Origin of the sequence: Methylomagnum ishizawai (assembly GCF_019670005.1) — a bacterium.
Classification (GTDB): Bacteria; Pseudomonadota; Gammaproteobacteria; order Methylococcales; family Methylococcaceae; genus Methylomagnum; species Methylomagnum ishizawai.
Genome location: NZ_AP019783.1, coordinates 1478403 through 1592102, shown reverse-complemented (window position 1 = coordinate 1592102; position 113700 = coordinate 1478403). Strand labels below are relative to the sequence as shown.

111 protein-coding genes, 4 tRNA genes and 1 pseudogene (2 of these 116 running past the window's edge) are annotated in these 113700 nt (G+C 62.7%); 68 read left to right on the top strand and 48 right to left on the bottom strand.

Going from position 1 to position 113700, the window contains the following annotated elements:
- The 3 genes from gltX to K5658_RS07375 all read right to left on the bottom strand — a co-directional run.
- Positions 1–7, bottom strand: partial view of a glutamate--tRNA ligase gene (gene gltX, locus K5658_RS07385; RefSeq protein ID WP_221066304.1) — the start only. It extends 1400 nt beyond the left edge of the window; only the first 7 of its 1407 coding nucleotides appear in the window; the start codon lies at positions 5–7; its stop codon lies off the left edge, out of view.
- Positions 8–142: 135 nt separating this feature from the next.
- Entirely contained in the window at positions 143–1753 is a 1611-nt protein-coding gene (locus K5658_RS07380) for an inorganic phosphate transporter (protein ID WP_221066303.1), read from the bottom strand.
- Between the two features lie 93 nt (positions 1754–1846).
- Positions 1847–3337, bottom strand: coding sequence for an AAA family ATPase (locus tag K5658_RS07375; protein WP_221066302.1), 1491 nt, complete (start codon positions 3335–3337; stop codon positions 1847–1849).
- 131 nt (positions 3338–3468) lie between these two features.
- Here K5658_RS07375 and K5658_RS07370 point away from each other — a divergent pair, with 131 nt between their 5' ends.
- The 3 genes from K5658_RS07370 (at position 3469) to K5658_RS07360 (ending at position 7058) form a co-directional block, all read left to right on the top strand.
- Positions 3469–4929 carry an aldehyde dehydrogenase family protein gene (locus K5658_RS07370; protein WP_221066301.1) on the top strand — a complete coding sequence of 487 codons (1461 nt, stop codon included), beginning with the start codon at positions 3469–3471 and terminating at the stop codon, positions 4927–4929.
- Positions 4930–5009: 80 nt separating this feature from the next.
- On the top strand, positions 5010–6308 hold the full coding sequence (locus K5658_RS07365) for an AAA family ATPase (protein ID WP_221066300.1): 1299 nt from the start codon (positions 5010–5012) through the stop codon (positions 6306–6308).
- Between the two features lie 144 nt (positions 6309–6452).
- Positions 6453–7058 (top strand): HNH endonuclease family protein, encoded by a 606-nt coding sequence (locus tag K5658_RS07360; RefSeq protein WP_221066299.1) that lies wholly within the window; start codon positions 6453–6455, stop codon positions 7056–7058.
- 19 nt (positions 7059–7077) lie between these two features.
- Here K5658_RS07360 and K5658_RS07355 read toward each other — a convergent pair whose 3' ends face one another.
- Positions 7078–7542: a hypothetical protein gene (locus K5658_RS07355; RefSeq protein WP_221066298.1), complete on the bottom strand. Its 465-nt coding sequence runs from the start codon at positions 7540–7542 to the stop codon at positions 7078–7080.
- A 154-nt stretch (positions 7543–7696) separates the two neighbouring features.
- Here K5658_RS07355 and K5658_RS07350 point away from each other — a divergent pair, with 154 nt between their 5' ends.
- The 4 genes from K5658_RS07350 to K5658_RS07335 all read left to right on the top strand — a co-directional run bounded on the left by K5658_RS07350 (position 7697) and on the right by K5658_RS07335 (position 11999).
- The gene (locus K5658_RS07350; protein WP_221066297.1) at positions 7697–8629 is read left to right on the top strand and encodes a hypothetical protein; all 933 of its coding nucleotides are present in this window, start codon (positions 7697–7699) and stop codon (positions 8627–8629) included.
- Between the two features lie 105 nt (positions 8630–8734).
- Entirely contained in the window at positions 8735–9520 is a 786-nt protein-coding gene (locus K5658_RS07345; protein ID WP_221066296.1) for a VOC family protein, read from the top strand.
- A gap of 159 nt (positions 9521–9679) precedes the next feature.
- The gene (locus K5658_RS07340; protein WP_221066295.1) at positions 9680–10189 is read left to right on the top strand and encodes a hypothetical protein; all 510 of its coding nucleotides are present in this window, start codon (positions 9680–9682) and stop codon (positions 10187–10189) included.
- A gap of 163 nt (positions 10190–10352) precedes the next feature.
- Positions 10353–11999 (top strand): NHL repeat-containing protein, encoded by a 1647-nt coding sequence (locus K5658_RS07335; protein WP_221066294.1) that lies wholly within the window; start codon positions 10353–10355, stop codon positions 11997–11999.
- Between the two features lie 46 nt (positions 12000–12045).
- Here K5658_RS07335 and speA read toward each other — a convergent pair whose 3' ends face one another.
- A complete protein-coding gene (gene speA, locus K5658_RS07330) occupies positions 12046–13956 on the bottom strand; it encodes a biosynthetic arginine decarboxylase (protein ID WP_221066293.1) in 1911 nt (636 codons plus the stop codon).
- 78 nt (positions 13957–14034) lie between these two features.
- Between speA and speE the strand changes: the two genes are divergently transcribed.
- From speE to K5658_RS07315, 3 genes are all read left to right on the top strand, one after another.
- On the top strand, positions 14035–14886 hold the full coding sequence (speE, locus tag K5658_RS07325; RefSeq protein WP_221066292.1) for a polyamine aminopropyltransferase: 852 nt from the start codon (positions 14035–14037) through the stop codon (positions 14884–14886).
- 59 nt (positions 14887–14945) lie between these two features.
- A complete protein-coding gene (locus K5658_RS07320; RefSeq protein ID WP_221066291.1) occupies positions 14946–15209 on the top strand; it encodes a DUF4404 family protein in 264 nt (87 codons plus the stop codon).
- 185 nt (positions 15210–15394) lie between these two features.
- Entirely contained in the window at positions 15395–18994 is a 3600-nt protein-coding gene (locus K5658_RS07315; protein ID WP_221066290.1) for a PAS domain S-box protein, read from the top strand.
- 4 nt (positions 18995–18998) lie between these two features.
- On the opposite strand, the gene mtgA is transcribed toward K5658_RS07315, so the two are convergent.
- A complete protein-coding gene (gene mtgA, locus K5658_RS07310) occupies positions 18999–19718 on the bottom strand; it encodes a monofunctional biosynthetic peptidoglycan transglycosylase (protein ID WP_221066289.1) in 720 nt (239 codons plus the stop codon).
- Between the two features lie 236 nt (positions 19719–19954).
- On the opposite strand from mtgA, the gene K5658_RS07305 reads away from it, so the two are divergent.
- The 22 genes from K5658_RS07305 (at position 19955) to K5658_RS07200 (ending at position 39868) form a co-directional block, all read left to right on the top strand.
- Positions 19955–20776: an ABC transporter ATP-binding protein gene (locus K5658_RS07305; protein WP_221066288.1), complete on the top strand. Its 822-nt coding sequence runs from the start codon at positions 19955–19957 to the stop codon at positions 20774–20776.
- 24 nt (positions 20777–20800) lie between these two features.
- Positions 20801–21583: a lipid asymmetry maintenance ABC transporter permease subunit MlaE gene (mlaE, locus tag K5658_RS07300; RefSeq protein ID WP_221066287.1), complete on the top strand. Its 783-nt coding sequence runs from the start codon at positions 20801–20803 to the stop codon at positions 21581–21583.
- 2 nt (positions 21584–21585) lie between these two features.
- Complete coding sequence (mlaD, locus tag K5658_RS24160) at positions 21586–22350, top strand: outer membrane lipid asymmetry maintenance protein MlaD (RefSeq protein WP_221066286.1); 765 nt, start codon at positions 21586–21588, stop codon at positions 22348–22350.
- Positions 22347–22676 (top strand): STAS domain-containing protein, encoded by a 330-nt coding sequence (locus K5658_RS07290; RefSeq protein ID WP_221066285.1) that lies wholly within the window; start codon positions 22347–22349, stop codon positions 22674–22676. The genes mlaD and K5658_RS07290 overlap by 4 nt, the downstream gene beginning before the upstream one ends.
- 23 nt (positions 22677–22699) lie before the next feature.
- Positions 22700–23965, top strand: a complete 1266-nt coding sequence (murA, locus tag K5658_RS07285; protein ID WP_221066284.1) for a UDP-N-acetylglucosamine 1-carboxyvinyltransferase — start codon at positions 22700–22702, stop codon at positions 23963–23965.
- 10 nt (positions 23966–23975) lie between these two features.
- Positions 23976–24611, top strand: coding sequence for an ATP phosphoribosyltransferase (gene hisG, locus K5658_RS07280; RefSeq protein WP_221066283.1), 636 nt, complete (start codon positions 23976–23978; stop codon positions 24609–24611).
- A gap of 4 nt (positions 24612–24615) precedes the next feature.
- Complete coding sequence (gene hisD, locus K5658_RS07275) at positions 24616–25932, top strand: histidinol dehydrogenase (RefSeq protein ID WP_221066282.1); 1317 nt, start codon at positions 24616–24618, stop codon at positions 25930–25932.
- The gene (hisC, locus tag K5658_RS07270; RefSeq protein WP_221066281.1) at positions 25929–27017 is read left to right on the top strand and encodes a histidinol-phosphate transaminase; all 1089 of its coding nucleotides are present in this window, start codon (positions 25929–25931) and stop codon (positions 27015–27017) included. Before hisD ends, hisC begins: the two co-directional genes overlap by 4 nt.
- A gap of 396 nt (positions 27018–27413) precedes the next feature.
- Positions 27414–27998 (top strand): ubiquinol-cytochrome c reductase iron-sulfur subunit, encoded by a 585-nt coding sequence (gene petA / locus K5658_RS07265; protein ID WP_221066280.1) that lies wholly within the window; start codon positions 27414–27416, stop codon positions 27996–27998.
- 3 nt (positions 27999–28001) lie between these two features.
- Complete coding sequence (locus tag K5658_RS07260; RefSeq protein WP_221066279.1) at positions 28002–29393, top strand: cytochrome b; 1392 nt, start codon at positions 28002–28004, stop codon at positions 29391–29393.
- The gene (locus K5658_RS07255) at positions 29390–30115 is read left to right on the top strand and encodes a cytochrome c1 (RefSeq protein ID WP_221066278.1); all 726 of its coding nucleotides are present in this window, start codon (positions 29390–29392) and stop codon (positions 30113–30115) included. The genes K5658_RS07260 and K5658_RS07255 overlap by 4 nt, the downstream gene beginning before the upstream one ends.
- A gap of 135 nt (positions 30116–30250) precedes the next feature.
- Positions 30251–30898, top strand: a complete 648-nt coding sequence (locus K5658_RS07250) for a glutathione S-transferase N-terminal domain-containing protein (RefSeq protein ID WP_246628589.1) — start codon at positions 30251–30253, stop codon at positions 30896–30898.
- Positions 30898–31305, top strand: a complete 408-nt coding sequence (locus K5658_RS07245; RefSeq protein WP_221066277.1) for a ClpXP protease specificity-enhancing factor — start codon at positions 30898–30900, stop codon at positions 31303–31305. Before K5658_RS07250 ends, K5658_RS07245 begins: the two co-directional genes overlap by 1 nt.
- A gap of 57 nt (positions 31306–31362) precedes the next feature.
- Entirely contained in the window at positions 31363–31941 is a 579-nt protein-coding gene (locus K5658_RS07240; RefSeq protein ID WP_221066276.1) for a hypothetical protein, read from the top strand.
- Between the two features lie 197 nt (positions 31942–32138).
- Positions 32139–32603, top strand: coding sequence for a peptide-methionine (R)-S-oxide reductase MsrB (gene msrB / locus K5658_RS07235; RefSeq protein WP_221066275.1), 465 nt, complete (start codon positions 32139–32141; stop codon positions 32601–32603).
- Positions 32604–32627: 24 nt separating this feature from the next.
- Positions 32628–33035: a hypothetical protein gene (locus K5658_RS07230; RefSeq protein ID WP_221066274.1), complete on the top strand. Its 408-nt coding sequence runs from the start codon at positions 32628–32630 to the stop codon at positions 33033–33035.
- Between the two features lie 55 nt (positions 33036–33090).
- Positions 33091–34518, top strand: a complete 1428-nt coding sequence (gene cysG, locus K5658_RS07225) for a siroheme synthase CysG (protein WP_221066273.1) — start codon at positions 33091–33093, stop codon at positions 34516–34518.
- Between the two features lie 142 nt (positions 34519–34660).
- The gene (locus tag K5658_RS07220; protein WP_246628588.1) at positions 34661–35077 is read left to right on the top strand and encodes a hypothetical protein; all 417 of its coding nucleotides are present in this window, start codon (positions 34661–34663) and stop codon (positions 35075–35077) included.
- Positions 35078–35080: 3 nt separating this feature from the next.
- A complete protein-coding gene (locus tag K5658_RS07215; RefSeq protein WP_221066272.1) occupies positions 35081–35941 on the top strand; it encodes an NAD(P)-dependent oxidoreductase in 861 nt (286 codons plus the stop codon).
- Positions 35942–36045: 104 nt separating this feature from the next.
- Positions 36046–37179, top strand: coding sequence for an ABC transporter permease (locus tag K5658_RS07210; RefSeq protein ID WP_221066271.1), 1134 nt, complete (start codon positions 36046–36048; stop codon positions 37177–37179).
- A 73-nt stretch (positions 37180–37252) separates the two neighbouring features.
- Entirely contained in the window at positions 37253–37894 is a 642-nt protein-coding gene (locus K5658_RS07205; protein ID WP_221066270.1) for an HNH endonuclease, read from the top strand.
- Positions 37895–38392: 498 nt separating this feature from the next.
- A complete protein-coding gene (locus tag K5658_RS07200; RefSeq protein WP_221066269.1) occupies positions 38393–39868 on the top strand; it encodes a glycosyltransferase family 32 protein in 1476 nt (491 codons plus the stop codon).
- Positions 39869–39886: 18 nt separating this feature from the next.
- Here the strand turns inward: K5658_RS07200 and K5658_RS07195 are convergent, their stop codons facing one another.
- The gene (locus K5658_RS07195) at positions 39887–41266 is read right to left on the bottom strand and encodes a sigma-54 interaction domain-containing protein (protein ID WP_221066268.1); all 1380 of its coding nucleotides are present in this window, start codon (positions 41264–41266) and stop codon (positions 39887–39889) included.
- Between the two features lie 205 nt (positions 41267–41471).
- Here K5658_RS07195 and K5658_RS07190 point away from each other — a divergent pair, with 205 nt between their 5' ends.
- From K5658_RS07190 to K5658_RS07180, 3 genes are read left to right on the top strand one after another with little or no spacing between them, the layout of a single operon-like run.
- On the top strand, positions 41472–42212 hold the full coding sequence (locus K5658_RS07190) for a hypothetical protein (RefSeq protein ID WP_221066267.1): 741 nt from the start codon (positions 41472–41474) through the stop codon (positions 42210–42212).
- 19 nt (positions 42213–42231) lie between these two features.
- A complete protein-coding gene (gene thiE / locus K5658_RS07185) occupies positions 42232–42864 on the top strand; it encodes a thiamine phosphate synthase (RefSeq protein WP_221066266.1) in 633 nt (210 codons plus the stop codon).
- A 47-nt stretch (positions 42865–42911) separates the two neighbouring features.
- Positions 42912–43661 carry a YdcF family protein gene (locus tag K5658_RS07180; protein WP_221066265.1) on the top strand — a complete coding sequence of 250 codons (750 nt, stop codon included), beginning with the start codon at positions 42912–42914 and terminating at the stop codon, positions 43659–43661.
- Between the two features lie 10 nt (positions 43662–43671).
- Here K5658_RS07180 and K5658_RS07175 read toward each other — a convergent pair whose 3' ends face one another.
- The 5 genes from K5658_RS07175 to K5658_RS07155 all read right to left on the bottom strand — a co-directional run bounded on the left by K5658_RS07175 (position 43672) and on the right by K5658_RS07155 (position 48496).
- The gene (locus tag K5658_RS07175; RefSeq protein WP_221066264.1) at positions 43672–44358 is read right to left on the bottom strand and encodes a pilin; all 687 of its coding nucleotides are present in this window, start codon (positions 44356–44358) and stop codon (positions 43672–43674) included.
- 178 nt (positions 44359–44536) lie between these two features.
- Positions 44537–45052 carry a YfiR family protein gene (locus K5658_RS07170; protein ID WP_221066263.1) on the bottom strand — a complete coding sequence of 172 codons (516 nt, stop codon included), beginning with the start codon at positions 45050–45052 and terminating at the stop codon, positions 44537–44539.
- A gap of 75 nt (positions 45053–45127) precedes the next feature.
- On the bottom strand, positions 45128–47221 hold the full coding sequence (locus K5658_RS07165) for a TonB-dependent receptor plug domain-containing protein (RefSeq protein ID WP_221066262.1): 2094 nt from the start codon (positions 47219–47221) through the stop codon (positions 45128–45130).
- 316 nt (positions 47222–47537) lie between these two features.
- On the bottom strand, positions 47538–48119 hold the full coding sequence (locus K5658_RS07160; protein WP_246628586.1) for an IS1595 family transposase: 582 nt from the start codon (positions 48117–48119) through the stop codon (positions 47538–47540).
- Entirely contained in the window at positions 48116–48496 is a 381-nt protein-coding gene (locus K5658_RS07155) for a transposase (protein ID WP_221066218.1), read from the bottom strand. Before K5658_RS07155 ends, K5658_RS07160 begins: the two co-directional genes overlap by 4 nt.
- A 139-nt stretch (positions 48497–48635) precedes the next feature.
- Between K5658_RS07155 and K5658_RS07150 the strand changes: the two genes are divergently transcribed.
- From K5658_RS07150 to K5658_RS07125, 6 genes are all read left to right on the top strand, one after another.
- Positions 48636–49382: a hypothetical protein gene (locus K5658_RS07150; protein WP_221066261.1), complete on the top strand. Its 747-nt coding sequence runs from the start codon at positions 48636–48638 to the stop codon at positions 49380–49382.
- Positions 49383–49720: 338 nt separating this feature from the next.
- Entirely contained in the window at positions 49721–51850 is a 2130-nt protein-coding gene (locus tag K5658_RS07145) for an ROK family protein (protein ID WP_221066260.1), read from the top strand.
- 5 nt (positions 51851–51855) lie between these two features.
- Positions 51856–52827, top strand: coding sequence for an alpha-E domain-containing protein (locus K5658_RS07140; protein ID WP_221066259.1), 972 nt, complete (start codon positions 51856–51858; stop codon positions 52825–52827).
- A gap of 230 nt (positions 52828–53057) precedes the next feature.
- Complete coding sequence (locus tag K5658_RS07135) at positions 53058–54296, top strand: hypothetical protein (RefSeq protein WP_221066258.1); 1239 nt, start codon at positions 53058–53060, stop codon at positions 54294–54296.
- A 106-nt stretch (positions 54297–54402) separates the two neighbouring features.
- Positions 54403–54660 (top strand): hypothetical protein, encoded by a 258-nt coding sequence (locus tag K5658_RS07130; protein WP_221066257.1) that lies wholly within the window; start codon positions 54403–54405, stop codon positions 54658–54660.
- 119 nt (positions 54661–54779) lie between these two features.
- Entirely contained in the window at positions 54780–55259 is a 480-nt protein-coding gene (locus tag K5658_RS07125; RefSeq protein WP_221066256.1) for a YchJ family protein, read from the top strand.
- 19 nt (positions 55260–55278) lie between these two features.
- On the opposite strand, the gene K5658_RS07120 is transcribed toward K5658_RS07125, so the two are convergent.
- On the bottom strand, positions 55279–55941 hold the full coding sequence (locus K5658_RS07120; RefSeq protein ID WP_221066255.1) for an HAD family hydrolase: 663 nt from the start codon (positions 55939–55941) through the stop codon (positions 55279–55281).
- 502 nt (positions 55942–56443) lie between these two features.
- Between K5658_RS07120 and K5658_RS07115 the strand changes: the two genes are divergently transcribed.
- Positions 56444–57670 carry an argininosuccinate synthase gene (locus K5658_RS07115; protein ID WP_221066254.1) on the top strand — a complete coding sequence of 409 codons (1227 nt, stop codon included), beginning with the start codon at positions 56444–56446 and terminating at the stop codon, positions 57668–57670.
- A 72-nt stretch (positions 57671–57742) separates the two neighbouring features.
- Here the strand turns inward: K5658_RS07115 and K5658_RS07110 are convergent, their stop codons facing one another.
- The 15 genes from K5658_RS07110 to K5658_RS07040 all read right to left on the bottom strand — a co-directional run bounded on the left by K5658_RS07110 (position 57743) and on the right by K5658_RS07040 (position 75934).
- A complete protein-coding gene (locus K5658_RS07110) occupies positions 57743–58273 on the bottom strand; it encodes a Uma2 family endonuclease (RefSeq protein ID WP_221066253.1) in 531 nt (176 codons plus the stop codon).
- A gap of 69 nt (positions 58274–58342) precedes the next feature.
- Positions 58343–59314, bottom strand: coding sequence for a polysaccharide deacetylase family protein (locus K5658_RS07105; protein ID WP_221066252.1), 972 nt, complete (start codon positions 59312–59314; stop codon positions 58343–58345).
- On the bottom strand, positions 59311–60525 hold the full coding sequence (locus tag K5658_RS07100; protein WP_221066251.1) for a TIGR04063 family PEP-CTERM/XrtA system glycosyltransferase: 1215 nt from the start codon (positions 60523–60525) through the stop codon (positions 59311–59313). The genes K5658_RS07105 and K5658_RS07100 overlap by 4 nt, the downstream gene beginning before the upstream one ends.
- A 21-nt stretch (positions 60526–60546) precedes the next feature.
- On the bottom strand, positions 60547–62436 hold the full coding sequence (locus K5658_RS07095; protein WP_221066250.1) for an XrtA/PEP-CTERM system amidotransferase: 1890 nt from the start codon (positions 62434–62436) through the stop codon (positions 60547–60549).
- Positions 62437–63597 carry a TIGR03088 family PEP-CTERM/XrtA system glycosyltransferase gene (locus K5658_RS07090; protein WP_221066249.1) on the bottom strand — a complete coding sequence of 387 codons (1161 nt, stop codon included), beginning with the start codon at positions 63595–63597 and terminating at the stop codon, positions 62437–62439.
- Entirely contained in the window at positions 63594–65159 is a 1566-nt protein-coding gene (xrtA, locus tag K5658_RS07085) for an exosortase A (protein WP_221066248.1), read from the bottom strand. The genes K5658_RS07090 and xrtA overlap by 4 nt, the downstream gene beginning before the upstream one ends.
- The gene (locus K5658_RS07080) at positions 65156–66355 is read right to left on the bottom strand and encodes a TIGR03087 family PEP-CTERM/XrtA system glycosyltransferase (protein WP_221066247.1); all 1200 of its coding nucleotides are present in this window, start codon (positions 66353–66355) and stop codon (positions 65156–65158) included. Before K5658_RS07080 ends, xrtA begins: the two co-directional genes overlap by 4 nt.
- Before the next feature lie 16 nt (positions 66356–66371).
- Entirely contained in the window at positions 66372–67394 is a 1023-nt protein-coding gene (locus K5658_RS07075; RefSeq protein ID WP_221066246.1) for a FemAB family XrtA/PEP-CTERM system-associated protein, read from the bottom strand.
- 5 nt (positions 67395–67399) lie between these two features.
- On the bottom strand, positions 67400–68296 hold the full coding sequence (locus K5658_RS07070) for an XrtA system polysaccharide deacetylase (protein ID WP_246628587.1): 897 nt from the start codon (positions 68294–68296) through the stop codon (positions 67400–67402).
- Between the two features lie 54 nt (positions 68297–68350).
- Positions 68351–69400, bottom strand: a complete 1050-nt coding sequence (locus tag K5658_RS07065; protein WP_221066245.1) for an XrtA/PEP-CTERM system-associated ATPase — start codon at positions 69398–69400, stop codon at positions 68351–68353.
- 6 nt (positions 69401–69406) lie between these two features.
- Positions 69407–71356, bottom strand: coding sequence for a porin family protein (locus tag K5658_RS07060; protein ID WP_221066244.1), 1950 nt, complete (start codon positions 71354–71356; stop codon positions 69407–69409).
- Positions 71334–72248 (bottom strand): XrtA-associated tyrosine autokinase, encoded by a 915-nt coding sequence (locus K5658_RS07055; protein ID WP_221066923.1) that lies wholly within the window; start codon positions 72246–72248, stop codon positions 71334–71336. Before K5658_RS07055 ends, K5658_RS07060 begins: the two co-directional genes overlap by 23 nt.
- A 24-nt stretch (positions 72249–72272) precedes the next feature.
- Entirely contained in the window at positions 72273–73850 is a 1578-nt protein-coding gene (locus K5658_RS07050; protein ID WP_221066243.1) for an XrtA system polysaccharide chain length determinant, read from the bottom strand.
- A gap of 21 nt (positions 73851–73871) precedes the next feature.
- On the bottom strand, positions 73872–74483 hold the full coding sequence (locus tag K5658_RS07045) for an XrtA/PEP-CTERM system exopolysaccharide export protein (RefSeq protein ID WP_221066242.1): 612 nt from the start codon (positions 74481–74483) through the stop codon (positions 73872–73874).
- 281 nt (positions 74484–74764) lie between these two features.
- Positions 74765–75934, bottom strand: a complete 1170-nt coding sequence (locus tag K5658_RS07040; protein ID WP_221066241.1) for an aminotransferase class I/II-fold pyridoxal phosphate-dependent enzyme — start codon at positions 75932–75934, stop codon at positions 74765–74767.
- Positions 75935–76050: 116 nt separating this feature from the next.
- Between K5658_RS07040 and dksA the strand changes: the two genes are divergently transcribed.
- The 11 genes from dksA (at position 76051) to K5658_RS06985 (ending at position 84915) form a co-directional block, all read left to right on the top strand.
- A complete protein-coding gene (gene dksA / locus K5658_RS07035) occupies positions 76051–76491 on the top strand; it encodes an RNA polymerase-binding protein DksA (protein ID WP_221066240.1) in 441 nt (146 codons plus the stop codon).
- Positions 76492–76515: 24 nt separating this feature from the next.
- Positions 76516–77451 carry a tRNA glutamyl-Q(34) synthetase GluQRS gene (gluQRS, locus tag K5658_RS07030; protein ID WP_221066239.1) on the top strand — a complete coding sequence of 312 codons (936 nt, stop codon included), beginning with the start codon at positions 76516–76518 and terminating at the stop codon, positions 77449–77451.
- A gap of 46 nt (positions 77452–77497) precedes the next feature.
- Entirely contained in the window at positions 77498–78079 is a 582-nt protein-coding gene (rsxA, locus tag K5658_RS07025) for an electron transport complex subunit RsxA (protein ID WP_221066238.1), read from the top strand.
- Between the two features lie 7 nt (positions 78080–78086).
- Positions 78087–78614, top strand: a complete 528-nt coding sequence (gene rsxB / locus K5658_RS07020) for an electron transport complex subunit RsxB (protein WP_221066237.1) — start codon at positions 78087–78089, stop codon at positions 78612–78614.
- A complete protein-coding gene (gene rsxC / locus K5658_RS07015; RefSeq protein WP_221066236.1) occupies positions 78611–80158 on the top strand; it encodes an electron transport complex subunit RsxC in 1548 nt (515 codons plus the stop codon). The genes rsxB and rsxC overlap by 4 nt, the downstream gene beginning before the upstream one ends.
- A gap of 10 nt (positions 80159–80168) precedes the next feature.
- The gene (locus K5658_RS07010; RefSeq protein ID WP_221066235.1) at positions 80169–81161 is read left to right on the top strand and encodes an RnfABCDGE type electron transport complex subunit D; all 993 of its coding nucleotides are present in this window, start codon (positions 80169–80171) and stop codon (positions 81159–81161) included.
- The gene (gene rsxG / locus K5658_RS07005) at positions 81158–81781 is read left to right on the top strand and encodes an electron transport complex subunit RsxG (protein WP_221066234.1); all 624 of its coding nucleotides are present in this window, start codon (positions 81158–81160) and stop codon (positions 81779–81781) included. Before K5658_RS07010 ends, rsxG begins: the two co-directional genes overlap by 4 nt.
- A 1-nt stretch (position 81782) precedes the next feature.
- Complete coding sequence (locus tag K5658_RS07000; protein ID WP_221066233.1) at positions 81783–82493, top strand: electron transport complex subunit E; 711 nt, start codon at positions 81783–81785, stop codon at positions 82491–82493.
- Positions 82490–83134 (top strand): endonuclease III, encoded by a 645-nt coding sequence (gene nth / locus K5658_RS06995; protein WP_221066232.1) that lies wholly within the window; start codon positions 82490–82492, stop codon positions 83132–83134. Before K5658_RS07000 ends, nth begins: the two co-directional genes overlap by 4 nt.
- Positions 83135–83311: 177 nt before the next feature.
- The gene (locus K5658_RS06990; protein ID WP_221066231.1) at positions 83312–84391 is read left to right on the top strand and encodes a fatty acid desaturase family protein; all 1080 of its coding nucleotides are present in this window, start codon (positions 83312–83314) and stop codon (positions 84389–84391) included.
- A 14-nt stretch (positions 84392–84405) separates the two neighbouring features.
- Positions 84406–84915 (top strand): hypothetical protein, encoded by a 510-nt coding sequence (locus tag K5658_RS06985; RefSeq protein WP_221066230.1) that lies wholly within the window; start codon positions 84406–84408, stop codon positions 84913–84915.
- A gap of 89 nt (positions 84916–85004) precedes the next feature.
- Here K5658_RS06985 and cax read toward each other — a convergent pair whose 3' ends face one another.
- The 10 genes from cax to K5658_RS06935 form a co-directional block, all read right to left on the bottom strand.
- Positions 85005–86147: a calcium/proton exchanger gene (gene cax / locus K5658_RS06980; RefSeq protein WP_221066229.1), complete on the bottom strand. Its 1143-nt coding sequence runs from the start codon at positions 86145–86147 to the stop codon at positions 85005–85007.
- 125 nt (positions 86148–86272) lie between these two features.
- Entirely contained in the window at positions 86273–86752 is a 480-nt protein-coding gene (locus tag K5658_RS06975; protein WP_221066228.1) for a glycine zipper domain-containing protein, read from the bottom strand.
- 92 nt (positions 86753–86844) lie between these two features.
- The gene (locus tag K5658_RS06970) at positions 86845–87711 is read right to left on the bottom strand and encodes a DUF2092 domain-containing protein (protein ID WP_221066227.1); all 867 of its coding nucleotides are present in this window, start codon (positions 87709–87711) and stop codon (positions 86845–86847) included.
- A 43-nt stretch (positions 87712–87754) separates the two neighbouring features.
- Positions 87755–88639: a hypothetical protein gene (locus tag K5658_RS06965; protein ID WP_221066226.1), complete on the bottom strand. Its 885-nt coding sequence runs from the start codon at positions 88637–88639 to the stop codon at positions 87755–87757.
- Positions 88640–88703: 64 nt separating this feature from the next.
- Positions 88704–89090, bottom strand: coding sequence for a hypothetical protein (locus K5658_RS06960; protein ID WP_221066225.1), 387 nt, complete (start codon positions 89088–89090; stop codon positions 88704–88706).
- A gap of 76 nt (positions 89091–89166) precedes the next feature.
- Positions 89167–89880, bottom strand: coding sequence for a DUF3313 domain-containing protein (locus tag K5658_RS06955; protein ID WP_221066224.1), 714 nt, complete (start codon positions 89878–89880; stop codon positions 89167–89169).
- Positions 89881–90302: 422 nt separating this feature from the next.
- Positions 90303–90378, bottom strand: a tRNA-Lys gene (locus K5658_RS06950).
- A 23-nt stretch (positions 90379–90401) separates the two neighbouring features.
- A tRNA-His gene (locus K5658_RS06945) sits at positions 90402–90477 on the bottom strand.
- A 16-nt stretch (positions 90478–90493) separates the two neighbouring features.
- Positions 90494–90570, bottom strand: a tRNA-Arg gene (locus K5658_RS06940).
- Position 90571: 1 nt separating this feature from the next.
- Positions 90572–90648, bottom strand: a tRNA-Pro gene (locus K5658_RS06935).
- Between the two features lie 248 nt (positions 90649–90896).
- Here K5658_RS06935 and K5658_RS06930 point away from each other — a divergent pair.
- Entirely contained in the window at positions 90897–92414 is a 1518-nt protein-coding gene (locus K5658_RS06930) for a R3H domain-containing nucleic acid-binding protein (protein WP_221066223.1), read from the top strand.
- Positions 92415–92424: 10 nt separating this feature from the next.
- Here K5658_RS06930 and K5658_RS06925 read toward each other — a convergent pair whose 3' ends face one another.
- Positions 92425–92640, bottom strand: coding sequence for a hypothetical protein (locus K5658_RS06925; RefSeq protein ID WP_221066222.1), 216 nt, complete (start codon positions 92638–92640; stop codon positions 92425–92427).
- Between the two features lie 148 nt (positions 92641–92788).
- Here K5658_RS06925 and K5658_RS06920 point away from each other — a divergent pair, with 148 nt between their 5' ends.
- Entirely contained in the window at positions 92789–93631 is an 843-nt protein-coding gene (locus K5658_RS06920; protein WP_221066221.1) for an EcsC family protein, read from the top strand.
- Here the strand turns inward: K5658_RS06920 and K5658_RS06915 are convergent.
- The 4 genes and pseudogenes from K5658_RS06915 to K5658_RS24155 all read right to left on the bottom strand — a co-directional run.
- On the bottom strand, positions 93628–95625 hold the full coding sequence (locus K5658_RS06915) for a CehA/McbA family metallohydrolase (RefSeq protein ID WP_221066220.1): 1998 nt from the start codon (positions 95623–95625) through the stop codon (positions 93628–93630). The two genes, K5658_RS06920 and K5658_RS06915, sit on opposite strands and share 4 nt — an antisense overlap.
- A 403-nt stretch (positions 95626–96028) precedes the next feature.
- Complete coding sequence (locus K5658_RS06910) at positions 96029–96610, bottom strand: IS1595 family transposase (protein ID WP_246628586.1); 582 nt, start codon at positions 96608–96610, stop codon at positions 96029–96031.
- Positions 96607–96987 carry a transposase gene (locus K5658_RS06905; protein WP_221066218.1) on the bottom strand — a complete coding sequence of 127 codons (381 nt, stop codon included), beginning with the start codon at positions 96985–96987 and terminating at the stop codon, positions 96607–96609. Before K5658_RS06905 ends, K5658_RS06910 begins: the two co-directional genes overlap by 4 nt.
- A 98-nt stretch (positions 96988–97085) precedes the next feature.
- Positions 97086–97784, bottom strand: a pseudogene (locus tag K5658_RS24155) (alpha/beta fold hydrolase); the annotation flags it as partial.
- On the opposite strand from K5658_RS24155, the gene K5658_RS06900 reads away from it, so the two are divergent.
- Positions 97701–97880 (top strand): hypothetical protein, encoded by a 180-nt coding sequence (locus K5658_RS06900; RefSeq protein ID WP_221067073.1) that lies wholly within the window; start codon positions 97701–97703, stop codon positions 97878–97880. The pseudogene K5658_RS24155 and the gene K5658_RS06900 sit on opposite strands and share 84 nt — an antisense overlap.
- Positions 97881–97984: 104 nt before the next feature.
- On the opposite strand, the gene K5658_RS06895 is transcribed toward K5658_RS06900, so the two are convergent.
- The 4 genes from K5658_RS06895 to K5658_RS06880 all read right to left on the bottom strand — a co-directional run bounded on the left by K5658_RS06895 (position 97985) and on the right by K5658_RS06880 (position 101522).
- On the bottom strand, positions 97985–98338 hold the full coding sequence (locus K5658_RS06895) for a hypothetical protein (RefSeq protein WP_221066217.1): 354 nt from the start codon (positions 98336–98338) through the stop codon (positions 97985–97987).
- Between the two features lie 3 nt (positions 98339–98341).
- Positions 98342–99130 (bottom strand): UDP-2,3-diacylglucosamine diphosphatase, encoded by a 789-nt coding sequence (locus K5658_RS06890; protein WP_221066216.1) that lies wholly within the window; start codon positions 99128–99130, stop codon positions 98342–98344.
- 224 nt (positions 99131–99354) lie between these two features.
- On the bottom strand, positions 99355–100131 hold the full coding sequence (gene eutC, locus K5658_RS06885) for an ethanolamine ammonia-lyase subunit EutC (RefSeq protein WP_221066215.1): 777 nt from the start codon (positions 100129–100131) through the stop codon (positions 99355–99357).
- Positions 100128–101522, bottom strand: coding sequence for an ethanolamine ammonia-lyase subunit EutB (locus K5658_RS06880; RefSeq protein WP_221066214.1), 1395 nt, complete (start codon positions 101520–101522; stop codon positions 100128–100130). The genes eutC and K5658_RS06880 overlap by 4 nt, the downstream gene beginning before the upstream one ends.
- A 201-nt stretch (positions 101523–101723) precedes the next feature.
- Between K5658_RS06880 and K5658_RS06875 the strand changes: the two genes are divergently transcribed.
- From K5658_RS06875 to tilS, 8 genes are all read left to right on the top strand, one after another.
- On the top strand, positions 101724–102122 hold the full coding sequence (locus K5658_RS06875) for a hypothetical protein (protein WP_221066213.1): 399 nt from the start codon (positions 101724–101726) through the stop codon (positions 102120–102122).
- A gap of 433 nt (positions 102123–102555) precedes the next feature.
- A complete protein-coding gene (locus K5658_RS06870; protein WP_221066212.1) occupies positions 102556–103461 on the top strand; it encodes a zinc metalloprotease in 906 nt (301 codons plus the stop codon).
- 212 nt (positions 103462–103673) lie between these two features.
- Positions 103674–103949, top strand: coding sequence for a hypothetical protein (locus K5658_RS06865; protein ID WP_221066211.1), 276 nt, complete (start codon positions 103674–103676; stop codon positions 103947–103949).
- Positions 103950–104345: 396 nt separating this feature from the next.
- Positions 104346–104954 carry a PEP-CTERM sorting domain-containing protein gene (locus K5658_RS06860; protein ID WP_221066210.1) on the top strand — a complete coding sequence of 203 codons (609 nt, stop codon included), beginning with the start codon at positions 104346–104348 and terminating at the stop codon, positions 104952–104954.
- A gap of 550 nt (positions 104955–105504) precedes the next feature.
- Positions 105505–105687, top strand: a complete 183-nt coding sequence (locus K5658_RS06855) for a hypothetical protein (protein ID WP_221066209.1) — start codon at positions 105505–105507, stop codon at positions 105685–105687.
- A gap of 511 nt (positions 105688–106198) precedes the next feature.
- Complete coding sequence (locus K5658_RS06850; RefSeq protein WP_221066208.1) at positions 106199–106918, top strand: dienelactone hydrolase family protein; 720 nt, start codon at positions 106199–106201, stop codon at positions 106916–106918.
- Between the two features lie 33 nt (positions 106919–106951).
- On the top strand, positions 106952–107917 hold the full coding sequence (gene accA / locus K5658_RS06845) for an acetyl-CoA carboxylase carboxyl transferase subunit alpha (RefSeq protein WP_221066207.1): 966 nt from the start codon (positions 106952–106954) through the stop codon (positions 107915–107917).
- A gap of 39 nt (positions 107918–107956) precedes the next feature.
- The gene (gene tilS, locus K5658_RS06840) at positions 107957–109330 is read left to right on the top strand and encodes a tRNA lysidine(34) synthetase TilS (protein WP_221066206.1); all 1374 of its coding nucleotides are present in this window, start codon (positions 107957–107959) and stop codon (positions 109328–109330) included.
- On the opposite strand, the gene K5658_RS06835 is transcribed toward tilS, so the two are convergent.
- Complete coding sequence (locus tag K5658_RS06835; protein ID WP_221066205.1) at positions 109320–109652, bottom strand: DUF4156 domain-containing protein; 333 nt, start codon at positions 109650–109652, stop codon at positions 109320–109322. The genes tilS and K5658_RS06835 overlap by 11 nt on opposite strands.
- Positions 109653–109845: 193 nt before the next feature.
- Between K5658_RS06835 and pyrG the strand changes: the two genes are divergently transcribed.
- From pyrG to K5658_RS06815, 4 genes are all read left to right on the top strand, one after another.
- Complete coding sequence (pyrG, locus tag K5658_RS06830) at positions 109846–111489, top strand: CTP synthase (RefSeq protein ID WP_221066204.1); 1644 nt, start codon at positions 109846–109848, stop codon at positions 111487–111489.
- Positions 111490–111769: 280 nt separating this feature from the next.
- Positions 111770–111994: a hypothetical protein gene (locus K5658_RS06825; protein WP_221066203.1), complete on the top strand. Its 225-nt coding sequence runs from the start codon at positions 111770–111772 to the stop codon at positions 111992–111994.
- A gap of 25 nt (positions 111995–112019) precedes the next feature.
- Entirely contained in the window at positions 112020–112841 is an 822-nt protein-coding gene (gene kdsA / locus K5658_RS06820) for a 3-deoxy-8-phosphooctulonate synthase (RefSeq protein WP_221066202.1), read from the top strand.
- 132 nt (positions 112842–112973) lie between these two features.
- On the top strand, positions 112974–113700 hold the 5' portion of the coding sequence (locus K5658_RS06815; RefSeq protein WP_221066201.1) for a class I SAM-dependent methyltransferase. Its footprint extends 473 nt past the window's final position; 727 of the gene's 1200 nt are visible here — the first part of the coding sequence; it begins with the start codon at positions 112974–112976; the stop codon falls past the right edge of the window.

Sequence of the window (113700 nt, the reverse complement as noted above, 5' to 3'; positions counted from 1 at the left end):
TGGTCATCGTCATGCCTGAGTGCTTGAAACGAATCGGCGCCCGCTGGGAGCGCCGATGGTGGGAATCGAGCGGCATGATACCACTCGGGCGGGGACTGTTTGACCGTGGGTGCCGGTGCCCGCCCCTACCCGCGCACGCGGACTATAACCACTGCACGAACATCCAATACAGGAAAGCCGACAGGGTGATCGCCGCCGGCAGGGTCAACACCCAGGCCAGCATCAGGTTGCGGAGGGTGGCGGATTGCAAGCCGGCACCGCTCACCGCCATGGTGCCGGCCACGCCCGAGGACAGCACATGGGTGGTGGACACCGGCAAGCCGAAGGCATCGGCCTCGCCGATGGTCAGCATCGCCACCACCTCGGCCACGGCCCCCTGGCCATAGGTCAGGTGGCTCTTGCCGATCTTCTCCCCCACCGTGACCACGATGCGCTTCCAGCCCACCATCGTCCCCAAGCCCAGCGCGATGGCCACCGCCACCTTCACCCAGGTCGGGATGAATTTGGTGGCCGCGTCGATGGATTGTTTGAACGCATGTAGATGTTCCCTGGCGTCGGTCTCCAGCGCCGTCGCGCCGGATTTTTCCAACAAGCGGATGGTTTCCGAAACCAAGTACATATCGTTGCGGACATTGGTCACCGCCGCCGCCGGCATCTGGTCGAGATGGCCGTGCCGCTTCACCTGGACGCCGATATCCCCGGCCAGGGCCGCCAGGGCCGGTAGGGTTTCCGGCGTTGGCCGACGGGTGCGTACGTAATCGGTCAATACGGCGTGCGGATCGGCGGGCGCCGGGCCGGGGGCCGCTTCCGCCACGGCCCGCTGGGTGGCCTGCGCCAGGGCGACGAACTGGGTCATCTGGTCGACCGGCATGGCGTGGTTCAAGGCGTAGGCGGTCGGCACCGTGCCCACCAGGATCAGCATGATGAGGCCCATGCCCTTCTGGCCATCGTTGGAACCATGGGCGAAGGAAACCCCGGTACAGGTCAGGATCAACAGGCTGCGCACCCACCAGGGCGGCGGCTGCCGGTCCTGGGGTTGTTGGTAGAGTTCGGGGTGTTTCACCAGCGCCCGCAACACCAGCAGCAGCAACGCGGCACAACAGAAACCGATGATCGGCGACAGCAGCAGGGAATACCCCACCTTGGCGAGTTGCGACCAATCCACGCCGCCGGTGCCGTCGCGCCCATGCATCAGCGCGTTGGCGACCCCGACGCCGACGATGGAACCGACCATGGTATGCGAGGACGAGGCGGGCAAACCCAGCCACCAGGTGCCGAGGTTCCAAATAATGGCGGCGATCAGCAAGGCGAACACCATCGCGAACCCGGCGCTGGAACCGACCTGTAGGATCAATTCCACCGGCAACAGCGCGATGATGCCGAAAGCCACCGTGCCGCTGGATACCAGGACGCCGAGGAAGTTGAAAGCGCCCGACCATAGCACGGCGACCGGCGGCGGCAGGGAATGGGTGTAGATCACCGTGGCCACGGCGTTGGCGGTGTCGTGGAAGCCGTTGACGAACTCGAAGCCCAGGGCGATGAACAAGGCGACCCCCAGCAGCAGGAAGGGTAGCCAAGTGAGGGTGCCGACACTGGGGGCGGTCACATCGTGGAAAAGGTTGTAGCCGGTGAACAGCAGGCCACCGACCAACAGCCCGAGGAAAGCCAAGCCGGTGGCCGGGCGCGCCCGTTGGTCGAGGTCGGGGTGGCCCGTGGCCGGGGCGGCGGCTATGGAGGAGCTATCGCTATTCATCGTCTTGACCATGATTTTGAAAACAAATGGTCCGCTCGCTGGCTCCCAAGCAGAGCTTGCGAACCAGCGCACGGGTCGCCCTATCCTGCGAGATTAACCTTCCACCCTGGACGCAGGCGTCGCCCGCGTCTTCGACCACTGCCGCAGCGCCTTGATCTGCTCCTCCATGGTCCGCGACAAGGGCACCATGCGCCCGGTGACATGGGTGATATCCTTCTCGGCCAATTCCCGGCCCTCGCTCTGGGCGCGGATACGCGACGATTTCACCGCCTGCTCGATCTCGGCCCCGCTCCAATCCTTGGTCAAAGCCGACAGGAAGTTCATGTTCAAAGCTTCGGGATCGACCCCGTAGTTTCTGAGGTGGATACCCCAAATCGCCCGCCGCTCCTCGTCGCTGGGCAAATCCAGGAAGAATAACTCGTCGAAACGGCCTTTACGGATGATTTCCGCCGGGAGTTTCTGGATGCGGTTGGCGGTGGCGACCACGAACACGCTGGGCGGCTTTTCCTGCATCCAGGTCAGGAAGCTGGAAAAGATGCTGTTATTGCCGCCGCTGCTGCCCGACATTTCGTCATAGCCGAAGCTGTTTTCCATCTCGTCGATCCACAGCACGATGGGCGAGATATTCTGGGCCACCTTCACCGCGTGGTCGAAGGCATACTCGGGCGAACCATACGCGCCCGACATCACCAAGTTCATATCCAGGCGCACCAGCGGTAGGTTCCAGGCGCTGGCGATGACCTTGGCCGCCATACTCTTGCCGCAACCGCTCACCCCCATGAACAAAATACCGGCGGGTAAAGGCGCTCCCGCATCGAACGCCTGTTTATTGAACAGGGATTTGCGGCTCAATACCCACTCTTTCAGAATATCCAAGCCGCCGACCTTATCCACCGGGATGATTTTCGGCACGAACTGCAAACAGCCCTCTTTGAGCAAGGAGAGGGTTTTTTCCTCGTAGATTTCCGGCAGGGCGCTCTCGATATCGAAGCGCTTTTCGCGGATCAAGCGCAATAATAAATGCCGCACCTCGTTCAAGGTCATGCCCTTCATGGCGTTGGCGGCGCGGAAAAACCAATCCTCCGAGAAACTACCCTTCAATTCCAGCTTGGCATCCACCGCCTTGAGATATTCCAGGATTTCGGCCTCGCCGGGACTGCCCAAATCCACCATGAACACCTGGTCCTTCAAGCCTTCCGGCAACTTCAGCTCGGGATAGGAAATGAAGACGGCGCGGTTCTTGTCGCCAAGCTCGGTATAAAGATCGCGCAGGCCGCGCAAGACCAAGGGCTGGCTATCGAACAGGGCGGGCAAATCCTTGAGCAGGAAAAACCCATCCTGTTCGGCGTTGAGGATGGCGTTCAAAGCCTGCAAGGGATCGTTATGGGCCAGTTCCTTTTTCCCCAGGTTGCGGAAGCCCCGCGAGGCCGACCAGGACACCACCGGGCGGTTGTCCTGGTAGTGCATCCTGGAAACATGGCCGAGGACGCTTTCCAGCCGCTCCTCCTCCCGGCACAGCACATAGAACAGGGGATAGCGGGACGACAGTCCTTTCTTGATGCGGGCGATGAGTTCGTCGTTCATGGCGATTTCCGAATGGCGTGGGACGCTATATGCTCTCAGATTCGAGGGCCGCGCTTGTAAAAAAAATCGCGGCCCGGACAGAGCGGGACACCCAGCCCGCCGCTTACAACCCAAGCCCCAGCGAGTCAGCTATGAACACTCCAAATCCCGTAGCCATCCGCCAAACCCAACTCTTGATCGATGGCGTCTGGCAGGACGCCGCCAGCGGCAAGACCTTCGAGACCCTGAATCCCGCCACCGGCGAAGTCATCGCCCGCGTGGCCGAGGGCGACAAGGCCGACGTGGACCGCGCCGTCGCAGCCGCCCGCCACGCCTTCGAAAAAGGCCCGTGGCGCAAGATGGACGCCCGCGAACGCGGACGCCTCATGTACCGGCTGGCCGATCTGATGGAGCGACACATCGACGAACTGGCCGCGCTGGAAACCCTGGACAACGGCAAGCCCATCCGTGACAGCCGCAATGCCGACCTGCCCCTGGCCATCGATTGCCTGCGCTATTACGCCGGTTGGGCCGACAAGCTGGAAGGCAAGACCATCCCCATCCGCGGCAACCACTTCACCTATACCCGGCACGAGCCGGTGGGCGTGGTGGGACAGATCATCCCCTGGAATTTCCCGCTGTTGATGCTGGCTTGGAAATGGGGTCCGGCGCTGGCGGCGGGTTGCACCATCGTGATGAAGACCGCCGAACAGACGCCGCTGTCGGCGCTGCGGATGGGCGAATTAGCCATGGAAGCGGGCTTCCCGCCGGGGGTCATCAACCTGATTTCCGGCTTCGGGCCGACGGCGGGCGCGGCCATCGCCGAACACATGGACATCGACAAGGTGGCGTTCACCGGCTCGACCGAGGTCGGCAAGATCATCATGCAGGCCGCCGCCCGCTCCAACTTGAAGCGCGTCACCCTGGAACTCGGCGGCAAAAGCCCGAACATCGTGTTCGCCGACAGCGACCTGGATGCCGCCGTCGAGGGCGCGTTCTTCGGGCTGTTCTTCAACCAAGGGCAATGCTGCTGCGCGGGTTCGCGGCTGTTCGTGGAACAGAAGGTCTACGACGAATTCGTGGAGCGGGTCGCCACCCGCACCGCCCGGCAAATCGTGGGCAACCCCTTCGATCCCAACACCACCCAAGGCCCGCAGGTCAGCCAGGAGCAATTCGACAAGATCATGGGTTATATCCAAACGGGCCGGGAGCAGGGCGCGAAGTTGGTGCGCGGCGGCGGGCGGGTCGGCGAGCGCGGTTATTTCATCGAGCCGACGGTGTTCGCCGATGTGGACGACGGGATGACCATTGCACAAGAGGAAATCTTCGGGCCGGTGCTGTCGGTGATTCCGTTCAAGGATGTGGACGAGGTGATCGCCCGCGGTAATTGCACGCTGTACGGCCTCGCCGCCGCCGTGTGGACGCGGGATATCGGCAAGGCCCACCGCCTCGCCGCCGAGTTGAAGGCCGGGACGGTGTGGGTGAATTGCTATGACGTGTTCGACGCCGCCGCGCCGTTCGGCGGGTTCAAGATGTCGGGGATCGGGCGGGAATTGGGCAGCTATGCCTTGGAGAATTATATCGAGGTCAAGACGGTGACGGTGGCTTTATAAAATCTTGGATTTCCCGCCATTCCACACACCAGTAATGGCGGGAAAACCCACCACGCTAACCCTTATCCACCCAGGCGATTATGTATATCAGCCGGATCACCTTAAAGAACATCCGTGGCTTCACGGAATTGGATTTCGACCTGACCCGAGATGGCGGACGCTATGCTGGCTGGACCGTATTCACTGGGGATAATGGTTCCGGGAAAAGCACGCTGCTCAAAGCCATCGCCATCGGCCTGACCGGGAAGGATACCGCCAGGGCTTTACAACCCAGTTTTCATCGCTGGATTCGTGAAGGTGCCAACGATGAAGAAGCTTCCATCCAACTCGAAGTCGTCCGTTGCCCGGATGATGACGCCATCTCCGACCCGGGCAGGAATCCTCCGATAAAATTCCCCGCCAAAATCTTATTGGAAAATGGAGGAAAAGAGCCGTTGCTGCAAACCGCCATTCCTGAAAAGAAACCTAAAAATTACTCTGCCCCTCAACGCAGTATATGGTCATTGGACGCCAAAGGCTGGTTTTGCTGCGGTTACGGACCTTTCCGCAGGGTATTCGGTGCTTCGTCGGACGCGGCAAGGCAAATGGTCGCCCCCATGACCGAGCGTTTTGTCACTTTGTTTCAAGAAGCAGCTTCTTTAGTCGAAGTCGATCTATGGCTCAGGAACCTGAACCACAAGGCACTGGAAAACAAGGCGGCGGAAAAGGCGCAATTGGAATTGTTGCTGCAACTGCTCAACGATGATTTGATGCCCAATCAAATCAGCGCGGATCGGGTCGATTCAGATGGATTATGGCTTAAGGATAGAAACGGGATCAGGTTGGCCTGGAGCGAAATGAGCGATGGTTATCGTGCCGCCTTGGCCTTGCTGGCCGATATAGTCCGGCATTTAATCAACAAATATGGCAGCGATGGTTTATTCGATACAATCGACGGCAAGGTTATCATCAAGCGCAGCGGCGTGGTTTTAATAGACGAAATCGACGCCCATCTGCACCCGGAATGGCAACGGGAAATCGGTTTTTGGCTGACCCGGCATTTTCCGAATATCCAATTCCTCGTCACCAGCCATAGCCCATTGATTTGCCAAGCGGCGGACCCCAATGGGCTCTTCGTCCTGCCGGAACCGGGCAACGACGAACGGCCACGCGCCTTAACCCCCGAAGAATATCAAAAAGTGGTTATATCCAGGCCCGATACGATTCTACTTAGTCCGGCATTCAATCTAAAAAATACCCGCTCGCCCCGTGTGGTCGAAAACCGGGCTGAGTATTCCAAGTTGCAAGCCAAAAAGCGTGGCGGCGGAAGCTTCACCAAGGAAGAAGAAAGCCGGTTCAAGCAACTCGAAATATTCGCCAAGAATCCCGAGGAACTATAAACCATGCGGCGTGTGAAACGCCTGCCTTTAGGCAAAAAGGCCGTGGCGTATTTGGGCCGGTGCCAAAAAAATACCAACCGTAAAGCCGAAGCTGGGGTATTGGATATTGAAAAGGAATGGAAAAGCGCCCGGAAAACCCAAACCATGCAAGCGGTGCTAAAAACCCTTCAAAAAATGATGGGCTCCCGCGAACGCTGCATGTATTGCTTGGATTCGCACGGCTCGGATATCGAGCATTTCAGGCCCAAAGCCCTCCACCATAAACGGATGTTCCGCTGGCGGAACCTGTTGTTATGTTGCACCGAGTGCGGGCGGCTGAAAGGCAATCGTTTCCCTACCGATGGAAAACGTCCGCTCTTGATCGACCCCACCAAGGAAGAACCTTGGGAACACCTGGATTTCATCCCTGAAACTGGCCATATCAAGGCGCGGTTCGATCCCCGGATCAATGCCTGGTCGCCAAAAGGCGAGAAAACCGTGGAAACCCTACATTTGGATCGGCGGGAAGCGCTCGAGGCTGGATATTTGAAGACGCTGCGTAGGCTTTCGCGCATTGTCGATAATTTCCTGGAAAACCCATCGTTTTCCGCCAGCCACCTGCTCGAATCCTTATCCGCCGACGATGAGCATGGCCTACTAGGCTGGATATTTATAGGAACCGGACAGCATCATCCCCCTTTCAAGGATTTGCGTGAACAACACCCACTCATCTGGGAAAAATGCATGGCGGATTTTTCGATAAATCGATAAAAGCCTGGAGGGTTTGATCCTACGCTTCCCGCCTCGCCCGCTCAAAATTATCCGGCGCTATCGCCCGCAAATAATCCCGCGCCATCTCCGGCGTCAGGAATTCGAGCATCACCCGGTTTTCCAGCCAGAACTCGACCACCCGGAACGCCACCGTCCGGGCGCAGACCACCGCCCGCCAACCCTCCCGATGGGCGATCCCCAACAGCGCCGCCTCGTCCAAGGCCACCGAAAGGGCGGCATGGGTCGCGGTGAAATCGGAAGGGCCGGGATTGTCGATGCTATGGACCGGATCGGAACCTTCGCCAGGAGCCAGTTCCAAACCCAGCGGATAAACCTCGATCGCCGTGCCGTGCCCGTCGTCCGCGATCACGATACGGCTGCCCGGAAACGGGCTGAAATCGAACACTTGGCCGCCGATGACTTCGGCCAGCACCCCGGCGACCCGTTGGGGATCGCGGGCGGCCAGGGAAAAATGATGGATCATGGTGGGCTCCTCGATTGGGGTTGGATGAAGGATGAAACGGCTTCCACCGAATATCCTACTACGCTTCCCTGCCGGATTTGGGAAGTCGATCCCGAACTCCCCAGCGCGGGCCACCTAAACTCCGCGGCTTTCCTATCCACTTCGGAGAAACACCATGCCCCGCCTATCCCCATTCGTCCTGGTCGGCGCTTTGCTAACCTCCGGCACGGCGACCGCCGGTCCCAGCCTGGGCGGCTGCCCGATGCTCCCCGCCAATAACATCTGGAACACCCGCATCGACAAACTGCCGGTCCATCCCCTGTCCAAGCAATACATCGACACCCTGGGCCGGACCACCGGCCTCCACATGGATTTCGGCGCGGGCAACTGGGACGGCGGCCCCATCGGCATCCCCTACAACGTGGTGCGGGCGACCCAAGCGCCGGTGGCCATCAGCTTCCAAGAAAATGGCGAGAGCGACCCCGGCCCCTACCCCATCCCGGCCAAACCCAAGCTCGAATACCCCGGCGACCACCATATGCTGATCCTGGACCGCGATAGCTGCCTGCTCTACGAAACCTGGAACACCCGGAAAACCGCCGCCGGGGCCTGGCGGGCGGGTTCGGGGGCGATCTTCAACCTGGGCGGCAACCCACTCCGCCCGGACGGCTGGACCTCCGCCGACGCGGCGGGCCTGCCCATCCTACCGGGGCTGGCGCGTTACGACGAGGTGGCGAAAGGCGCGATCAAACACGCCCTGCGCTTCACCGCCCATATCACCCGCGGCCATGTCTGGCCCGCCCGCCACCAGACCAGCGCCCCGGACGACCCCAGCCTCCCGCCCATGGGACTCAGGTTCCGGCTCAAGCGCGGCTACGATATCAGCGGCTATCCGCCGCAAGCCCAGGTGCTCCTGACCGCGATGAAGCGCTATGGCCTGATCTTGGCCGACAACGGCTCGGACTGGTATGTGACCGGCGTGCCGGACCCGCGCTGGGACAACGACCTCCTGCACCTCCTGGGCGGCGTCAAGGGCGACGCCTTCGAGGCGGTGGACAGTTCCGGGCTGATGATCGACCCCAATTCCGGCGAGGCGCGGCAACCCTAGCCGACCGGGACCGCAAATATGTCGGGGTCGGCGGCGGGAAACCCGGCATGGCCGTCATAATGCCGACCAAGAATGGCAATCCCCTATCCGATAGAGACAACCCCCATGAACGCGAATCCCCCCTACGCCCCCGGCCATTTCAGCTGGGCCGACCTCGCCACCCCCGACCCCGCCGCCGCCAAAGCCTTCTACGCCGGGCTCTTCGGCTGGGCCTTCGTGGACATCCCCACCGGGGAGGACAGCCACTACACCATGTGCCTATTGGACGGAAAACGGGTTTGCGCCCTGTTCCGGCTCTGCAAGGACCAACCGGACGCCGGGTACTGGAAACCCTATGTCAACGTGGAAAGCGCCGACGCCAGCGCCGAGCGCGCCCTGGCGCTGGGCGGACAAGTACCCATGCCGCCGATGGATATTTTCCAGGCCGGGCGCATGGCCATGGTCGTGGACCCGACCGGCGCGGCGCTGGCGATTTGGGAACCCCGCGACCATGCCGGGGCCGATGTGGTCAACCAAGCCGGCAGCCTGTGCTGGAACGAACTGCTCACCCACGATCCCGCCGCCGCCGGGGCGTTCTACACCGGCCTGTTCGGTTGGGAAGCCAAGACCGCGCCCATGGCCCCGGACGGATTGGATTACACTTGTTTCGGCACGGGCGGGGCGGTGAACGGCGGGATGATGGCGATCCAGCCGGAATGGGGGGCGATGCCGCCGAATTGGTCCGTCTACTTCGCCGTGGCCGATTGCGATGCCAGCGCCACGCGGGCCGTGGCACTGGGCGCGGCGGCCTGCGTCCCGCCGACCGATATCCCGGAGGTGGGCCGCTTCGCCGTGCTGCGCGACCCGCAGGGCGCGGTGTTTTCGATCATCCAGCCGAACCATCCCGCCTGACTCCCACGGCAGGCCGGAACGGCGTTCCCGGCCCAGGGCGCGGCCCGCGCCGTTCAGCACGGCTTCAGGGAAGCGCCGCCAAATTATCCCGGCTGCCGCGCCAGAACCCAGGCGGCGCGGGCCGCGAACAGCCCCCTCCATCCGCCAGGAGCCACGCCCATGCCAGCCAAGCCCGCCCTCATCGCCGCCGCCCTGTCCATCGTGCCGACGGTCCAGGCCAATCCGGTCTACCGTTGCGAGGAAGCGGGCAAACCCGTTTATTTCACCGACGAACCTGGCCTCTACTGCGAAGAAATGGACCTCAAGGTCATCCAGCCCGACCCGGCGGAAGTCGCCCGCCTGCAAACGCGGAAGCTCGAACAAGAGGAACAGGAACGCCAGGCGCAAGAACGGGAAGACCGGGAGCGCCTGATCCGCGCCCAGGAGGAAGCGGCCCGCGCCGCCGAAATCCAGGCCGAGGCCCAGCGCCGCATGGCCGAGCAACAACAATGGCAGAATCAACCGCAAACCGTCCCGCCGGTCTATTATCCGGGCGGGTTCTGGCCGGGTTATGGCTATCCGGTGCGCCCGGTGCCGCCGGTCCTGCCGAATCCGCCCGGCCAGGGGCAGCCCGCGCCCGGCTATCCGTATGGGACCGACCGGGGCACGCTGGGCGGTCAAAAGCGCTGACGCACGAGCCTCCGCCCTGGATATCCGCAGGGTTGTCGCCTTGGGCCGGGTTGATCCGGCGAGAGTCCCCCTCTACCCTTAGCGCCACCGGGCGATCCAGCGACCCCCTCCGGTCTCCCAGCCGCGCCCAAACGGTCCCATCCCACTGCCTCCATTCCCAACCATGAACAAGAAACAACATCCCGCTTCCAAAACCCATGTCCACACCACCGCCCTCGGCCTGGCCCTGGTCTCCGCGCTGGCGGCGGCGGCTCCCGGCGACCTGGACCCCGGCTTCGGCACGGACGGCAAAGTACTGACCTCGTTCAGCCCCGCGTCGGCGGACGCCGCCGATGTCGCGGTGCAAGCCGACGGCAAAATCGTACAAGCCGGCACACTGCAAGACGCGGCGTTCTCCAACGCGGATGCCCTGCTGGTGCGCTACAACGCCGATGGCGGTTTGGACGCGGGCTTCGGTACCGGCGGCAAAACCACGGTCGATTACGGCGAGGTCTACGACGGGGCCAGGGCCGTGAAAATCCTGGCGGATGGCAAAATCCTGACCGCGGGCAGCGCCACCAGCGCCAACAACACCAGCCGCATGGTGGTATCCCGCCATAATGCCGATGGCTCCCTGGACACCAGCTTCGGCGACAACGGCCTGGCCGTGGCCTCGTTCGGAACGGGCGCTTTCGCCGAGGGCAGCGGACTCGCGGTGCAAAGCGACGGCAAAATCGTCGTGGCCGGACGCCTGCAAACCGGCGATGGCGGCGACTTCGCGCTGGCCCGCTTCCTACCCGATGGCAGCCCGGACACCAGCTTCGGCAAGGGCGGAACGGTTTCCGCCGACTTCGGGGGCGTGGAACAGAACGGCCTCGGGGTAGCATTACAAAGCGGCGACAAGATCGTGGTCGCAGGCTTCCAAAAAACCGCCGCCAACGGGGAAGCCATCGCCATCGCCCGCTTCAACACCGACGGCTCGGTGGATGGCGGCTTCGGCCAGAATGGCTGGGTGATAGGCGATTTCGGCGACCAATACATCCATGCCTATGGCGTTACGGTGCAAGCGGACGACGCCATCCTGGTGGCCGGCAACCGTGGCCAATCCCTGGTCCAGCCCTACACCGAAACCTGCGCGGTCGTCCGCTATGGCAAGGATGGGGCGCTGGACACCGGCTTCGGCAGCGGCGGGATATTCAGCGGCGGCGACGGTGCTTGCCATGACGTGGCCGTGACGGCCTCCGGGCAATTACTGGTCGGCGGCACCGGCAACCCAAGCGATTTCGCGGTCTACCGGCTCGACGCCCATGGCGCACCGGACACCGGCTTCGGCCAGGGCGGCAAGGCTTTGATCGGTTTCGGCGGCGCGATGGCCCTGGGCCGGAGTTTGGCCCTGACCGGGGATGGCAAGGCCGTGATCTCGGGAGGCGTCTATGGCGGCACGAACGACCTGGGCCTGGCCCGGCTGGATGCGGGCGCATCGCCAACGCCCACCCCCACCCCAACACCAACCCCAACACCAACCCCCACGGGTAGCCCATCGCTGAACTTGGACGCCCCCGGCACTTGGCGGCAAGGCGAGAAACAAACCCTCTCCTGGACCACCCAGCAGATCGATGGCAAGCGTAGCGTCACCGTCAAGTTCTCCAAGAACGGCGGGGCGCGGTTCAAGCGCCTCAAAACCATCCCCAACAAGAAGGGCCAACTGGCATGGAAACCCGCCAAGGCCCATGTGACGACCCAGGGCGTGTTGAAAGTCTGCGCGAAACCCACGAAGCAAGCGGCGGCGGCGTGCGATTCGGCGAATATCGTGGTGCTGCCGAAACAATAACGCCCGCCCGGCTCCGCCCGGCCCTGGGCGGAGCTTCCGGCCCGGTTCATTCTTCGAGATAGGTGTATCCCCCCAATCCCGCCATCAATTCGCTTTCGTACAGCTTGCGCCGAGCCAGGGGCAATTCCGCCTCCAACAGCTTCTTGTGATAGGCCCGTTTCAATTCTTCCGGGTCGATATGCACATAGCGCAATAGCTCGTCGGCCCCGTCGCCGCGCATGATATCGACGATGCGATAACCGCCCCGGCCGTCGAGTTCGACATTCACCGAATGGGTATCGCCGAACAGGTTGTGCATATCACCCAAAATCTCCTGATAAGCCCCGACCAGGAAGATTCCGATCAAATACGGCTCGCCCGCACGGCGCTCGTGCAGGGCCAGGGTGGTCTCCAGGCTTTGGCGGTCGAGATAGGTATCGATCTGTCCGTCGGAATCGCAGGTCAAATCCTGGATCACGCCGCGGCGGGTGGGTTCCTGGTCCAGCCGTTGCAGCGGCAGCACCGGAAAAATCTGGTCGATGGCCCAGGCATCGGGCATCGATTGGAACAGCGAGAAATTGCAGAACACCTTGTCGGCCAGGCGCTCGTTCAATTCGTCCAGCGCCTCGCGGTGGGCGCGGAGCCGGATATCCAAACGCCGCCGCACGGCGTGGCCGAGCGCCGCGTTCAAACGTTCGGCCTCGGCCAGTTCGGCCAGGTTCAGCTTGCCCTGCACGTACATGGCGCGGGCCTCGGCCAGATCGAACTGCCCATCGTGGTAAATCCCCAGCACCGCCTCCGAATCCAGCCGTTCCAGGCATTCGGCCAAGTCCAGCAAGGGCTGGGCGGGCCGGATGCCAGTCGGTTCGCCGTCATCGGCCACGGCGGCGAACACCGGGGCGGTGGCGTCGTCGGGCACGGCCTCCACGTCGATGATGTGGGTGATGAGCACGGCGTGATGGGCGGTCATGGCCCGGCCCGATTCGGTGACCAGATGCGGCTGCGGCAGGCCGTACTCCTCGCAAATCTCGGCGAAGGCGCGGACGATGCTCCCGGCGTATTCGTCCATGCTGTAGTTGATCGAGCATTCGCTGGTGGAGCGGGTGCCTTCGTAGTCCACGCCCAGGCCGCCACCGGCATCGGCGACCTCGATCTCCGCGCCCAGGCGGCGCAGTTCCACGTAATAGCGCCCGGCCTCGCGCAAGGCGGTCTTCACATCGGCGATGTTGGCGACCTGCGAGCCGATATGGAAATGCATCAGCTTGAGCCAACCGAGCTTGCCACCCTCTTTCAAGCGCCGCACCAGCCTGAGGATTTCCCCGGCATGGAGGCCGAATTTGGATTTTTCGCCTCCGCTGTTCTGCCATTTGCCGGCCCCGATGCTGGCGAGGCGCACCCGGACGCCGATTTGCGGCTCGATGCCCAGCGCCTCCGACTCGGACAGCACGGTGTCCAGTTCGGACAGCTTCTCGATGACGATATAGAGGTTGAGCCCCAGACTGCGCCCGATCAGGGCCAGCCGGATATAGGAGCGGTCCTTGTAGCCATTGCAGATGACCGTGCCGCCCTTCGACAAGGCCAGGATGGCGAGCAACTCCGATTTGCTGCCGGCTTCGAGGCCGATACCGCGCCCATCGCCCTGGGTCAAGCCTTCCACCACGCCGCGCTGCTGGTTGACCTTGATCGGATAGACCGGGGTATAACCGCCGGTGTAGTCGTACTCGGCGCGGGCGCGGTCGAAGGCGGCTTGCAGCAACAGCACCCGGTCGCGCAACACATCGGTGAAGCGCACCAGCACCGGCAGGGCCAAGCCCTCGCGGCGGATTTCCTGGGCCAGATCGAATAGATCGACCGCGCCCGCCTCCGGGTCTTTGCGCGGATGGACGGCGACATGGCCGCGGTCGTTGATGTCGAAATAGCCTTCGCCCCAGTGTTCCAGGCCGAAGGTCTCGCGGGAATCCTGCACGCTCCAAATCATAGCCGTCGCCAAAATCTCTTTGAAAAGGTTTAGATTATGTGGAAAATCGCCCGCTTTTTCTATTCATAAGGAGTCCCCATGGTCAACGACAACGGCTGGTTCACCGAGGTTTATCCCAAACACGGCAGCGCCATCTCGCTCAAGGTGGTCGAGAAGCTGCACGAAGAACAAACCCCGTTCCAGCGCATCGAGATTTACGAGACCGAATGGATGGGCACCTTGATGGTCATCGACGGCTGCACCATGGTCTCCGACCGCGATAATTTCCTGTACCACGAGATGATGACCCATCCGGCGCTCTACACCCACGCCAATCCGGAAACCGTCTGGATCATCGGCGGTGGCGATTGCGGCAGCCTCAAGGAAGTCCTGAAGCACCCGGAAGTGAAAAAAGCCGTGCAGATCGAGATCGACGAGCGCGTGACCCGGCTGGCCGAGCAATATTTCCCGGAGCTATGCGACTCCAACCACGACCCGCGCGCCGAACTCCTGTTCATCGACGGCATCCAGTGGGTGAAGGACGCCGCCGCGGACAGCGTGGACCTCATCATCGTCGATAGCACCGATCCCGTCGGCCCGGCGGAAGGCTTGTTCAACGCCGCGTTCTACCGCGAATGCTTCCGCTGCCTGAAGCCGGGCGGCCTCCTGGTCCAGCAGAGCGAATCGCCTTTGTTTCACGCCGAACTGATCCGGGACATGCACCACACGATGCGCGGGGCCGGTTTCGCCACGACCCGTACCTTGTTCTTCCCGCAATTCATCTATCCGTCCGGCTGGTGGAGCGGCACGATGGCGGGCAAGGGATCGCTGGACCAGTTCCGCGAGGAAGACGCCCGGCAGCGGCCCTTCGCCACCACCTACTATAATCCCGAGGTACACCGGGCGGCGTTCGCGGCCCCGGAATTCTTCAAGCCCTTGCTGCCCCGATAACAACAACCCCCGTAGGGTGGGCCGCGACCCGCCCTACCGCCAAACGAGGAACCACAACCATGGCCGAAAAAGAAGTCAGCGAAGCGCTATTCCACCTGCGCGGCGAAATCGAACGGCTGGACGAGGGCAACGCCGAACTCAAGTCCAAGCTCGAAGACCTGCTGGACGATCTCGAAGACAAGCTGGAAGCCTCCGAGGACGACCAGCAGTTGCACTTGGTGGAAGACATGAAGGAAGCCGTTTCCCAATTCGAGGTCGAACACCCCACCCTCACCGGCATCCTGAACAATCTCATGGTCGCCCTGGGCAACATGGGCATCTAAGCAAGCTTGCATCCACACCCGGCCCATGGCATCGTCTCCCGACAGCGAGGCGGCACCACGGACCGGGCCAGCCCGGTCTCCCCCCCCACTTCTCGCACTCCCCGCCCCTCTCGGCCAGCCCGCCGGGGCAGTTCTTCCATCCGTCCCCCCTGCGGGCACCCCGGTGCAAGGAACACGGACCAACCATGGATAACACCGCCAGACGGGTGCTGATTATCGATCCCAGCCTGGAACAGCGGACCCAAATCCGGCGCTTGCTTGAAACCGGTCCGGGACGCCGCTACCACTTCATCGAATGCGCCGATGGCACCGCCGGCCTGCGGGCCTGCCTGGACAACGGCGCGGTCCCGCCCGATTGCGTACTCCTGGCCGAACGCCTGCCCGATGGCGACGCGCTCCAGTTATTGGACGCCCTGGGCGACTATCCGGTCTCCTGCTGTCCGGTGGTGGTGGTGGCCGGGGAGGATTCCAAGCTCGACACCGGGCGGGCCTTGCGGGCCGGCGCCCAGGATTTGATCGGCAGGCGGGTGATCAACGCCGACAGCCTCGTCCGCGCCATGGAGAACGCCATCCTCCGCCACACCCTGGCCCGCGAACTCCGGGGCAGCGAGGCGCGGCTGCGGCTGGGCTCCGAACTAGCGGGGCTGGCCGTCATCGAAATCGACTACCTCGCCGACGTGATGAAGCTCAGCCCCGAGGCCACCACCGTCCTGGGACTGCCCGATACGCTCCGCACCGTGCCCCGCGCCCTGATCCACAGCCTGTTCCACCCCGAGGACCGCGCCGCCATCGACGCCCAGATCGCCCGCGCCTTGCGGCCCGAACATGGCGTGCTGGCGCTGCAACACCGCATCCTGACCCCGGCGGGCCAAGTGCGCTGGTTGTCGGTACGCAAACAGGTGTTTTTCCGCCACCCCCCCAGCGGGAAGGCGCGGCCAACCTCGGCGCTGCTGATGCTGCGCGACATCACCGGGCAAAAGCAGGCCGAAACCCAAGCCCAGGAACACCAGGCCCGGCTGGCCGGCATCGTCGATTCGGCCATGGACGCCATCATCACGGTGGACGCCTGGCAACGGGTGGTACTGTTCAACGCCGCCGCCGAACAGATTTTCCGCTGCCCGGCGGCGGAAGCCATCGGCGGCCCGCTGGAGCGCTTCATCCCGCAAGGACTCCGCGCCGCCCACCGCGAACATTTCCGCCAGTTCGGCAGCGAACCGGTCCAGGCCCGCGCCATGGGCCGCGACGGCCTCTTCAGCGGACTCAGGGCCGACAACGAGGAATTCCCCATCGAAGCCTCCATATCGAGGATCGAGACCGGGGGCGAGCCCTTCTTCACCATCATCCTGCGCGATATCACCCGGCGCAAACAGGCCGAGACCGCCCTGCGCGAAAGCGAGGAGCGCTTCCGCACCTTCTTCGAGACCATCCCGGTCGGCGTGGCCTACCAGGACGCGGTGGGCCGGATCATCCTGATGAACCCCGCCGCCGAGCGCATCCTGGGCCTTTCTCAGGCGGAACTCATGGGCGGGACTTCCCTCAACCTGGAGCAAACCTGTGTGCGGGAGGACGGCTCGCCCTTCCCCCGCGCGGAACATCCAGCCTTGGTGTCGCTGCGTACCGGGCTGGAAGTGCGCGACGTGGTCATGGGGTTCCGCAATCCCCGCGAAAACGATTGGCGCTGGATTTCCATCCACAGCGTGCCGCAGTTCCGGCCTGGGGAAACCCGGCCCTGGCGGGTCTACACCGTGTTCCGCGACATCACCGACCAGCGCCGGGCCGAAATCGCCCTGAACCGTAGCGAGAACCGCTACCGCCTGTTATCCGACACCGCCGGCCGCTTGCTCACCGCCGAAGACCCACACGAACTCATCAACGAGCTTTGCCATAAGGTCATGGCGCATTTGGATTGCCAAGCCTTCCTCAATTACCTGGTGGACGAATCCGACCTGCGCCTGCGCCTGAACGCCTGGGCCGGCATTCCCGCGGAGGTGGCGGCGGCTATCGAATACCTGGATTTCGGCGAAGCCATCTGCGGGAGCGTGGCCCGGACCCAGCGGCGCATCGTGGTCGAGGATGTCGCGAACTCCGGGGACGCCCGCGCCGCCCTGGTCCAAAACCTGGGAATCCAAGCCTATTGCTGCCATCCGCTGATCGCCGGATCGCGCCTGATCGGCACCTTGTCCTTCGGCGCCCGCAACCGGTCCCGCTTCGCCATCGCCGATATCGAGCTGATGCGGATCGTGGCCGACCAGGTCGCCGTCGCCATGCAGCGCATCCTGAGCCAGCACGACCTACAGGCCAGCGAAGAGCGCTACCGCGGCCTGGTCGAACAGGCCGCCGACGGTATTTTCGTCAGCGACGCCGAGGGCCATTACCTCGATATCAATTCGGCGGGCGCGGCCATGCTGGGCTACCACCGGCAAGAAATCCTGCGGCTCGGCCTCACCGATACGGTCGCGCCCCCCGAAATCCCCCGCCTCGCCCCGGAAGTGGCCCGGTTGGCGGAAGGCACGGTGGCGCGCAGCGAATGGCTATTCCGCCGCAAGGATGGCTCCTTGTTCCCTGGCGAAATCATGGCGCGGCGGCTGCCCGGCGGACGTTTACAGGCGATCCTGCGCGATATTTCCGAGCGCAAGCAAAGCGAGGCCAAGCTGCGGGAACAAGCCCAGCGCCTACGCGAAGCCGACCGCCGCAAGGATGAATTCCTGGCGATGCTGGCCCACGAACTCAGGAACCCCCTGGCCCCGATCCGCAACGCCGCCAATATCCTGCGCCATCCGCACCTCGCTCCCGGCGAACTGGGGTGGTGCCGCGATATCATCGAGCGCCAGATCGAACAACTCACCCGGCTGGTGGACGATCTGCTCGACGTGTCGCGCATCACCCGCGGCCATATCGACCTCAAGCAAACCGCGGTGGAAGTCGCGGCCATCCTCGGCCGCGGGGTGGAAACCAGCCGCCCCGTCCTGGAAAGCCAAGGGCACCACCTGGCCGTGACCCTGCCGGACCCGCCGCTGTGGGTGCGGGGCGACCTGATCCGGCTGGCGCAAGTGGTGTCGAACCTGCTCAACAACGCGGCCAAGTACACCGACCCCGGCGGCAGGATCGAACTCGGCACCTGGGCGGAAGGCGGCCGGGTGGTCATCAGCGTCCGCGACAATGGCCGCGGCATCGACCCCGCCGCGCTGCCCGAGTTGTTCGACCTGTTCTATCAGGTGGAGCAAACCCTGGAGCGTACCCAGGGCGGCTTGGGCATCGGCCTGTCCCTGGTCAAGCGGCTGGTGGAATTGCACGGCGGCGTGGTGGAAGCCCATAGCGCGGGCCGGGGCCGGGGTAGCGAGTTCGTGGTGCGCTTGCCCCGGCTCGCGGACCCGGACCCCGCCCACGCCACCCCGCCCGATCCCGCGGGAATCCCGCCAGGGCCGCGCCGGGTGCTGATCGTGGACGACAACGAGGACGCGGCGGACAGCCTGTCCCTGTTGCTCGGCCTCGAAGGCCACCAGACCCTGACGGCCCACGATGGCCCCCAAGCCCTGGCCTTGGCCCTCTCGGTCCGGCCCGAGGCGATCCTGCTCGACATCGGCCTGCCGGGACTCAGCGGCTACGAGGTCTGCCGGAAAATCCGCGAGGCCGGGATGGCGGAGACCTTGATCGTCGCGGTGACGGGCTATGGGCAGGATGGGGATATCCGGCTGGCGCGGGAGGCCGGGTTCGACGCGCACCGGGTCAAGCCGGTCGATCCCGAGGATATCCGGGAACTGCTGGCCCGAGACCCGGACCCCTAAGCCACTACACACCCAAATCGCCCAGTTGCCGCATCTGCCGCACAATCCATTGCTGGCGGCGTCCCACATAAGCCGAGGGTTTTCCGGCCTTCAGCACGATGGGGTTGGGCAGCACGGCGGCCAACAGCGCCGCCTCTTTTTCATCCAAGTGGGCGGCGGTCTTGCCGAAATAAATCCGCGCCGCCTCCGCCACGCCGTAGATGCCGTCGCCGAACTGGGCGATATTGAGATAAACCTCCAGGATGCGCTCCTTGGGCCAACAGGCTTCGATCAGCACGGTGAAATAGGCTTCCAATCCCTTGCGGAAATAACTGCGCCCCGAATACAGGAACAGGTTCTTGGCGGTCTGCTGGGACAAGGTGCTGCCGCCGCGCAGGCGCTTCCCGGCTTGGTTGTGCCGCCACGCCTGCTCGATGGCCTGGAAATCGAAGCCGCCATGCTCGAAGAACCCTTGGTCCTCGGCGGCGATCACGGCGTCCTTGGCGGATGTGGAGATTCCGTCCCAATCGACCCAGTGGTAATTCAGGCGGAAATCCGTGCGCCGGGCAGCGATAGCCTCGGCTTGCGCGATCAACATGAAGCTGGTGATCGGCGGTGGCAGCCAGCGCAGCAGGGCGACCGACGCCACCGTGAGCAAGACGAAGCCCAGCACCAGGCCGCGCAACCAGCGGAAACAGCGGCCTGGCCAGGACACGGCGGGAGTGGATGGCTTGCGCCGGAACATGGATGGCGATTCAACGATGGAAAAGCATGGGGGTCCAAAGCCTGCCTTGGATGCCCCAGCCCCGCCAAAGCCAGCCTTGGACTCCAAAAACACGCTGATTCCGGTCGTGCGCCGGCCCGGAAGCCCGCGCACGCCAGCCGCCATCATAGCGAAAAACCAAGCGAGTTGACTGAACCGGCGGGGGTCGCCAGAATACGCCCCTTTGCGATACGCCCAGCTTGGCTCCCCATCGACACATGAGCGGCGACCCGTCGGACAGCGGCACCTTAATCTCCATACGCGATCTGGTCTTCAGCCGCGGCGACCGGAAAATCTTCGATGGCGTCAGCCTCGATATCCCACGCGGCAAGATCACCGCCATCATGGGACCGAGCGGCACCGGCAAAACCACCCTGCTCAAGCTGATCGGCGGCCAGCTCCGGCCCGACGGCGGCAAGGTCTATGTGGACGGCCAGGATGTCCATCAACTCGGGCGCTCGGCGCTCTACGAACTCCGCAAGCGCATGGGCATGTTGTTCCAGAGCGGGGCGCTGCTCACCGACCTCAGCGTCTACGAGAACGTCGCCTTCCCCCTGCGCGAGCATACCCGGCTCCCGGAATCCATGATCCGCACCCTGGTCCTGATGAAATTGCAGGCGGTGGGATTGCGCGGGGCGCGGGATTTGATGCCGGCGCAGCTTTCGGGCGGCATGGCACGGCGGGTGGCCTTGGCGCGGGCCATCGCCCTCGACCCCATGATGATCTTGTACGACGAACCTTTCACCGGCCAAGACCCTATCTCCATGGGCGTGCTGGTCAAGCTGATCCACGACCTCAACCGGGAATTGGGACTCACCAGCATCGTGGTCTCGCACGATGTCGAGGAAACCATCGGCATCGCCGACCAGGTGTTCCTGATTTCCGAGGGCAAGCTGGTGGGCCAGGGCACGCCCGACCAGATCGAGGAATCCGTTTCGCCCTGGGTCGGACAATTCATCCACGGCCTGGCCGACGGCCCCGTGCCCTTCCATTATCCGGCCCCCGCCTATCTCGATGATTTGTTCGCCGCCCGCGACTGAACCCCAGCCACCCCGAGTCCCATCATGCTAGGTTTCTTGCAGCACCTCGGCCACGTCACGCTGAGCGCCCTCCGCAAACTGGGGCGGGCGCACCTGTTCATCGCCCAGGTCCTGGGCGGCTTCCCGGAGACCCTGTGGCGGCCGCGGCTCCTGGCCGCGCAGATGTATTCGGTCGGCGTGCTGAGCATCCTGCTGATCGGCGTTTCCGGGCTGTTCGTCGGCATGGTGCTGGGCTTGCAGGGCTTCTATGTGCTGTCGGATTTCGGCGCGGAGCAAACCCTCGGGGTCATGGTCGCCGCCTCCCTGGTGCGGGAACTCGGGCCGGTGGTCGCCGCCCTCCTGTACTCGGGCCGGGCCGGTTCCGCCCTCGCCGCCGAAATCGGCCTGATGAAAGCCACCGAGCAATTGTCCGGCATGGAAATGATGGCGGTCGATCCCATCCGCCGCATCGTCGCGCCCCGCTTCTTCGCCGGGCTGCTGTCCATGCCCTTGCTGGCGGCGATCTTCACCGCCATCGGTGTGATGGGCGGCTATTTCGTGGGCGTGGGACTCTTGGGCGTGGACGAGGGCGCGTTCTGGTCGCAGATGCAGAGCAAGATCGATTTTTACGACGATGTCCTGAACGGACTCATCAAAAGCACCGTGTTCGGGGTGATCGTGACCTGGATCGCCGTGTTCGAGGGTTATGATTCCGTGCCCACGGCGGAAGGCATCAGCCGGGCGACGACCCGCTCGGTGGTGTACTCGGCCTTCGCGGTGCTGGGATCGGATTTCGTGTTGACGGCCTTGATGTTTGGAGACGCCTAATAATGCAGGCTAGCAAAGCAATCGAAACCTGGGTGGGTTTATTCGTCGCGATGGGCTTGGTCGCGCTGTTCTTCGTGGCGATGCAGGTCAGCAACCTCGCGGAACTCCACACCAACGAGGCCAGCTACAAGATCACGGCGCGGTTCGAGAACATCGGCAGCCTCAAGGTGCGGGCGCCGGTCTCGGTGGCCGGGGTCAAGATCGGCCGGGTCAGCCATATCGGCTTCGACAACAAGACCTTCGAGGCCATCGTCGAGATGCGGATCGAGCCGCAATTCAACACCCTGCCGGTGGACACCAGCGCCAGCATCCTGACGGCGGGCCTCTTGGGCGAACAATACATCGGGCTCTCGCCCGGCGGCTTCGACGACACCCTCAAGGACGGCGACGAACTGGAACTGACCCAGTCGGCCATCATCCTGGAACAGGTCATCAGCCGGTTCCTGTTCAACAAGGCCGAAAGCGGCTCGGGCAACAATAACGGCGGCGGCTCCGACGACGAATCGGCGGACTCCGGTTCCACCCCCCCCGCCAGCCCGCCGGCCCCCGCCGTGAACACCGAGCCTGGGGCGGACACCGGCGCGGCCCCCGCAGCGGAGGATGCGCCCGGCCCCGTTGAAAGCACCAGCGCCGCCCCCGCCAAACACCATAACACCGCACCGGCCCACCCGGCCAAGGGGGATTCCGGCAAGGCCGAAGGCAAGAAGACCGATCCCAAGACCGAAAGCCACCCCGGCAAAGCCGCAGGCAAAGGCACCAACCCATGAGCCGCACGGAGCAACCGGGTTCGTTCGAGCTCGCCCAAACCACCGGGGGCCACGCCTGCCGCGGGGCCTTGACCTTCGCCACCGCCCCCCAGGCCCTCAAACAAACCGCCGGGCTGTTCAAGGATGGCGGGACCGCGCTATGTTTCGATCTCGCGGGCGTAGAACGCGCCGATAGCGCCGGGATGGCCTTGCTGATCGAATGGCTGCGCCTCGCCCAGGAAGCCGACATCCGCCTACGCTACGCCCATCCCCCCGAACACCTCCAGGCCATGGCGCGGGTGAGCGGCTTGGCCGAATGCCTCTCCCCGGACCCCATCACCGATTAATCCGCACTTCCAAGAGATAGCGCATGGACAAACTCATCATCACCGGCGGCAAACCCCTTTCCGGCGAACTCCGCATTTCCGGGGCCAAGAACGCCGCGCTGCCCATCCTGGCGGCGACGCTGTTATCCGAAGGTCCGGTCACCGTGGGCAACGTCCCCCACCTGCACGATATCACCACCACCATGGAACTGCTGGGCCGCATGGGCGTCCGGCTGATGGTGGACGAAAAGATGAACATCGAGGCCGACACCTCGCAGATGGAAAATTTCTTCGCGCCCTACGAACTGGTCAAGACCATGCGCGCCTCGATCCTGGTGCTGGGTCCCTTGCTGGCCCGCTTCGGGCAAGCCGAGGTCTCGCTGCCCGGTGGTTGCGCCATCGGGAGCCGCCCGGTGAACCTGCATTTGCAGGGACTCGCCGCCATGGGCGCGGACATCAGCGTCAGGAACGGCTATATCCACGCCAAGGCCGACCGCCTGAAAGGCTGCCGCCTGGTGCTGGAACAAGTCACCGTCACCGGCACTGAGAACCTGGTGATGGCGGCGGCGCTGGCCGAAGGCACCACCATCATCGAGAACGCCGCCCGCGAGCCGGAAGTGGTGGACCTCGCCAATTTCCTCAACGCCATGGGGGCCAAAATCCACGGCGCGGGCACCGACATCCTGGAAATCGAAGGCGTCCAATCCCTGTCGGGCGCGGGCTTGCGCTACCGCATCCTGCCCGACCGCATCGAAACCGGCACCTATCTGGTCGCCGCCGCCATGACCGGCGGCAAGGTCAAGCTCAAAGACACCCGGCCCGATTTGCTGGATTCGGTCCTGCTCAAGCTGGGCGAAGCCGGGGCCAAGCTGACCTGTACCGAGAACACCATCGAACTCGATATGCAGGGCCAACGCCCGCACGCGGTCTCGCTCCGCACCGCGCCCTATCCCGCCTTCCCCACCGATATGCAGGCCCAGTTCACCGCCATGAACACGGTGGCGGACGGGGTCGGGGTCATCACCGAAACGGTGTTCGAGAACCGCTTCATGCACGTCCACGAGATGCAACGCATGGGCGCGGATATCACGGTCGAATCCAATACCGCCATCATCCGCGGGCGTCCGGGACTCAACGCCGCGCCGGTCATGGCGACCGACCTCCGCGCCTCGGCCAGCCTGGTGTTGGCGGGCCTCGTGGCGGAAGGCCAGACCGTGGTGGACCGCATCTACCACATCGACCGCGGCTACGAGTGCATCGAGGAAAAGCTGTCGGCCCTGGGCGCGGAAATCCGCCGCGTCCCGCACTGAGGTCGCCGCCATGCTCACCCTCGCGCTATCGAAAGGCCGCATCTACGACGAAGCCGTGGCCCTGCTGGACCGCATCGGCATCCAACCGACCGTCGATCCCGGCAAGAGCCGCAAGCTCATCATCCCGACCAATCGGGAAGGCTTGCAATTGCTCATCATCCGCGCCACCGACGTGCCGACCTATGTCGAATACGGTGCCGCCGACCTGGGCGTGGCCGGCAAGGACGTGCTGGTGGAATACGATTCCAGCGGCTTGTACGAACCGCTGGACCTGGGCATCGCCCGTTGCCGGTTGATGACCGCCGGGAAACCGGGCGAGCCCGCGCTGCGCGGTGGCCGTCTGCGGGTCGCCACCAAATACGTGAACGCCGCCCACCGCTATTTCGCCGGCCGGGGCATCCAAGCCGATATCATCAAGCTGTATGGCTCGATGGAACTGGCCCCCTTGGTCGGCCTCGCCGATTGCATCGTGGACGTGGTGGACACCGGCAACACCTTGAAGGCCAACGGCCTGGAACCCAAGGAACTCATCATGGAAATCAGCAGCCGCCTAATCCTCAACAAGGCCGCGATGAAGATGAAACACGCCGAAGTCACCGGCTTCATCGCCGAACTGCGCCAAGCCCTCGCCCAATCCCCGGAGTGAACCCATGGCCGATTTCTCCATCACCCGCCTCGACGCCCGCCAGCCGGATTTCGACCGCCAACTCGAAGCCGTGCTGGCCTTCGATCCGGCCTCCGATGCCGATATCCATGAACAGGTGGCCGAGATCATCGCCCATGTCCGGCGCGATGGCGACGCGGCCCTGTTGGAATACACCCGCCGCTTCGACCGCCACGAACCCGCGGGCGCCGCCGCCTTGGAATTGCCGCAATCGGCCTTGCAAGCCGCCTGGGATGGCCTGGCCCCGGAAGTCGCCGCCGCCTTGGAAACCGCCGCCCAGCGCATCCGGGCCTATGCCGAACACCAGAAAATGGCATCCTGGAGCTACACCGAAGCCGACGGCACCCGCCTGGGCCAACAGGTCACGCCGCTGGACCGGGTCGGGCTCTACGTCCCCGGCGGCAAGGCGGCCTATCCCTCCTCGGTGCTGATGAACGCGATCCCGGCCAAGGTCGCGGGCGTGCCGGAACTGGTGATGGTGGTGCCGACCCCCGGCGGCGAGACCAATCCGCTGGTGCTGGCGGCGGCGCATATCGCGGGCGTGGACCGGGTATTCCGGGTCGGCGGAGCGCAAGCCGTCGCCGCCCTAGCCTATGGCACCGCCACCCTGCCCCGCGTGGACAAGATCGTCGGTCCCGGCAATATCTACGTCGCCACCGCCAAGAAGCTGGTGTTCGGCCAGGTCGGCATCGACATGATCGCCGGGCCTTCGGAAATCCTGGTCATCAGCGACGGCGGCACCGATCCCGATTGGCTGGCGATGGACCTGTTCTCCCAGGCCGAACATGACGAGGACGCCCAGGCCATCCTCATCGCCACCGACGCCGCCCACCTCGACGCGGTGGAAGCCAGCATCCGCGGCCTGCTGCCGACCCTGGAACGGGCCGGGGTGGTCAAAACCTCGCTGTCGAACCGGGGCGCGTTGATCCTGGTGGAGGATTTGGATCAAGCCGCCGCCGTCGCCAACCGCATCGCCCCGGAACATTTGGAACTCTCGGTGGCGGACCCGGACGCGCTCCTGGGCAAAATCCGCAACGCCGGGGCCATCTTCATGGGCCGCCACACCGCCGAGGCCCTGGGCGACTATTGCGCGGGACCGAACCACGTTTTGCCGACCTCGGGCACGGCCCGCTTCTCCTCGCCCCTGGGCGTGTACGATTTCCAGAAGCGGTCCAGCGTGATCTTCTGTTCGCCGCAAGGCTCGGACAGCCTGGCCCGCACCGCCTCGGTCCTGGCCCGCGGCGAAGGCTTGACCGCCCACGCCCGCTCGGCGGAATACCGCATCGTGGAGTCCGCGCCATGAGCGGGCTGGATGACAAGGTCGGGAAACTGCTCAGGCCGGAAGTCTTGGCACTCTCGGCCTATCACGTCCCGGACGCCCAGGGCTATATCAAGTTGGACGCCATGGAAAACCCCTACGCTTGGCCGGAAGACATGGTCGCCGAATGGCTGGAACGGCTGCGCGGCGCGGAACCCAACCGCTATCCCGACCCCGCCTGCGCCGACCTGAAAGCGGGCTTGTGCCTCGCCAACGGTGTCCCGGCGGGCGCGGAATTGCTGCTGGGCAATGGCTCGGACGAAATCATCCAGATCATCCTGATGGCGGTGGCCGGGCCGGAAGTCGCCATCCTGGCCCCGGAACCCACCTTCGTGATGTACCGGCAAATCGCGGTCAGCCTGGGGTTGCGCTTCGTCGGCGTACCCTTGCGGGAAGACGATTTCGGACTGGATGGCGACGCCATGCTGGCGGCGATTGCGACGCACCGACCCGCCGTGGTGTTCCTGGCCTATCCCAACAACCCGACCGGCAACCTGTTCGAGCCGGAAGCCATCGAGCGGATACTGGCGGCGGCACCGGGTTTGGTGGTGGTGGACGAAGCCTATGCGCCCTATGCCGACGCCAGCTTCATGCCCAGGGTGTTGGACTTCGACAACCTCGTGGTGATGCGGACCCTGTCCAAGCTGGGCTTGGCCGGGTTGCGGCTGGGTTTCCTGGCCGGGGCCAAGGCCTGGATCGAGCAATTCGACAAAATCCGCCTGCCCTACAACATCAACGTGCTGACCCGCATCAGCGCCGAGTTCGCCCTGGAAAAACTCCCGGTCTTGGACGGGCAAGTGCGTTGCCTACTGCGCGACCGGGCTTGGTTGGCCGAAGCCCTGGCCCAGTTGGATGGGGTCCGGGTCTACGACAGCCGGGCCAATTTCATCCTGTTCAAGTTGCTCAAGCACAACGCCCCACAGGTTTTCCAGGCACTCAAGGCGGCGGGGATATTGGTGAAGAACCTGCATCCCGCCGGCGGGCCGCTGGCCCAATGCCTGCGGGTGACGGTGGGGACGCCGGAGGAGAACCAACGCTTCGTCGAGGTGTTGCGGGCGTTGTTGGGATAGGCCCTTCCCAAGACTTCTTCCTATAGGTTTTTCCCACACGGCACAGGATAATACCGGCACCCAACGCAGGGTTGTCCCGGCCCCGCGAACTGCCCCGGCGGTTCCGCATCCAGCCTGGGCGCGACGCCGCGCCCGACCGTTCGCCGGCCAAGAGCGACGGGCCACCACCGGAGCGCAAAGCCGCCCTCCCCGACCCTTTCCCGTTCCGGCGGGAATAGGCGTTTATCTTGTCGATAAACCTACAAGTGTTGTCTTTGTCTTGACCGATTGGGCGTTCTCACACAAAATCCACGCCCGCGAAACTCAGTGTTAAACAACAAGAATGCGAACGCTCGAAAAGCCCCATCCGCAAACACCCGTTCGATCCAATAAAAGCCCAAAACATGGAGATATTGCATGACTAGCGAAGGCGTGGATACCGAAAAGCGCCGATTCCTAACCCAGGCAGCCACGGTGGTCGGTGCCGTCGGCGCGGGTTTCTTGTCGGTACCCTTTATTTCCTCCATGAAACCCAGCGCCAAGGCCGAAGCCCTGGGCGCCCCGGTGGAAGTCGATATCAGCAAGATCGAGCCAGGCCAGCGGATTGTCGTGCTATGGCGGGGCAAGCCCGTTTGGCTCCTGCGTAGGACGCCCGAAGCCTTGGCCGGGCTGTCCGAGTTGACCAACAAGCTGCGCGATCCCCGATCCGACGAATCCGAGCAACCCGAATCCAGCCACAACGAATTCCGCGCCATCAAGCCGGACATCTTCGTCGCCATCGGGGTTTGCACCCATCTCGGCTGCTCGCCGCTGTACCGGCCCGAAATCGCCCCGGCGGACCTCGGCCCGGATTGGAAGGGCGGCTTCTTCTGTCCCTGCCATGGTTCGAGCTTCGATCTGGCGGGACGGGTCTACAAGGGGGTGCCGGCACCGACCAACCTGGCGATACCCCCTTATCGCTATCTCGCGGATAACCGTATCATGGTGGGAGAGGGGGAATAAGCGATGGCCAATGAAAAACAAAAAGAACTCGTGCAGTGGGTGGACGACCGCCTGCCCGTCAGCAAATTCCTGGAGGATCAACTAACCAAGTATTACGCGCCCAAGAATTTCAATTTCCTGTATTTCTTCGGCTCCTTGGCGGGTTTGGTATTGGTCAATCAAATCCTGACCGGCATTTTCCTGGCCATGAACTATAAGCCCGATGCCACCCTGGCTTTCGATTCGGTGGAATACATCATGCGCGACGTGCAATGGGGCTGGCTGTTGCGCTACCTGCACTCGACCGGGGCTTCGCTGTTCTTCGTGGTGATCTACCTCCACATGTTCCGCGGGCTGTTCTATGGCTCGTTCAAGAAGCCGCGCGAACTCCTCTGGCTGTTCGGCATGGTGATCTTCGTGCTGCTGGCGGCGGAAGCCTTCACCGGTTATCTGCTGCCCTGGGGCCAGATGTCGTACTGGGGGGCGCAGGTCATCATCTCGCTGTTCGGGGCCATCCCCGTGATCGGCGAAGACCTGACCACCTGGATCCGCGGCGATTACGTCATCGCCGACGCCACCTTGAACCGCTTCTTCGCCTTCCATGTGGTGGCCCTGCCCTTGGCGATCCTAGGCTTGGTGGTGCTGCATCTCGCGGCCCTGCGCACCAATGGCTCCAACAACCCGGACGGCATCGAGATCAAGAAGCACAAGAACGCCCAGGGCATCCCGGTCGATGGTATCCCCTTCCATCCCTACTACACCGTGAAGGATTTATATGTGGTGGGCGTGTTCCTGACCATTTTCGCCTTCATCGTGTTCTACACGCCGGAAATGGGCGGCATGTTCCTCGAACATCCGAATTTCGATCCCGCCGACCCCATGAAGACGCCGGAGCATATCCAGCCGGTGTGGTATTTCACCCCGTTCTATTCGATCCTCCGCGCCGTGCCGGACAAACTGTTCGGCGTGATCGCCATGGGCGCGGCCATCCTGCTGCTGTTCTTCCTGCCCTGGCTGGACCGCAACCCGGTCAAGTCGATCCGCTACCGGGGCGACGCCTTCAAATGGGGGTTAGCCGCCTTCGTGCTGAGCTTCTTCGTGCTGGGCGTCCTCGGCACCAAGCCGGTGACGCCGGTCGCGACCTTGCTGGCGCGGGTGTTCTCCGCCGTGTATTTCGGTTTCCTGTTGTTGCTGCCGGTGATTTCCTGCATCGAGAAGAACAAGCCGGTCCCGGAACGCCTGACCGAGCCGGTCATCCCGCTCGCGAAGCGCGAAGGCGTCCTCTGGCGCTTCCTGGAACAAGCCTTGGCAGAAATCGGCCACAAGCTGGACGGTTGCGAGAAATTGAAAAAAGCCCAAAGCCGTTTGTGCGGGTTCATCGATAGCCTCATCACCCTGGGAAGCAAAAAACAATGAACAAGGCGCTCGCCATCTTGCTATTGGCTTTCTCCTGTGTCGGCATCGCTTCCGCCGAAGCCGGCAAACCCTTGAAAAAAGCCGATGTGGATATTTTCGACCTGGAATCGGTACGCCGGGGCGCGGGCTATTTCAGCCAATATTGCCTGGGCTGCCATGGCATCAAGCAAATCCGCTATTCCCGCATCGCCAAGGACCTGAAACTCGACCCGGATACGATGCAACGGGAAATCATGTTCGGCGACACCAAAATCCACGATTACGCCAAAACCGCCATGGCCCCGTCCGATGCCGAAATGGCCTTCGGCGTGGTACCGCCGGATTTGTCGCTGATCGTGCGGGCGCGGGGCGCGGACTGGGTGTATAGCTACCTGAAAGGCTTCTATATCGATCCCAAACGCCCGTTCGGCGTCAACAACGTCGTCGCCGAAAACGTGGCCATGCCCAACGTGCTATGGGAATTGCAAGGCACCCAAACCCCGGTGATCGTCAACAGCCACGGCCAGGACACCGTGGTCGATGTCAAACGCGGCGACGACGGCAAGCTCTCGGCCAAGGAATTCAACAAGGTCGCCACCGACCTCACCAATTTCCTGGCCTATGTGTCGGAACCCGCCAAGCTGGAACGCCTGCCGCTGGGCAAATATGTCATCGCCTTCCTGCTGTTCCTGACCTTCATCCTGTATAAGCTGAAAAAGGAGTATTGGAAGGATGTCCACTAAGGGCTTCGTGGTAGAATCCGAAACCCAAGGCGGATACTGACGCCCATCCCGAGCGCATCCCCCGGATTCTCCGGGGGATTCCGCCATGGCGGGGCCCCCGGCTTGGAACTTTGGATTCCCCGCGAGGTGCTTCGGGTGACGACCTCCCCCAGCCGCAAATCCCCCATGACCTTGTACTGCTCCCCCCGTTGCGCCTACGGCCACGGCGTGCGCTTCGTGTTGTCCGAGAAGGCCATCGCGGCGGATATCGAATACCTCCAGGGCGACGCCACCCCCCGCGACCTGCTCGAAGCCAACCCCCTGGGCAACACGCCCACCCTGGTGGACCGGGATTTGGTGCTGTCGGATTCCCGCATCATCATGGAATACCTGGACGAGCGTTTCCCCCATCCGCCTTTGCAAGCGATGGACCCGGTCGCGCGGGCCAGGGCGCGGATGACGGTGCGGCGCATCGACCAGGACTGGTTCGGCTACCTCGACCAGATCGACCAGTCGCCCGACCCCAGGAAAAAATCCAAGGCCGCCAAGCAACTCCAAAAAGAATTGATCGGCGCCAGCCCCGTGTTCGATGCCAAACCCTATTTCCTGAGCGATGATTTCTCCCTGGTGGACTGCGCCCTCGCCCCCTTGTTGTGGCGGCTGGGCGCCTTGGGCATCGACCTGCCCACCCAGGCCGAACCCATCCGCTCCTACGCCAACCGCCTGTTCCGGCGCCCGGCCTTCAAAGCCAGCCTGAGCGCCCGCGAACGGGAATATCCCACCCTCGCCGAAGCTTCCGCCTGATGATTTCACTCAAGCCTTATTTGATCCGCGCCATCTACGACTGGATCGTCGACAACAATTTCACGCCCTACCTGCTGGTCAACGCCGAGGCCGAGGACGTGGTCGTGCCCCGGCAATACGTGCAGGATGGCCGGATCGTGTTGAACCTGCGTCCGCAGGCGGTCCACGGCCTGGCGCTGGGCAACCAGAACATCGTGTTCAACGCCCGCTTCGGCGGGAAACCCATGCAGGTCGATGTACCGACCCGCGCCGTCCTGGCGATCTACGCCCAGGAGAACGGCAAGGGCATGATCTTCGACGAGGACGAGGACGGCAACGGGGACGACCATACCCCGCCGCCCGCCGAGAGCGCCCCGGCCGATCCCGGACCCGCCAAGAAAAGGCCGGCGCTCAAGGTCGTCAAATAAGCGGGCGTCCGCGTTAGAATCCACCGCACCCCACCCATCTTTCCAAGGAGAACAACCATGGGCGCAACCGATTCCCACCGTACACGCTGGATCATGGCCGCTTTGGCGCTGCTGATGGCGGCGACCCGGTTCCACCACGAAGGCACGGCGTTCAGCCTGCCCGACGCCTCGCTGGCGGTCTTTTTCCTCCTGGGCTGGTATGGCGGCGGTCTCCTGGCCTTCGCCGGATTCTTCCTCGCCGCCTGCGCCATCGACTATGCCGCCATCGCCCACCTGGGCGTCAGCGATTATTGCGTGACCCCGGCCTATGGCTTCCTGGTGCCCACCTACGCCGCACTATGGTGGGCGGGCCGCTGGTCCGGGCGCGCCCATGTCGGCGACGCCCTGCCCTGGGGCCGGATCGCGCTGGCCCTGCCGGTCGCCGCGACCGTGGCCTTCGTGATTTCCAACGGCAGTTTCTTCCTGCTGTCCGGGCGCTTGGAAGGAGCCGATTGGGCCGCGTACAGCCTGGGCGTGCTGCGGGATTATCCGGCTTATCTCGGGGCCGCCATGGCCTATAGCGCCTTCGCGCTGGCCCTGGACACGCTGGCCCGGACGCTGGCCGGCCCGGATTACCGCTGGGCCAAGTCCAAATAAACCGGCATCGCGCCGACCCGCCGGATCATGCAAAGGGGACGCTCGGTCCCCTTATTTTTATCCGCCCGCAGTCCAAAGCCCGCTTTGGCCGGTGACCGGAAAAAATCCAAAGCAAGCAAGCTTTGGACTCCATACCAAGAAACCGAACCCCGACCCGTGGGTCGAATCCAACTCACCACCCCCCGAGGAATACCGCCATGTCATGGGACCCCACCCAGTTCAAGAAACCCAGCGCCGAACAATTGCAATGCCATTTGAGCGAGGAGCAATTCCACGTCACCCAGCACGAAGGCACCGAACGCCCGTTCCACAACGCCTATTGGGACAACCACCGGGCCGGGATTTACGTCGATGTGGTGTCCGGCGAACCCTTGTTCAGCTCCGCCGACAAATTCGATTCCGGCACCGGCTGGCCGAGCTTCACCCGGCCCTTGGAACCCGGCAACCTCGCCCACCGCGAAGACCGCTCGCATTTCATGGTGCGGGTCGAGGTCCGCAGCAAGCACGGCGATTCCCACCTGGGCCATGTGTTCGACGACGGCCCCCAGCCCACCGGCAAGCGCTATTGCATGAATTCCGCTTCCCTACGCTTCATCCCCAAGGAAGACCTGGAAGCCGAGGGTTATGGAAGCTATCTGGCCCTGTTCGACAACGACCGCTAAACCGTGCCGCAGGCGATTATCCCCGTGAGCGCGATCAAACCTCCCCCCCGCTTGGCGATCCTGGCCCTGGGAATCCCGCTGGCCGCTTGCAGCATCATGGCGGTGAACCAAGCCCGCGAGACCGAACAGTTGCTGGCCGCCGCCGGTTTCCATGTCAAACTGGCCGATACCCCGGAAAAACTCGCCCATGTCGAGGAACTCACCCAATTCAAGCTGGTACCCCACCCGCAGGAGGGCAAAACCTATTATGTCTATGCCGACGCCACCCGCTGCCATTGCGTGTACTGGGGCGACGAACCGGCCTACCAAACCTATCAACAACTGGCCCTGGCCAAGGCGATCGCCGAGGACCAGCGCGTGGCGGCGCAAATGAACGAAGATGCCGCGCTGAATTGGGGCATGTGGGGACCGGGGCCGTGGTGGGCTTATTAGCCAAAGTCCGACCCATCGCTATAACCCCCGAATCCACCCTTTTTTATCCAGCCCGATGAATTTCCTACCGATATTCCTGAAACTCGCCGGGCAGCAATGCCTGGTCGTCGGCGGTGGCGAAGTGGCCGCCCGCAAGGTCGCGACCCTGCTCAAAGCCGGGGGCGCGGTCACGGTCCTCGCGCCCGCGCTGGGAGCGGCGCTCGCGCCCCTGGCGGCGGACAGGCGGATCGCCCATCTCGCCAAGGTTTTCGAGCCCGCCGACCTGGCCGGTTTCCAACTGGTCATCTCCGCCACCGACCACCGCGAAGTGAACGAACAGGTCCACGCCGCCGCGACCCGGCGCAACCTCCCGGTCAACGTGGTCGATTGCCCGGAACTCTGCTCCTTCATCTTCCCGGCCATCGTGGACCGCTCGCCCGTGGTCATCGCCGTTTCGACCGGCGGGGCCTCGCCGGTGCTGGCCCGCCTCATCCGCGCCAAGCTGGAAAGCGCCCTGCCCCCGGCCTATGGCCGCTTGGCCGATCTGGCCGAAAAATTCCGCCAGGGCGTCAAGCAAGCCGTCCACGAACCCCACCGCCGCCGCCACTTCTGGGAACGGGCCTTGGGCGGCGTGGTGGCGGATTTGATGTTCGCCGGGCGCGAAGCCGAAGCGGAGCGGCATCTGGGAAACCTGCTGGAAACCGAGCGGCTGGGCCACGCCGACACGGGCGGCGGTTTCGTCTCGCTGGTGGGCGCGGGGCCGGGCGATCCCGATTTGCTCACGCTGGGGGCGCTCAGGGCCATGCAGGAAGCCGACGTGGTGGTCTACGACCGGCTAGTTTCGCCCGAGGTCATGGCCCTGGTCCGCAACGACGCCGAGAAAATCTACGCGGGCAAGGAAAGCAGCCGCCATACCCTGCCCCAGGACCAAATCAACGCCCTCCTCGCCCGCCTGGCGAAGCAAGGCCGCCGCGTGGTGCGGCTCAAGGGCGGCGATCCCTTCATCTTCGGGCGCGGCGGCGAGGAGATCGAGACCCTGATGGAGGAAGGCATCCCGTTCCAGGTGATACCGGGCATCACCGCCGCCTCCGGTTGCGCGGCCTATGCCGGGATACCGCTGACCCACCGCGACCATGCCCAGGCCGTCACCTTCGTGACCGGGCACCTCAAGCAAGGCGGCATCGGCGAACTGGATTGGGAACGGCTGGCCCGGCCCGGCCAGACCTTGGTGATCTACATGGGCCTGCAAGGCTTGCCGCAGATCCGCGCCGCCCTGATCGGACACGGCTGCGCCCCCGACACCCCCGCCGCCCTGGTCCAGCAAGGCACCACCCGCCATCAGCGCGTCATCACCGGCACCGTGGACAACCTGCCCGGTTTGGTGGCGGACGCCGGGGTCAGCGCCCCCACCTTGGTCATCGTCGGCGGCGTGGTCGGACTGCACGGCAAGCTGGCCTGGTTCCAGGGCGCGGACACCGGAAACCACCCGCCCCAGGCGATATAATCCCGCCCGGTTGTTGTTCCCGGTCCCGTCCAGGGCATTTCCACGTTATTCGTAGGGTGGGCATAAACCCGAACCGAAAATGCACCGGGCGTCCGGGGGAATCGCCGAATCCTCTTCACGCCAACCACATGGAGCGCACCATATGAAAGAACAAGGGGCCAAACCCGCCACCTCCCCATTGATCGCCACCCTCCTGACCGGCCTCCTGGGCCTCGCCCTCGCCGGCTGCGGCGGCGGCGACCAGCCGCAACCCCCGGCCAGCCCCAAGGCCACGGCGGCCCAATCCGCCGCCACCCCCGCCACGGTCAGCGAATCCGAACACCAAAGGTTCGAGAAGAAATACGTCGAGCTCTGCGTGAAAGGCCAACAAGGCAACCCCGACAGCCCGGTCAAGAGCGACCAGCAACTCGGCCAGACCTGCGAATGCATGGCCAAAGCCATCTCCAAGCGCCTGAGCAAGGCCGAGGCGGTCCATTTCCTCGACAAGAAGGAAATCCCCATCGATATCGTGATGATGGGCAACGCCGCCTCCGACACCTGCGCCCAACCGGGGCAATAAGCCATGCGGGCGGGTTTCATCGGACTGGGGGCCATGGGTGCCCACATGGCGCGCAATTTGGCGCAACAGGGCTGGCTCGGCGCGGTGTGGAACCGCACCCAAGCCACCGCCCAGGCCTTGGCCGGGGAACTCGGCGTCGCCTGCGCCGCCTCGCCCGCCCAATTGGCGGCAACGGTCGATGCCGTGCTGATCTGCGTCTCCGCCGACGCCGATGTGCTGGCGATGATCGACGCCCTCCTGCCGGGCCTCCGTCCCGGAACGCTGGTGATCGATCTTTCCACGGTCGGCAGCGCCACGGCGCGGGAAGCGGCCCGGCGGGTGCGGGAACGCGGCGCGGATTTCCTCGACGCCCCCGTGACCGGCGGGGTCGAAGGCGCCCGCAACGCGACCCTGGCGATCATGGTCGGGGGCGCGGCGGACACCCTGGAACGCGCCCGTCCCTTGCTCGCGGCGATGGGCAACCGCGTCGTCCACATGGGCGACACCGGCATGGGCCAAGCCACCAAGGCCGTGAACCAAGTCATGTGCGCCGGCATCAACCAAGCCGTGACCGAAGCCCTGGCCTTCGGCGAACGGCTGGGCCTCGATATGGGCAAATTGATCGAGGTGGTGTCGGGCGGGGCGGCGGGCAATTGGTTCCTGGAAAAGCGCGGCCCGACCCTGACCCAGGATGTGTTCCGGCCCGGTTTCAAGCTGGCCCTGCACCACAAGGATTTGAAAATCTGCGAGGCCATGGCGGAAGACTTGGGCACGGCGCTTCCGCTCAGCACGGCGACCCGCCAGGATTACGAGCGGCTGATGGCGGCGGGCCACGGCGAGGAGGATATTTCCGCGCTATACCGTCTGAAGCGACCAGCCCGCTAATCCCCTACCGCCCGCTTCCCGCCCCGCGGCAAGCCAGGCTCGCGGGCCGGGTTCCCAACCAGAGCTTGGGAACCCGCGGTCCCCCTTCCCAACCTCCGACGACCATGGCCCAACCTCCCACGCTGGCACTCATCGACACCGCCGACGGCCTGGAACTCCGGCTAGGCGGCGGCTGGACCGTGGGGGCCGAATTGCCCCCGCCCGGCCCCGTGCTGGACCGCCTCTCCACCGCCCCGCCCCGCGCCCTGGGCTTCGACTGCCAAGCCCTGACCGACTGGGACAGCCTCCTGCTCGCCTTCCTCATCAAAATCCTCGACGCCTGCGCGGCGCATGGCATCGAAACCCGCTGGGAAGGGCTGCCGCCGGGCGTGCGCGGCATGTTGGCACTGGCCCGCGCCGTGCCCGAACGCCAGGACACCCAACGCCCGCCCCCCGTCACCGGCTTCCTGGCCGGGCTGGGCCGGGCGGTGTTGGAGGCTTACGCCGAAACCCTGGGGCTGTTGGATTTCCTGGGACAGGCCACGCTGGCGGTGGGCCGGGGGCTGCGGGGCAAGGCGCGGTTCCGGGGCGTGGACTTGGTGGATTTGCTGGTGGAATGCGGACCCCGCGCCGTGCCCATCGTCAGCCTCATCAGCTTCCTGGTGGGGATGATCCTGGCCTTCGTGGGGGCGATCCAATTGCGGATGTTCGGGGCGCAGGTCTTCATCGCCGATCTGGTGGGGCTGGGCATGGCCCGCGAGATGGGCGCGATGATGACCGCGATCATCATGGCCGGGCGCACCGGGGCGGCCTACGCGGCGCAACTCGGCTCGATGCAGGCCAACGACGAAATCGACGCGCTCACGACCACGGGGTTTCCGCCCATGGAATTCCTGGTGCTGCCACGGCTGTTGGCCTTGATGCTGGCTTTGCCGCTGTTGTGCCTGTATTCGGATTTCATGGGGATATTGGGCGGGGCGGTGGTGGCGTCCGCGCTGTTCGATGTGTCCTATGCGGAATTCCTGAACCAGATCGAGAACCGGCTGGTAATCTGGGATTTCATGACGGGTATCTCGAAATCGGTGGTGTTCGGGTTGTTGGTGGGAATCGCGGGGTGTATGCGGGGTTTGCAGTGCGGGCGGAATTCCACCGAAGTGGGCTTGGCGACGACTTCGGCGGTGGTGACGGGGATTGTGTATATCGTGGTGGCGGATGCGGTTTTGACTTTGGTGATTACGGCTTTGAAGTTGAGTTTATAAGATGGCAATCTATGAAAAATATAAAATCGGCTCTACAGATTAAATAGCAATTAGAAATCAATGAGACATAAAAATGGTTGAAAATGAATTCGAGTACATGGAGTTTCTTGTAACAGAAGGCCTCAAGAAGAGCAGCGCATATAGCTATGGCAGATATTTAAATGCAATTTCTTTTTATCTAAAAATAGACATCAATGGCTCTACCGCAAGATCAGTCGATAAAATCAACAGCATATTGTATGATTTTTTTGCAATTTCCTGCTTAGCTGAGCGCTACAAAAACAATTGTGGAACTGCCTTAAGAGCCTATTTACGATTTCTTTCCAGCGAACAATCTGAATTTTCCTATCCAGAAGAAATATCTGAATCAGAAGACTACTTTGAAGGAGCCAAGAAGCGCATCACAGTTAATGCGTACGAGAGAGATAAAAACGCGAGAAACAAAGCTATCGAAGCACATGGAGTTAACTGCAAAATTTGCAACATGCATTTTGAAGAAATATATGGGGAACTAGGAATAGGATTTATTCATGTACACCATATCAAACCCCTACACACAATAAATGAAACCTACAAAGTCAATCCAGAAATTGACTTGATCCCGGTTTGCCCCAACTGCCATGCAATCCTTCATCGCTCTAAAAATCCTATTTCAATCGACGAACTAAAGGCTGTAATAAAAACTCAAAAAGCTCGTAGGATGGCAAAACCATAAGCTAGGTAATGCACTCATGATTCTGCGAAGACAATCCCCAACACAAACCACAGACGACCATCAATGGAAAAAACCCTCAAAATAGTCCCGCTGAAAAACCAACCCCCCGGACCACGGATTTTGGCGCTCCCGCACCGTCGCGGAAAGATTGGACGCCATCGAAATCCTACGCCAACACTACCAAAGGCTGAACCCAGATGTGGAGCCAAGACTTCAAAGAATTTGTCGGGTTATCAAACTGGCGCGATATAAGCAAGCGTAGCCCGGATGAAGCGCAACGGAATCCGGGATAATCCGCGCTCCGCATCCCCCGGATTCCGCTACGTTCCATCCGGGCTACAGGCCAACGTGGAAGGAACACACCACCATGGCTAAACCCCTCTTCAAAGCCGACCATAAATATACTTTTAGCGATCATCTCCACTTCATCCAGCCGACTGAAGAAATCGCCAATACCCTGGGTTATATCTTGCTTTAACCCACAAATCCACCCCACACATGAACACCACAATAATACCCGAAAAAACAGCGAATACCGAACCCCATCAAAATATCACCAACGATGGACCCAGGATCATTTTTCAAATTTGGCTGAGCGACACTGAAGATTCCCGCCTTCCCGATGAGTTGACCGCCCCCAAGCAATCCTGGATCGATAATAATCCTGGCTGGACCCACCATCTGATAACCAATGAAAATTTGGAAGAATACCTAGCCGGTTTCCACCAAAACGAGGCGGTCCGAGCGGCATTGAATGACCTTGAAAACCCGGTGGCCAAGGCCGATCTGCTACGGTTGGCCGCCTTGGTCACGCATGGCGGGATGTTCGTCAATATCAACCTGCAATGCCTGCGCCCAATTGAAACCTGGGTCGATCTGTCGAAAAATCTGTTTCTGGTAAGCAAAAGCAATACACCGGACAAGCCGCGGCTGATTAATGGACTCATCTGGGCCAAACCGGGAAACCCCTGGCTTTCGAGCATATTGCAGGATGCGTTGGAAAATATCAGGACCAGACATTCCTCGAATCTTTATGATTTAGCGGGAACGCCGGTTTTCAATAAATTTATTGCACCGATCCTGCATCAAACCACTATCGAATCCCAGGCGATCCAACAAAGCAGCTGGCATCACTTGATCTGGCAAAACAATTTCCGCAGTGTTCCCGGCTTGAAATACCGGCAAGCCGACAAGCATTGGAGCAAACAGCAAAAAACAAAATCCATCTTCGCCACCAGTATCCTGGATTCCGAGGATTGGAGCTATTGCCCCTTGCTGATATTGGCCGCCCCCCGCACGGGAATGCGGCATTTATCGCGATATGCCCGGAGCTTGGGCTTCGACATTCCCCAAGAAACCACCATAGGCCATCATGGCATCCTCTCCTCTTCCTTGGTGGATACGGTTTTCAATATCGATGAAAATTGCGTGGAACCACGGGCTACCCGGCTGCTGAAACCTGGGGTGGGGTTTGTCTGGAATACCGGCCTGGACCCGTCCCGGCGTTATTATGTGGCCGACATGGTGGCGCGGCTGATTAGAAATCCCTTCCAGAACATACCTAGCCTGATCCTCGAAAACGAAGCCGATAACAGGCAAAATGCCTCCTATATCCAGCGGAGGCGGGTAATCGAAAAATATTTCGGTGTGGATATCGAAGCTTGCCACAACGAATGGGAAAGGGCGGCGCAAATTTATTTACTATGGAATAGATTGATCGAGGATAAAATCCCTGCGGTCAAAACCCTGAAGATCGAAGACGGCACGGCTTTATTCAGGATGCTGAGCGCGAAATTACAGCCACTGGAATTTATAACGCCTTTGGGGAGCCAGGCGACAGAATATTCCGGCCCCCAGGCATCCGGCATCGATAAGCCAGAATTCACCAAAAATATATTGGCCTTGCTGGCACCAGAAACTTTGGATGCCTTAAACTATTTTTGCAAGAAATACTCTTATCCTTGGCCAGAATAACAAGCAAGCACAACTCGCTCACACCCCACACTTCTTCCGCTTGCGCCAAAACGTCGCCCGGCTCATCCCCAACAAGGCGGCGGCGTCCTCGATCTTGCCCCCGGAATGTTCCAGCGCCGCCCGCAACCGTGCCGCCTCGTCCAAGCCCGCCCCGAACACCGGCCGTGGCGACCACGACCGCGCCACCGACGGCACCGATTCGCCCGCCGCCTCGCCGAATTCCGGCGGCAAATCGCCGCAGCCCAGGCTATCGCCCCGCCCCACCGCGAAGGCGTACTCGACCACGTTCTGCAATTCGCGGATATTGCCCGGCCAGCGGTAATCCAACAGCGCCCGCATCGCCTCCGGCTCGATGGACAGGATGCGGCGCTGGCCCCTGAGGTTGTGGCGGTCGATGAAATGCCGCAATAGCAACGGGATATCCTCGCGCCGGGTCCGCAACGGCGGCAGGAACACCGGCACCACCCGCAGCCGGTACATCAGGTCTTCGCGGAACCGCCCGGCCTTGGATTCTTCGCGCAAGGAACGGTGGGTGGCGGCGACGATACGGACATCGACCGTCACCGGCCGGTCCGCGCCCACCGGCAGGAAGGTCTTGTCCTGTAAAGCCCGCAACAGCTTGGCCTGCAACTCCAAGGGCAATTCCGCCACCTCGTCCAGGAACAAGGTGCCGCGGTCGGCGCGTTTGAACAGCCCGGCGTGGTCCTTGAGCGCCCCGGTGAAGGCACCGCGCACATGGCCGAACAATTCGCTTTCCAGCAGGGCGGGGCTCAGCGCCGCGCAATTGATGGCGAGGAACGGACGGCCCCGACGGCGGCTTTCCTCGTGCAGGGCGCGGGCGGCCAATTCCTTGCCGGTGCCGGATTCGCCCCGGATCAAGACCGAGGCGTCGGTCTGGGCCACGTTGCGGATGATTTGCAGGGCTTGCTTCATGGTCGGGTCGCGGGTGACGAGTCCGTGGAAGGTCTCCACCGCCTCCCGCCCGCCGAAACCCTCGCCGTCGTCCGGCTCCTGCGGTTCCGGCCACAACACCCCGATGGCCCCGGCGAACCCGCCCTGGACATCGAAGAACGCCCGCGCCGAGCGCCGGACCCGGATCGGCCCGCCATCGGCCTTTTGCACCGAGGTCGGTTCGTGGTCCAATCGACCGCGCTCGATCAAAACGCCGGGGCCGTCGCAGGACTGGCAACGCAGCACGGTTTCGACCGGCCGGCCCAAGGCTTCGGCGGCGGCGAAACCCAGCAGGCGCTCGGCGGCCTGGCTCCAATACAATACGCGGCCCTGGGCGTCGATGGCGTACACGGCGGCACCATCCAATAGCTCCGCCAAGCTGGCCAGGGCGTGTTCGGCACCAACGGCGGCGATCCAGGGTTTGAAAGTGGGCGCAAAGGTATTCACGGTGGGATTCCGGGGTCAAAGGGTTCGGTGCAACATAGGGGCGTTTAAATCGCGTTGCAACCGCGCTACCGGGCCGGGAATCCCCCGGTATCGGCCCGCCACCCGGTTCGCGGCGAATTTTCCAGCCCGGAGGCGGTAACAAGGAGGACGGTAATGTATAGAATGCGCGGTCATTTCAACTTGTCTTAGCAATGTGGTTTTTGTCATGTCGATCCTGCGATTTTTTTCTTGGTCGTTGCCGTTGCTGGCCGGGGGGCTGGCATTCCTGGTGGCGTATGGCTTGTTGTGGTCGTTCATCTTTTTCACGACGCAGGATTGCCCGCTACCGGAGCGCCTCTGGGAATTGCTCCGCACCTATGGCACGCCGGCCGGCTTCGGGATGATGGTGGCTTTGCCGGTGTATTTCCTGCAAGCCCAGCGCGAAAAACTCCTCACCCTGGTGTCCTACGACAACGGCCTAGGCCAGCAGAACCGCTATCAATTGATCGGCGAGACCGAGCGCTGGCTGGCCAAGGCGCTGGGCCGCGAGGGCCGCACCGCCGTGGTGATGTTGCAGATCATGGTGGACCACAACCAAACCACCCTCCTGCCCGCCGAACAGGCCACCGCCGCCGTGCAGCGCGTCCTGACCAATTCCATGCGCCCGACCGACCTCGTGGTCAAGTTGGAGACCGGCTATGTGCTGGTGGTCGCGCCCGGCATCATCACCGGCGAAAGCGCCCAGAACGTGATGAAGAAGGTGCATTCCATCGCCGCCGAGTATTGCAAGACCCAGTTCGCCGAGGTGGTGCTGGCGGTGAAGGCCGGCGGCTTCGTCTGCGACAAGGGCGACACCGCCCGCATCGCCATCAACGGCGTGTTCGACGTGTTCCGGCAGGCCCAGGAAAAGGTCGGCGACGCCCTGGTCACCGATTCCTCGCGCCGCCGCAGTTGGAAAGCCAGCTAACCCCGCCCACGAGACCCCCATGCCAACGCAATCCCTACCCCGGCAAGGCTTATACGCCATCACCCACGACGGCCCGCAAGATATCGACGCCCTCTGCCGGGCCGTGGCGGCGGCGCTCCGGGGCGGGGCCGTCCTGGTCCAATACCGCGCCAAATCCGCCCCGGACCCGGTGGCGGCGGCGGAACGGCTGCTGGCGCTGTGCCGGGCGGCGGGTGTGCCCTTGATCGTCAACGATTCTGTGGACCTCGCCGCCCAAATCGGGGCCGATGGCGTGCATCTGGGCCGGGACGATGCCAGCCCCCAGGAAGCCCGGCGGCGCTTGGGCGATGGGGCCATCATCGGCGTGTCCTGCTACGACTCGGTGGCACTGGCCCTGGCGGCGGAAGCGGCGGGCGCGGATTATGCCGCCTTCGGGCGCTTCTTTCCTTCCCGCACCAAGCCCCTGGCACCGCTGGCCCGGCTCGACACCCTGGCCGAGGCCCGGCGGCGGCTCCGCATCCCCCTGGCCGCCATCGGCGGCATCACCCCCGACAACGCCGCTCCCCTGCTGGAAGCCGGGGCCGGACTCCTGGCCGTGGTGGAAGGCGTGTTCGGCGGCGACGACCCCGAAACCGCAGCGCGGCGCTTCGCCCCCTGGTTCGGACCGGGCTGAGGCGGGCCGTGCCATGCGCCGGACCCACCCGGACCCGCAAACCCCGCATGAATTGGAACTGGTTATTCACCAATCTGGCCGCCGGCCTGCTGTTGCCGCCACTGAACCTGTTGTTGTTGGGCACGGTGGGGTTTTGGCTGGCGCGGCGGCGTCCGCGCCTGGGCCGTAGTTTGCTCGGGCTGGCTTTGTTGGGCTTATGGTTGCTCGCGACGCCCTGGGTTGCCGGGCGCTTGCTGGCGACCCTGGAACTGCCCTACGCGCCCATCCGGGGCGGCGAGGCCGAGGCCATCGTGATCCTGGGCGGCGGGCTGCGCTACGACGCGCCGGAATTCGGCGGCGGCGACACCTTGAACGCCCGCACCCTGGAGCGGGTGCGCTACGGCGCCCGTTTGCAACGCCTGACCGGCAAGCCGGTCTTGGTGACCGGCGGTGCCCCGGAAGGCGAAAGCGCCGAGGGGCCGCTGATGAAGGCGGTGTTGGAGGCGGAATTCGGGGTGCCGGTGGCCTGGGTGGAGGAGCGCTCGGCCAATACCCGCGAGAACGCGCGTTTTTCCGCGCCCTTGCTGAGGGCGGCGGGCATCCGCCGCATCTATCTGGTCAGCCATGTCTGGCACCTGCCCCGCGCCATCCCCGAATTCGAGCGCGAGGGTTTCGCCGTGGTCGCCGCCGGGACTGGCTATCAATCCAGCGGCGACAGCCATTGCTTCGATTTCCTGCCCAGCGCCAGCGCCCTGATGTCCAGCTATTACGCCTGCCATGAATGGGTGGGGGTGGTGTGGTACCGGCTGCGCGGGTGAGGCGGGCCGATCATGGGCGGCATTCGACCGGCAGGTACAGGGCGGGCACCGAGGTCCGGTTCGCGCCCTGGGCCACCATGCCCCGGACCGGCTCGGCATAGCCGCACAACCATGACAGCGGGCTGGCCGGGTTATCCCCGACCCGGGCGGGACGCAAGCTGATGGTTTTGCCGTTGATGGCCGGATCGGCGCGATTCCCGAGGGCGATATGGATCGCCCCGTCCTCGACGGCGATGCCGGTCGTGTAATTGCCGATGAGTTGCTCCGGGTCGGGCAGGCCCGCCGCCGGGTTGTCGCGCGGGAATTGGCCGAGCGAGGCGTAGACTTCCGTGACCGCCGTTTTTCCCGGTGCCCCCAATAACAAGGCTTCTTGGATTTGGCTGCGGATGGGGCCATCCGGCTGCGGAATGCCATTCGGAGGAGGCGCGGCGGCCATATCGGTATCCTGGCAGGAATAAGCACCGGGATTGAGCCAACAATAGACCCATTGCAGCGGATCGCGCCCGGTATCGCCCCACACCACCAGGAAGCCGACCACGAGCGCGATGCCCGCGATAGTCTGGGCCAAGCGCCCGATGCGGCTTTTGGATTGGAACACCGCCTGGACCGCGAGCGGCGCGGCGGCGACCGCGAGCAGGCCGATGAAGATTTCGATCAGGACTTTAATCAAGCACAACCCCCATGAAGTGAGGCCCATGGCTTTGGGCGGATTTCGGCTAGCGCCTTTTCAGTTTGAATGTACGGCAAATTCCGGGCGGCCTTGGAATCCAAAGCTTGTTTTGGACGCCAGCCCAGGACTGTCCGCCACCACCATACCCCCGTTCCGAAAATGCTTTAGCGCCTGAACGCACCGGATCAAGACAACGCCCACATCCTCACTCGACAATCTTGGCCAAGGCCAACAACTGCGCCCTGAGCGTGAGGCCGGCTTTCCTTGCCTTGCCGAGGTTGATATTGAAACCCAGGTGATCGTCCTTTCTGACCAGTTCGATCATGCCGCCTTGCCGGGCGAAGCCGGGAGTATCGCCGACCGTCAAAATAGGCCGGTCCATGGTTTTGTTTAAGAGGGCTTCGGCGTGGCCGCTCGCGGACAGGCCCACAAATAATACCTGACAGGATTCGAACCCGCGGTCGGCGGCGGCGGTTAAAGCCAACACTTTGAGCCCATGGTTATGAACGGTTTTTCCGCTCACTTCCGTCAGCAACGCGGCCATGACGGGTTCGCCAACCAGACAAATCGTCAAGGCCGCCGAATCGGCGAGGACCGCCGGTGGCCACTCGGTGAATTTCGCAAGATTGACGAGGATGGCGGCTTTCACCTTATATTCGGCGGTTATATCCGGCCCGGCGGACACGGGGATTGCAATCGGCACCAATACAGCGGCGACCATCAATAACCACCATCGAACCAGGATCGTATGGCCCGGACGGCGCGAAGGCATTCCGTGCATGAGCCGCAAAATGCCCTAAAACCGGTAATTCAGCATGGCCCGGAAATTACGCCCCACCTGGGGAATGCCATTCAGGCAGGCTCCCAGGTTATCGCAATGTTCTTCCCCGGCCACGCTGAAATAAGTTTGATCGAACAAGTTGTAAACGCTGGCCGAAACCTCGAAACCCTTGAGCTGTCCTTTGAAAAGCTGGTCGGTCCTCAGGGTGAGATCGACCACGGGATAACCCTCCAAGGACTTGCCCCGCCCCAACAGCGTCTTGCGGCCGCCGGTATAGAGGAACTGCGACCCCAGGCGGAAAGCCTTGTCCCAGATCGGTAGGGAAAGATTGAGCTTCACCAGACTCCCAGGCGAATTCGGGGGGGTTCCATCCGTCAAAGCGCCCTGTTGTTTCACATCCACCCAGGTATAACTTCCCCGCAGCCGGGTGCCATTCTCCCAAAAGTATTCGATTTCCGCCTCGGTTCCCCAGGCGTTGGCCTTGGCTTGGTTACGGAAGGTCAGTTGATCGTTGTCGGTGGTGAGATTGATCAGGTCGGAGATCTGGTAACGAAACCCCGAAGCCGCCATCCGCAGATGGTTCGAGGGTTGATGTTCGATCACGACTTCATAGGTGGCGATTTTCTCCGGCTGCAAATCGGGATTTGGCCGGGAGCTTCCCGATGCGTAATAGAGTTCATAGGCGTTGGGCGCACGGAACGCCGTACCGTACAAGAGTTTGAACGCCGTGCTGTCCCAGGGTTTATAAATCAGCGCGGCACGGGGATTGACCGTATCGCCGAAGGTATTGTAATAATCGTAGCGAAGACCGGCATTCAACGCCAGATCGTGGACTATATTGAAATCGTCCTGGGCATAAAAGCTGTAGCGGTAATTATGTGCGTCGCTTTCCGTATAAGGCAGGTAAGGATTAACATCAAAATTGGCCGCTTGGAGATCGAAATTGTTCTGGTATTCGCCGCCGACCACCAGCTTATGCCGGTCGAAATAGGTGCTGACGAATTTCAATTCGGTACCGGCCCAGTTCGCCCTGCCCCGGTCTTTATTGAGAGTCGGAGGGATATAAACATAGTCACCATCGTAGTTATGGCTGCCGGAATAGGCATGGGCATACAGGTTTAGGGTATCGGAAAGATCACCGCTATAGGACAGGTCTAAGAAATACTGCCGGTCGATGGTAAAGCTGCCACCGCTACCCAACAACTGCCCGAAGGAGGCGGTCGGAATTTCCTGCTTGCGGTTCACGAACCCGCCTTCCAACTTAAATCCCCGGTACGAAAACTTACCGAATAAACGGTCGGCGCGGCCGGCATCCTCATGTCTAACCTTGCCCGAATCGGAGCCGGGCGCGTTGAATTCCTGGAAAAATAGGTTCTGTCCGTCGGCGTACTGGTGCGAGCCGGATAATAGTAGGTTGGCACCATTATCGAATTGTTTGCCGTAAGTGCCCCGCTCCTTGTTATAACCGAAGCTGCCGTATTGGCCGGACAATTCGCCGCCTTGATAATGCGTTCCGTCCTTGGTGATGATATTGATCACGCCGAAAAAAGCATTATTGCCATAAAGGGCGGACCCCGGCCCCGAGACATATTCAACCCGGTCGATCAAATCGACATCGAGCAGGAAATCGGTTCCCAGGGAAGCCTGGTCGGCGGCCGGATCGTTGGTGCGATAGCCATCGATGAGCAACAGGATTTTCGAGTTGTAATCGCCGGGAGGGCTGAAACCCCGCACACCAAGGTAGTTGTAATTGTGGTCATAGTTGGTATACAGCCCACGGATGCTATTGAGGATTTCATCCAAGGTCCGGTATCCATAATCCTGGATATCCTGTGCGGTGACGATACTGACCAATGCCGGCGCATCGATCTTTTTCTGCGGGAATTTCGAGGCGCTATACACCTCGATATTCATCAGCTGCTCCAATGGCAGGTCGATCAATTCGTCCAATTCCGCGCCAAAACCAATGGTATTTGCAGTGGCCCATAGCATAGCCATGCGGGCCAAAAGCAAAGCCAATTTGAAACGGGATATGCACATAGGCTGGCGGGGCTGGTTCTCTGGCAAGCGGAGCAAATACTCATTAATTATAATAATATGGGCCTTCATTTACAGCCCGCAGTGCGATTAGCGCAGCGCAACCGCATGGATTCATATCTTCCTTACACCGCATTAATCGGGGCGAAGCGGGCCTTGCCCCGGACAGGCCCAGATAGATAAAACATAATACCATCAGCCTTTGAATCCAAGAAAGCAGCGCCCTACGGGTACACCCTTCCATGCCCCGCCCAAACCGGCCTACCAACCCGATACAGGCAACCCCACCGCGCAAAAAGGGCGGTTTGTGACCTTGTTTGTAAGATCAGGAAAATATTAGGTATAAAACCGGCAATATTCCACTAAAATCCCGGCATTAATTAAGGCTCTATATGGATTCCGGGGTCTTCTTGAGCAAGCCTTCCAGCAGTGCGGACAACAATCGCTTGCCGCGCCGCTTGGCGTTGTAGACGAATTCGAAGAAGCCCAGGTATAGCGGCAACTTGGCCTGCGAGATGCCCCGGTGGGGCCGCAGCCAGGAGCGGAGCAACGACCAGAAGCCTTCCATGGTGTTGACGTGGACCTCGTGGAAGCCGTCGCCGTCCTCGTCACGGGCATACTCGCCCTTCGAGTGGTTGACCGTCTTGTGTCCGTAGCCCCAGTCGGTCAGCTTGCCGTAGATGGCATATTCGTCGGTGTTCACCAGCGTCCCCGCCGCGACGGTCTGCGAGATCAAGGGCTTGATCGTCTTTTGTTGGACGTTGTCGAGCAGCCGGATGACCACCTCGCCGGAGCGCTGGATCATGCCGAAAACGGGCGGCTTCTCCGTGGCTTTGGTGCCGCGCCCCCGTGCGCCCTTCAGCCGCCGTCGGCGCGGCGGGCGTCCGGCTTCGGCGACCTTCTCCGGCTGGCCCTTGTGTCCGGCCACGACGTAGGTCTCGTCGCACTCGACGACCCCCGATAGCGTCACAGGCGCTTTTTTTGGGCGAGACCCCCGCGCAGACATTCCGTCATGGAATGCACGTCGTCCTTGTTCAGGTCCAGTTCCTGGGCAATCTGTGCGTTGGACAGGTTCAGGCCCATGAAGTACAGGCATAACACCCATACGGACAAGGGCTGGTGGTGCCCGGACAGCGCCGTCCCGGTCAGGTCGTCGAAGCGCCTACCGCACGCCTTGCACTGGTAGCGCCGCAGGTGCCGATCCGGCCCGTCGTAGCCGCGCCGGATGGCCTCGCCCCCGTCGCAGTGCGGGCAGTAGACGCCCTCTTGCCAGCGCAGTTGCCGGATGGTCTCGTAGCAGTGCGCTTCGCTGACCAAGTGCTTGATTGATATGATGGATGTCTGCATCCGACCATCTTAGTGGAAGACCCCGGAACACAGATAGAGCCTTAATTAATAGCCCGGCAGGGGACGGACCGGCTTTACTAAGGGCCGGGAAAAGCCCACGGCTTTCCCGTCACCAAGCAATCTTCCAGAGGAAACCGCCATGCGCCCCCTAGCCTTATCCATGCTCGCCAGCTTGCTGGTATCGGCCACCGTCCAGGCCGCGTCCACCCCCGTGCCCATCGTCAACCCGAGCTTCGAGGACGCCCCCGGCGGCCTGCCGCTGGAAGTGCCGTCCAATAGCTTCCTGGTGGTGCCGCCGGGGGGGTGGCTGGGTTGGGAGGCCTATGCCCCGGCGCAGCCCATCAATGGCAGCAATTTGGCCCTGGGGGTGTTGAACCCGACCGGTTCCACCTTCTTCCCCGGCGGCGCGCTCCACGGCAACAACGTGGCGCTGACCTGGGCCGAAAATGGCAGCGGCACCATCACGCCGATAGGCTTGCAGCAAACCCTGGACGCGACCCTGGAAGCCAATACCCGCTACGTCCTGCATGTGGAGGTCGGCAACATCGCCTCCGGCCAGAACGCGGCATACAGCTTTTACGACCTGGCCGGCTTTCCGGGCTATGCCGTCCAATTGCTGGCGGGGGACGCGGTGATCGCCGAGGACTATAACAGCCTCAACATCCCCGAAGGCGCTTTCATGACCTCCACCGTGCAGGCCGTGATCGGCCCGGAACACAAATTCCTGGGCCAACCCTTGCGGATCAGGCTCATCAACCTGGACCTGCCGAATATCCAGGAAATGGTCGTCGATAGGAATGGCGCGACACAGCAAGTCATCCTGCCGGCCATCGAGGTGGATTTCGACAATGTCCGCCTCGACGCCTCGCCCGTCGCGTACCCTTGAATCCCCCCGCAGATCCCGCGGGCCGACCGGTTCGGCCCGCCCTCCGCGCCAAGACAGCAGCCACGCCGTGGCGCCCACCCTCCAACCCGCGCGATTACCCCGTGCCCACCGGGCGGGCTGCGACCACCACCCCGCCTACCCGGCCATAACCGCCGGCATTCCTCCCACGCCGCGCCCGCTTAAGCCGGAAACCCGTGTTATCCGCCGGCCGGTGGATATCCCAAAATTCTGATTGCCAATACCCCAAATCAGGTGCAAACTGATCGGGCGTCATATATTGGCGACATTCTACCCAGAATATGGCTCATTCCAGCTTCTATAGCCACGTGGATTGCCAGATGCAATCCAACCCATCCATGGAACCCATACCCATTGGGCTGACAATCTCCGGCATCGGGAGGTTTTCCGGCCCGGCCTTGGAATTATCCAACCTGGACATCGCCAACGATATCCGGGAACGGCTCATCGATACCTACCGATGGCCCGATACGGTCAAAATCCTTATCGACAACGATGTCACCTGCATGGCGATGGCGGAAAAAGTCCTGGGGCTGGGCAGCGGCGGGCGGATTTCCAATTTCGTGTGCGTCGCGATAGGACGGGGGATCGGATCGGGCATCGTGGTCGATGGCAATACCTATAAGGGCGCGAACTATAACGCCGGCGAAGTCGGACATATGGTGATCGATATCAGCGACGACGCCAGGGATTGCCCATGCGGCTCGAAAGGGTGCTTCGAATCCTATTGCGCCGAGCGCGGCATCATGGTGGAAAGCTCCGCCATTCCGCCACCGCCGGCCGATCCAAACCGGCGCGGCCAGCCCCGCCGTATCGTCGGCACAGCCCCCGGAATCCGCCCCGCCACCGGACACGCACCATCCCAGTGCAACCTACGCCCGGAAATCCCCCCGTCCCGGCCCGGCCCGCCCCGTTCCGGCCCGCAGGCCCGCCATTCGCGCATACCCACCCCGTGGCACGGCTTCTGCAAACCCCGAGCGAAAAGACCCAGGACAGCGCCCATGAAAATCGCCCACGACGAATACGCCCACAACCAAGCTTACGACGAGCTCCTAGACGCCGACCTCAAACCCCGGCCCGCCGCCCGGGCCTTGTTCGAATACCTCGATTCCCTCCCGCCCAGCGAGGTGGAAGCCCGCCGCCAGTCGGTGGACGCCGCCATCATGACCATGGGCATCACCTTCACCGTCTATAGCGAGGCCGGTAATATCGACCGCGCCTGGCCGTTCGACATCATCCCCAGGGTCTTGGCGAAAAAGGAATGGATGCGGATCGAGGAAGGGCTGAAACAACGCCTGACCGCGCTCAACCTGTTCATCAACGACCTCTACAACGCCCAGCAAATCGTCAAGGACGGGGTGTTCCCCGCCGAGGTACTGGAAGGCTCGCGCAATTTCCGCCAACAATGCCGGGGGATTTCGCCCCGTTTCAGCGTGTGGGCGCATGTGTGCGGGACCGATTTGGTGCGCGACAAGGACGGCACGGTCTACGTGCTGGAAGACAACCTACGCGTGCCCTCCGGCGTGTCCTATATGCTGGAAAACCGCCAGTTGATGAAGCGGCTGTTCCCGGAAGTGTTCCAATCCTCCACCATCCTGCCGGTGGACGACTACCCCACCCAGCTTTACGACACCCTGGCCGCGCTCTCGCCCCGCGATATCGAACGCCCGGTGGTGGCGGTGTTGACGCCCGGCATCTTCAACTCGGCCTATTTCGAGCATAGCTATCTGGCCCAGCAGATGGGCGCGGTCTTGGTGGAGGGTTCGGATTTGTTCGTCGGCGGCGACGACCAGGTCTATATGCGGACCATCACCGGGCCGCGCCGGGTCGATGTGATCTACCGCCGCATCGACGACGATTTCCTCGACCCGGAAGCCTTCCGCGAGGATTCCACCCTTGGCGTGCGCGGCCTGATGCGCTCGTGGCGGGCGGGCAAGGTCGGCATCGCCAACGCCCCCGGCGCCGGGGTGGCGGACGACAAGGTAGTCTATGCCTTCGTGCCCAAGATCATCCAATACTATTTGAACGAAGAACCCATCCTCGCCAATGTGCCGAGCTATCTTTGTATGTACGACGAGGAGCGGGACTATGTGCTGGACAACCTGGACAAGTTGGTGGTGAAGCCCGCCAACGAATCCGGCGGCTACGGCATGATCATCGGCCCCAGGGCCACCCCGGAAGAGCGCGCCAAATTCGCCGAATTGATCCGCGCCAATCCGCGCAACTATATGGCCCAGCCCACCTTGGATATTTCGACCGCCCCCACCCTGGTCGGCGAGCAGTTGGCCCCGCGCCATCTCGATCTCCGGCCTTTCGTATTGCAATCGAACCGGCTCTACGCCACCACCGGCGGCCTGACCCGCGTGGCTTTGAAGGCCGGTTCCCTGGTGGTGAATTCGTCGCAGGGCGGCGGCAGCAAAGATACCTGGATCGTAGATACGGAGGAATAAGCAAAATGTTATCCCGAGTCGCCGAGAATCTTTATTGGATGGCCCGCTATCTGGAACGGGCCGAGAATACCGCCCGCCTCATCAATACCACGACCCAGGTTTTGCTGGATCTGCCCAAGGGCGCGTCCTTCGGCTGGGATATCCTGCTGAAGGTGGTCGGGCTAGATAAGTTGTTCGACGAACACTATACCGAGGCCAACGAGGCCAATATCATGCGCTTCCTGATCCAGGACGAGCGCAACCCGAGTTCCTTGGTTTCCTGTGTGCGCTGCGCCCGCGAGAACAGCCGCACCTTCCGCGAAATCCTGCCCAAGGAATTCTGGGAGCGGGTGAACGGGCTTTATCTTTATATGCGCGAACACGCGCCCGCCGCCGCCCACAACCGGGCGCAACGCTACGAGGTGTTGAACCAGGTGGTGGACCGGGGCCAATCGCTGGCCGGGATGTTGGTCGGCTGCATGAGCCACGATCTGGCCTACCAATTCATCGAACTCGGGCGCAATCTGGAACGGGCCGACATGACCTCGCGCATCGTCGATATCAATTCCGCCGTACTGCTGCCCCGCGATGGCGGTGCCTTGGAGCCGATCCAGGAACGGCTATGGATGAGCGTCTTGAAGGCTTTGAGCGCCTATCAGATGTACCGCCGCCATGTCGATGTGCATGTGCGCGGCACCGCCGTGTTGAGCTACCTGCTACTGGACCCGCATTTTCCGCGCACCGTGCGCCATTGCCTCGCCAAGATCGACGAATGCCTCTCCACCCTGCCCGACCACGCCCAGGCCATGCGGGCGGCGCGGCGGTCCTGGCGGCGGTTGGCGGGCTTGCGCTGGGAGGGTTTGACGCCCGCCGTATTGCACGAGTATCTGGACCAATGCCAGAAGGATTTCGGCGATATCCATGCGGCGGTTTCGGCGCAGTATTTCTATCGGGAGCAGCCGGAAACCTTGCCGCCCACACAGCAGCAAGCGGCATAGCCCAGAAAACCCCATAGCCCGGATGCCGCCACGCTGCGTCCAGGCTGCTTTTCCCTTGGGACGCGGCGCGTCCCCGAACCCAGTCCCATCCGGCGCGTTACTGCCATTCAAGTTAAACGGGGTTTTGGAGTCCAAAACAAACCTTGGGCTCCGGCCTCGACCGCTCGAGTAGTGTTAATTTAACGGCAATGATGCGGCGCATGGGCAGAGAAAGACAAAACAGGATTTCGATGACCGCTTCATCTTTGAATTTCCCCCGTTATGGCGACAAGCAAAACTCCCCCTTCTTCGAGGAATATCTGACCAGCCTCCTGGAGGAGCGCGACCGGGTCGGCCTGACCGCCATGATCCGCCAGATCGACGCCCTGATGATCACGGTGGAGCCGGGGCATTCCGTGCCCTATGTGGGCGAACTGTGCTTGATGACGCCCTATGAATATCTGGTGACGCTGGAGTCGGAAAGCCATAACACCCATATCCTGCGTATCGACATGAATTCGCCGGATATCCTGGTGCGCGAGGTGAAAAACCCCACGACCCAGGGGATTTTCCGCAGCCTGAACGAGGTTTATCCCATCGGTGCCCATAAACCCAATTCGCGCTATATGGGCGAGGTATTCCGGGTCACCAACCTGCACGAGGTGGTGGAATTACAAAAATCCCGCGATGTGCGCTTCTTCAACCAAGAGCAAATCCGCAAGCTGGAATTGCCGGGCAATATGGCCGTGGTCAAGCCTTCGCCCTATACCCATAACATCGTGGGTTACTGGGAGCGGCCCGAGCAGAGTATCCGCGTCTATGCGCTGGGTTTGAGCTGCATCCGCGACGATGTGCAGCGTGCCTATCTCGAAGCCAAGGAAACCCGCGCCAAACTGGGCCTCGATCCCTTGCTGCTGCCCATCGACCATCTCGCCACCCGCATCTATAGCCAGAACCGGGAAGCCTCGATCCTGGAATATCTGACCCTCACCAGTTATTACTATTGGGGCTCCTACGATATCGCTTCGCAAAACTCCTCGACCAATGTCACCAAGAGCGTGCATTACGAGAACGAACTGGAAAGCCCGGCCAAGGTGTTCACGGCGGCCAACCATCCCTATTTCGTCAACCACCTGCTGAAACTGCCCTCGCCCACCGAGCAATTCGTGCGCAATTTCGGGCCGCGCCTGCATCATCTCGCGGTGGCGGTGAACGATGGCGAAACCCAGGGCAAGACCAATATCGACTATGTGGTCGATACCTTGCGGGAATGCGGGAAGGATTTCCTGTTGGACGTGATCGGTTCGCAGGAAGAAGGCTTGAAGCAGATTTTCTCCAGCGCTTCGGAATACTCCTCCTTGATCGTGGAATATGTGCAGCGCTTCGGCGATTTCCAGGGCTTCTTCACCAAGGACAACGTGGCGGAACTGACCCATGCCGCCGGGGTGGAGGAAAGTTTGCGGGCCTTGCAGGCCGAAGCCGCCGCTTGAGCCCGGGCGGCGGACATCGACCCGGCGCGGGAGGAATGGCATACTGCCGCGGCCCGGTCGGCGCTCCGGCCCGGCCATCCCCTTCATTCCGCGAGAGGTAAGCCCCATGAAAACGCAATCCCTGATCATCCCGGCCCTCGTCTTGGCGCTCGGCTCCTCCCATTGCCTCGCCGAGCAGCCGAATATGCAGAACGCCCTGGACTACCTGAAACAGGCCAAGGACAGTTTGCAAAGGGCGAGCCAGGATAAGGGCGGCCATCGCGGCAACGCGATCCAAGCCATCAACCAAGCCATCCAGGAGGTCAAGGCGGGGATGGAATACGACCGCGAACACCAGTCGAAGGAAGAAAAGAACAAAAAATAGGCTTGAGCCAGGCGTCCGCCCGGCGACCCCCGACCCTGCTAGAATCCCCGCTCCCGCCCCGGACGGCCTATCCCACGAGCCTTCCGGGGCACCTTCCAATCCCCTTGCAAGCTTGTTCCATGGATATTTTCGCCCCCTGCGTTTGTGGCTCCGGCCAGCTTTACGGCCAGTGCTGTGGCCCCTTGCTTTCCCGCCAATTCCCGGCCCCGACCCCGGAAGCCTTGATGCGCTCGCGCTATACCGCCTTCCAGTTGCGCGACGCCGATTACGTCCGCGACACCTGGGACCCGGCCCATTGTCCGGCCAAGTTGGATTTCGAGGGCGATGCCCGCGTTTGGTCCAAGCTGGACATCGTCGCCACCCTCGGCGGCGGCGAGGACGACCAGCGCGGTGTGGTGGAATTCAAAGCCCAATTCGAACTGGGCGAAGACACCTATATGATCCACGAGGTCAGCCGCTTCCACCGGCTGGAAGGGCGCTGGGTCTACCTGGACGGCACCATCGCCTATCACGGCAAGATCGCCCACCAGGGCAAGCCGCTGGCGAACGCGCCCTGTCCTTGCGGGAGTGGGAAGAAATATAAGAAGTGCTGCGGGTGATGCCGCGACAGGGCCGGACTTACCGGCCCCACCGCGCCAAGCTCCAGCCCCGCTCCCCGGCCCAAGCCGCCAAGCGCCGGTCGGGATTGACCGCCACCGGATAACCCACCGCCGCCAACATATGGCGGTCCTCGTAGGAATCGCCATAGGCATGGCTCAAGTCCAGGTCGATGCCCTTCCGCAGGGCGATTTCGCGCACGATCCCAGCCTTCGCGCCGCCATAGCACACCCCGCCCACGACCTCGCCGGTGAACCGCCCCGCCATCACTTCCAAGGTGGTGGCATGGCAGCCGTCCACTTCCAGATGCGCGGCGAAGCAGCCAGCCACGGCATCGACGGTGGCGGACACCAGATAAACGGCCCGGCCCTCGGCCCGATGTTGGGCGATGGCGGCACGGGCCTCCGGATGGATGGCCGACGCGAACACCTCGCGGAACACCTGTTCCGCCACCGCCGCGATTTCGGCCTGGGATTTCCCGCGCAGCAAGTCGCGGACAATGCCCCGCTTCATCGCCGCATAGCCGGCCTCGTCCAAACGCTGATAGCGCAGATAGGCCAGCAACACGCCGAGCAACTGCCGCAGACCCACCAGTTTGCGGGCGTGGAGCCGCTGGACGAAGCGCTTCTCGGTGGAAAACGGAAGCAAGGTTTTGTCGAGATCGAAAAAGGCCGCTGATTTCATGAGGTACCGTTGGATTGGAATTCGGGAGGGCGCGCCATCGGGCGCGGGAAGGCCATTGTCCACGGCGGGCGGGGGAACACAAGCCGGGCCGGCACCGGAATGGGATGCCACATGCGGCAATTCCCGGAGCTTTTCCCGGATTTTGCCCCACAGGATGGCACCCACCACCGCCACCCCGCCGGATCCAAAGGGCATCGCGCTTGGCACGGAGCCTGCTCTATAAGCCCCAGCGGCCGGTGAGCGCCAGGCAAGGATGCCGCCCGAAAGTGGTTTTCATCCGCGCGGTGTCGCATGAAAAACGCTTTCGGCCCGCCCTCATCGGCACGCACCAAATTCCGGGAGACCGCCTTGGTCCGGCGGCTCCCACCGGCTTCCGCCTTTTGAGTTACTCCCTCTTGACCCTGTCTCGGTGCCGCCCTAGGAAGGCGGCTTTTTTTTGCCCGGAATCCGTGTGGCCGCGGCTATAATCTCCCGCTTTTCCCGTTCCCGGATACCTCACACCATGTCCACCCAAACCGTGAAAAAAGTCGCCCTCGCCTATTCCGGCGGGCTCGATACCTCCGTCATCCTGCAATGGCTCAGGGAAACCTATGGCTGCGAAGTCGTCACCTTCACCGCCGACCTCGGGCAGGGCGAGGAACTGGAACCCGCCCGCGCCAAGGCCACGGCGATGGGCATCCAGGAAATCTATATCGACGACCTCAAGGAAGAATTCGTGCGCGACTTCGTGTTCCCGATGTTCCGCGCCAATACCATTTATGAAGGCGAATACCTCCTCGGCACGTCCATCGCCCGCCCCTTGATCTCCAAGCGCTTGATCGAGATCGTCAACGAAACCGGCTGCGACGCCATCTGCCACGGCGCGACCGGCAAGGGCAACGACCAGGTGCGGTTCGAACTGGGCGCCTACGCCCTCAAGCCCGATATCAAGATCATCGCCCCCTGGCGCGAATGGGAGCTGAGTTCCCGCGAAACCCTGCTGGCCTACGCCGAGCAGCACAACATCCCCATCGAGATGAAACGCGGCAAGTCCTCGCCCTATTCCATGGACGCCAACCTGCTGCATATCTCCTACGAGGGCGGCATCCTCGAAGACCCCTGGGCCGAGCCGGAAGAGGACATGTGGCGCTGGAGCGTCAGCCCAGAAGCCGCCCCGGACCAGCCGACCTACGTGGTGCTGGGCTATGAACAAGGCGATATCGTCAGCATCGACGGCGAACGGCTGACCCCGGCCCAGGTGCTGGCCCAACTGAACCAACTGGGCGGAGCCAACGGCGTGGGCCGCCTCGACATCGTGGAAAACCGCTATGTCGGCATGAAATCGCGCGGCGCCTACGAAACCCCCGGCGGCACCATCATGCTGAAAGCCCACCGCGCCATCGAATCCCTGACCCTGGACCGCGAAGTCGCCCATCTCAAGGACGAACTCATGCCGCGCTACGCCAGCCTGATCTACAACGGCTATTGGTGGAGCCCCGAGCGCCTGATGCTGCAACAGATGATCGACGCCTCCCAGGCCAAGGTGAACGGCGAGGTGCGGGTCAAGCTGTACAAGGGCAATGTCAGCGTGGTGGGCCGCCAGTCGGCCAGCGACAGCCTGTTCGACATGAACATCGCCACCTTCGAGGACGACAAGGGTGCGTACAACCAGAAGGACGCGGAAGGCTTCATCAAGCTGAACGCGCTCAGGATGCGGATCGCGGCCAAGAAGGGCGCGAAGTTCACCTAACGCCGCTTCCCCTTCTTCCACGGAAAAGCCCGCGGTCGCGGGCTTTTTTGTTCGAGGGAAGCTATCCGGGATTCAGACGAAAATGGCGTCCCTACGCAGGACGAAACCCTTGAGCAAGGGTTCGCCGGACAGCCCGGAGGGATGCGCCAGCACCTCGACCGGGGTATCGGGCCGGTAGGCATAAACCGTTTTCCCGGCCACATCGATCAACCAACCCAAGGCCGCGCCATTCTCGATATATTCCGCCATTTTCGCCTGCGACCTGGGCAGGGAATCGGTTTCGGAGCGCAGTTCCACCACGAAATCGGGGCGAATGGGCGCGAATTTCTTGCGCTGTTCCAAGGGGATGGCGAACCCTTTTTCCCGCTTGATCCAGGCCGGATCGACCCAAGCGGCGAAACCTGCGATCAATCGGAAATCAATCCTGCCGGTTTCTCCGCCCGTAGGTGGCATGATGACGATTGCCCCATATCGATCCATTTCTACCCGCAAACCGCGTTGCCGTTGGCAGAACTCGAAGAACTCGTCGTCGCCCCTCGGCCTCAACCAGCCATCGAAATCGATTTCCACGGCTTTGCGGGTGGACGCTTTTAGGTTGTGCAAGATCGGGAGCGGCTTGCAGGAATGCCGGAACCTTATTCGCAAGCCTTAACTTAGCGCGGAAACTTCCGGCTAAAAATAGGAATGCGCGAGGTTCCGCAACAACTGCGGCTGGAATCTGGCCTTATCCCTGGACCAGGGCGTGAAGCGCGGCAATTGGAAGGGATCGCTGGCGGCGCTGGCCGCGCCCCATCGGGTGGACACCGCCGCGTCGAAGCCCAGTTCCCGCACGATGGCGGCCTGTTGCGGCAGGTAATCGCTGCCGGGCTTGCCGTTGGGATAGGCGAACAGGCCGACCCGTCGGCCCAAAATCCTCTCCAGCACCGCCACATTCTCGGCGATTTCGGCGCGGACGGCGGCGGGGCCGAGTTTGGCCAGGATGGGATGGCGATGGGTATGGGCGCCTATTTCCATCCCGGCTTGGCGCAGGGCGTGGAGTTGGGCCGTGGTCATCATCAGGTCGGTGGGCAAGGCCGCGCCGGTCAGCGCCGCCGCCAATCCGGCGACGGTGTCATCGCGCCGATCCGGCGGCAGGTATTTCACCTGGGACAGGATGGCGGCGATGGCGCGGGCTTTGGCGTCCAGGCTGGAAAGATCGTGTTCGCCCAGGCCGAAGCGCCCGAGATCGACCGGCTCCGGCTTGGCCCGGCGCACCGCCTCGATCACCGTGTCGTTGAACATCCGGCCCCCGTCCAGATAGGCCGTGGCGATGAAGAAACAGGCGGGCAGGCCGTGTTTCCCCAGGATCGGCAAGGCGTGGGTGGCGTTGTCGGCATAGCCGTCGTCGAAAGTCACGCAGGCGGCGCGGGCGGGCAGCGTGCCGGCCTTGAGGCGGGCGACCGCCTCGCCCAAGGGCAGCACGGCGAACACCCGTTTCAGCAAGCCCATTTCCTGGTCGAAACCGGCGGCGGTGGTTTCCCCCGGAAATAGCGGATCGGCCTCCGGCAGCACGCGATGGTAGATCAGGATGCTGAGCCGCGCCCGCCCGCCCGCCGGCGACAACCCCCGCGCCGCCAGCCGGTAGGCCGCTTCCAACAGGCTCACGGACAGCGCTCCCCGGCCAATTTTTGGTAGATCGGGAGATAGCGTTTCACGCTGGCCTGCCAATTGCGCTCGGTCTCGACGAATTCGCGCCCGGCCCGCTTGATATCCGGCCAGCAGCCGGGCCGGTCCAGCAATTCCAGGAGGGTCCGTTCCAAGCTGTCCACCGCGCCCGCTTTGAACAGCCAGCCGGTTTTGCGGTCCTCGATCAATTCCTTGTGTCCGCCCACATCGGAAGCCACCACCAAACGGCCCTGGGCCATGGCCTCCAAGGGTTTCAAGGGCGTCACCAATTCCGTCAGGCGCATGGAGCGGCGCGGGTACACGAAAATATCCACCTGATCGTAATATTTCTGCACCTTGTCATGCGGCACCCGGCCCAGGAAAACCACTTTGTCGCCGAGATTCAATTCGGCGGCTTTAACGCGCAGGTATTCCTCCTGCGGGCCGCCGCCGACCAATAACAAACGCAAATCGGGCCTTTGCGCCAATAACCGGGGCATGGCCTCCAATAACAGCGGCAAACCCTCGTAGGCATAGAAGGAACCGATGAAACCCAAGACGGTTTTGCCGACCCATCCCAACTCCCCGCGCAACACCGCGTCGGGTTCGCCCGCGATTTGGAAGCGCTGGATATCCACCGCGTTGGGAATCACCGTGATCTTTCCGGCGGGGATGCCGCGCCCGATGATATCCTGGCGCAAGCCTTCGCAGATGGTGGTGATGGCCTGGGCCTTCTTGAACACATGGGTTTCCAGGAAATGCGTGCCCCGGTAGCGCAAACCGCCCTCGCGGCTGGTGCCATGGTCCACCGCCGCGTCTTCCCAGAAGGCCCGGCATTCGTACACCAGGGGCAGCGAATACCATTGCGCCACCCGCAGCGCCGCCAAGCCGTTCAGGGCCGGCGAATGGGCATGGAGGATATTGGGCCGCACTTCCTCGATGACCTCGCCCAGGCGCTTGGCCAGGCTATCGACGATGGCGAACTGGTTGAACACCGGCAGCCGGGCGTACCAACTGGCCGAAGGCGGCGAGCGGAAGAACCGGAAACCATCCACGTCCTCGACCCAGGCTTCCGGCCCTTTGTGCTTGGCCGAGGTGATATGGTAGGTCTCGAAGCCCAGGGCGCGTTGCTGTTCCAGGATGGCGCGGGTACGGAAGGTATACCCGCTGTGCAGGGGAATGGAATGGTCGAGGATATGGAGTATTCGCATAGGTCTCTGGAGCGGTGGCGCTTACGGGTCCAGGCGCAGGAACGAGTCGTACATCAAAAGCGCCCACAACCCGGCGCTGTGGTCGCGGATACCCGATTGGTGCTGGTCCAGCATGGCTTTGAGATAGTCCATATCGAACCAGCCCGACCCGGCCAGCGCCGGACCCGACACCGCCGCCCGCAGCTTGGCTTGGAGCGGTCCCCGGAACCAAGCCGCCAGGGGGATCGAGAAACCCATTTTCGGGCGGTAGAGGATATCTTTGGACAAATAGGGTTCCAGGGCTTGCTTGAACAGGAATTTGCCTTCCGTGCCGCGTAATTTCAGCTCGGGCGGCAGGCAGGACACCCATTCGACCAGTGGATGATCCAGCAAGGGCACCCGCACTTCCAAGGCGTGGGCCATGCTGGCCCGGTCCACCTTGGTCAGGATATCACCGGGCAGGTAGGTTTTCAGGTCGAGATATTGCGCCAGGGAAATGGGATGCCGGGTCGGTGCCTTCGCGGCCCAGCCGCGCAAGACCTCGACGGCGTGGTAGCCCTGCAACTCGCGCTTGAAGCCGGGGCTGAACATCCGTCCGCGCTGGGCATCGGACAACAGCGACACGCCGTGGAAATAACCCTCGACCGAATCCCGCGCCAGGGCTTCCAAGGTGGCCTTGGCCCGCAGCGGTTTGGGCGCCCAATCGGCCTTGGGATACCAACGGCCCAGCGTCCCGAACAGCGGACGGCGCAGCCCCAAGGGCAGCAGCGAACGCACCCGTTCCTCATAGCCATGGAAGCGGTAGCGCCGATAACCGGCCCAGGTCTCGTCGCCGCCATCGCCGGACAAGGCCACGACGACTTCCTTCCGCGCCAATTCGCAGACGCGGTAGGTCGGCAGGGCGGAACTATCGGCATAGGGTTCGTCGTACAGCCCGGCCAAGCGGTCGATCAGCGAGAAATCATCGGGATCGACCTGTTCCACCCGGTGATGGGTGTGGTAGCGCCCGGCGACCTCGGCGGCGTAGCGCGATTCGTTGTAGGCCGGATCGCCGAAGGCAATCGAACAGGTATTGACCGGCTGGTCGGAAAGACCCGCCATCATCGCCACCACCGCGCTGGAATCGACCCCGCCCGAGAGGAAAGCCCCCAGCGGCACATCGGCCACCCGGCGGATATCCACGGCTTCCCGCAAACGCTCGATCAACTCCCCGCGGACCTGGGCCTCGTCCAGGTTTCCACGCACGGCGAACGGCACGTCCCAATAGGCCACGGGCGCGCCCACCGGCCCGCCGCGCCGGAGCGTGAGCGTATGGCCGGGCGGCAGCTTGTACACATCGCGGTAGATGGTCTTGGGATCGGGGACATAGCCATAGGCGAAATAATCCTCGACCGCTTGTGGGTCGATCCGCCTGGGCAGGCCCGGATGCGCCAGCAGGGCTTTCAGTTCGGAGCCGAACACCAAGCAGCCATCGGGCAGGACGGCGTAATGCAAGGGCTTCACGCCCAGCCGGTCGCGGGCCAGGAACAGGGTCCGCCGGGTCCGGTCCCACAGCCCGAAGGCGAACATGCCCCGGAACCGCTCCACGCAAGCCTCGCCCCAGGCTTCCCAGGCGTAGACGATGACCTCGGTGTCGCAATGGGTCTCGAAGCGGTGGCCCAGCGCTTCCAGTTCGGCCCGCAGCGCTTGGAAGTTGTAGATTTCGCCGTTGTAGGTGACGACGACGGTCTTATCCCGGTTGAACAAGGGTTGCTGGCCGCTGGACAGATCGATGATCGATAGCCGCCGATGGCCGAAACCCAGGCCCGGTTCCACATGCAAGCCCCCCTCGTCCGGTCCCCGGTGGAACTGGCGTTGGTTCATGCGCCCGAGCAAGTCCCGGTCGATGCCGCGCTCGCCTTGGGTGTCGAAAATGCCGACGATTCCGCACATTTAAGGCGTTCCCTCTGGTTGGGTGGGGTGGTGGGCCGCGAGCAGTTGGCCGTAGACCGCCTCATAGTTCCGCACCATGGCGTCTAGGCTGAAGCGCTCCCGGACGCGGGCCAGACCGGCCTCGCCCTGGGCGCGGCGGATGTCCGGGTCGTCCAGATAACGGGCCAGCGCCGCCGCCAAGGCCACCGGGTCTTGCCTGGGGACCAGGGTTCCAGTCAGGCCGTCGGCGACCAGTTCGGGATTGCCGCCCACCGCCGTGGCGACCACCGGCAGCCCGGTCGCCATGGCTTCGAGGATCGTGTTGGAAATGCCCTCGGCCTGGGACGGCAGGACGAAAATATCCAGGCCGCGCAGGATCGCGGCCACGTCGCCGCGCCCGCCGGGCAACCAGGCCAGGGGTTCGGCCCCGGCGGCGCGGAGCAACGCGATGGCTTCCGCCCGCAAAGGACCATCGCCCACCAGGATCAAACGCAGGTTTTCCCGCCGTTCCGGGCGCTGTTCCAGCAACAGGAGGAAGGCCCGCACCAAATTGAGCTGGTCCTTGACGCCGTGCATCCGCCCCACCGTGCCCAGCAACACCAGCCCTCCATCCGCGCCGAACGGGCAACCCCCGATCGGCGCCCTGCCCTGCCGCGGCGGATGGAACACGGCGGTATCCACGCCATTGCAAATCCGGGTGATGCGGCTGTCCGGTACCCGGATGCGCTCCCGCAAATAATCCTCCAGATGGCGGGACAACGGGATATAGCGCTGGACCAAGGGTTTATAGGCCCGCCGCAGCCATTGGTATTTGCGGTTGCGGCCCTCGGGGTCGAACACATCCCAGCCATGTTCGCCATGCACCCGCGCCCGGACCCCCGCCCACCAAGCCGGTAGTTGGCATTCCAGCGCCGCCAGATTGCGGGTGTGGACCAAGGCCGGACGCAATTCCCGCAGCAAACGGTAGACCCGCCCATACAGGCCGAAATCCTGGCCTTCCTTGCGGTGGAGTTCGTAGACCGGCACCTCCGGCGGCAGGCGTTGGCGGAATTCGGTGGCGTCCTTGAGGCACACCACGGCATGGCGGTAACGCCCGCCGTGGTTGATGAGGTTCACCAAGCCGTTTTCCAGGCCGCCGACGCCGAGCCGGTAGATGATATGGACGATCAGCGGCGGGCTCATCGCCGGGCCACCGTTCGATCCAGACCCTGTTCCAGGGCGGGCAGCATCGCCTCGGCGAAGCGCCGCAAGACCGGCTCCGCCGTCTTGGGGTCGCCGCTATATTCGGTGGCGAGGATGAAGGCCGCGCCCTCGCCGGAACCGCCGAGGAGTTTGTCCTTGGCTTCCAATAATTTCCCCTGGTAATCGTCGGCGGTACGGCTGCCGCCGATAAGGTTCCAGCGCCACACCAAGAGGCGTTGTCCCGCCGTGGATTTCAATAAGCCTTGCAGCACCGTGACCGGCCGGCCCGCCAAGGATACTTCGACCGACCGCTCCTCCGGCATTTTCCAAACATCATGGATTTGGGGGATCAGCATATTGCGGGAGTTGATCAATTCCGCGCCCTGCTTTTGATGGCGGTAATAGCGCACATAGACCGCCACCTTGTCCTCGCCGTTGCCATAGGCCCGGTCGGCCCCCGCGTCCTGGCCCGAATAATGGGGCGTCCATTCGGTGAAGGCCGGAACAGCTTGCCAAGCCCCGTCGCCTTCCGGCAAGGCCATCACCACCGGGTCCCGGTCCCGGCTGGCTTCCAGGGCTCCGACATAGGCGGCCCGCGCCGGTCCCACGGCGGCGACCAGCAAGGCGAGCGCCCAGGCCCTGCCGAAAGCCCAACCGTCGGGCGCGGTACCGACCGGGGCCGGAACCGGGGAAGCGGCCTGGGCCGCGTCGATATCGGTCCAGAACGAACCGACCCAGAACATCAGCAGCATCACAAAGCCGAAGAACACCCAGCCATAGATCAAATGGTCGACCCCCACCGCCAAGGTCATGCCGCTCAGATGGCCGATCATCACGATCATATAGGCCCGGAGGCCATTGGCGATGATCGGCAATCCCACCGACAAGGCCATGAACGCCAGCCGCCGCCACGGCGACACGTAGCTCATATAGGCATACAAAAACCCCAGGGTGATCGAGGCGATCAAATAGCGCAGCCCGCTGCACGCCTCGATCACCGACCAATCCCCGCTGGGGATGCTGAAGAAAGTGCCTTCGCGGAACACCGGGATGCCGGTGAATTGCAGCATCGCCACCGTGAAATCGGCGGTGAAATTCATCAGCGGCGGGACGAGGAATTCCCCCATCGGCACGGAAAAAACCAGGAAGCCCATGGGGAACAACACCGCCCGCAACACCGGCCATCCCAGCATCCACCACACCAGGGCCGGAATCATGCCCACCAAGGCCAATTGCTCCACCACCAACACATCGATGGCATGGGCCAACCACCACCCCAATCCGCCCAGGGCCAGCACCGGCGCGGCCCGGTAATCGGGCCGGGGGGCGATCCGCGCCAATACTGCCCGTTTCTGCCAGATCAACCACGCGCTGATGGGGAAGATCAAATAGCCATGGGCGTAGGTCTCGGAGCGCTGCCAAATCGCCAGCATCGACGCCAAGGTGTCGTGGTAGAGGCCCAACAAGGCCGCGAGCGCCGCGAGGGTCAGGCCCAAGGCTTTGGGCCAGCCGGGAACCGCTTCCGCCCCGGTCCCGCCCAGGGCCGAATCCTGCATTTTCATAGGGCCTCCACCCAGCGGCCCAAGCGGTCCAGGCTCTTGCGCCAGCCATAATGTTCCAGCACGAAATCCCGGTTCGCCGCCACCACAGCGGGCCAGGCGGCGTCGCGCAACAGATCGAGGGCGGCCAAACGCCAGCTTTCCACCCCATCCACGACCCGCACCGCCAACGGCGCCGACCCGCATTCGATGCCTTCCATCGCCGGGGACGAGGCCAGGACCGGCTTGGCCAGGGCCAGGGCTTCCAGCACCTTATTCTGTATGCCCCGTGCGATCCGCAGGGGAGCCACCGCGCAATGGGCATGATGCAGATAGGGCCGGACATCGGGCACCGCGCCCGTCACCACGATCCCCCCGCGCCGCCCCAAGGCCGACACCGCCGCCGTGGGCCGGGAACCCACCACATAGAACCGGGCTTCCGGGCACTCGCGGCGGAGGGCCGGCCACACCGCGTCGGCGAACCACGCCACGGCGTCCACATTGGCCCAATAATCCATGGCCCCGGTAAATACCAGGGGTTTCACATCCTCGGGATAGGGATTGGGATAATCCAATCCGGGATTGAAATAATCGGTATCCACGCCGTTTTCCAAAGCCCTGACCCGCGCCGCCGCCTCCGGGGCCAGGGTTTTGAACAAACCGGCCTCGTGTTCCGAAACGAACAAGGCATGGGTGGAATGGGCCGCGATGCGGCGGTCGAAATCCAATAGTTTCTTAGCCTCCCGGCGATAAATCCAGGCGGTCGGCCAAGGTTTATTCCCGGCATATTGCCGCCATTTATCGGAATCCACATCCACGAAATCGACGATACACGGCACGGCGGGATGGGGTTCGGCATACTGGGCCATGGCCGAGGAAAACACCAGGATACCCGCGACCTGATTACGGGCGAGCAAGCCCTCGACCCAGGCCGACATCCGCCGATCCGCATAATAAGGAATACTCAAAGCCTCGCCGTTCACCAATCCCTTAAGGCCGCGCAGCCTGGCGAGTTTGGGATGCAAAGGCAATAAGCAGGTTCCGGCGCAATAACGCTCCACCTCCGGGATATGGCGCAGGTCCTCGGGATCGTCCACGAAAGCGCCCAAATGCACCCGGTAGGATTCCGATAAATATTTCAACCAATGGAACGAGCGTATCTTATCGCCCTTGTTGGGCGGAAAGGGAATGCGGTGGGCGAGGAACAAAATATCTTTCATGGCTCAGGCATTCCGCTCAACCCAAATTCCGGGCGATCCAAGGCCCGACCAGTTTACTCACCGGCACCGGCAAATGCCGCCACGCCGCCACGAACAACCGGTATTTCGGATTCAAGGGATTAATATCGGGCATTTTCCCGGCCCGCACCAATTCATATTCATAGGGCAAGGGTTCGGGCTCGAAACCCCAATGGGTCTTGAAACGATAAGACCCGGTACCTTCCTTGCTGCGGCCAAAATCGAATACCCGTACGCCTTTTGCCACCGCGCGGCGCATGACTTCCCAATACATGAAATCGTTGGCCTTCAAATCGCGGGCCTGTTCGATACCGCCACCGTAATAGGGCAGCACCTCGTCGCGGAAATAAAAATTCATCACGCTGGCGACCGGCCGTCCCTGGTATTCCACGGTCAGGATTTCGCAAGCCTCGCCGAAGACCTGCTTGAGCAGGATGAATAAACGTTTGGGGAATACCGGCGTCCCCAGGTTGCGGACGCTTTCGGCATAGGCATCGTAAAATCGATCCACCCCGGTATCGATAACACTGGATAATCCCGCCGCGATACCCTTGCGGATCATGGCCCGCTGTTTCCGGGGTACCGCGTTCATATTCTGGTCTGGATCGGGATCCAAGGTTTTACGGAAAGTCACATACAAGGATTTGGTGGGACGCCCAGAACCCGTGGCGATCCGGTTGCGGAACTCCAGATAATCGACCTGGAACTGCCGAGCCATATGCACCGCATGCTCTTCCAAAGCCTGCCGCGCTTCTGGGGATTCCGCCGCCACGCCGCCATAGACGCAAAACGGGCTGGAAATCAGCGCATTGCCGAATAACAGGCTTTTAACCTGTCCCAAGGGCAAGACCCCGACAATCCGTCCCGACTCCTCGGCATAGAGGAAGGTCTGGGGATGTCCCAGGGCTTGCTCGACCACTCGTTTCCAGCCAGCCTTATGGAAAAAGCTCGCCTCCGGGCAAGCCTCCACAAACGCATCCCACTCGCCCTCGCGGCTCTCATCTAATACTTTGATCTGCATGGGACTTACCGGGCGGCGGAATGGATTTTGGCTTTGGGTAGGAAAACATTCGCCATGGTATCCCAGGCGAAATCACGCAATAAGGCGGTCAAGCGGATTTCCATTTTGGAAAGGTTGAGATAATGGCGGAAGCGGGTTTTCAGGCTGATTCCCGATTGGCGTGGCTGATCCGGGTCGATTTCCCAAGGATGGAAATAGAAAATGCAGGATTCCCTATCGGTCCGGTTCACCCGCCGCATCGCCCAGCGCGATAGCGGATAGGGTAATAGCCTGAAATAACCACCCCCGCCACAAGGATAATTGTGCCGACCCAGTTTCACGGTAGTGACGGGCAATTCCAATAATCCACCGCTGGAATCGGTGGGATGGAAGGCGAACCTCGGGGCTTCGGGCATCCCATATAAATCATGCCGGACCGGGTAGATACTGGAACTATATTGGAAGCCCAGTTCTTCCAATATCGGAAACGCCCATAGATTTTTGGCCCCGATGGAATAACTGGCCGCACGATACCCCAAGACAGGCTGTCCAGAAATATCCTCCAATATGCATTTGGAAACCCGGACATCCTCCCGGAATTCCTCGGGCGTTTGCTCGGTCACCCGGACATGGCTGAGTCCATGGCACGCCAATTCATGGCCGTCCTCGACGATGCGCCGCACCAAACCCGGATAGCGCCGCGCCACCCAACCCAGGGTGAAAAACGTGGCTTTTATCCCATGCCCAGCGAACAAGGCCAATATCCTATCGGTATTCGATTCCACCCGGCAAGGCAAACGGTCCCAGGCTTGGCGTGGAATATAAGGCTCGAAGGCCGAAACCTGGAAGTAATCCTCCACATCCACCGTCATGGCATTGACCGGTTGATGATCGGAAGCCGTTCCCGCTGTTTTCGCTACCACACTGCTACCCCGGCAAAACAAATGGCATAGTATAAAAACGCCCCATTGGCATGGCTATTCTATCGGGGTATCCTGATAAACCTGGTCCATATCCAATTGCAATAAAATCGCCTTCCTCAGCAAAGCCCGCTCCTTATTCACGGTATTGCGTAGCCCCGCCACCGTGCGCTCCAATTGGGCCAAACGCTCCTCGATATTACCCGGCGGCGCTTCATATCTAGCGGCATCCGCATGGATATGTTCCATCGGTGTGGTTTCATCGGTTTCGGAAATCACCGAGGACCGGCTACGCACGGCGTCTTGTTCAATCTCGCCAACCACGGTTTTGACCGATGCCTCGTCCAATTCATGCAATTCTTCGAGATACCCATAGAGCATCAACCGATCACAGAGGGTATTGATTACCCTGGGCGTCCCCGAAGTATATTGATAAATCTCGCGGAAAGCCCCGTCGCTGATTTTGGGATCGTGATTCCAACCCGCGGTCGTCAAGCGGTGCAAGATATATTCTTTGGCTTCCTCTTCCTCCAGTGGCCGCAAATGGTAGATCGCGGTAATCCGCTGCCTGACCTGCTCCATTTTATTGCCTTTCAAGGTGGAGCGTAGTTCTTCCTGGCCCAGCATGAAAACTTGGAATATCGGCTTGCCGTCCATCTCGAAATTCAACAACATCCGCAATTCTTCCATGGATTGGAACGGCAGGTTTTGCGCCTCGTCCACCACCAATAATACCCGCTTGCCTTCCCGCGCCTTGAGCTTGAAAAAGTTTTCGAGGTTTTTCAGCAAAATCGCCTTGGCATCACCATCGTAGGATAAACCGAAGGTCGCCGCGACGATACGCAAAGTATCTTCCGCCCCGACTTGGGAAGTGACCATCAAACCGGCCACGACGCGCTTGTTGCTCAAGGTTTCGAACAGTTCTTTGACCAACATGGTCTTGCCCGTACCGGGAGCCCCGGTTACCACCACGAAACCCTCGCCCTGGGCCAAGCCATAACGCAAATAGGCCAAGGCGCGCCGATGCACCGCGCTGTTAAAGAAAAACTCGGGGTCCGGATTAAGTTGGAAGGGTTTTTTCTTCAGATTGTAGAAAGCGTCATACATGGCGGCTTAAAACCTTACGAACACATTGGCCATCACCCTGTCCTCGATATAACTATTGGCCTGGTTACTCGAAGTTTGCTCGGAATGCCAGTAATTCAAGCCTCCGCTCATCTCCTTGGCAAAGGTCCGATATATCCCCAAAGATACCATTGAGAAATCATTACTGCTTTTCAATTGAGATGAACTGGTGGCATCGGTGGATTGCCATGCGAACATCAATTGCGACGTGGTATTTTTCATGAAACGCCAACTCCAAGCGGCGGACAAGCCCAATAAATCTTGGCTACCCGAATATTGATAATCGATATTGGCTTGGTAGCCGGAAACATTGAGGGTGGTTTTGGAAAAGTGGATACCCACACCCACCTGACCTCTTTTCTGGGTAATGGCCTCGTTGGTGAGCGTGGGCTGGTTGATCGGTATGAATAATTGGCTGTTGGTGGAACCCGTCCCGCCGCCCTGGTCAAAAACCTGCTGGTTGGCCAATACGATCTGGGAGGTGGTGATATACTCGTTATACGAGGCCAGAAAATTCGTCAAGCGGGTGGCGTGGCAAAAAAAGGCATTCCAGGTGGTGCCGGCATTGAATCCACCCAATTGCCCCACCGATCCATTGCCCACCCCCCCGACATTGCTCACCCCCGACAAACTGCCGAATCCCCCCAAGCCTCCGGAACCGTAACCACCGAGGCCCGATCCGCCACCTACCCCGCTCAGGCTGCTCAAGCCACCCATGCTGCCCATACCCAGCGATCCATTCGCGTTGGTGCCGCAATTATTTCTGCTTCCACTGCTTATTCCAGCACCCGAAAATCCTGTCCCTCCCGTTTGGCCACTGCTACTGCCACCATAGCTATTATTACTATATCCTTGATAACCGCCTCCATAACCCCCATAACCCCCACCGCCATAGCCTCCATAACCACCACCCACATCGCTATCACGGAACGTGACATTGAAATAGGTCCGCTTGCTGGGCTGCCATAGGGCGGATATGAAGTAATTATTCGGCCCATATCCCGCCTGCAAAAACGTTTTACGGCTTGGCGACCAAATCAAGCCCGCGTTCCAATAGCCACCGTTGCGGGCACTGTTCACGCTCGAAGTATTGCCACCGAAGTTATTTTGAAAATTGCCGGCCTGGATGAAAGGCTCAAATTGCTCACTCCAGCGATAACGTATTTCCCCATTCAAGTTGCGATAGGCGTAGTTATTATTGCTGGAACTAGAATTTTCCAGGAAGCTATCTTGATTAATAAAATTCGCCCGCCACCCCAGGATATTGAACTCCTTGCCATTATATAAGTTCAAATATTCGCCCACCAAATTGGAGCCGCTACTCCCGCTCCCATTCACGCCGCCACCGGAAATACCCGACACATTCGAATACCTCACCCCCACCACGCCGTCGACGTATCCGCCGAAATGTGGCGTCCAGTAGGGGTTGACACTAAACGTCTTATATTCGCTAGAATTGCCCGGCCTGGATATATTGTCCAACTGATAACGTGGATTCAATAGAGAACTATTGTTATATTGACCAACCGTGCCATAAGCCGTTACGAACAATGATTTTTTAACCACCTCGCCATGGCTATTGAATTGCAAAAAATTACTGATCGTCGAATACGAGTCCTTCCCTTGATAAAACAGGTTCTGCATACTGTAATTCAAGTTGAGATTCCATTTTCCCTGGCGCTGGATCGAAATCCCCGGCCTGAGCAGGGTGGTGAAGGAATCCTGGTTTTTTTGCGACCCGGTCGCCGCATTGGAGAGATTGATATTACTCGAATAGATTTCGCTACCTTGCACATATAAGTTGTTGCGCCAGTATTCGGCAGCGGCGTTCCCGGGCACCAGGGCCGCTCCCACGGATACCAGCGCGGCCACGGTGGACGCCCGGCCCTCCGGCCAGGATTCACGGCAAGCATCCTTAGTCTTTCTGGTGTTGCCCATAAAACCCGTAACCGTAGCCGTAGCCGTAGAAATATCCGTAATAATTGAAACCAAAACCCTTCTTGGTCTTATTCAAAACGCAACCCACGACATCGCAACCTTCGAGCTTGGCGATAGACTCCTGCACCACATACTGGGGCGTGGAATCGGCCTCGATCACCAGAACGATTTGCCCCACCAACCGCGCCAATACCGCGCCCTGGGTCGCGGCCAACAGCGGCGGCGAATCGAAGATCACGACGCGGTCGGGATAGCGCTCGGATAACTCCCTGACCAGTTTCTTCATGGCATCGCTGGCCAGCAATTCGGTCGAATGGCGGTCCTGCTTGCCGGCCGGTAACAGGGTGAAATTGGGAATATCGGTTTTCACCGCGACATCGGAAAAACGCAGGCTCTTATCCTTGAGCAAATCGGTCAGGCCGGTCTCGACCGGGATGCCGAACAAACCGGCGATGGAGGGCTTGGCCACGTCGCCGTCGATCAGCAATACGTTCTTGTCGCGCTCCATCGCGATGCTGAGGGCCAGGTTCATGGCGGTGAAGGTTTTCCCCTCGCCCGGCACGCTGCTGGTCACCAGAATAAGATTGGCCCGCTCGATGCCGTTGTCCTCTTCCGGGAAGGCGTTCATCAGCAAAGGCCGCTTGATGACCCGGTATTCCTCGGCCAGGGCGGTGGTGGCCATTTCCGGCACCAGCATCCCGCGGGCCTTGAGGGAAACCCAATCCACCGGGTAGCTCTTGGAAACCTGGCGCGGCTCCGCCAGCGGGGCGATATCGGGGGTTTCGGACGGGACCGCCGCCCGCCGGGTTTCGGGCTGGACCTGGACCTCGGGTTCGGGCGGGGCTTGGAAAGGGTCCAGTTCCATCGCCTTGTTGATGGCTTTTTCGATCATGCTCACTGGGGCACGCTCCTGGCTTTAAATGAAGGGAGGCAGGTGGTAACCCTTGACCTCCAAGGTCAACACCCCCGCGAACACCACCAACAACACCGCGAAAGAAATCACGAAATTCACGAATTGCCGCCATTTGCGCCGCCTGACATCGGGTATCCAGTTCATGGACACGCTGCCCAGCACCGGCAGGTTGGTGACTTCCCTGAGTTTCTGGGTGCTGGCATAGGCGGGGCGCAGCAAGGCCAGGAAGATGGCCAGGGCCAAACCGCCGCCGACCCCCGCGAACAGCACCAGGGTCGATAATAGGATCCGGTTCGGCGCGGCGGGCTTGGTCGGCACCTGGGGTGGATCGACGATGCGGAATTTGACGCTGTCGGTATTCTGTTCGACGTTTTCCGACATGCGCGCGGTTTCGCGCCGGGTCAACAATTGGTTGTAGTTGGTTTTGACGGCCTCGTAGTCGCGGTTCAAACCCTGCAACTGGGTTTCCACCTTGAGGCGCTGGTCCATTTGCTGCTTGAGGTTCTCGATCTTGCTTTCGTAGTTCTTGACGCGGGAGGCCAGAGTGGCGACATTGGCCTCGGCTTCGCCCAGGGCCAGTTTCATCTGCTGATACACCGGATTTTCGGCCACGCCGGGCGGCGGTCCCCCGTCGGCGAGGCTTTCGGCCTGGGCCTTGGCCTTGGCCGCCTCTTCTTCCTTCTGGCGCTCCAAATCGGCCAGGGTCTTGCGGGCGGCGACCACGTCGGGGTGGCTCTTGGTGTACTTGAGCATCAGTTCGTCCAATTTGGACTGTAGGGTCTGGATACGCGCATCCAAGGGCGTGGCTTCGGCCTCCTGCGCCGGGGTCTCGACACCGCGCTCCGCCGCCGCGGCCTCTTCGTCCTCCAACTGCCTTTGCATTTCGTCGCGGCGGTCCATGGCCTCCTGCTGGGCCATCTTGGCCTCCTCCAACTGCTTGGCCAAGGCGGCTACCTGGTCGTACATATTGGCCCCTTCGCCCGGCAGCATCCCGTAATTGGCGCGTTTGAACTCCTCCCTGGCCTTTTCCGACACCTGGAGCCGGGTTTCGTATTCCTTGATCTGCTGGTCGAGGAACTTCTGGGCCGAGTTGGAATCCTCGCGGGATTCGCCCAGGGTTTGCTCGACGAAGATGGTCAAGAGGGCCTGCACCACCTTCTTGGCGACCTTGGGGTCGGGGTCCTGGAAGGCGATGGTGAACAAATCGCTCTCGCCGCCGCTGATCTTCATCGAATCCTGGAGGCGCTTGACCAGTTCCTCCATGGCGGTCTCGTTCTTGACCCCGAGATCGAGGTCGGTCATGCGGGCGACCTTCTCCAGGTTGGGGCGGCTGAACATCAGTTTCGCCATCAGGCGGATGCGGCCCGACACGTCCGGTTGGATGGCGAGGCCGGTGAGCAGGGGGCGCAGCACGGAGCGGGTATCGACATGGACGCGGGCCTCGGCCTCGTAGCGGTCCGGCATCTGCGAAACGAACACCCAGCCCAGGAGGCACACCAGCCAGGCCGTGACCGCCATGGTCCATTTGTAACGGGTCGCCCCCTGGGCGTGGTTCAGGAGATCGCCTATCAACTCATGCATGGAGCGTTCCTCGGACGGGGACTAGAAATAAGCTTCGGGGATGATGAGGACGTCGCCCGGCAGGACGTTGACGTTGGCGGAGATATCGCCGTTGTCGAGGAGGTCGTCCACCCGGACCCGGAATTGCTGTTGTACGCCGTTCACGGTACGGACGATGGTGGAGCGGTTGCCGGCGGCGTATTCGGTCATGCCCCCGACCAGGATCATCAGGTCGAGCAGGGACATGTTTTCCTTGTAGGGCACGGCCTGGGGCTTGGCGGCCTGGCCCACCACCCGCACCTGTTCGCTGTAGGGGCCGACGAAGCCGGAAACGATCACGCTGACCAGGGGATTGCGGATGTATTTGCCGAGTTCCCGCTCGATATCGCGGGCCAGTTGGAACGGGGTCTTGCCGGAAGCGGGCAATTCCTCGACCAGGGGGGCGCTGATCTTGCCATCCGGCCGGACCGGCACCGAGCGCGACACCTCGGGGTTGCCCCAGACGAACATCTCGATGTTATCGCCCGGCCCGATGATATAGGTATATTCGGTGGGCGGCTCCACATTGGGGGCCAGGGGAGCGGTTTCGCACCCGCCGAGTAAAAACAGGCAGACCACGAGGAAAACGTAGGTTCGGGGTCTTGTTAGCGGCATCGTTCACTCCCGTTTGGCTTGGATAATACGGCTGGCTCCGGGCACCCGCCACCCACGGCGGAGCGGGGCCGGTATGGATCGGCGGAATTCCCTATCAGAGATAAACAAGAGGCTCCCGCCCACGCGGGAAGAGAGGATGGCGGGCGATCACGGGTTATCGAAGCGGTCAGCCCAACCGGCGGCTTCCGCTGCGATTGCTGCGCGGATTCTGGCGAATACTTGCGGGACGACCACCCCCCTTGAACCGGCGATTCTAGCATAGCTCGCCCATTTCTCGATGATTACCCACCCGGACCGCCCCGCACAAACCCGCCGATACGCGCCAAACCCTCCGCCAGACGGGCCAGCGGGGCGGTATAACAAAGGCGGATGAAACCTTCGGGACGGTGTTTGCCGAAATCCAGGCCCGGCGTCAGCGCGACCCCGGTTTCCGCCAACAACGACCGGGCGAAGTCCTGGCTATCCCGCGAGAACGGGCCGCAATCGGCATAGATATAGAACGCGCCCTCGGGCCGGGCCGGTATCCCGAAACCCAGTTCCCGCAAACCCGCCCACAGGAAATCGCGCCGCTCCCGGAACAAGCCGCGCCTGCCTTCCAATTCCCGGATGTTTTCCTCGGCGAAAGCCGCCAGGGCCGCAATTTGGGACGGCGTGGCGGTGGAGATGAAAATATTTTGCGCCAAGCGCTCGGCGGCGGCGACAAAACCCTCCGGCACCACCACCCAGCCCACCCGCCAGCCGGTCATGCCGAAATATTTGGAAAAACTATTGACGACGAAAACCTCGTCGGAAAACTCCAGCGCCGTGGGGGAAGGCGCGCCATATTCCAGCCCATGGTAAATCTCGTCGGAAACCACGAAACCGCCGCGCTCCTGGACGAATCCGATCAACTCCCGCAATACCCCAGGCTCGATCAAGGTGCCGGTGGGATTGGCGGGCGAGGCGACCACCGCCCCGCGCATCCCGCCGCCCCAATGCCGGGCCACCCGTTCCCGGCTCAAATGGAAACGGTCGGCGGCATCGACCGGAACCAGGTGGGGCACGCCCTCGAACAAGCGGACGAAATTCGCGTAGCACGGATAGCCCGGATCGGCCAGGGCGACCCCGGCCCCCGGTTCCACCCACAAGCCCAGCGCCAGCAAAAATCCCCCCGAAGCCCCCGGCGTCACGAACACCCGCCGCGGTTCGACCCGCACCCCGTAGCGCCGTCCGTAATAGGCGGCGATAGCCTCGCGCAACTCGGGCAGGCCGGCGGCGGGGGTGTATTTCACCTCGCCATCGCGGATAGCCGCCAGGGCGGCTTCCACCACCCAGGGCGGGGTCGGGAAGTCCGGCTCGCCGATCTCCATATGGACCACGTCGCGGCCCTCGCGCTCCAGCGCCTGGGCGCGGGCCAGGATTTCCATCACATGGAAAGGGCGGATATCGGACATGCGGCGGGCGATCTGCATCGGCGGGGGATTCCTCGGCGAGTAAGTCGGTAAAAAGCGGGGCTTGCTATTGCCCCTTACCGTGTTTCCTGTTAGTAATATTCGGTTTTTTGAACCTGGTTTTAGGAGTTCAGTGGATGTCCAGCGCCAAAAAAACCGAAACCCAAGCGACGCCGTTCAGCTTCCAGCCCTACCCCCTGGTGGATGGCGAAGAATACATGAACGAACCGCAAGTCGAGCATTTCCGCCGCATTCTACAAAATTGGAAAAAAGAGCTGATGCGCGAGGTGGACCGCACCGTCTCCCACATGCAGGACGAAGCGGCCAACTTCCCCGACCCCAACGACCGCGCCACCCAGGAATCGGAGTTCAGCCTTGAGCTTAGAACCCGCGACCGCGAACGCAAGCTCATCAAGAAGATCGAGGAGTCGCTGGAAAACCTGGAACGCGGCGACTACGGCTATTGCGAAACCTGCGGCATCGAAATCGGCCTGCGCCGCCTCGAAGCCCGCCCCACCGCCACCCAATGCATCGATTGCAAAACCCTGGACGAACTCCGCGAAAAACAAATCGGCTAAACCTCCATCCCGGAATCGCGCGCCTTGCGGGAATCCTTCCCCTCCCCTCCCACCCGTTTTCCCGAGTACCGGGGCCGTTTCGCGCCCTCGCCCACCGGCCCCTTGCATCTCGGTTCGCTCTACACGGCCCTGGCCGGTTTCCTCCAAGCCCGTTCGCGTGGCGGGGCGTGGTTCCTGCGCATCGACGACCTCGACCCGCCCCGCACCGTGCCAGGCGCGGCGGACCGGATCCAGCGCGGCCTGGAGGCCCTGGGACTCCATTGGGATGGGAGCGTCCTGTATCAAAGCCAGCGCCTCGCCGCCTACGCCGCCGCCCTGGACCGGCTCCGGGAAGCGGGCTGGGTCTACGCCTGCGCCTGTTCCCGCAAGCAATTGGCGGCCCACGCGGCGGGAGTCTATCCCGGTTGGTGCCGGGCCAGGATCGGCCAGCCGCCGCCCGCCGCCCACGCCCTGCGGGTGCGGGTCCAGGGCGGAACCCTCGCCTTCGACGACACCCTGCAAGGCCGGATCGCCCAACACCTGGAAACCGAGGTCGGCGATTTCATCCTGTACCGGCGCGATGCGGTCTACGCCTACCCTCTCGCCACCGTCCTGGACGACGCCGCACAAGGCATCACCGAAGTCCTGCGCGGCATCGACCTGATGGATTCCACGCCCCGGCAAATCCATCTGGAACGGCTGCTGGGACTCCCGGCCAAGACCTACGCCCATGTTCCCGTCCTGGTGGACGCCCATACCGGCCAGAAACTCAGCAAGCAGAACCTCGCCCCCGCGGCCGACACCGCCGAACCCGGACGCCTGCTGTTCCACCTGCTCGGCCTGTTGAAGCAAGCGCCACCCGCCGAACTGGCCGGGGCGGCGGCGGCGGAAATCCTGGCCTGGGCGGTGGAAAACTGGGAAGTACGGCGGCTGGCGGGTATCGAAAGCATCGCGGTCGATGCGCGGCGGTTCCAGCCCTGACCCGCTTTCCCCTACAATCCCCGGCCCACCCCCATCCATCCGCGCCATGAAGGACTATCTGCTCATCCTGCTCGGCACCAGCCTCGTCAACAACTTCGTGCTGGTCAAATTCCTGGGATTATGCCCCTTCATGGGCGTGTCGAAAAAACAGGAAACCGCCCTGGGCATGGGCCTCGCCACCACCTTCGTGCTGACCTTATCGGCGGTCAGCAGTTATCTGGTCGATACCTATTTGCTGGAACCCTTGGGGTTGGATTATCTCCGCACCCTCGTCTTCATCGTGGTCATCGCCGTGGTGGTGCAATTCACCGAACAAGTGGTCCACAAGACCAGCCCGCTGCTGTATCAGGTCCTGGGGATTTTCCTGCCGCTCATCACCACCAATTGCGCGGTGCTGGGCGTGGCCCTGCTCAATGTCCAGCAGCGGCATGGCTTCGTCGAATCCTTCCTCTATGGCTTCGGCGCGGCCTTGGGTTTCACCCTGGTCCTGGTGCTGTTCGCCGCCGTGCGCGAACGGGTGGAAGTGGCCGACGTGCCGGAGCCATTCCGGGGCAGCGCCATCGCCCTGGTCACCGCCGGTTTGTTCTCGCTGGCCTTCATGGGCTTCGCGGGCTGGGTCAAGGGTTGAGGACGCGATGCTGGCCGTGCTCGCCATTTGCTTGTTGTTCGTCGGCTTCGGCCTGTTGCTGGGCTATTCGGCCCGGCGTTTCCGGGTCGAGGGCGACCCCTTGGTCGAAAAAATCGACGCCCTGTTGCCGCAAACCCAGTGCGGCCAATGCGGCTTTCCCGGCTGCCGTCCCTACGCCCTGGCCATCGCCCAGGGCGAAGCCGATATCAACCAATGCCCGCCCGGCGGCGAGGATGGGGTCCAAGCCCTGGCCGACCTCCTGGGGGTGGAACCCAAACCCCTGAGCGCCGCCCACGGCGTGGCGAAACCCAAGGCGGTCGCCGTCATCGACGAAAATATCTGCATCGGCTGCACCCTGTGCCTCCAAGCCTGCCCGGTCGATGCCATCCTGGGCGCGGCCAAATACCTGCATACGGTCATCGCCCAGGAATGCACCGGCTGCGAATTGTGCATCGCCCCCTGCCCGGTGGACTGCATCCACATGGTGCCGGTCCCCGCCACCCTCGCCACTTGGCAAGCCCCGCCGCCGCGATGAAACTTTGGAATTTCCACGGCGGCCTGCGCCTGGACGGGCACAAACAAGACTCCACCCAGTTGCCGCCGCGCACCGCCGCCCTGCCCGCCCGCTTGGTCTATCCCCTGCCCCAACGCGGCGGCGTGCTGGCCCAAGCCCAGGTTGCCATCGGCGAGCGGGTGCTGAAAAACCAAGTCATCGCCCGCGATCCCCTGGACCAGCAACCGCCGCTCCATGCCGCGAGTTCCGGTTTCGTGGTGGCGATAGAAGCGCTACCCCTGCCCCATCCTTCCGGTCTGTCCGACCTCTGCCTCGTGATCGAGACCGACGGCGCGGACGAGGCGCTCGCCTGTAGCGGCGTCGAGGATTTCCGCCAGCATCCGCCCGCAGCGCTACGGCGCTTGATCCACGAAGCCGGCATCGTGGGCCTGGGCGGCGCGGCTTTTCCCACCGCCCGCAAAATCGCGCCGGGTTCCCGCCCCATCGATACCCTGATCCTCAACGGGGCCGAGTGCGAGCCTTACATCACCTGCGACGACAGCTTGCTGCGCCACCACGCCGCCGCGGTCCTGGCCGGGGGCGCGATCCTGCGCCATATCCTGGGGGCCGGGCGGGTTTGGCTGGCGGTCGAGAACGAGCGGACCGAAGCCCTCGCCGCCCTCCGCTCGGCCCAGGCCGGGGGCACGGGGGATATCGAAATCGTGCCGGTGCCGACGCTCTATCCCACCGGCGGCGAGAAGCAATTGATCCAGGTGTTGACCGGGCGGGAAGTCCCAAACCATGGCCTGCCCGCCGACATCGGCGTGGCCTGCCTGAACGTGGGCACCGCCGCCGCCGTATACCGGGCCGTCGTACACGGCCAACCCTTGATCGAGCGCATCGTCACCGTGACCGGGCGGGGCGTCCGGGAACCCCGGAATTTCCTGGCGCGGATCGGCACGCCCATCGCCGATTTGATCGGACAAGCCGGTGGTTATACCGAAGCCGCCGAGCGTTTGATCCTGGGCGGGCCGATGATGGGCCACGCCCTGCCCCGCGACGACCTCCCCCTCGTCAAAGCGGCCAATTGCCTCCTGATCGCGGGCCGGGGCGAATTCCTGGCCGAAACCCGCGCCCTGCCCTGCATCCGCTGCGGTGCCTGCGCCGAGGTCTGCCCGATCCACCTGCTGCCGCAGCAGTTGTATTGGTACAGCCGCTCCGGGCAACTCGAACGCGCCGCCGACCACCAATTGTCCGCCTGCATCGAATGCGGTTGCTGCGATGTGGCCTGTCCCAGCCGGATTCCGCTGGTCCAGCATTTCCGCGCCGCCAAGGGACTAGCCGCCGCCAAGCAACGCGAGCGCGAACACGCCGACCACGCCCGCCAGCGCCACGAAGCCCGCGCGGCCCGCAAGGCGGAAGAGCAGCGGGAACGGGCGGCGGCGGCCCAGCGCCGCAAGGCCAATCTGGACAAGGCGGCGGCGGTCAAGGAAGCTTTGGCGCGGGCCAAGCAGAAGCGGGCCACCAAAGCACCAACGCCGTCGCCAGAACCCCATCCCGCCGATTCCGAAGCCTCCGAACCCTAAGCACCGCCCCATGCGTTTCGCCACCCCCCCATCGCCATATCTCGCCCCGGCCCGCCATACCCCCCGCATCATGGCCGAGGTGTCGCTGGCCTTGGTGCCGGGATTGGCCGCGCTGGTCGTCCAATTCGGCCCCGGCGTGTTGATCCAGTGCCTCGTCGCCCTGGTCGCCGCGCTCCTGGCCGAAGCCGCCGCCCTGCGCCTACGCGGACGGCCCAGCGCCGCGACGCTATGGGACGGTAGCGCGGCGCTGACGGCGGTTTTGCTGGCGGTATCCCTGCCGCCGCTCGCGCCGGTGTGGGTGGCGGGGTTCGGGGCGGTGTTCGCCATCCTGGTCGGTAAGCAGCTTTACGGCGGCCTGGGCCACAACCCGTTCAATCCGGCCATGGTGGGCTACGCGGTGCTGTTGGTCTCGTTCCCCAAGCCGATGACGGCGTGGCTAGCGCCCTTGGATTTGAGCGCCGCGCCGCTCGGTTTCGCCGAGACCTGGAACGCCATCTTCCAGCGGGAATTGCCGGAAGGCTTGGGCTTCGACGCCCTGACCCTGGCGACCCCGCTCGATAGCCTGAAAAACCCGTCGGCCTCCGCCGCCATTCCAAGCGTGGGCGCGGGCTGGGCCTGGGTCAATTCCGGCTTCCTGCTGGGTGGGTTGTGGCTACTGGGGAGGAAACTGATCGATTGGCGGATTCCCGTGGGTTTCCTGGGTGCCTTGTCCGCTTGCGCCTTGATGGCGTTCCTGTGGGATGCCGCCCACCCGCCGACGCCGCTGTTCCATCTATTCGGCGGGGCGACCATGCTCGGCGCCTTCTTCATCGCCACCGACCCCGTGACCGCCGCCACCACGCCCAAAGGCCGCTGGATCCACGGAGCCGGGTGCGGGGCGCTGGTGTTCGCGATCCGCGCCTATGGCGGCTATCCCGACGGCGTGGCCTTCGCGGTCCTGTTGATGAACCTCGCCGCGCCCACCCTCGACCACTACACCCGCCCCAGGGTCTACGGCACATGAACCTCCCGAAGCCGGTCCTCGCCGCCGCCTGGCTCGGGGTGTTCTCATTGTCCGGGCTGGGCCTCGTGGCCTGGGTCCACGACCACACCCAGGCCCGCATCGCCGCCAACGAACGCGCCGCCTTGTTGCAAGCCCTGGAAATCCTGGTGCCGCCCGCCAGTTTCGACAACGATATCCTGGCCGACAGCCTGAGCGTCGAGGATGCGGCGCTGGACCCCCGGCAAGCCGTGACCGTCTACCGCGCCCGCAAGCACGGCCAGCCGGTGGCGGCGGTGTTGTCGCCCACGGCACCGGATGGCTATAACGGCGCGATCAAGCTGCTGGTGGCGATCGGGGCCGATGGCGTGCTGGCGGGGGTGCGGGTCGTCGCCCACCGGGAAACGCCCGGTTTGGGCGATCCCATCGACGCCGACAAATCCGATTGGATACTCGGCTTCGCGGGCCGCTCGCTGAGCGACCCGCCGGAACCCCGCTGGCGGGTGAAACGCGACGGCGGCGATTTCGACCAATTCACCGGAGCCACGATCACGCCACGGGCCGTGGTGGGCGCGGTGCGGCGGAGCTTGGTATTCTTCGGGCGGAACCGGGCGCGGCTATTCGCGGAAACCCAGGGAGAATGACATGAACCGCTGGCACACCTACCGCGACATCCTCCAGCACGGCCTGTGGCGCAACAACCCAGCCCTGGTCGCCCTGCTCGGCCTATGCCCCTTGCTGGCGGTGAGCAATTCCGTGGTCAACAGCCTGGGGCTGGGACTTGCCACCACCGCCGCCCTGGTCCTGTCCAATACCGCGATTTCGCTGCTGCGCCGGTTCATCGCCCGCGAAATCCGCCTGCCGCTGTTCGTCCTCATCATCGCGTCCATCGTCACCGCCATCGATTTGGCGATGAACGCCTATTTCCACGGACTACACCAAATCCTCGGCATCTTCATCCCGCTGATCGTCACCAATTGCGCGATCATAGGCCGGGCCGAAGCCTACGCCTCCAAGCAGCCGGTGGACCGCGCCCTGCTGGACGGCTTGGCGATGGGGCTGGGTTTCACCTTGGCCCTGGTGGCGCTCGGGGCGGTGCGGGAAGTCGTCGGCACGGGCCGCTTGCTGAACCGGGCCGATCTGCTGTTCGGGGACGCGGCGCGGGACTGGACCGTGCCGGTGTTCGAGGATTACGGCGGTTGCCTGTTGGCGGTGCTGCCGCCCGGCGCGTTCATCGGTTTAGGACTGTTGGTCGCCGTGAAAAACCTAGTGGATGCCCGCGCCCGCCGCCGCCAAACCGCCGCCCAAACCGGCCCGCAATTCCAAATCACCCGCCCCCGCCCCGACGAAGCATGAACGCCGAACAACGCCTAGAAATCTTCCAGCGCCTCGCCGCCGCCATCCCCGAACCCACCACGGAACTGCGATATTCCACGCCGTTCGAGCTATTGATCGCGGTGGTGCTGTCGGCCCAGGCCACCGACAAAGGCGTCAACAAGGCCACGGCCCAGTTGTTCCCGGTCGCCAATACGCCCGCGGCCATCCTGGCATTGGGGGAAGAAGGTCTGCGCGAATACATCAAGACCATCGGCCTTTACAACAGCAAGGGCAGGAATATCATCGCCCTCTGCCGCCTCCTGCTGGAACAGCACGGCGGCGCGGTGCCGCGCACCCGCGAAGCGCTGGAAGCCCTCCCCGGCGTGGGACGCAAGACCGCCAATGTGATCCTCAACACCGCCTTCGGTGCCCATACCATCGCGGTCGATACCCATATCTTCCGGGTCGCCAACCGCACCGGGCTGGCCCCCGGCAAGAACGTCCTGCTAGTGGAGCGCGGTTTGGAACAAACCACGCCCACGGCCTTCCTCAAGGACGCCCACCATCTTTTGATCCTGCACGGGCGCTATACCTGCGTGGCCCGCAAGCCGAAATGCCCGCGATGCCCCATCGCCGACCTGTGCGAATACCCCGATAAAACCCCCGCCGCCCCGGATTAGGGCACCCAACACCCCGCCCCATCCGTGCCCACGTCCTCTGTGGGAATGCCGCCCCGGACGCCCCGGCGCGATGCCCCGACGAATAGCCGTGTTCAAAACCGGCCCGACACCCCGATAAAATACCGGACGGCCCGCCCTAACAGACCTAGATAAAAAAACAAACCCCGAGGAGACGCTATGATCCACCCCGCCAGCGAGGAGTATCTCAGAACCGACCGCACGCCCCTGTTCCTCGAACTCACCGAACTCCTGAAACCCATCGACAGCTTTTCCCGCCAGCCGATGTTTTATCTGCGGCGCCTGGCCTGGTATGTCACCGTCCATGTCGCCATGCTCTGCCTGCTGGCGGTGACGCCCAATCCCTGGCTCTGCCTGCTCTGGGTCAGCATCGACGCCGTGTACATGCTGCGGCTGGGCTTCATCGCCCACGACCTCGCCCATGGCGCGGTCTCCAACGACGCCCGCTACAAGCGCTATCTGGGCGAATTCGTGTGGGCCTTCCTGCTGGGTTTGAGCCAGGAATTCTGGGACCGCAAACACACCCTGCACCACCGCCTCACCAATGTCGCCCGCGACGGCGACGGCGACCCCGACATCGAAACCCCGCCCTTCATCCTGGGCGAACAGCAGAAACGGGTGGCCGACACCCCCCTACAGCGCGGCATCGCCAAGAGCCAGCACATCCTGTACTGGATGGCCTTGTCGCTGCTGGTGTTCGGCCTGGCCTACGAAAGCGTGGTGTTCCTGCTCAAGCGGGAATTCAAGGGCCGTCCGTTCCAGGTGCAAAGCAACCGGGCGCTGGTGCTGGGCCTGCTGGCGCTGGGCTATCTCGCCAATAATTTCACCCTGTTCCTGGCCCAGCCGGTGTGGATCGGCCTGTTGCTGCTGCTCTACAAATATCTCGCGGCGGGCTTCGTCATCGGCATCGTGTTCGCGCTGAACCATGTCGGCCTCCCCACCGTGTCGGGCGAGTTCCCGGTGGACCGGCTGACCCTGCAAACCTATACCTCGCGCAATGTCTCCGGGCCGTTCGGGCGCTGGTTCTGGGGTCTTCTGGCCTACCAGACCGAGCATCACCTGTGGCCGGGCATTTCCTGGCACAAGCTGCCGGAGGTGGCGGCCATCACCCGCGGCTTCTGCGAGCGCCACGGCATCATCTACAACGAGGAAACCCCGTTGCGCTGCCTGCTCGATTCCACCGAATCGCTCAAGCGGCTGGGCACGGAAGCCGAGTTCGTCCCCACCCCCCAACCTTGAGAAGAAGTAAAACCATGATCGGAGAATACCAAAGCTACCGGCTCGACCCGCGCAAAAACCCCGGCTTCCCCATCCTCGGCCTATTGAAGCTGGTCATGACCATGGCGTTCATCTACGCCTTGATCGTGCCCATCGCCCTGCTCGATGCCGTGGTGAGCCTATACCAATACCTGTGTTTCCCCATTTACGGGCTGACCCAGGTGGAGCGCCGGCGGTTCGTCAGTATCCCGCGCAAGGGCTATGAATCGCTGAACTTCATGGACCGGTTCAATTGCCACTATTGCAGCTACGCCAACGGCGTCCTGCGCTACGCCCAGAAGATCGCGGCGGAAACCGAGAAGATGTGGTGCCCGATCCGCCAGAAGCTGCGCAAGGACTATGCGGAACCCCAGCATCACCAGGGTTTCGCCGAGAGCGGGGAGAAGGAAGCGTTGTTGCAGTATTACGCCCGCTATGAATTGGTCCCGGTGGAAGCGGAACCGGCGGAAGGCGCGGCTTGTCCGGCGGAAACCGGCGGCTCCTGAGTCCGGCCCCGGAACCTGGGCCAAGAAAAAGCCGGGCGGGGATTTCCGTCCGGCTTTTTTGTGTGTGGGCAGCGGGTCCGTGCCGTGGATCAGCCCAAACCGCCGGCGCTGGCATCGGCGGGCAAATAATAAAACCCGATGCCCAGCATGATATAGACCGCCAGCAACATCAGCCCTTCCATCCAGGTCGAGCGTCCGTCGGTGACGATATTGCGGATCACCACCGTGGTCAGCACGATGGAAACGATCTCGAACGGCGTGAACAACAGGTTCATCTCCGTCCCCAGCAAGGGCGCGGCGAACACCAACAACGGCACCGCCAGCAGGATCATCTGGATGCTCGAACCCACCGAAGCCTCGATGGCGAGGTCCATCTTGTTGCTGCGGGCGAAGCGGGTGGCGCTGATGATCTCGCCGATGCCGCCCGCCCCGGCCAGCAGGATGATGCCGCTGAACACATCGGACAGCCCGAGTTGCTTGCTGGTGGGTTCCAGGGCGTCGGTCACCACCTCGCTCATCACCGCCAGGACCAGGGTGGCGGCGACCAGGATGGCGGTGGCCTTGCCCTGCGACCATTCCGGCGCGGCTTCGCCGTTTTCCTCCGGCACGGTCTGGGCCACCGCGCCGGCCGGTTCCTCGTCCTTCTTCTTGAACAGCAGGGTCGCCCCCAGGTTGACGGCGTAGATCAGCAACAGGATGGAGGAAATCTCCCAGCTCAATTCCTCCTCGGCCTTGGGCGAGGACAAATGGAACACGGCGGGAATCACCAGACCGAAGCTGCACAGGGTCAGCAAGCCGGCGTTGATCTGGATGGCCTCCTCGTCGAAGCGCTGGGTGCCGTGTTTCAGCCCGCCCAGCATCATGGCCAGCCCCAGCCCGAACAACAGTTCCACCAGGATCGAACCCGTGATCGAAGCCTTCACCACATCGCCCAGCCCGTTCTTGAGGGCGAACATGGCGATGATGATTTCCGGGGCGTTGTTGAGCGAAGCGTTCAACAGACCGCCGACGGTCGGACCCAGGGTGACGGCGAGGGCTTCGGTGGCCTCGGCCATGATCTCGGCCAGCGGGTAGATCGCGACCAGGGATACCAGGAACACCAGGATCGGGCTGGCGTCGGTCCAGCGCAACACCAGGGCGATGGGGATCGCCAACAATAGCCACATTTGCAGGGAAATACCTTTGGCCGCTGGTTCCGCGCCGCCGTGTATCGCTTCTTTGGATTCGCCCATGATGGTTCTCCGGGAGTTTTTAAAGGGAGTTGGAAAAGCCGGTTGAGATTGGGAAGGCAAGACGGGACGGCTTCGCGGGGACTGGACAGCCGGGCCGGGTGGCCCGGTGCCGGGAGCGAACGCCGCTATTCGACCGAGTATCCGCGCCCTTTCAAGCAGGCGCTATAGGCCCGGTTGAAATTGGCCATGGCCTGGGATTGGGCCTGGGCCTGCTGGGCCTGGGCTTGTTGTTGCTGTTGCTGCTGGCCGTGGCGGCGCATGGCCCCGCCCATGCCGCCCGCCACCGCGCCGATGGCCGCGCCCTTGCCGGCGTCGCCCGCGATGGCCCCGATGGCGGCCCCCGCCGCCGCGCCCTTGGCCCCGCCCCGCAGCAAGCCGCCCTGCGGGCTTTGGGCCTGGGCCGGGGCTTGCGCCGTGGCGGCGGGATTGACGCCGGTCTGTTGGGTGGCCCAGCCTTGGCATTCGGATTTGTCGGCGGCGGTCTGCGCGGCGCTCTGGCCCTTGGCCGGGTAGACGATGGGATCGGCCTGGACCGCCGCGGCCATGGAGCCAAGGGCCAACCAAGCCAGGATGCGCCGGACCGGGATGACTAAGAGATTCGCCATGGAAATTCCTCCTCTCGATGGTTTTGGTTTGGAAACAAGATGGGCCGGGCGCGGCCTGCCCGCCCGGCCCATGCCCTGGGATGCCCGCCGGCTCAGGGTTGGGGACCGCCTTCCAGTTGCTTGAGGATCGCGCCCTTCTCGCTGGCGAATTCGATCCGCTTGGCACCCGCCGGGGGTTTGAAAGCGAACGCGCCGGGGGCCAGCCTGGGCTTCAAATTCCAATCCGCGAACTCGACCTGGAACCTCGGGAAATTGGCCGCGTCGGTGTAGGTCGCCGCCAAGCGCAGGGGCAAGGGGTGTTTCCCGGTCTCGATCCAGATTTCCCAGTGGATGCCCGGCGCCATGAAGGCCAGATGCTGGCAGGGCAGCCCATCCACCGTGCTGGTGCCGACCACGAAGGCGCTTTGCAAGCCTTGGGTCATCGTGGCGTAGGGATCGCTGACCATCACATCGGACGAGGGGAAATAAACGCCGGATTGGTCCATCAGCATTTTCAGGGTGTCGTCGAGGGTGGCGGGCGCGGGCGCGGTGGCGTAGAGGTTCTTGTCGGGGTCGTAGGCCGCGACCTGCTTGCCGTCGTAGACGATCTGGAAGCTGGGGATATCGCCGCCGACCTTGGCCCGCAGTTTGTCGGGGCGCTCCAGGGCCACGTCGGCGCGGGAGAAGAAGGTCAGGTATTGCCCGGTCTTGCCCGGCACCTCCATGGTGCTGCGCGAGCTATAGGTATAGGACTTGGTGGAAGCCAGGGTTTGGCTCATTTGCTTGAGTAGGTCCAAGGCCCGTTGCTCTATCACCGGGGCGGGCCGGTTTTCGCCCGTGGCAGACGCGGGCGGCGCGGCGGAGGCCGGGGATGGCTGCGCCGGGGCGGCGGGTGGCTTGGGGCCGTGGGCGCAACCGAACAGGGTCAGCGCCAGGAAGCCGGACAGGAATAAGGCGCGGCGGGTGTGGTGTTCTCGCATGATCGATCCTCCATGAGTGGTGTTGTCATTCGGATTGGGCGGTTCAAGGGGCCATGACCACTTGATAGTAGACGCCGGAGCCGCCGAAATAAGGCTTATACCAGGTCGCGCCGCAATGGTAGTACTCGGCGCTGCCCACCATGGTGTTGACGCAACCGCCGGGCAGGCTGGTCACGCGGGTGCCGACCGGCATGGGTTCCGCCGATTGCTGCACCACCACGGTGGTGTTGGTGGAGGCTTGCTGCGACGACTTGGTCGCCGCCGCGCCCACCATGGCCCCGACCGCCAGTCCGGCGACGCCCGCCGCCACCGCCTCGCCATTGGAGTTGCAGCAACCGTAGCAACACCCCCCACCGCCATAGACCGCCACCGGCGGATGGTAATACGCCGGGGGCGGCGGCGCGGCGTAGACCGTGGTCGAGTGGTAATAGGCGGTTTCCGGCGGATGGTAGGCCGGCGGCGGCGGCGGCGGATAGCCCCGGTTCCAGGTCGCCGAATTGCCATAGGCCGTGGTGGCGGTGGCGGTGTTGTGGTTCCAGGAGGCCGAACCGCCATAGCGGTTTTCGGCGCTGCCGGTGCCCTGGTTCCAGGAGGCCGAACCGCCCTGCGCCGTGTTGACGCTGCCGGAATCGTGGCCGCTCCAGGACGCAGAGCCACCCCGCGCCGTGGTCGCCGTGCCGCCTTCGCCGCGGTCCCAGGAGGCGCTGCCGCCATAGGCACCGGTCGCGCTGCCGGAGCCCTGGTTCCAGGAGGCCGAACCGCCGTAGCGCCCTTCCGCCTGCCCCGAGCCATGGTTCCAGCTCGCCGCGCCCCGCTCCCCCACCGCCGCGCCCTCGCCGCCGCCGTGGTAGCCCACCCACGCCCCCGCCGGGGCGGACAGGGTCGCCGCCGCCAAGCCCAAGACCAGGCCGTATCTATATCCGCTCATATTGGCTTGCCTCCTAGGAAAAAATGATGACCGGGGCGCGGAAACCGCCGCCCCGCCGGCCGGGCTAATCGATCACCCGGGCCGTCTGCGAAAAGGCGTTGCAGGCGCTCTCGTCGCGGCACACGACCATATACACGGCCCGCTTGCCGCAACCGCTGACGCCGACGGTATATTCGGTCCAAGGCCCGGCCCAAGCCCCCGCGCCGCGCCAACCATAGCCGCCCTGGACACCCTGGACGACCTTCTGGCTCAGCACCCTGGACTGGACGCCGTCGCACCCCAACTCGAAACCGCCCCGCGCCTCGGCGGCGCTCAGGGCCGCCGAGGAATTCTGCGCCAGGAACTCGGTGTCGGTGACGCAACCGGCCAGCGCCAAGCCCAGGCCCGCCAGCGCCAACCACGCCGGGAAGCGCCCGGCCCGCCGTGCCCCGATCCGTTCGGTGTTTTCCATGATGATGCTCCCAAAGGGTAAACGGTACCTGGGCCCGGCCTAGCCTAGCCGGACCCAAACGCCGGGGAAAGGGGAATTACGGCGTGGCCGTGCCCGAGGTCCAGGCCGTCAGTTTCTCCGCCATTTTTTTCGACCATTCGGTGATGGCGTTCTCGGCGTCGCCCCATTGCCATTGGAAGCCGGTGGTGAAATTGCCGCCGCCGATCTGGCGGTCCACCCACGCGCCCAGCACTTCGCCGGACTGGGCGTCGCTCAGCTTGGCCCCGCCCTGCGCCCCGCCCACGAAGGGAAAGGAGCCGGTCGCCAAATACTTGAGGTTACTGATCATATGCGCCTGCGGGATGATCATAGACACGCTGCGGAGCCCTGGGGTCGCGGCCTCGGCGTCGGACAGGGCCACGTCCAGCTTCAACACGCCCGGCCCCGGCTTATCGACCACCTGGAGTTTCTTGCCCAATTCCTGCACCAGTTGCTGATGGAAGAAATCCACCAACATCTGCTGGTCGGACCCGGACACCTTGGTGATATCGCCACCCCACAGGCTCACGGGCGCGACCATGATCTTGTTGTACTGGGTCCATTTCGCCGTCGGATTGATATAGCGCAGCGACGCTTGGTCCTTGCCGCCGGGGGTGAGCTTGGTGCAGACGCTGCCCAGGAAGCCGCAGGCCAGGCCATCCTCTTTGAGCTTGGCCTGCTGGACCGTGGAGCAAGCGCTCAGGGCCAACAAGCCCAGTACCAGCAGAGGCGCGGCGGCGCGGGAACAGGTGCCATTCGGTGCGTGGGTCATGTGCTGTTTTCTCCAAAAATTAGGAAATCGAACTGTTTTTTTACTACCGTTTTGGGAAATCATGGGCGGCTTGGCCGGATCGGCCCCATCCTGGGTCGGGCGGCACGGAAACACCCGGTCCAAACCACCAGGGTCCATGGGGCAAAGTGTAAGCCGGGTTGGCCGCGCCCCAAGGACAGTGACATTCTAGTAGCCAGCCTAGGCCGTAGGGAATCACAGAATGCCCGGCGGTCGCCCTCCGCGCCGGGCGGGATGGATTGTGGGGTAGGGGCCAAAGACCTTGCATCTTTGTGCCAAAGATCGGGCTTACCTACAATACAAACCACCGAAGCTCAGGGCCGTCAAGTAGGTGGGGTTTCACGTTACGTGAAACCGGGGGCAATAAAAAAGCCCTACGATTTCTCGTAAGGCTTTCTTTTTATTGGTGGGCCGTCAAGGATTCGAACCTTGGACCGATGGATTAAGAGTCCACTGCTCTACCAGCTGAGCTAACGACCCGAAAACTTTACCCTTGGGAAGGGTGGGGTGACTGATGGGGCTCGAACCCACGACAACCGGAATCACAATCCGGGGCTCTACCAACTGAGCTACAGCCACCATGGAACTCTGTAGATGGCGCGCTTGGCAGGACTCGAACCTGCGACCCTCGGCTTAGAAGGCCGATGCTCTATCCGGCTGAGCTACAAGCGCTTGGTCGGGGTAGAGGGATTCGAACCCCCGACATTCTGCTCCCAAAGCAGACGCGCTACCAGACTGCGCTATACCCCGGACGATTACTCTTTCAGGTCGGTCACGAGGCGAACCATCAAGAGCGCGAATAATACCGATGTCGGATTAGTCCGTCAACGCTTGAAGTTGTTTTTTTCAGCCGCGGGCCGGGTCCGGGCCAAGCCCAGAACCGCCGCTTATCCCGCCTATCCAAGCCATAAACGGCCCTCGGCCCAACCCGCCCAGGGTGTATGATGCACACGCCGCCCACAAGCCAAAACACCCCCCGCCCCACCCGAAACACGCCCGTGAATAGCCACTCCGCCACCGACGACCTGCACCTGCTGACCCGCTTGTTGCCGAGCCACATTAAATCCGCCCTGGCCCGGCAAGAACCCGCCGAATTGTTGGAAATCATCCTCGACCTGGGCCGTCCACCCCAAGCCCGCTATGTCCATGCCGCCATCGATTTGTCCGGGCATCCGGTCAACCGCGAAGACCTGGGCGCGGTGGTCCGCGCCGTCGGCGAATTCGGGGCCGACAACCGCGCCGGCATCGAGGGCACCCTGCACCGGGTCTCGGCCATCCGCAACCGCCGGGGCGATATCATCGGCCTGACCCTGCGGGTGGGGCGGGCGGTGTCCGGCACCATCGATCTGATCCGCGATTTAATTGAGAGCGGCAAGAGCACCCTGCTGCTGGGCCGCCCCGGCGTCGGCAAGACCACCAAGCTGCGCGAGGTGGCGCGGGTCTTGGCCGACGACTTCGGCAAGCGCGTGGTCATCGTCGATACCTCCAACGAAATCGCGGGCGATGGCGATATTCCCCATCCGGCGGTGGGCGGGGCGCGGCGCATGATGGTGGCCGCGCCCGACCGCCAACACGCCGTCATGATCGAGGCCGTCGAGAACCATATGCCCGAGGTCATCGTGGTGGACGAGATCGGCACCCTGGGCGAGGCCATGGCCGCCCGCACCATCGCCGAGCGCGGCGTGCAATTGATCGGTACCGCCCACGGCAACACCCTGGACAACCTGGTGAGCAATCCCACCCTGAGCGACCTGGTCGGCGGCGTGCAGACGGTGATCCTGGGCGACGACGAGGCCCGGCTGCGCGGCACCCAGAAGACCATCAGCGAGCGCAAGGCCGCGCCCACCTTCGACGCCGTGGTCGAAATCGTCAGCCGTGGGGAAGTCATCGTCCATCCCGACGCCGCCCGCGCCGTGGATAACCTGCTGCGCGGCCACCCGGCGCGGGGCGTGCGCCGCTTCCTATCCGATTCCGACGAGGAAGACGGGGACAGCGCCGCCGAACCCTGGCCCGCGGACACCGGACCGGAACCCCGCGCCTTCCCGGCCCAAGGCGACAGGCCGGTGCGCGTCTACGCCTACGCCCTCAGCCGCGACTCGGTGGACCGGGCGATCCGCGACCTGCGGCTCCAGGCCCGCACGGTGAAATTCCCCGACCAAGCCGAGTTGGTATTGACGCTGAGGGCGCGGGAAGACGATCCCAAGTTGTCGCGCTTGGTGGACCGCTCGCGGGTGGGCGTGCATGGGGTGAAGAAAAACACCACGGCCCAGATCCGCTCGCTGCTGGCCAGCCTGTTCAACATCGCGCATGGGCAGGACCAAGCCGAGGTGGACGACATGGTGCGGGAAACCGAGCGGGCGGTGCGGGAAGTGAAGGCGGGCGGGGTCAAGGCCGAACTCGATCCCCGGCCTTCCACGCTACGGCGTATCCAGCACCGCATCGTCACCCGCCATGGCCTGGTGGCCGAGAGCGTCGGCGTGGAGCCGGAACGCCGCTTGGTGATCTATCCGGTATGAGCTTGCGGACTCAACCCGGCGGATCGGCTTCGCCGCGTTGGCGCTGGTATTGATCGTAGGTTTCGGTTTGCAAGCAGTCCTGCTTGCGGGCCACGGGGCTGTCCAGGCAATTTTGTTGCTGGATCGCCGCGGCGGTGCCGTAGGCGAGGCGGTCCAGGTGGTCGAGGCCGCAGCCCGCGACGGGGCCGAGCAACACAGCCAGGCCGGTGACACGGATCATATTCATGGTCGGAAGGTCGGAATGGGGAAAGCCCCGACTATGCCCGAACCGGGCCGGGCGCTCAAGCCGGCCCGACCGACGACCTGGGTCCGGGCCGTTTGGTTTGGGTTAACATCTTCCGCTCCATCCGTGACCGCCACTTGGGTCCGCCACCATGAACGCCATATCCGATAGCTCCGCTACCCGCTTGCTCCCGGCCAGCGCCCCGCTCCTTTCCGCCGAGGATATTAAAGCCCTGCGCCTCGCCCATCGCCGCCTGGAATGCCCCGGCTTCGCGGCCCGCATGACCAGCCGCATCGGCGCCCCGATCCAACGCTTCTTCAAGGCGCTGCCGGAAAGCTGGCACGCCCGGATGCAGGCCAGCCTCGGCAGCCATCTGGAGCGCACCTTGCGGATCGCCATCCTCTCGCTGGGCAAGCGCCCCGGCCGCGGCGGCAACGCCCGTTTGCACAAGGCCATGGGGATGCTGTCGGGCGCGGTGGGCGGTTTGTTCGGGCTGCCCGCCGTGCTGGCCGAATTGCCGGTGACTTCGGGCATCATCCTGCGCTCCATCGCCGATATCGCCCAGGCCCAGGGCGAGGACCTGGACGACGAGGAAACCCGGTTGGCCTGCATGGAGGTATTCGCGCTGGGCGGACGCTCGCCCAGCGACGACGCCACCGATATCGGCTATTACGGCATCCGCATCGCGCTGGGGATGCACCTCACCCGGATTTCCGAGCGGGTGGCGACCGTGGGCATCGTGCGCATGAACCCGCCGGGGCTGGTGCGCTTCATCGCCGAGATCGCCGCCCGCTTCGGGGTGGCGGTGAGCCAGAAAGCCGCCTTGCAAATGGTCCCGCTCCTGGGCGCGGGTACCGGCAGCCTCATCAACATGGTGTTCATCGAGCATTTCCAGGAGATCGCCCGCGCCCATTTCACCATGCGCCGCCTGGAGCGGACCTACGGGCTGGAATTGACGCGGGCCGAATATGAAAGGCTGACCCACGGGGTTTAGGAAGAGCGTGCCCGCTTCTTTGCCGAGCGCGGTGCTTTGGCCGCGGCGGGCGGCGCATCCGGGGCGGGCGGCTTATCGACCCAGATCGGGGTGGACCAAGCCCGTTCGCCATTGGCCTGCGACACCCTCAGATAATAATAATTATTGGGATCGGGGGGCGTATCCTGGAAATCGACCGTGACCGTCCCGTTGGTCGTGGTATCGGTCCTGATGACCATGTTATTGCGGAGCAGCTCGGCCTTGAAGGTTTTATCCTGCCCGATCACTTCGTAATGCACCTGGACCGGATCGCCGGTGGTCAGCGCCGCCCCCATCCACGAGCCATTGATCGAGAAATCCAGGTAGATGCGCTCCACGCTGGTGGCGTAGACCTGATAGTTCCGCCAAGCGTCGTAGATGGCGTCCCGCGTCAGTTCCTTGGCGCGGAACGCCACCAGCCCGGTGGGATAAACCCCGCCGAACGACCGCCCCGGATGGGAATCATGGCCATCGGCGGAAGCGATCACCCCGAAGCGCCGCCCCGCGACCAAACCCCCTTGCAGGAAATGGGCGGGGTCTTGGATGGCCTGCGCCATCGGCCGCGCATTGCCGGGATATTCGTTGGTGCCATGCATCGAATAAACCTCGACGAAGCGCTCGACCGTGTCGTTCCAGAAGCTGAAAGGATAGGGTTCGGTGGTGGCATGGGAGAAGGCGTGCGGTCCCATGAGGGCGTCGGTCCCGAATTGCTGGGCGACCGCATTGATGAAGGTGACATGGTTCATCAGGTTCCACTTGTTTGGAAGGAGCGCGGCGGTATCCCCCCTGAAATAGACATTGACATGCCCCCCTTTCAAACTGGCCTCGGCACCAAGGATGGTCACGAATTCCCCCGGCTGATAGAACGAGCGGACGGCGGCCATGGTTTGCGGCCACATTTTCTGGCCATGGTCGCTCAGGGCGCACATATCCAAATGCTGGGCTTTTTGCGCGTACCAGAAATATTGCTCCTGGGATTCGCCCAAGCCATCGGACCCCTTGGTATGGCCGTGGACATCGCCCCAATATATCTTGTATTCGGGGTCCGCCGCGAAGGCTTTGAAGGGGTTGCTGACACCCGCCAACGTCCCATCGTTGCCCCCGGAGGTTCCGCCCCCTTCGCCGCTGCCGCCGGCATCGCCCGACGCCCCGTCGCTGACCTTGAGCCAATGGGGACCGGGCTTGGATACCCGTACCGGCACGCTCGCCCAGCCATCGGTGATCTGGACGCCGGTCGCCAGCACCCCCTCGCTCTCGTCGATGATCGTGACCTTCCCGTTATAGGTGGGCACGGGGGTTGAGAAATAGGTGCCGTTGACAAAGTTGTTGTGGGCGTCCTCGGCATGGATTTGGACATTGAACGGCTGGCCCACGGTGACTTGCGAAGGCGCGACCATCAGCAGGTGGTGGGTCGATGCCGGGATGATGTCGAACTGGGGCGAGGCCACCCATTCGAATTTGCCGTCGGCGTTGGTGTCGGCCATGATCCGCAATTCATGGTGGTCGTCCGCCATGATCTGGAATATGCCCCCGTATTGGGCGCTGCCGATGCTGATGGTGACCACCTCGCCCGGCACCAGGGCGGTCTTGCTCACGGTGGCGACGATCACCATGTGGTATAGGTTGTCCTCCGCCTTGGCGAAAGAGGTGGGACCGACATTTTGAAACCTCATCTTGAAATTATTGGCGACCTTGCCCGTCACCTTGACGTAGGCGGGCAAGGTGGGCTGGCCGAATTGCAACCGCGGCTGCCATTTCGAGGCGTGGTGGAAACCCACCACAACGCTCCCGCCCACCGGAATCCCCTGCTCGCCGACGGTCAGCTCGTACTTGAAGGCGGCCGGTTGGCCCGCGACCACATAGGTGGGTTCCAACATGCGCGCGGTGTGCCCGGCCTGGGCCAGGGGCGACAGGCCCGCCCAGCCAGCCAAAAACATCAGATATGATGGTTTTCTCTGCTTTATCAATTCGATCACTATTTTTTTCTCCGGTGAGCGCCGCCCACATCGATGGCCGGAAACCCAGTGGGTTCCATCCCATATTAAAAACGCCAAGCAAGCCTTGCCCCCCACCCGCCAGATGGCGACCGGTCTGGAGATATCGATCCCAAGAGGGATTGAAGGATACCAGGAAATATAGTCGAGTCTATCCGAACCCAAAGGCCCTATCTTGTCCAACCGCAAAACCACGGTATCCGCCAGGGAGCGCCCGATGCCGACTCCGCATCGCATCTCTCGCCAATTCGATACACGCCCGCCGCCGCCGTGCCCGCTTTATCCCGCCGTGTTGGACAAAGGCCATCCCCCGCGCCCGACGGATTCATAGGAAACCACGCAAGGCGGCGGCGACCTCGGCGGGCGCGCTCAAATGCGGAAGGCTCTATATGGATTCCGGGGTCTTCTTGAGCAAGCCTTCCAGCAGTGCGGACAACAATCGCTTGCCGCGCCGCTTGGCGTTGTAGACGAATTCGAAGAAGCCCAGGTATAGCGGCAACTTGGCCTGCGAGATGCCCCGGTGGGGCCGCAGCCAGGAGCGGAGCAACGACCAGAAGCCTTCCATGGTGTTGACGTGGACCTCGTGGAAGCCGTCGCCGTCCTCGTCACGGGCATACTCGCCCTTCGAGTGGTTGACCGTCTTGTGTCCGTAGCCCCAGTCGGTCAGCTTGCCGTAGATGGCATATTCGTCGGTGTTCACCAGCGTCCCCGCCGCGACGGTCTGCGAGATCAAGGGCTTGATCGTCTTTTGTTGGACGTTGTCGAGCAGCCGGATGACCACCTCGCCGGAGCGCTGGATCATGCCGAAAACGGGCGGCTTCTCCGTGGCTTTGGTGCCGCGCCCCCGTGCGCCCTTCAGCCGCCGTCGGCGCGGCGGGCGTCCGGCTTCGGCGACCTTCTCCGGCTGGCCCTTGTGTCCGGCCACGACGTAGGTCTCGTCGCACTCGACGACCCCCGATAGCGTCACAGGCGCTTTTTTTGGGCGAGACCCCCGCGCAGACATTCCGTCATGGAATGCACGTCGTCCTTGTTCAGGTCCAGTTCCTGGGCAATCTGTGCGTTGGACAGGTTTAGGCCCATGAAGTACAGGCATAACACCCATACGGACAAGGGCTGGTGGTGCCCGGACAGCGCCGTCCCGGTCAGGTCGTCGAAGCGCCTACCGCACGCCTTGCACTGGTAGCGCCGCAGGTGCCGATCCGGCCCGTCGTAGCCGCGCCGGATGGCCTCGCCCCCGTCGCAGTGCGGGCAGTAGACGCCCTCTTGCCAGCGCAGTTGCCGGATGGTCTCGTAGCAGTGCGCTTCGCTGACCAAGTGCTTGATTGATATGATGGATGTCTGCATCCGACCATCTTAGTGGAAGACCCCGGAACACAGATAGAGCCATGCGGAAAATGCCCCCGCGCCGGAATGATGGCCAGGGTGCTGTCCGCGATATTCCGGTATAGATAATAGGCCACCGCGGCGGGCACGAAATAATCTTCGGTGGATTGGATAATCAGGGTGGGGATGGAGATGCGTTTTATCTCCTCGCGGCAATCCGACTGGAGGATGGCGCAAAGATCGGTCAATACATTTTCCGGCTTGATACCCAGCAGGGTTTCCGCGAAATGCCGGGCCAATTCCGGCTGTTCCAGGCCGCCCAAGATTTTCGGCGTGATTGTGCCAATCCAATCCGGCAGGTTCCGCACGACCGCGCTATAAGTATCGCGCAAATCCCCGTCCGTGAAACCGCCGATATATTCCCCGTCATTCAAATACCGGGGCGAGGCGGATAGCAGCGCCAGCTTGGAAAACAGCGACGGGTCGGCGACGGCCGCGAGGGCACCGATCATCGCTCCGGAAGAATGCCCCACCACGCAGGACTTCCCGACCGCGTAGGCCCGGCAAAGCTCCAGCAAATCGTTCGCGTACCCCTGCAAACCCAAATACCGGTGTTGGATGAAGGCGCTGGGTTCCGAACCGCCGGAACCCACGTTGTCGAAGGTGATAACCCTATAATCCCCGGAAAATTCGGGGACGATCCCATCCCAAACCGACTGGTCGGTACCGAAGCCATGGACGAAGATCAAGCTGTTTTGCGCGGCTGGGTTTCCGCGTATATGGACGTTGTTTTTCCGTTGGATGCGCGCCTTGTCCATCGGGGTCCTTGCCTGGGTCTGGAAAATCGCGGGAGGATGGGCCGCACCGGCCCGGTGGCTGCCTTAATCATCGGCATCCACCGGGGCTTCCTTTAGCCGGGATTGTTGGCTGGGCGTAGACATGGAGACCCGTTCCCAAGCCCGGCTTGGGAACGGGCGCGGCGGACATCCCGTGGGAGATGGTGGGAGGTGGGAGGTGGCTAGGACCGGCCCGGCTTGGGCGGGTCGAGCCGGGGATAGCGCTTTTCCAGGTTGTCGAGGAAGCGCTCCACCTGTTTCAGGCTGCCGCGCAGGAATTTCGGGGTCGAAGGATCGCCTTGCAACCAGCGTTCCACCCGCCGCTGGTTGCCCGGCCAGAGGATCAAAGTGCCCAAGGCCAGCATATCCAGCCCCAGGATGCCCGGTGCCACGACACCGATCAGCCCGCCCGCGAGCAAGAGGTAGCCGACATCGCGCGGCAGGTCGCGGACGGGAATATCCGGTTCCGGCGGCCCGGCGCCGCCACCTTGGGTGTGGGCCGGTTCATTCGGAGGTGTCTTGGCGGGGGCGTCCATGGCTCAGGCGGTGGCGATTTGGCTGACCGGGGCTTCGGGTTGCTCGGGCGCGGCCAGGTCGCCGTGCCATACGATCAATTCCATGCGCCCGTCCAGATGTTCGACGATGGCGGTGCAGCTATCGACCCAATCCCCGCAGTTCATATAGGACAAGCCATCGATTTGCTTGATCTCGGCCCAATGGATATGGCCGCAGACCACGCCGTCGAAACCGCGCTCGCGCACATGGTGCAACACCGAATCCTCGAAATCGAAGATGAAATTGACCGCCGTCTTGACCTTGCGCTTGGCGTAGCCGGCCAAGGACCAATAACCGGGCCGCTTGAATTGGCGGCGCAACCAGGATAGGAGCGCGTTCACCCGCACCAGGAAGTTGTAGGACACGTCGCCCAGCACCGCCACCCAGCGGTGGTAGCGGGTGACTTGGTCGAAATCGTCGCCGTGCAGCAGCAAATAGCGTTTGCCGTCCACCGCCGTGTGGACGTGTTCGCCCTTGAGGACGATGTCGCCGAAGGCCATGTCCAGGTATTCGCGCAGGGCTTCGTCGTGGTTGCCGGGCACCAGGATGATCTTGTCGCCATGGCGGCCGCGCCTCAGCACCTTCTGCACGAAGGTGTTCTGCGCCCTGGACCAATAGATTTCGCCCCGGCTCATGGCCCAGAAATCGATGATATCGCCCAGGAGATAAAGGTATTCGGAAGGATGTTCGCGCAGGAAATCCACCAAACGGGCGGCTTGGCAGGCGCGGGTGCCGAGATGCACATCGGAAATGAAGATGGCTCGAACTTGCATCGTTGGTCGCTACTCTCGCGATGGAAAAAGGTTGGGGCGAGGCCGGCCCCGGCGCGGACCGGACCCGCGCCCTCGGGGCCGTCCAAGGGAAACGCGCCCAAGTTACCGCGAAAACCGTTGCATTAAGATGAAAAACGGCGGCGTAAAACCCGGTATTTCCCAGGGTCGAATCCTGTTCGACCCGCCGGATTCCACGCGGACTCCCAAATTCCTTGGGCGCAAGCTCAAAGCTGCGGGATGGCGTCGAGAACCGCGCCGTCCCGGCCCGGCAGGGCCATCTCGTCCTTCAAATCCACCCCGGACAAACCCCGCCGCAGCGCCTCGACCGTCAGATAGGCCAGCTTGGCGGCGGCGGCGGCGTAGTCCAACCCTTCGGGCGGGCGGATATTGGATAGGCAATTGCGCCCGGCATCGGTATTGCCGACCTTGGGACCATAGGTTAGGTAAATCCCGAGGCTGTCCGCCGCGCTGAGGCCGGGCCGCTCGCCGACCACGATCACCGCCAAACGGGCCCTGAGCGCCGCGCCGATAACGTCGGACACAGCCACCCGCCCATTCCCCACCACGCAGACCGGGCCGGGCTTGAACCCCAGCGCGTGGTAGCGTTCCAGGATCGCCCGCAACAAAGGGAGGCCATGCGCCTCCACCGCCGCCGACGACAAGCCGTTGGTCACGACCAAGGCGATATCGATATCCGGCCCGGCCCAAGCCGCCACGCGGGCGCGGGCCGCCTCGGTCAAGCGGCGGCCCAGGTCGGGGCGGCGCAGGTATTCGCCACGGTCGGCCACCGGGGTTTCCAGGATCAGGCACTCGCTGCCCAGCGCCCGCACCGCCGCGGCGAAGCCTTCGATATCCCAAGGCAGATGCACCGCGTCCCGCGCCCTGGCATGGGCCAGTTGGAAATCCAACAACGCCCCGGTGGGCAGGGCGTGGCCGGCCCGGCCCAGGCCGATGCGGGCCTGGGTGAAACGGCGTAGCGGTTCCCAAGCGCCGTCGTTCATGCCGGACCTCCCGCCAAATCGTGGACGGCTCCCAACAGGCGCGGGGCCGGATTCCCGGCCAAGGCGTTGCGGCCATCGAAAATGCCCATGCGGTCCAGCCAGTCCTCGAACTCCGGCGCGGGCCGCAGCCCCAAGGTCCGGCGCAGATACAAGGCGTCGTGGAACGAGGTGCTTTGATAGGCCAGCATGATATCGTCCGCCCCCGGCACCCCCATGAAATAAGTGCAACCGGCCACGCCCAGCAAGGTGATGAGGTTGTCCATATCGTTCTGGTCGGCCTCGGCGTGGTTGGTGTAGCAGGCATCGCAACCCATCGGCAGGCCCAGGAGCTTCCCGCAGAAGTGGTCCTCCAACCCGGCGCGGATGATCTGCTTGCCATCGTAGAGATATTCCGGCCCGATGAAACCCACCACGGTATTGACCAGGAGCGGCGCGAACTCGCGGGCCACGGCATAGGCGCGGGCCTCGCAGGTCTGGGCGTCGATGCCATGATGGGCCTCGGCGGACAAGGCGCTGCCCTGGCCGGTCTCGAAATACATCACGTTGTCGCCCACCGTGCCGCGGTTGAGGGAAAGCGCCATCTCCCGCGCTTCCCCGAGCAGCGCGAGGTCCACGCCGAAACCGCGGTTGGCCGCCTCGGTCCCGGCGATGGATTGGAACACCAAATCCACCGGCACGCCCCGCCGCATCAATTCCATGGTGGTGGTGACATGGGCCAGCACGCAACTTTGGGTGGGGATGGCGTATTCCTGGATGATCCGGTCCAATAGGCGCAGTAAACCGGCCACATTGGCCGGGCTGTCGGTGGCGGGGTTGATGCCGATGACCGCATCGCCATTGCCGTACAGCAAACCGTCGAGGAGGCTGGCGGCGATGCCCTGGGGATCGTCGGTGGGATGGTTGGGCTGCAAGCGGGTCGATAAGCGTCCCGGCAGCCCCAAGGTATTGCGGAACCGGGTCGTCACCCGGCAACGCCGGGCGGCGGCGATCAAATCCTGGTTGCGCATGAGTTTCGAGACCGCCGCCGCCATTTCCGGCATCAGGCCGGACCGGATGGATTCTATGTCCACGCCTGGCGTGGTGTCGGCCAGCAGCCATTCGCGGAATTCGCCCACGGTCAGCCCGGCGATGGGCGCGAAGGCCGCCATGTCGTGGCGCTCGAAGATCAAGCGGCTGACCTCGTCCTGCTCGGGCGGGATCAAAGGCTCTTCCAGGAAGCGCCGCAAGGGCACCCCGGCCAGCACGCGCTGGGCGATGGCCCGTTCCGCCTCGGACTCGGCGGCGAGTCCGGCCAGTTGGTCCGCCGAACGCAAGGGCGAGGCCTTGCCCAGCAGGGTTTTAAGATCGGGGAATGAATAACGCCTACCCCCGGCGGTATCGGTATAAAGCATCGCGCAACGACAAAAGGATTAAACCCCTATTTAACATCCCAGCATGACATGATCATGACACCCACCCTCCCGCGCCATCCCCGGCATTTTGTTATACTTGGAAACCGCGCCATTCTCACGGGCCATTCCTCCAGGCCATGGCCAAATATTTTCCACTCGATCCGTATTATCCATCCACGGTAAACCCTTATGCACGGTGACATGCCAACCTCGATAGCCATCGCCCACAACAAAGTCCCCAATAGAATACGCCTGCGGGCGGCCTGCATCAAAAACCAGCCCGCCATCGCCGACCTGCTGAAACTCCGGCTGCTCAAGCGACCCGAAGCCAAAGGGATATACCATGCCGAGCCGAATATCATTACCGGTACCTTGTTGATCAAATACCATCCAGCCCACCATACCGAAGCCGGCGTTCTCGCCCTGGTCGAAGATTCGATCCGCGAAATCGCCGAAGGCAAAATCAAACTCCCTGAAAAGAGCAAAAGCCAGAAAATCGGCAAAATGAGTCCGGCGGCCTTTTTCACGCGGGAACTCTTCGTGGATATCTTCGGGAACCTCATCGCCGGGATCGTGGTCGCGGCCATTATCTCGGCCTGACTACAAAGCCTTTCCACTTCCCCCCAGGCTTGGCGCGTTTTCGATAGGAAACATGGCCACTCATTCCCAAGCTCGGCTTGGAAATACCAATGTGGAAACCCTGCTTTCCGTCCTACGCCAAGCGGAACGTGGAAACCCGCCATGCCCAGCCTTCCGCTTTTCCCAACAGCTAGCGCCCCGACCGTATCGAATGGCGGCAAAGTCCGTAGCCTGGATCACGCCGAATTACGTCGCACGCCATCCTAGCTACACCGAGAGGCACCCAGCCATCGATACCGGTCGGCACGGCCAGGACAGCCTGGGTAGTGGAACTGCGGTAGACCCCGTTCGTCTCGCGGGCGCATGATCTTCGCGCCATTCCTGCGCGCCCGCCGGCTCCACCGGCACTGAAACAGCCGTTGATGTCCATATACTAGGCTAGGAGATAACCCATATGCACGATAAAACCCAATCCAGGATCAACCTGCTCGGCGGCTATTGCCTTGTCACCTTCCTTGGCGCGACCGGTATGGCACCGTATGCCACGGCGGAGGAAATACCCCAGCTGAAATGCAGAACCCCGGTGCGGAACATGGCCGAGAAACTGCAAAGCGAATCCATTTTCAATACCGCCAGCAGGCAGGCCGCCAAAACCTTCCCGCCGCCCAACCAGCCCGTCACCATCCCGGTTTGGTTCCATGTCATCTATAAGGTCGTGTCCGGCCAACCCAAAGGCAATGTTTCGGACGCGGTCATCGCCAAGCAGATCACGGTTTTGAACAATGCCTATCAAGGCAGTGGATTCCAGTTTTCGCTGGCCGGCACCGATAGGACGGAAAGCGCCGATTGGTTCGATCAATGCCTGGATAACGAGGCGTTGGAACCCGTCTATAAAAAACAATTGGCGGTCGATCCCACCCATACCTTGAATGCCTATACCTGCAATAGCATCTCTGGTTTGCTCGGCTTCGCGACCTTTCCAGATATGTATGCGGAATCGAGCGCGATGCACGGGGTTGTATTGAGTTACCGGTCGCTCCCAGGCGGCCCGGCCCCTTATGGGGAAGGCGATACCGCCACCCATGAAATCGGACATTATCTGGGCCTCTATCATACTTTCGACGATGACCGCACCAGCTGCACCGTGGATAATGATTTGGTGGGCGACACGGCCATCGAGCGCACCCCAAATTTCGATTGCCCCGTCAAAAGGGATACCTGCGCGAACAAACTAGGCAAAGACCCGGTGACCAACTACATGGATTACAGCGCCGATGCCTGTATGACCGGTTTCAGCATCGGCCAAGTCAAGCGTATGCAGGCCCAGGTGTTGGCATTCAAACCCTCGTTGGTGCCTTGATGGATATTCTCCACCGCCCAGGAGGTCAGAAATAACCGCCCGCCCCACCCTACCCTGGCCGACAAAGCACCCATCGAAAGCGGCGGCGGGCGCGGAGCGTTCCGGGGTACGGGAACACAAATCGACACAAACCCAGGATTGACCGCACAGCGCTTCTCCCCAATCATCCGCATTCCGCAGCGTAGTCGTTCGATGCCCGAATGGAGGAATTCATGAAGACCAAGATGCTTGTTGGGTTTGCAACGTATTTGGCGGTATTCGGTCCAGCGCATGCCGATACCAACGATATCGGCAAGGATCGAGTTCCGAAAGCCGTACTCGATGCCTTCGAACGGGCGCACCCGAATGCTCGGGACGTGGAGTACGAGGCCCGGCGCTTCGCGGACGGTCCGGCCTACGCCATAGAATTCAAAGAAAACGGCAGGGAATACGAATTCCTATATAAACCGGAGGGTTCGCTGGTCCGCCAACAAGAAGAAGCCGATTGAACCGTCCTTTTGATTCCGTCGCGGACTTCGCCTAACCGGGCGGCATCCATCCTATCGATCTGGGTCGGTGCCTCGATGAGGGCGGTTATAATTGGAGGGTGCTATAGGCTTGCCGGGTCCGCAACGAACCCAGGCCACCACAAACAGGGTGGAGCCAAGTCAAGGGAAATATCGGGCCCGTCCCCGGCAATCGCGGGTGGAAACCCAAAATTTCCATAATATTGACGCACCAGAGCCCCCCATGCTAGCCTTCAATCCTCGATATTCGCCTATTTCCACCGCATATCCAGGACTCCATAACCTATAAATTAAACAAGGCCGCAAACCCGGCCTTGACTAATAACCTTATGGAGGTAGTCGCAACCATCCCTCTATTTATCTGGAGACCTTACTCCCATGCAAAAAACCACCCTTGCAGCGGCGCTGGGCCTATTGTTGGCGGTCAGCAGCCCTGTTTCCCATGCCTATAGCTTTGTGGTTTCCAGCCAAACCCTGATGGGCATCGACGATTTGGTGACGACCAGCGGCCATCATTACGATGTGTCCTTCGGGGATGGTTCGCCATCGACCCTCTGGCCCAGCAACCAGTTCGACTTTAGCACCCCCACGGAAGCGGGCCTTGCAAACACCGCCCTTCGTTCGGCGCTCCTGGCCTCCGGCTTCACTTCCGCAAACCTTCCCAACGGTATCAACGGCATTGCCACCACCTATACCCAGACTATAAGCATCATCTTTCCGGTTCTCGATCTTGGTGGCGGCTTTTTCAGCATTCCTGGCTTATTAATATCATCAGCCAATATAGGCAATCCATTCCCCAACTTCTTCATCATTGCCCAAAGCACCTTCCTCAACAACTACAGCGCGGCCGGCAATACCACCTGGGCAAAGTTCACCGAGGTCGCCGCGGTACCCGAACCGGCATCGGCTTGGCTGATGATCGCGGGCGCGACCGGCCTATGGAGCAGGAAAGCCCGCCCCCCGCGCCGGAAATCAGCGGCGGCTTGAATCCCCAGCGCCCGCGATCCTTCCCCGCCAGGAGACATCCTCGAAGGTTTCCTCGCGACCCATCGGCTTGATATAGACGCTGCGACCAGCGCGGACCCTGGCCGCGCTGGTTCCGCCCGCCCGGTCCGCTCCGGGCAAACGGCCCCCGCAGTTCCGCGCCATTCCAATGCGTCGCCGCCAACGCGGACCGTTCATCAACCCCCCTCCGCTTCCATCCCACCCGTACCGCCAAGCGGTTTTGTCGGGTCCGCGCACGGGCCTCGGTGGGCAAGGTCCATGGGCATTCCCGCAAAGGATCGGACATGGCCGCGCATATGCCGTCGTCGCGGGCGGCAACGGCCCGCCGGTTCATGAATACGGCACACGGCAAGCACGGCAATCTAATCATGAAATTTTTATGATAACTTCATTTATTACGAATTCATTTGAAATGAAATTTACACGGTTTTGTAACCAAACAGCCTTTGATCTTCGATATTTTATTCACGCCCCAACCAGAAGGGCGTAATTTTTCAATATCAACGAAAGACGAAAGACTGAGGAGGTAAATATGGAACAAGAGAAAGACAATTTTTGGTTGTACATCGGCGGCGTTATCCTTTTAGCGGTCGTTGTCGTGTTCGCCATGCGCGGTGCGCGTGATGATCTGGAAGCCGGCGTCAAGAATCAACAAGCCCAGGCCGAATCGAAGGCTGAGGTGGAAAAGCAGATCGAACGCCAGCACGCCAAATAATAATAAGGTAAAAGCACCTATGCCCCGCCTGCCCAGCCCGGAAATATCCTAGCGGCGCAGACGGGGCATCCCAGTAAAAAAAACCTCAGCAGACTTTGTTGGATGTGGCAATCCCGGTTCATGTCGATGGTTTAGTTACTCGTACACGGAACCCGAGAGAACTTTCGGCAAAGTCCACTTTCCCGACGGCTTCTTCTTAATACTTTTTGTTCCAGGAGTAAGCCGTCGTTTTTTTGGCCGGTTCGCAAGCGAAAATCCCACCGCCATCCTTCTCATTCTTCCAAGCACTCCCCTGCCCACCGGGCCGATGTTTCGGTCATTCCCCAGCAACCGTATGGTTCGCTTCCGTTTCGGTCGGCCACCGATGATCGGCATCGAAACCCAATCCCGGAGTCTGGATATCGCCCACCCGCAACCATGGCGTTCCCGGCCCGCATTCTGCTAGGGTATCGCCGCCGATGGCGTCCCACCGCATAGCGACGCCCCCCATTTCCCGACCGGAGATAAGCCCATGGCGATCCAAACCCGCACCGTCGATTACGTCCACGCCGACACCGCGCTCGAAGGCTTTTTCGCCTACGACGACCGCCGCGCCCAACCCTTGCCCTCCGTGCTGATCGCCCATGCCTGGGCGGGCCGCGACGATTTCGTCTGCGACAAGGCCCGGAAACTGGCCGAACTCGGCTACGCCGCCTTCGCCCTCGACATGTACGGCAAGGGCGTCCTGGGCTCGGGACCGGAAGAGAACGCCCAGCTCATGCAGCCCTTCATGCAAGACCGCGCCTTGTTGCAAAGCCGGATCGCCGCCGCCCTCGACAGCTTGCGCCTGCAACCCGAGGTCGATGGCCGCCGCGTCGCCGCCATGGGTTTTTGCTTCGGCGGCTTGTGCGTGCTGGACTTGGCGCGGACCGGGGCCGACCTGCGCGGCGTGGCGAGCTTCCATGGCCTGTTCATCCCGCCCGGCAACACCGGGAACAACAAGATCAAGGCCAAGGTGCTGGCCCTGCACGGCTTCGACGATCCCATGGTCAAGCCGGAACAACTGGTGGCCCTGGGCCACGAACTCACCGCTGCCGGGGCCGATTGGCAAATCCACGCCTATGGCCACACCGTCCACGCCTTCACCAACCCCAAGGCCAACGACCCCGGTTTCGGCACGGTCTACCAGGAAACCGCCGACCGCCGCTCCTGGGAAAGCCTCAAGGATTTCCTGGCCGAAGTGTTAAAATAACGGCTTTTCCGTCCGCGCCGGGATCACCACAATATGGACCTGAAATTCCTCGATTTCGAACAGCCCATCGCCGAACTCGAAGCCAAGATCGGCGAGCTCAAACGGGTCGGTTTCGACAACGAAATCAACATCAGCGAAGAAATCGCCCGCCTCGAAGAGAAGAGCCGCAAGCTCACCGAATCGGTGTTTTCCTCCCTGACCGCCTGGCAGATTTCGCAAATCTCCCGCCATCCGCAACGGCTCTATACTCTGGACTACTTGGAACTGATCTTCGGGGACTTCCACGAACTGCATGGCGACCGCGCCTATGCCGACGATCCGGCCATCGTCGGCGGCCTGACCAAGCTCGACGGCCTGCCGGTCATGGTGATCGGCCATCAGAAGGGCCGCGACACCAAGGAAAAAATCCACCGCAACTTCGGGATGCCGCGCCCGGAAGGCTACCGCAAGGCGCTGCGCCTGATGCGCCTGGCCGAGCGCTTCCACCTGCCCATCCTCTGCTTCATCGACACGCCCGGCGCCTACCCCGGCATCGGCGCGGAAGAACGCGGCCAGAGCGAAGCCATCGCCCGCAACCTGTTCGAGATGGCGACCCTGCGCACCCCGATCCTCTGCACCGTGGTCGGCGAGGGCGGTTCGGGCGGGGCGCTGGCCATCGGCGTGGGCGATAGGCTCTTGATGCTGCAATACAGCACCTATTCGGTGATTTCGCCGGAGGGCTGCGCCTCGATCCTGTGGAAGAGCGCCGACAAGGCCGAACTCGCCGCCGAGGCCATGGGCATCACCTCCGAACGCCTGAGGGAACTCAAGCTGATCGACGAGATCGTGCCCGAACCCCTGGGCGGCGCCCACCGCGACCGCCAGCAAGCCGCCAACAACCTGAAGGCGGCGATCAAGCGCCACCTGGAGGAACTGCTCCGCACCCCCATGGAGGGATTGCTGGAACGGCGCTATGCCCGCTTGATGAGCTATGGCGTCTACGAAGAAGCCAATGCCTGAGGCCGCCGGGGCGGGAATCCCCGCCCGCCCCGTTCCTTCATGAACCCCTCCGCCGCCCGCTTGCGGGCCAATCTCGCCCGCCATCCGCCCTCCCCCCATTATTGGATCGCCTATAGCGGCGGGCTAGACTCGCGGGTATTGCTGCGCCTGTGCGCCGAATTGGCCCGCGCCCGCCAGGATTTCCGCTGTACCGCCGTCCATGTCCATCATGGTCTGCAAACCGCCGCCGAACACTGGGCCGAACAGTGCCGGACCACCTGCGAGGCCGAGGGCGTGGCGTTCCGTTTGCTGCGGGTCGATGCCCGGCCCCGCCCCGGCCAAAGCCCCGAGGAAGCCGCCCGCGCCGCCCGTTATCAAGCCCTGGCAGCGCTGATGGGGACGGGCGATGCCTTGCTCACCGCCCAGCATCGGGACGACCAGGCCGAGACCTTGCTGCTGCAATTGCTGCGCGGCGCGGGACTGCCGGGTTTGGCGGCGATGCCGGAGCGGGCGGCGTTCGGCCCCGGTTTCCTGCTGCGGCCCTTGCTGGAGCATGGCCGCGCCGAACTGCGGGGCTATGCCGAGGCGCTCAAACTCGATTGGGTGGAAGACCCCAGCAACCGCGATCTGGGCTACGACCGCAATTTCATCCGCCACCGTATCCTGCCCGCGTTGGCCGAACGCTGGCCCGCCGTCAACGCCACCCTCAGCCGCTCCGCCCAACACTGCGCCGAGGCCCAGGCCACCCTGGCGGCGCTGGCCCGCGACCTCTGCCACGCGGCGCTGAACCCGGAGCGGGAAACGCTGTATGTGGACCGTTTATTGGATTACACGGCGGCGGACCGGCGCCTGGTCCTGCGCGAATGGATCGGGTCCCAGGGCTTCCGTATGCCCTCGGCCCGCGTGTTGGGACAGGTATTGGATTGCGCCCTCAACGCCCACCCCGAGCGCAGTCCCGCCGTACGCTGGCGCGAAGGGGAAATCCGCCGCTACCGCAACGAATTGTATTTGCTGCCGCCCGCGGGGCCGTTCGACAGCCAGGCCGTCATCGCCTGGAACGGCCCCGCGCCCCTGGTCCTGCCGGACGGCAACGGCGAACTCATCGCCCTACCCACGGACGGACCCGGCATCGCGCCCGGATTGTGGCGGACGGCAGCCATCAGCGTGCGCTACCGGCAAGGCGGCGAAACCTGCCGCCCCCTGGGCCGGGCCGGTGCGCGGGAACTCAAGAAATTATTCCAGGAGGCCGGGATTCCGCCCTGGGTGCGGGAGCGGACGCCCTTGGTCTATATGGATGGACGGCTGGCGGCGGTGGGGAAATGGTGGATTTGCCAGGAGTTCGCGGGGGACGGGACGGGGCGGAATATCGCGATCGAATGGCATGCCTTGCCCCGGCCCGCCCAGGCCCTGCCGCGAAACCCCGCTACGGATTGATGCAGCGATAGACATCGAACGACTGCTCGCCTTCCAGCAGCGGCCCCTTGGCGACGATGGTATCGCCGCCCATGCCGCCCGCGTTGTTGCGGGCCAGCCGGTACACCTCTTCCTGGACCACGGATTTGCCGCGGGCGATGAAACCGAGGGTCGCCGTGGTATTGGCCGTGACCTGGCCCAGCGGCTTGCAGCGCCCTACTTCCGACTTCGACAGCACCCGGACCTTCTCGCCCTGCGGCTTGAGATCGACCCAGGCGCAACCCGCCATGATGCCCAGCAACACCGCGCCCGCCAACGTCCCGAATCGCCTTGTCCTGCCCATCTAACCCCTCCTGAAAACTGGGATTGTTACTCGATCCCGCTATGGTAAACCGGCTTTCCGCCGATTTGAAACCAAGGCTGGCGATGACGCAACGCCCCGCGTCGGGTAAAATGCCACGCTTATATTCCGCCATCCACCGCATCCGCCCCTGGCCCCCAACGGGCGACCGCGGTCAACCCTCCCCCCTTCGCGCATGACCAAGTACATTTTCATTACCGGCGGTGTCGTTTCCTCGCTCGGCAAAGGCATCGCCGCGTCGTCCCTGGCCGCCATCCTCGAGGCCCGCGGCCTCAAGGTGACGATGACCAAGCTCGACCCCTATATCAACGTCGATCCCGGCACCATGAGCCCGTTCCAGCACGGCGAGGTGTTCGTCACCGAGGACGGGGCCGAAACCGACCTCGACCTCGGCCATTACGAGCGCTTCCTGCGCACCACCATGGGCAAGGTCAACAACTGGACCACCGGCCAAATCTACGAGAACGTGATCCGCAAGGAGCGCCGCGGCGAATATCTCGGCGCGACCGTGCAGGTCATCCCCCATGTCACCGACGAGATCAAGCGGGTGATCCGCCTGAGCGCCGAGGGCTACGATGTCGCCATGATCGAAATCGGCGGTACCGTGGGCGATATCGAATCCCAGCCCTTCCTCGAAGCCATCCGCCAGTTGCGGGTGGAATTGGGCGAGGATCGGTGCCTGTTCATCCACCTGACCCTGGTGCCCTATATCGCCGGGGCGGGCGAACTCAAGACCAAGCCGACCCAGCACTCGGTGAAGGAACTCCGCACCATCGGCATCCAGCCCGACGTGTTGATCTGCCGCTCCGACCGCCTGGTGCCGCAATCCGAGCGCAAGAAGATCGCCCTGTTCACCAATGTCAACGAGGACGCGGTCATCTCCGCCGTGGACGCCGACACCATCTACCGCATCCCGCTCTCGCTGCACCAGCAAGGGCTGGACGATATCGTGGTGAAAAAGCTCAAGCTGGAAGCCCATCCCGCCGATTTGTCGGAATGGCAGGCGGTGCTGGACGGCCTCAAGAATCCGGCGGGCGCGGTCGTCATCGCCATGGTCGGCAAATACGTCAACCATTCCGACGCCTACAAATCCCTGACCGAAGCCCTGATCCACGCCGGCATCCACACCAAGACCAAGGTCAACATCCGCTTCATCGAATCGGAAGAGATCGAGGACAAGGGGACCGGCGCCTTGGAAGGCGTGGACGCCATCCTGGTGCCTGGCGGCTTCGGCGAGCGCGGCATCGAAGGCAAAATATCGGCGGTCAAATACGCCCGCGAACACAAAATCCCCTACCTCGGCATCTGCCTGGGGATGCAGGTCGCGGTGATCGAATTCGCCCGCGACGTGGCCGGTTTGGAAGGGGCGCACAGCACCGAATTCCTGCCCAAGACCCCGCATCCCGTGATCGCCCTCATCACCGAATGGCAGGACGATTCCGGCCAGATCGAACAGCGCGGACCCGATTGCGACCTGGGCGGCAGTATGCGGCTGGGCGGGCAGAAATGCCGCTTGGTCACGGGCAGCCTGGCCCACCGGGTCTATGGCAAGGATGTCATCACCGAGCGCCACCGCCACCGCTACGAATTCAACAACAACTACCTCAAGGCGCTGGAACACGCCGGGATGCGGGTCTGCGGCAAATCCCTGGACGGGCGCTTGGTCGAGGCCATCGAAATCCCCGACCACCCCTGGTTCCTGGCCTGCCAATTCCACCCGGAATTCACCTCCACCCCGCGCGGGGGCCACGCCTTGTTCACCGGCTTCGTCCGCGCCGCGGGCGAATACCACAAGGCCAGCCCCGCGGCGGACTGCTGAAACCCAAGCGCTTTGATTTAACGGATACCCTTCTGGCACCATGCCCGGCCTTCCAACTGGACCCTATCCATCGGCCCATCCGCTCTCCAGCGAGGCAACCCTTATGATCTGGGGTAGAAGACTATTCGCCACCCTGTTAGGGGTCTCCGTTATCGGCCTATCTTCGGCCTTGGGGTTCTCCAAGTTCCCCCTGTCCTCCGGGCTCGCCTTGCCGGAGGGCATTTCCCCCCCGCTTTCCGTCGTGATCCGGGATTCCTATATCGGCAGGGGCACCGTCGTTATGATCACGAATGTCACGGACAAATACCTGCATGAATGCACACTCGCCGTCAATGGTTCGGGGGCGCGGGTCTTCAAAGATACCCTGGCGCCCCATGCCAAAGCCGAAATCGGTTGGCTCGAACTGGGCTACGAACTACGTGAATCCGACACCGTGGCCATCGATTGCAAAGGTTATTGGTTCGCCTATACCACGGCCTTGAAAACCCTGAACAAACGGCTTTAACCCAGCCCTTCCATACCCCCAAATTATGCGACTCTGCGGCTTCGACACCGACCTCCACCGCCCTTTTTTCCTGATCGCCGGTCCCTGCGTGATCGAGAGCGAACAACTCGCCCTCGACACCGCCGGCACCCTCAAGGAACTCACCCAGGAACTCGGCCTGCCCTTCATCTACAAATCCTCCTTCGACAAGGCCAACCGCTCCTCCCACGAGAGTTTCCGCGGCTTGGGGATGGAAGCGGGCCTACGGATTCTGGAGAAGGTCCGGCAAACCATCGGCGTGCCGGTGCTGACCGATGTCCACGAGGACACGCCCCTGGCCGAAGTCGCCTGCGTGGTCGACGTGCTGCAAACCCCGGCCTTCCTGTGCCGCCAGACCAATTTCATCCAGGCGGTCGCGAGCCTTGGGAAGCCGGTGAACATCAAGAAGGGCCAGTTCCTCGCGCCCTGGGACATGAAAAACGTCGCCGACAAGGCCAAAGCCACCGGCAACGAGCAAATCATGGTCTGCGAACGGGGGGTGTCCTTCGGCTATAACAACCTGGTGTCGGACATGCGCTCCGTGGTGGTGATGCGCGACACCGGCTGTCCCGTGGTGTTCGACGCCACCCATTCGGTGCAATTGCCGGGCGGGCAGGGTTCGTGTTCCGGCGGGCAGCGCGAGTTCGTCCCGGCCCTGGCGAAAGCCGCCGTGGCGGTGGGGGTCGCGGGACTCTTCATGGAAACCCACCCCGAGCCGGAGCGGGCTTTGAGCGATGGGCCGAATGCCTGGCCCTTGGCCAAGATGCGGGGTTTGTTGGAAGTATTGATGACTTTGGACCGGGCGGTCAAAGAAAGTGGTTTCCTATAAAATAGAATCCTGCCATCGATAACTGTCGGGGGAAGAATAAGCGGAAAATCGTGTGCTAAGCTAAAATCACCCCAAACCCATGTTATGGTAACGGGCCTCCCATCAACCTAAACCCATCGAGGGCTTGATTCAATGTCTAGTACGCAAACCTTATTGGATGGCGACAGTGCAACCGCCGGGATAAGGCGAACCCTGGCCTTTTTCCTGTACGAACATAACCGTATCTCCGCCTTCAAGGCCGCGGAACTCGGCGGCATCGCCCCCCGCGAACTCGCCGATCCCGACACCGAATCCGGGATACCCGCCTACGCGGACGATCCACGGGTGGAAGGGGAGCTTTTGGCGGTATTGCGCCGGATACTGGCCCAACCCCTCAAGGAAACCCCCCTCCTGCCCTCCCAAGAGGAAGCCGTCGCCATCGCCAATACCGCCAAAAGCGACCGGGCCATCTATGACCAGATGGCCGAGAAAGAAGCGGCCCATTGGGGGAGGGTATTGCCCAACAAGCAGCAGCAGCAACAGGAAAACCTGAACGTCCTGGACGAAGAAAGAAGGGCGGGCTTCCATCTCGGCCTGAACCGGCATGCGGTCAACTTCATGCCCTGGGTCCAAAGCCAAGGCCTGACCTTCGACCACGCGCTGTCCCTGGGTTGCGGAGCCGGGCGGTTGGAACGGGAGTGGTTGAACAAGGGGATCGTGCGCAGCTTCCACGGCGTCGATATCGCCGAGGACGCGCTCGCCAGCGCACGGGCGATGGCGGCCGAGGAAGGTCTGGCCTGCACTTATTCGCAAGGGGATTTGAACTTCGTGGAACTCCCCGCCGACACCTACGACTTGATCGTCGCCTCGACCTCCCTGC

Excerpts from the sequence above, each read along its gene's own strand:
- K5658_RS07355 (WP_221066298.1), bottom strand. The coding sequence starts at position 7,542 with ATGATCCATCATTTTTCCCTGGCCGCCCGCGATCCCCAACGGGTCGCC.
- K5658_RS07305 (WP_221066288.1), top strand. The coding sequence starts at position 19,955 with ATGAGCGGCGACCCGTCGGACAGCGGCACCTTAATCTCCATACGCGAT.
- hisG (WP_221066283.1), top strand. The coding sequence starts at position 23,976 with ATGCTCACCCTCGCGCTATCGAAAGGCCGCATCTACGACGAAGCCGTG.
- K5658_RS06875 (WP_221066213.1), top strand. The coding sequence starts at position 101,724 with ATGCCAACCTCGATAGCCATCGCCCACAACAAAGTCCCCAATAGAATA.
- K5658_RS07050 (WP_221066243.1), bottom strand. The coding sequence starts at position 73,850 with ATGCATGAGTTGATAGGCGATCTCCTGAACCACGCCCAGGGGGCGACC.
- K5658_RS07180 (WP_221066265.1), top strand. The coding sequence starts at position 42,912 with ATGAATTGGAACTGGTTATTCACCAATCTGGCCGCCGGCCTGCTGTTG.
- K5658_RS07375 (WP_221066302.1), bottom strand. The coding sequence starts at position 3,337 with ATGAACGACGAACTCATCGCCCGCATCAAGAAAGGACTGTCGTCCCGC.
- K5658_RS07255 (WP_221066278.1), top strand. The coding sequence starts at position 29,390 with ATGAACAAGGCGCTCGCCATCTTGCTATTGGCTTTCTCCTGTGTCGGC.
- K5658_RS06860 (WP_221066210.1), top strand. The coding sequence starts at position 104,346 with ATGCAAAAAACCACCCTTGCAGCGGCGCTGGGCCTATTGTTGGCGGTC.
- rsxC (WP_221066236.1), top strand. The coding sequence starts at position 78,611 with ATGAAACTTTGGAATTTCCACGGCGGCCTGCGCCTGGACGGGCACAAA.
- K5658_RS07170 (WP_221066263.1), bottom strand. The coding sequence starts at position 45,052 with ATGGTCGCCGCTGTATTGGTGCCGATTGCAATCCCCGTGTCCGCCGGG.
- K5658_RS07210 (WP_221066271.1), top strand. The coding sequence starts at position 36,046 with ATGGCCCAACCTCCCACGCTGGCACTCATCGACACCGCCGACGGCCTG.
- K5658_RS07370 (WP_221066301.1), top strand. The coding sequence starts at position 3,469 with ATGAACACTCCAAATCCCGTAGCCATCCGCCAAACCCAACTCTTGATC.
- pyrG (WP_221066204.1), top strand. The coding sequence starts at position 109,846 with ATGACCAAGTACATTTTCATTACCGGCGGTGTCGTTTCCTCGCTCGGC.
- rsxA (WP_221066238.1), top strand. The coding sequence starts at position 77,498 with ATGAAGGACTATCTGCTCATCCTGCTCGGCACCAGCCTCGTCAACAAC.
- mlaD (WP_221066286.1), top strand. The coding sequence starts at position 21,586 with ATGCAGGCTAGCAAAGCAATCGAAACCTGGGTGGGTTTATTCGTCGCG.
- K5658_RS06865 (WP_221066211.1), top strand. The coding sequence starts at position 103,674 with ATGAAGACCAAGATGCTTGTTGGGTTTGCAACGTATTTGGCGGTATTC.
- nth (WP_221066232.1), top strand. The coding sequence starts at position 82,490 with ATGAACGCCGAACAACGCCTAGAAATCTTCCAGCGCCTCGCCGCCGCC.
- K5658_RS07165 (WP_221066262.1), bottom strand. The coding sequence starts at position 47,221 with ATGAAGGCCCATATTATTATAATTAATGAGTATTTGCTCCGCTTGCCA.
- tilS (WP_221066206.1), top strand. The coding sequence starts at position 107,957 with ATGAACCCCTCCGCCGCCCGCTTGCGGGCCAATCTCGCCCGCCATCCG.
- K5658_RS07215 (WP_221066272.1), top strand. The coding sequence starts at position 35,081 with ATGCGGGCGGGTTTCATCGGACTGGGGGCCATGGGTGCCCACATGGCG.
- K5658_RS07060 (WP_221066244.1), bottom strand. The coding sequence starts at position 71,356 with ATGGGCAACACCAGAAAGACTAAGGATGCTTGCCGTGAATCCTGGCCG.
- K5658_RS07125 (WP_221066256.1), top strand. The coding sequence starts at position 54,780 with ATGGATATTTTCGCCCCCTGCGTTTGTGGCTCCGGCCAGCTTTACGGC.
- petA (WP_221066280.1), top strand. The coding sequence starts at position 27,414 with ATGACTAGCGAAGGCGTGGATACCGAAAAGCGCCGATTCCTAACCCAG.
- mtgA (WP_221066289.1), bottom strand. The coding sequence starts at position 19,718 with ATGTTCCGGCGCAAGCCATCCACTCCCGCCGTGTCCTGGCCAGGCCGC.
- K5658_RS07075 (WP_221066246.1), bottom strand. The coding sequence starts at position 67,394 with ATGCAGATCAAAGTATTAGATGAGAGCCGCGAGGGCGAGTGGGATGCG.
- K5658_RS06970 (WP_221066227.1), bottom strand. The coding sequence starts at position 87,711 with ATGCGAGAACACCACACCCGCCGCGCCTTATTCCTGTCCGGCTTCCTG.
- mlaE (WP_221066287.1), top strand. The coding sequence starts at position 20,801 with ATGCTAGGTTTCTTGCAGCACCTCGGCCACGTCACGCTGAGCGCCCTC.
- K5658_RS07040 (WP_221066241.1), bottom strand. The coding sequence starts at position 75,934 with ATGCAGATCGCCCGCCGCATGTCCGATATCCGCCCTTTCCATGTGATG.
- K5658_RS06890 (WP_221066216.1), bottom strand. The coding sequence starts at position 99,130 with ATGCAAGTTCGAGCCATCTTCATTTCCGATGTGCATCTCGGCACCCGC.
- K5658_RS06855 (WP_221066209.1), top strand. The coding sequence starts at position 105,505 with ATGGAACAAGAGAAAGACAATTTTTGGTTGTACATCGGCGGCGTTATC.
- K5658_RS07315 (WP_221066290.1), top strand. The coding sequence starts at position 15,395 with ATGGATAACACCGCCAGACGGGTGCTGATTATCGATCCCAGCCTGGAA.
- hisD (WP_221066282.1), top strand. The coding sequence starts at position 24,616 with ATGGCCGATTTCTCCATCACCCGCCTCGACGCCCGCCAGCCGGATTTC.
- K5658_RS07290 (WP_221066285.1), top strand. The coding sequence starts at position 22,347 with ATGAGCCGCACGGAGCAACCGGGTTCGTTCGAGCTCGCCCAAACCACC.
- K5658_RS06870 (WP_221066212.1), top strand. The coding sequence starts at position 102,556 with ATGCACGATAAAACCCAATCCAGGATCAACCTGCTCGGCGGCTATTGC.
- K5658_RS07100 (WP_221066251.1), bottom strand. The coding sequence starts at position 60,525 with ATGCGAATACTCCATATCCTCGACCATTCCATTCCCCTGCACAGCGGG.
- thiE (WP_221066266.1), top strand. The coding sequence starts at position 42,232 with ATGCCAACGCAATCCCTACCCCGGCAAGGCTTATACGCCATCACCCAC.
- K5658_RS07145 (WP_221066260.1), top strand. The coding sequence starts at position 49,721 with ATGCAATCCAACCCATCCATGGAACCCATACCCATTGGGCTGACAATC.
- K5658_RS07205 (WP_221066270.1), top strand. The coding sequence starts at position 37,253 with ATGGTTGAAAATGAATTCGAGTACATGGAGTTTCTTGTAACAGAAGGC.
- K5658_RS07000 (WP_221066233.1), top strand. The coding sequence starts at position 81,783 with ATGAACCGCTGGCACACCTACCGCGACATCCTCCAGCACGGCCTGTGG.
- K5658_RS07240 (WP_221066276.1), top strand. The coding sequence starts at position 31,363 with ATGGGCGCAACCGATTCCCACCGTACACGCTGGATCATGGCCGCTTTG.
- K5658_RS06965 (WP_221066226.1), bottom strand. The coding sequence starts at position 88,639 with ATGAGCGGATATAGATACGGCCTGGTCTTGGGCTTGGCGGCGGCGACC.
- K5658_RS07115 (WP_221066254.1), top strand. The coding sequence starts at position 56,444 with ATGTCCACCCAAACCGTGAAAAAAGTCGCCCTCGCCTATTCCGGCGGG.
- rsxG (WP_221066234.1), top strand. The coding sequence starts at position 81,158 with ATGAACCTCCCGAAGCCGGTCCTCGCCGCCGCCTGGCTCGGGGTGTTC.
- dksA (WP_221066240.1), top strand. The coding sequence starts at position 76,051 with ATGTCCAGCGCCAAAAAAACCGAAACCCAAGCGACGCCGTTCAGCTTC.
- accA (WP_221066207.1), top strand. The coding sequence starts at position 106,952 with ATGGACCTGAAATTCCTCGATTTCGAACAGCCCATCGCCGAACTCGAA.
- K5658_RS07190 (WP_221066267.1), top strand. The coding sequence starts at position 41,472 with ATGTCGATCCTGCGATTTTTTTCTTGGTCGTTGCCGTTGCTGGCCGGG.
- K5658_RS07175 (WP_221066264.1), bottom strand. The coding sequence starts at position 44,358 with ATGGGCCTCACTTCATGGGGGTTGTGCTTGATTAAAGTCCTGATCGAA.
- murA (WP_221066284.1), top strand. The coding sequence starts at position 22,700 with ATGGACAAACTCATCATCACCGGCGGCAAACCCCTTTCCGGCGAACTC.
- K5658_RS07150 (WP_221066261.1), top strand. The coding sequence starts at position 48,636 with ATGCGCCCCCTAGCCTTATCCATGCTCGCCAGCTTGCTGGTATCGGCC.
- K5658_RS07350 (WP_221066297.1), top strand. The coding sequence starts at position 7,697 with ATGCCCCGCCTATCCCCATTCGTCCTGGTCGGCGCTTTGCTAACCTCC.
- hisC (WP_221066281.1), top strand. The coding sequence starts at position 25,929 with ATGAGCGGGCTGGATGACAAGGTCGGGAAACTGCTCAGGCCGGAAGTC.
- K5658_RS06925 (WP_221066222.1), bottom strand. The coding sequence starts at position 92,640 with ATGAATATGATCCGTGTCACCGGCCTGGCTGTGTTGCTCGGCCCCGTC.
- K5658_RS06850 (WP_221066208.1), top strand. The coding sequence starts at position 106,199 with ATGGCGATCCAAACCCGCACCGTCGATTACGTCCACGCCGACACCGCG.
- eutC (WP_221066215.1), bottom strand. The coding sequence starts at position 100,131 with ATGAACGACGGCGCTTGGGAACCGCTACGCCGTTTCACCCAGGCCCGC.
- msrB (WP_221066275.1), top strand. The coding sequence starts at position 32,139 with ATGTCATGGGACCCCACCCAGTTCAAGAAACCCAGCGCCGAACAATTG.
- K5658_RS07045 (WP_221066242.1), bottom strand. The coding sequence starts at position 74,483 with ATGCCGCTAACAAGACCCCGAACCTACGTTTTCCTCGTGGTCTGCCTG.
- K5658_RS07320 (WP_221066291.1), top strand. The coding sequence starts at position 14,946 with ATGGCCGAAAAAGAAGTCAGCGAAGCGCTATTCCACCTGCGCGGCGAA.
- xrtA (WP_221066248.1), bottom strand. The coding sequence starts at position 65,159 with ATGAAAATGCAGGATTCGGCCCTGGGCGGGACCGGGGCGGAAGCGGTT.
- rsxB (WP_221066237.1), top strand. The coding sequence starts at position 78,087 with ATGCTGGCCGTGCTCGCCATTTGCTTGTTGTTCGTCGGCTTCGGCCTG.
- K5658_RS07155 (WP_221066218.1), bottom strand. The coding sequence starts at position 48,496 with ATGCAGACATCCATCATATCAATCAAGCACTTGGTCAGCGAAGCGCAC.
- K5658_RS06960 (WP_221066225.1), bottom strand. The coding sequence starts at position 89,090 with ATGGAAAACACCGAACGGATCGGGGCACGGCGGGCCGGGCGCTTCCCG.
- cax (WP_221066229.1), bottom strand. The coding sequence starts at position 86,147 with ATGGGCGAATCCAAAGAAGCGATACACGGCGGCGCGGAACCAGCGGCC.
- K5658_RS07140 (WP_221066259.1), top strand. The coding sequence starts at position 51,856 with ATGTTATCCCGAGTCGCCGAGAATCTTTATTGGATGGCCCGCTATCTG.
- K5658_RS06955 (WP_221066224.1), bottom strand. The coding sequence starts at position 89,880 with ATGACCCACGCACCGAATGGCACCTGTTCCCGCGCCGCCGCGCCTCTG.
- speE (WP_221066292.1), top strand. The coding sequence starts at position 14,035 with ATGGTCAACGACAACGGCTGGTTCACCGAGGTTTATCCCAAACACGGC.
- K5658_RS07335 (WP_221066294.1), top strand. The coding sequence starts at position 10,353 with ATGAACAAGAAACAACATCCCGCTTCCAAAACCCATGTCCACACCACC.
- K5658_RS07065 (WP_221066245.1), bottom strand. The coding sequence starts at position 69,400 with ATGTATGACGCTTTCTACAATCTGAAGAAAAAACCCTTCCAACTTAAT.
- K5658_RS07360 (WP_221066299.1), top strand. The coding sequence starts at position 6,453 with ATGCAAGCGGTGCTAAAAACCCTTCAAAAAATGATGGGCTCCCGCGAA.
- K5658_RS06895 (WP_221066217.1), bottom strand. The coding sequence starts at position 98,338 with ATGGACGCCCCCGCCAAGACACCTCCGAATGAACCGGCCCACACCCAA.
- K5658_RS06905 (WP_221066218.1), bottom strand. The coding sequence starts at position 96,987 with ATGCAGACATCCATCATATCAATCAAGCACTTGGTCAGCGAAGCGCAC.
- K5658_RS07380 (WP_221066303.1), bottom strand. The coding sequence starts at position 1,753 with ATGAATAGCGATAGCTCCTCCATAGCCGCCGCCCCGGCCACGGGCCAC.
- K5658_RS07010 (WP_221066235.1), top strand. The coding sequence starts at position 80,169 with ATGCGTTTCGCCACCCCCCCATCGCCATATCTCGCCCCGGCCCGCCAT.
- K5658_RS07365 (WP_221066300.1), top strand. The coding sequence starts at position 5,010 with ATGTATATCAGCCGGATCACCTTAAAGAACATCCGTGGCTTCACGGAA.
- K5658_RS07345 (WP_221066296.1), top strand. The coding sequence starts at position 8,735 with ATGAACGCGAATCCCCCCTACGCCCCCGGCCATTTCAGCTGGGCCGAC.
- K5658_RS07055 (WP_221066923.1), bottom strand. The coding sequence starts at position 72,248 with ATGATCGAAAAAGCCATCAACAAGGCGATGGAACTGGACCCTTTCCAA.
- K5658_RS07245 (WP_221066277.1), top strand. The coding sequence starts at position 30,898 with ATGATTTCACTCAAGCCTTATTTGATCCGCGCCATCTACGACTGGATC.
- K5658_RS07090 (WP_221066249.1), bottom strand. The coding sequence starts at position 63,597 with ATGAGCCCGCCGCTGATCGTCCATATCATCTACCGGCTCGGCGTCGGC.
- K5658_RS07095 (WP_221066250.1), bottom strand. The coding sequence starts at position 62,436 with ATGTGCGGAATCGTCGGCATTTTCGACACCCAAGGCGAGCGCGGCATC.
- K5658_RS06900 (WP_221067073.1), top strand. The coding sequence starts at position 97,701 with ATGGACGAAGATCAAGCTGTTTTGCGCGGCTGGGTTTCCGCGTATATG.
- K5658_RS07130 (WP_221066257.1), top strand. The coding sequence starts at position 54,403 with ATGAAAACGCAATCCCTGATCATCCCGGCCCTCGTCTTGGCGCTCGGC.
- K5658_RS07080 (WP_221066247.1), bottom strand. The coding sequence starts at position 66,355 with ATGAAAGATATTTTGTTCCTCGCCCACCGCATTCCCTTTCCGCCCAAC.
- K5658_RS06880 (WP_221066214.1), bottom strand. The coding sequence starts at position 101,522 with ATGCTTTATACCGATACCGCCGGGGGTAGGCGTTATTCATTCCCCGAT.
- kdsA (WP_221066202.1), top strand. The coding sequence starts at position 112,020 with ATGCGACTCTGCGGCTTCGACACCGACCTCCACCGCCCTTTTTTCCTG.
- K5658_RS07340 (WP_221066295.1), top strand. The coding sequence starts at position 9,680 with ATGCCAGCCAAGCCCGCCCTCATCGCCGCCGCCCTGTCCATCGTGCCG.
- speA (WP_221066293.1), bottom strand. The coding sequence starts at position 13,956 with ATGATTTGGAGCGTGCAGGATTCCCGCGAGACCTTCGGCCTGGAACAC.
- K5658_RS06990 (WP_221066231.1), top strand. The coding sequence starts at position 83,312 with ATGATCCACCCCGCCAGCGAGGAGTATCTCAGAACCGACCGCACGCCC.
- K5658_RS06825 (WP_221066203.1), top strand. The coding sequence starts at position 111,770 with ATGATCACGAATGTCACGGACAAATACCTGCATGAATGCACACTCGCC.
- cysG (WP_221066273.1), top strand. The coding sequence starts at position 33,091 with ATGAATTTCCTACCGATATTCCTGAAACTCGCCGGGCAGCAATGCCTG.
- K5658_RS06985 (WP_221066230.1), top strand. The coding sequence starts at position 84,406 with ATGATCGGAGAATACCAAAGCTACCGGCTCGACCCGCGCAAAAACCCC.
- K5658_RS06835 (WP_221066205.1), bottom strand. The coding sequence starts at position 109,652 with ATGGGCAGGACAAGGCGATTCGGGACGTTGGCGGGCGCGGTGTTGCTG.
- K5658_RS06975 (WP_221066228.1), bottom strand. The coding sequence starts at position 86,752 with ATGGCGAATCTCTTAGTCATCCCGGTCCGGCGCATCCTGGCTTGGTTG.
- K5658_RS07220 (WP_246628588.1), top strand. The coding sequence starts at position 34,661 with ATGAAAGAACAAGGGGCCAAACCCGCCACCTCCCCATTGATCGCCACC.
- K5658_RS07260 (WP_221066279.1), top strand. The coding sequence starts at position 28,002 with ATGGCCAATGAAAAACAAAAAGAACTCGTGCAGTGGGTGGACGACCGC.
- K5658_RS07135 (WP_221066258.1), top strand. The coding sequence starts at position 53,058 with ATGACCGCTTCATCTTTGAATTTCCCCCGTTATGGCGACAAGCAAAAC.
- K5658_RS07120 (WP_221066255.1), bottom strand. The coding sequence starts at position 55,941 with ATGAAATCAGCGGCCTTTTTCGATCTCGACAAAACCTTGCTTCCGTTT.
- K5658_RS06920 (WP_221066221.1), top strand. The coding sequence starts at position 92,789 with ATGAACGCCATATCCGATAGCTCCGCTACCCGCTTGCTCCCGGCCAGC.
- K5658_RS07200 (WP_221066269.1), top strand. The coding sequence starts at position 38,393 with ATGAACACCACAATAATACCCGAAAAAACAGCGAATACCGAACCCCAT.